This window comes from Streptococcus sp. oral taxon 058 str. F0407 (assembly GCF_000235485.1).
Taxonomy (GTDB): Bacteria; Bacillota; Bacilli; order Lactobacillales; family Streptococcaceae; genus Streptococcus.
In genome coordinates this window covers 183,795-299,137 of record NZ_JH378888.1, presented here as the reverse complement: position 1 = coordinate 299,137, position 115,343 = coordinate 183,795, and the positions used below count along the sequence as shown (strand labels likewise).

107 protein-coding genes, 4 pseudogenes and 2 CRISPR repeat arrays (2 of these 113 cut by a window edge) are annotated in these 115,343 nt (G+C 39.8%); of the genes and pseudogenes, 32 read left to right on the top strand and 79 right to left on the bottom strand.

The annotated features are described in order from the left end of the window. The 8 genes from HMPREF9184_RS05935 to HMPREF9184_RS05895 form a co-directional block, all read right to left on the bottom strand. Positions 1 to 996, bottom strand: the 5' portion of a protein-coding gene (locus HMPREF9184_RS05935) for a glucose-1-phosphate adenylyltransferase (protein WP_000787254.1). Its footprint begins 147 nt before the window's first position; 996 of the gene's 1,143 nt are visible here — the first part of the coding sequence; the start codon lies at positions 994 to 996; its stop codon lies beyond the left edge, outside the window. Continuing rightward, positions 986 to 2,914, bottom strand: a complete 1,929-nt coding sequence (gene glgB, locus HMPREF9184_RS05930; RefSeq protein ID WP_001064526.1) for a 1,4-alpha-glucan branching protein GlgB — start codon at positions 2,912 to 2,914, stop codon at positions 986 to 988. The genes HMPREF9184_RS05935 and glgB overlap by 11 nt, the downstream gene beginning before the upstream one ends. A gap of 274 nt (positions 2,915 to 3,188) precedes the next feature. Continuing rightward, entirely contained in the window at positions 3,189 to 4,613 is a 1,425-nt protein-coding gene (locus HMPREF9184_RS05920) for an NADP-dependent glyceraldehyde-3-phosphate dehydrogenase (RefSeq protein ID WP_000135234.1), read from the bottom strand. A gap of 194 nt (positions 4,614 to 4,807) precedes the next feature. Beyond that, positions 4,808 to 7,093, bottom strand: coding sequence for a type I pullulanase (pulA, locus tag HMPREF9184_RS05915; protein WP_000283097.1), 2,286 nt, complete (start codon positions 7,091 to 7,093; stop codon positions 4,808 to 4,810). A 153-nt stretch (positions 7,094 to 7,246) separates the two neighbouring features. Beyond that, complete coding sequence (gene ligA, locus HMPREF9184_RS05910; protein ID WP_001005746.1) at positions 7,247 to 9,205, bottom strand: NAD-dependent DNA ligase LigA; 1,959 nt, start codon at positions 9,203 to 9,205, stop codon at positions 7,247 to 7,249. Between the two features lie 90 nt (positions 9,206 to 9,295). Then, complete coding sequence (locus HMPREF9184_RS05905; protein WP_001083040.1) at positions 9,296 to 10,474, bottom strand: MFS transporter; 1,179 nt, start codon at positions 10,472 to 10,474, stop codon at positions 9,296 to 9,298. A gap of 79 nt (positions 10,475 to 10,553) precedes the next feature. Next, the gene (locus HMPREF9184_RS05900) at positions 10,554 to 11,417 is read right to left on the bottom strand and encodes an Rgg family transcriptional regulator (RefSeq protein ID WP_001015958.1); all 864 of its coding nucleotides are present in this window, start codon (positions 11,415 to 11,417) and stop codon (positions 10,554 to 10,556) included. 1 nt (position 11,418) lies between these two features. Next, a complete protein-coding gene (locus HMPREF9184_RS05895; protein ID WP_000584898.1) occupies positions 11,419 to 13,320 on the bottom strand; it encodes an ABC-F family ATP-binding cassette domain-containing protein in 1,902 nt (633 codons plus the stop codon). 152 nt (positions 13,321 to 13,472) lie between these two features. Between HMPREF9184_RS05895 and HMPREF9184_RS05890 the strand changes: the two genes are divergently transcribed. Further along, positions 13,473 to 15,191 carry a phospho-sugar mutase gene (locus HMPREF9184_RS05890; RefSeq protein ID WP_000222131.1) on the top strand — a complete coding sequence of 573 codons (1,719 nt, stop codon included), beginning with the start codon at positions 13,473 to 13,475 and terminating at the stop codon, positions 15,189 to 15,191. Between the two features lie 110 nt (positions 15,192 to 15,301). Next, positions 15,302 to 15,649: a thiol reductase thioredoxin gene (locus HMPREF9184_RS05885; RefSeq protein WP_001071326.1), complete on the top strand. Its 348-nt coding sequence runs from the start codon at positions 15,302 to 15,304 to the stop codon at positions 15,647 to 15,649. A 32-nt stretch (positions 15,650 to 15,681) separates the two neighbouring features. Here HMPREF9184_RS05885 and HMPREF9184_RS05880 read toward each other — a convergent pair whose 3' ends face one another. From HMPREF9184_RS05880 to HMPREF9184_RS05845, 8 genes are all read right to left on the bottom strand, one after another. Beyond that, positions 15,682 to 16,491, bottom strand: coding sequence for an MBL fold metallo-hydrolase (locus HMPREF9184_RS05880; protein WP_001290609.1), 810 nt, complete (start codon positions 16,489 to 16,491; stop codon positions 15,682 to 15,684). Between the two features lies 1 nt (position 16,492). Then, positions 16,493 to 17,842 carry a cell wall metabolism sensor histidine kinase VicK gene (vicK, locus tag HMPREF9184_RS05875; protein WP_000568545.1) on the bottom strand — a complete coding sequence of 450 codons (1,350 nt, stop codon included), beginning with the start codon at positions 17,840 to 17,842 and terminating at the stop codon, positions 16,493 to 16,495. Next, complete coding sequence (yycF, locus tag HMPREF9184_RS05870) at positions 17,835 to 18,542, bottom strand: response regulator YycF (protein WP_000723162.1); 708 nt, start codon at positions 18,540 to 18,542, stop codon at positions 17,835 to 17,837. The genes vicK and yycF overlap by 8 nt, the downstream gene beginning before the upstream one ends. A gap of 56 nt (positions 18,543 to 18,598) precedes the next feature. Further along, positions 18,599 to 19,777, bottom strand: a complete 1,179-nt coding sequence (mutY, locus tag HMPREF9184_RS05865) for an A/G-specific adenine glycosylase (protein ID WP_000886164.1) — start codon at positions 19,775 to 19,777, stop codon at positions 18,599 to 18,601. A gap of 82 nt (positions 19,778 to 19,859) precedes the next feature. Next, positions 19,860 to 20,834 (bottom strand): phosphate acetyltransferase, encoded by a 975-nt coding sequence (gene pta / locus HMPREF9184_RS05860; protein ID WP_000451591.1) that lies wholly within the window; start codon positions 20,832 to 20,834, stop codon positions 19,860 to 19,862. A gap of 42 nt (positions 20,835 to 20,876) precedes the next feature. Beyond that, the gene (locus HMPREF9184_RS05855) at positions 20,877 to 21,773 is read right to left on the bottom strand and encodes an RluA family pseudouridine synthase (protein ID WP_001209992.1); all 897 of its coding nucleotides are present in this window, start codon (positions 21,771 to 21,773) and stop codon (positions 20,877 to 20,879) included. Beyond that, complete coding sequence (locus HMPREF9184_RS05850) at positions 21,770 to 22,588, bottom strand: NAD kinase (RefSeq protein WP_000799066.1); 819 nt, start codon at positions 22,586 to 22,588, stop codon at positions 21,770 to 21,772. The genes HMPREF9184_RS05855 and HMPREF9184_RS05850 overlap by 4 nt, the downstream gene beginning before the upstream one ends. Further along, positions 22,572 to 23,243 (bottom strand): GTP pyrophosphokinase, encoded by a 672-nt coding sequence (locus HMPREF9184_RS05845; RefSeq protein WP_000151564.1) that lies wholly within the window; start codon positions 23,241 to 23,243, stop codon positions 22,572 to 22,574. The genes HMPREF9184_RS05850 and HMPREF9184_RS05845 overlap by 17 nt, the downstream gene beginning before the upstream one ends. Before the next feature lie 128 nt (positions 23,244 to 23,371). Here HMPREF9184_RS05845 and HMPREF9184_RS05840 point away from each other — a divergent pair, with 128 nt between their 5' ends. The 7 genes from HMPREF9184_RS05840 to HMPREF9184_RS05810 all read left to right on the top strand — a co-directional run bounded on the left by HMPREF9184_RS05840 (position 23,372) and on the right by HMPREF9184_RS05810 (position 28,106). Beyond that, positions 23,372 to 23,941, top strand: coding sequence for a CYTH domain-containing protein (locus HMPREF9184_RS05840; RefSeq protein ID WP_000681302.1), 570 nt, complete (start codon positions 23,372 to 23,374; stop codon positions 23,939 to 23,941). A gap of 67 nt (positions 23,942 to 24,008) precedes the next feature. Continuing rightward, on the top strand, positions 24,009 to 24,968 hold the full coding sequence (locus HMPREF9184_RS05835) for a ribose-phosphate diphosphokinase (RefSeq protein ID WP_001283840.1): 960 nt from the start codon (positions 24,009 to 24,011) through the stop codon (positions 24,966 to 24,968). 9 nt (positions 24,969 to 24,977) lie between these two features. Further along, complete coding sequence (locus HMPREF9184_RS05830) at positions 24,978 to 26,093, top strand: cysteine desulfurase family protein (RefSeq protein ID WP_000639686.1); 1,116 nt, start codon at positions 24,978 to 24,980, stop codon at positions 26,091 to 26,093. A 4-nt stretch (positions 26,094 to 26,097) separates the two neighbouring features. After that, positions 26,098 to 26,445 (top strand): DUF1831 domain-containing protein, encoded by a 348-nt coding sequence (locus HMPREF9184_RS05825; protein WP_000863521.1) that lies wholly within the window; start codon positions 26,098 to 26,100, stop codon positions 26,443 to 26,445. Between the two features lie 6 nt (positions 26,446 to 26,451). Then, positions 26,452 to 26,661: a DUF4649 family protein gene (locus HMPREF9184_RS05820; protein ID WP_033585956.1), complete on the top strand. Its 210-nt coding sequence runs from the start codon at positions 26,452 to 26,454 to the stop codon at positions 26,659 to 26,661. 98 nt (positions 26,662 to 26,759) lie between these two features. Next, on the top strand, positions 26,760 to 27,401 hold the full coding sequence (locus HMPREF9184_RS05815) for a redox-sensing transcriptional repressor Rex (RefSeq protein ID WP_000695081.1): 642 nt from the start codon (positions 26,760 to 26,762) through the stop codon (positions 27,399 to 27,401). Positions 27,402 to 27,416: 15 nt separating this feature from the next. Further along, on the top strand, positions 27,417 to 28,106 hold the full coding sequence (locus tag HMPREF9184_RS05810) for a gamma-glutamyl-gamma-aminobutyrate hydrolase family protein (RefSeq protein ID WP_001040041.1): 690 nt from the start codon (positions 27,417 to 27,419) through the stop codon (positions 28,104 to 28,106). Here HMPREF9184_RS05810 and radC read toward each other — a convergent pair. The 3 genes from radC to HMPREF9184_RS05795 form a co-directional block, all read right to left on the bottom strand. Then, positions 28,103 to 28,783: a RadC family protein gene (gene radC / locus HMPREF9184_RS05805; protein ID WP_000286940.1), complete on the bottom strand. Its 681-nt coding sequence runs from the start codon at positions 28,781 to 28,783 to the stop codon at positions 28,103 to 28,105. The genes HMPREF9184_RS05810 and radC overlap by 4 nt on opposite strands. A 42-nt stretch (positions 28,784 to 28,825) precedes the next feature. Beyond that, the gene (pcrA, locus tag HMPREF9184_RS05800) at positions 28,826 to 31,117 is read right to left on the bottom strand and encodes a DNA helicase PcrA (RefSeq protein ID WP_000992902.1); all 2,292 of its coding nucleotides are present in this window, start codon (positions 31,115 to 31,117) and stop codon (positions 28,826 to 28,828) included. Between the two features lie 184 nt (positions 31,118 to 31,301). Further along, positions 31,302 to 32,972, bottom strand: a complete 1,671-nt coding sequence (locus HMPREF9184_RS05795; RefSeq protein WP_000845243.1) for a formate--tetrahydrofolate ligase — start codon at positions 32,970 to 32,972, stop codon at positions 31,302 to 31,304. A 228-nt stretch (positions 32,973 to 33,200) separates the two neighbouring features. Between HMPREF9184_RS05795 and coaB the strand changes: the two genes are divergently transcribed. From coaB to HMPREF9184_RS05770, 5 genes are all read left to right on the top strand, one after another. Beyond that, positions 33,201 to 33,890, top strand: coding sequence for a phosphopantothenate--cysteine ligase (gene coaB / locus HMPREF9184_RS05790; protein ID WP_000699521.1), 690 nt, complete (start codon positions 33,201 to 33,203; stop codon positions 33,888 to 33,890). An 11-nt stretch (positions 33,891 to 33,901) separates the two neighbouring features. Further along, positions 33,902 to 34,453 (top strand): phosphopantothenoylcysteine decarboxylase, encoded by a 552-nt coding sequence (coaC, locus tag HMPREF9184_RS05785; RefSeq protein WP_001274057.1) that lies wholly within the window; start codon positions 33,902 to 33,904, stop codon positions 34,451 to 34,453. Then, complete coding sequence (locus HMPREF9184_RS05780; RefSeq protein ID WP_001042713.1) at positions 34,437 to 35,000, top strand: ECF transporter S component; 564 nt, start codon at positions 34,437 to 34,439, stop codon at positions 34,998 to 35,000. The genes coaC and HMPREF9184_RS05780 overlap by 17 nt, the downstream gene beginning before the upstream one ends. Before the next feature lie 241 nt (positions 35,001 to 35,241). Next, positions 35,242 to 35,769, top strand: coding sequence for an ECF transporter S component (locus HMPREF9184_RS05775; RefSeq protein ID WP_000354636.1), 528 nt, complete (start codon positions 35,242 to 35,244; stop codon positions 35,767 to 35,769). A gap of 11 nt (positions 35,770 to 35,780) precedes the next feature. Next, positions 35,781 to 36,296 carry a transcription repressor NadR gene (locus HMPREF9184_RS05770; protein WP_000159160.1) on the top strand — a complete coding sequence of 172 codons (516 nt, stop codon included), beginning with the start codon at positions 35,781 to 35,783 and terminating at the stop codon, positions 36,294 to 36,296. On the opposite strand, the pseudogene HMPREF9184_RS05765 reads toward HMPREF9184_RS05770, so the two are convergent. Both HMPREF9184_RS05765 and HMPREF9184_RS05760 read right to left on the bottom strand, forming a co-directional pair. Beyond that, positions 36,293 to 36,442: pseudogene (locus HMPREF9184_RS05765) on the bottom strand (8-oxo-dGTP diphosphatase); the annotation flags it as partial. The gene HMPREF9184_RS05770 and the pseudogene HMPREF9184_RS05765 overlap by 4 nt on opposite strands. Before the next feature lie 123 nt (positions 36,443 to 36,565). Then, positions 36,566 to 37,333 carry a class I SAM-dependent methyltransferase gene (locus HMPREF9184_RS05760; RefSeq protein WP_033585986.1) on the bottom strand — a complete coding sequence of 256 codons (768 nt, stop codon included), beginning with the start codon at positions 37,331 to 37,333 and terminating at the stop codon, positions 36,566 to 36,568. Positions 37,334 to 37,389: 56 nt separating this feature from the next. On the opposite strand from HMPREF9184_RS05760, the pseudogene HMPREF9184_RS10060 reads away from it, so the two are divergent. Further along, positions 37,390 to 37,503 (top strand): annotated as a pseudogene (locus HMPREF9184_RS10060) (3H domain-containing protein); the annotation flags it as partial. Here HMPREF9184_RS10060 and HMPREF9184_RS05755 read toward each other — a convergent pair. From HMPREF9184_RS05755 to HMPREF9184_RS05730, 6 genes are all read right to left on the bottom strand, one after another. Beyond that, positions 37,500 to 37,967 carry an 8-oxo-dGTP diphosphatase gene (locus HMPREF9184_RS05755; protein ID WP_000091546.1) on the bottom strand — a complete coding sequence of 156 codons (468 nt, stop codon included), beginning with the start codon at positions 37,965 to 37,967 and terminating at the stop codon, positions 37,500 to 37,502. The pseudogene HMPREF9184_RS10060 and the gene HMPREF9184_RS05755 overlap by 4 nt on opposite strands. Positions 37,968 to 37,990: 23 nt before the next feature. Further along, complete coding sequence (locus HMPREF9184_RS05750) at positions 37,991 to 38,533, bottom strand: hypothetical protein (protein WP_000798526.1); 543 nt, start codon at positions 38,531 to 38,533, stop codon at positions 37,991 to 37,993. A gap of 105 nt (positions 38,534 to 38,638) precedes the next feature. Continuing rightward, complete coding sequence (locus HMPREF9184_RS05745; RefSeq protein WP_000758970.1) at positions 38,639 to 39,502, bottom strand: hypothetical protein; 864 nt, start codon at positions 39,500 to 39,502, stop codon at positions 38,639 to 38,641. Positions 39,503 to 39,565: 63 nt separating this feature from the next. After that, entirely contained in the window at positions 39,566 to 41,431 is a 1,866-nt protein-coding gene (locus HMPREF9184_RS05740; RefSeq protein ID WP_000517331.1) for a DUF2971 domain-containing protein, read from the bottom strand. 18 nt (positions 41,432 to 41,449) lie between these two features. Then, positions 41,450 to 43,438 carry an excinuclease ABC subunit UvrB gene (gene uvrB, locus HMPREF9184_RS05735; RefSeq protein WP_000610433.1) on the bottom strand — a complete coding sequence of 663 codons (1,989 nt, stop codon included), beginning with the start codon at positions 43,436 to 43,438 and terminating at the stop codon, positions 41,450 to 41,452. A gap of 76 nt (positions 43,439 to 43,514) precedes the next feature. Further along, on the bottom strand, positions 43,515 to 44,468 hold the full coding sequence (locus tag HMPREF9184_RS05730) for a CPBP family intramembrane glutamic endopeptidase (protein ID WP_000792130.1): 954 nt from the start codon (positions 44,466 to 44,468) through the stop codon (positions 43,515 to 43,517). 173 nt (positions 44,469 to 44,641) lie between these two features. Between HMPREF9184_RS05730 and HMPREF9184_RS05725 the strand changes: the two genes are divergently transcribed. The 3 genes from HMPREF9184_RS05725 to zwf all read left to right on the top strand — a co-directional run bounded on the left by HMPREF9184_RS05725 (position 44,642) and on the right by zwf (position 48,467). Then, the gene (locus HMPREF9184_RS05725; protein WP_000726981.1) at positions 44,642 to 46,090 is read left to right on the top strand and encodes an amino acid ABC transporter substrate-binding protein/permease; all 1,449 of its coding nucleotides are present in this window, start codon (positions 44,642 to 44,644) and stop codon (positions 46,088 to 46,090) included. Further along, entirely contained in the window at positions 46,090 to 46,830 is a 741-nt protein-coding gene (locus tag HMPREF9184_RS05720) for an amino acid ABC transporter ATP-binding protein (RefSeq protein WP_001096334.1), read from the top strand. The genes HMPREF9184_RS05725 and HMPREF9184_RS05720 overlap by 1 nt, the downstream gene beginning before the upstream one ends. A 149-nt stretch (positions 46,831 to 46,979) precedes the next feature. Further along, entirely contained in the window at positions 46,980 to 48,467 is a 1,488-nt protein-coding gene (gene zwf, locus HMPREF9184_RS05715; RefSeq protein ID WP_000096096.1) for a glucose-6-phosphate dehydrogenase, read from the top strand. A gap of 46 nt (positions 48,468 to 48,513) precedes the next feature. On the opposite strand, the gene ftsY is transcribed toward zwf, so the two are convergent. The 15 genes and pseudogenes from ftsY to cas6 all read right to left on the bottom strand — a co-directional run bounded on the left by ftsY (position 48,514) and on the right by cas6 (position 65,291). After that, positions 48,514 to 49,821, bottom strand: coding sequence for a signal recognition particle-docking protein FtsY (gene ftsY / locus HMPREF9184_RS05710; RefSeq protein ID WP_000522348.1), 1,308 nt, complete (start codon positions 49,819 to 49,821; stop codon positions 48,514 to 48,516). A gap of 3 nt (positions 49,822 to 49,824) precedes the next feature. Continuing rightward, the gene (locus HMPREF9184_RS05705) at positions 49,825 to 50,643 is read right to left on the bottom strand and encodes a Cof-type HAD-IIB family hydrolase (protein ID WP_000763448.1); all 819 of its coding nucleotides are present in this window, start codon (positions 50,641 to 50,643) and stop codon (positions 49,825 to 49,827) included. Continuing rightward, a complete protein-coding gene (locus HMPREF9184_RS05700) occupies positions 50,643 to 51,434 on the bottom strand; it encodes a Cof-type HAD-IIB family hydrolase (protein WP_000594106.1) in 792 nt (263 codons plus the stop codon). The genes HMPREF9184_RS05705 and HMPREF9184_RS05700 overlap by 1 nt, the downstream gene beginning before the upstream one ends. A 513-nt stretch (positions 51,435 to 51,947) precedes the next feature. Continuing rightward, positions 51,948 to 52,495: direct repeats of the CRISPR family, unit length 29 nt; unit sequence GTCTCAATTCCTTATAGGTAAGGTATAAC. Between the two features lie 115 nt (positions 52,496 to 52,610). Continuing rightward, positions 52,611 to 54,086 carry a hypothetical protein gene (locus tag HMPREF9184_RS05695; protein WP_000004547.1) on the bottom strand — a complete coding sequence of 492 codons (1,476 nt, stop codon included), beginning with the start codon at positions 54,084 to 54,086 and terminating at the stop codon, positions 52,611 to 52,613. Between the two features lie 87 nt (positions 54,087 to 54,173). Continuing rightward, positions 54,174 to 55,152: direct repeats of the CRISPR family, unit length 29 nt; unit sequence GTCTCAATTCCTTATAGGTAAGGTATAAC. 164 nt (positions 55,153 to 55,316) lie between these two features. Then, positions 55,317 to 56,087 (bottom strand): annotated as a pseudogene (gene cas1, locus HMPREF9184_RS09305) (CRISPR-associated endonuclease Cas1). Between the two features lie 24 nt (positions 56,088 to 56,111). Further along, complete coding sequence (locus tag HMPREF9184_RS05685; RefSeq protein WP_000456575.1) at positions 56,112 to 56,624, bottom strand: hypothetical protein; 513 nt, start codon at positions 56,622 to 56,624, stop codon at positions 56,112 to 56,114. Then, a complete protein-coding gene (locus HMPREF9184_RS05680; protein WP_156790138.1) occupies positions 56,625 to 58,145 on the bottom strand; it encodes a hypothetical protein in 1,521 nt (506 codons plus the stop codon). 104 nt (positions 58,146 to 58,249) lie between these two features. Next, positions 58,250 to 58,435: a hypothetical protein gene (locus HMPREF9184_RS05675; RefSeq protein WP_001176348.1), complete on the bottom strand. Its 186-nt coding sequence runs from the start codon at positions 58,433 to 58,435 to the stop codon at positions 58,250 to 58,252. 56 nt (positions 58,436 to 58,491) lie between these two features. After that, positions 58,492 to 59,331 (bottom strand): type III-B CRISPR module RAMP protein Cmr6, encoded by an 840-nt coding sequence (cmr6, locus tag HMPREF9184_RS05670; RefSeq protein WP_000971599.1) that lies wholly within the window; start codon positions 59,329 to 59,331, stop codon positions 58,492 to 58,494. A gap of 2 nt (positions 59,332 to 59,333) precedes the next feature. Beyond that, a complete protein-coding gene (locus tag HMPREF9184_RS05665; RefSeq protein ID WP_000360267.1) occupies positions 59,334 to 59,747 on the bottom strand; it encodes a type III-B CRISPR module-associated protein Cmr5 in 414 nt (137 codons plus the stop codon). After that, positions 59,740 to 60,441, bottom strand: a complete 702-nt coding sequence (locus HMPREF9184_RS05660; RefSeq protein ID WP_000644760.1) for an RAMP superfamily CRISPR-associated protein — start codon at positions 60,439 to 60,441, stop codon at positions 59,740 to 59,742. The genes HMPREF9184_RS05665 and HMPREF9184_RS05660 overlap by 8 nt, the downstream gene beginning before the upstream one ends. A gap of 3 nt (positions 60,442 to 60,444) precedes the next feature. After that, positions 60,445 to 61,719, bottom strand: coding sequence for a type III-B CRISPR module-associated Cmr3 family protein (locus HMPREF9184_RS05655; RefSeq protein ID WP_000141560.1), 1,275 nt, complete (start codon positions 61,717 to 61,719; stop codon positions 60,445 to 60,447). Then, positions 61,719 to 63,362 carry a type III-B CRISPR-associated protein Cas10/Cmr2 gene (gene cas10, locus HMPREF9184_RS05650; protein ID WP_001200463.1) on the bottom strand — a complete coding sequence of 548 codons (1,644 nt, stop codon included), beginning with the start codon at positions 63,360 to 63,362 and terminating at the stop codon, positions 61,719 to 61,721. Before cas10 ends, HMPREF9184_RS05655 begins: the two co-directional genes overlap by 1 nt. A gap of 3 nt (positions 63,363 to 63,365) precedes the next feature. Beyond that, positions 63,366 to 64,553, bottom strand: a complete 1,188-nt coding sequence (locus tag HMPREF9184_RS05645; protein WP_000366984.1) for a hypothetical protein — start codon at positions 64,551 to 64,553, stop codon at positions 63,366 to 63,368. Positions 64,554 to 64,562: 9 nt separating this feature from the next. Beyond that, positions 64,563 to 65,291: a CRISPR-associated endoribonuclease Cas6 gene (gene cas6, locus HMPREF9184_RS05640; RefSeq protein ID WP_001176357.1), complete on the bottom strand. Its 729-nt coding sequence runs from the start codon at positions 65,289 to 65,291 to the stop codon at positions 64,563 to 64,565. A 1,037-nt stretch (positions 65,292 to 66,328) separates the two neighbouring features. Here cas6 and HMPREF9184_RS09945 point away from each other — a divergent pair. Further along, positions 66,329 to 66,727 (top strand): annotated as a pseudogene (locus HMPREF9184_RS09945) (site-specific integrase); the annotation flags it as partial. Positions 66,728 to 66,798: 71 nt separating this feature from the next. Then, complete coding sequence (locus HMPREF9184_RS05635) at positions 66,799 to 67,098, top strand: YbaB/EbfC family nucleoid-associated protein (RefSeq protein WP_000981527.1); 300 nt, start codon at positions 66,799 to 66,801, stop codon at positions 67,096 to 67,098. 47 nt (positions 67,099 to 67,145) lie between these two features. Here HMPREF9184_RS05635 and HMPREF9184_RS05630 read toward each other — a convergent pair whose 3' ends face one another. The 7 genes from HMPREF9184_RS05630 to glmU form a co-directional block, all read right to left on the bottom strand. After that, positions 67,146 to 68,909 (bottom strand): glycerophosphoryl diester phosphodiesterase membrane domain-containing protein, encoded by a 1,764-nt coding sequence (locus tag HMPREF9184_RS05630; protein WP_000801698.1) that lies wholly within the window; start codon positions 68,907 to 68,909, stop codon positions 67,146 to 67,148. An 8-nt stretch (positions 68,910 to 68,917) separates the two neighbouring features. Further along, entirely contained in the window at positions 68,918 to 69,508 is a 591-nt protein-coding gene (locus tag HMPREF9184_RS05625; RefSeq protein ID WP_000413621.1) for a 3'-5' exonuclease, read from the bottom strand. A gap of 81 nt (positions 69,509 to 69,589) precedes the next feature. After that, complete coding sequence (gene rocS, locus HMPREF9184_RS05620; protein WP_000021247.1) at positions 69,590 to 70,084, bottom strand: chromosome segregation protein RocS; 495 nt, start codon at positions 70,082 to 70,084, stop codon at positions 69,590 to 69,592. A gap of 76 nt (positions 70,085 to 70,160) precedes the next feature. Beyond that, positions 70,161 to 70,853 carry a 5'-methylthioadenosine/adenosylhomocysteine nucleosidase gene (locus tag HMPREF9184_RS05615; RefSeq protein WP_000689798.1) on the bottom strand — a complete coding sequence of 231 codons (693 nt, stop codon included), beginning with the start codon at positions 70,851 to 70,853 and terminating at the stop codon, positions 70,161 to 70,163. 15 nt (positions 70,854 to 70,868) lie between these two features. Next, a complete protein-coding gene (macP, locus tag HMPREF9184_RS05610) occupies positions 70,869 to 71,180 on the bottom strand; it encodes a cell wall synthase accessory phosphoprotein MacP (protein WP_000517869.1) in 312 nt (103 codons plus the stop codon). Between the two features lie 11 nt (positions 71,181 to 71,191). Beyond that, positions 71,192 to 71,737: an NUDIX hydrolase gene (locus HMPREF9184_RS05605; protein WP_000393806.1), complete on the bottom strand. Its 546-nt coding sequence runs from the start codon at positions 71,735 to 71,737 to the stop codon at positions 71,192 to 71,194. Positions 71,738 to 71,746: 9 nt separating this feature from the next. After that, a complete protein-coding gene (gene glmU, locus HMPREF9184_RS05600; RefSeq protein WP_000073741.1) occupies positions 71,747 to 73,126 on the bottom strand; it encodes a bifunctional UDP-N-acetylglucosamine diphosphorylase/glucosamine-1-phosphate N-acetyltransferase GlmU in 1,380 nt (459 codons plus the stop codon). A 157-nt stretch (positions 73,127 to 73,283) separates the two neighbouring features. Here glmU and HMPREF9184_RS05595 point away from each other — a divergent pair, with 157 nt between their 5' ends. From HMPREF9184_RS05595 to lysS, 5 genes are all read left to right on the top strand, one after another. Beyond that, positions 73,284 to 74,084, top strand: coding sequence for a glycoside hydrolase family 25 protein (locus tag HMPREF9184_RS05595; protein ID WP_001231245.1), 801 nt, complete (start codon positions 73,284 to 73,286; stop codon positions 74,082 to 74,084). 105 nt (positions 74,085 to 74,189) lie between these two features. Beyond that, positions 74,190 to 75,032 carry a DUF368 domain-containing protein gene (locus HMPREF9184_RS05590; protein WP_000493303.1) on the top strand — a complete coding sequence of 281 codons (843 nt, stop codon included), beginning with the start codon at positions 74,190 to 74,192 and terminating at the stop codon, positions 75,030 to 75,032. Further along, entirely contained in the window at positions 75,032 to 75,514 is a 483-nt protein-coding gene (locus HMPREF9184_RS05585; protein WP_000101924.1) for an aminoacyl-tRNA deacylase, read from the top strand. The genes HMPREF9184_RS05590 and HMPREF9184_RS05585 overlap by 1 nt, the downstream gene beginning before the upstream one ends. Beyond that, positions 75,514 to 76,137, top strand: a complete 624-nt coding sequence (locus HMPREF9184_RS05580) for a histidine phosphatase family protein (RefSeq protein WP_000780799.1) — start codon at positions 75,514 to 75,516, stop codon at positions 76,135 to 76,137. Before HMPREF9184_RS05585 ends, HMPREF9184_RS05580 begins: the two co-directional genes overlap by 1 nt. Positions 76,138 to 76,275: 138 nt before the next feature. After that, positions 76,276 to 77,766, top strand: a complete 1,491-nt coding sequence (gene lysS, locus HMPREF9184_RS05575; protein ID WP_000102432.1) for a lysine--tRNA ligase — start codon at positions 76,276 to 76,278, stop codon at positions 77,764 to 77,766. 68 nt (positions 77,767 to 77,834) lie between these two features. Here the strand turns inward: lysS and HMPREF9184_RS05570 are convergent, their stop codons facing one another. The 5 genes from HMPREF9184_RS05570 to HMPREF9184_RS05550 form a co-directional block, all read right to left on the bottom strand. Beyond that, the gene (locus HMPREF9184_RS05570; protein ID WP_000823408.1) at positions 77,835 to 78,674 is read right to left on the bottom strand and encodes an amino acid ABC transporter substrate-binding protein; all 840 of its coding nucleotides are present in this window, start codon (positions 78,672 to 78,674) and stop codon (positions 77,835 to 77,837) included. A 15-nt stretch (positions 78,675 to 78,689) separates the two neighbouring features. Then, the gene (locus tag HMPREF9184_RS05565; RefSeq protein ID WP_000891747.1) at positions 78,690 to 79,319 is read right to left on the bottom strand and encodes an amino acid ABC transporter ATP-binding protein; all 630 of its coding nucleotides are present in this window, start codon (positions 79,317 to 79,319) and stop codon (positions 78,690 to 78,692) included. Between the two features lie 10 nt (positions 79,320 to 79,329). After that, positions 79,330 to 79,971 carry an amino acid ABC transporter permease gene (locus tag HMPREF9184_RS05560; RefSeq protein ID WP_000120358.1) on the bottom strand — a complete coding sequence of 214 codons (642 nt, stop codon included), beginning with the start codon at positions 79,969 to 79,971 and terminating at the stop codon, positions 79,330 to 79,332. Positions 79,972 to 80,118: 147 nt separating this feature from the next. Next, the gene (locus HMPREF9184_RS05555; RefSeq protein WP_001065973.1) at positions 80,119 to 81,348 is read right to left on the bottom strand and encodes a tetratricopeptide repeat protein; all 1,230 of its coding nucleotides are present in this window, start codon (positions 81,346 to 81,348) and stop codon (positions 80,119 to 80,121) included. After that, positions 81,338 to 82,504, bottom strand: a complete 1,167-nt coding sequence (locus HMPREF9184_RS05550) for an AI-2E family transporter (RefSeq protein WP_000400293.1) — start codon at positions 82,502 to 82,504, stop codon at positions 81,338 to 81,340. The genes HMPREF9184_RS05555 and HMPREF9184_RS05550 overlap by 11 nt, the downstream gene beginning before the upstream one ends. Before the next feature lie 143 nt (positions 82,505 to 82,647). Between HMPREF9184_RS05550 and HMPREF9184_RS05545 the strand changes: the two genes are divergently transcribed. Beyond that, positions 82,648 to 83,661, top strand: a complete 1,014-nt coding sequence (locus HMPREF9184_RS05545; protein ID WP_000665602.1) for a lactonase family protein — start codon at positions 82,648 to 82,650, stop codon at positions 83,659 to 83,661. A 42-nt stretch (positions 83,662 to 83,703) separates the two neighbouring features. Here HMPREF9184_RS05545 and HMPREF9184_RS05540 read toward each other — a convergent pair whose 3' ends face one another. The 11 genes from HMPREF9184_RS05540 to HMPREF9184_RS05490 form a co-directional block, all read right to left on the bottom strand. Next, positions 83,704 to 84,123, bottom strand: coding sequence for a F0F1 ATP synthase subunit epsilon (locus HMPREF9184_RS05540; protein ID WP_000192869.1), 420 nt, complete (start codon positions 84,121 to 84,123; stop codon positions 83,704 to 83,706). A 10-nt stretch (positions 84,124 to 84,133) separates the two neighbouring features. Continuing rightward, positions 84,134 to 85,540, bottom strand: coding sequence for a F0F1 ATP synthase subunit beta (atpD, locus tag HMPREF9184_RS05535; protein ID WP_000094365.1), 1,407 nt, complete (start codon positions 85,538 to 85,540; stop codon positions 84,134 to 84,136). A gap of 85 nt (positions 85,541 to 85,625) precedes the next feature. Further along, on the bottom strand, positions 85,626 to 86,504 hold the full coding sequence (locus HMPREF9184_RS05530; RefSeq protein WP_000301232.1) for a F0F1 ATP synthase subunit gamma: 879 nt from the start codon (positions 86,502 to 86,504) through the stop codon (positions 85,626 to 85,628). 15 nt (positions 86,505 to 86,519) lie between these two features. After that, positions 86,520 to 88,025 carry a F0F1 ATP synthase subunit alpha gene (gene atpA / locus HMPREF9184_RS05525; RefSeq protein WP_000996625.1) on the bottom strand — a complete coding sequence of 502 codons (1,506 nt, stop codon included), beginning with the start codon at positions 88,023 to 88,025 and terminating at the stop codon, positions 86,520 to 86,522. A 14-nt stretch (positions 88,026 to 88,039) separates the two neighbouring features. Continuing rightward, entirely contained in the window at positions 88,040 to 88,576 is a 537-nt protein-coding gene (locus HMPREF9184_RS05520; protein ID WP_000358979.1) for a F0F1 ATP synthase subunit delta, read from the bottom strand. Beyond that, a complete protein-coding gene (gene atpF, locus HMPREF9184_RS05515; RefSeq protein WP_000558546.1) occupies positions 88,576 to 89,070 on the bottom strand; it encodes a F0F1 ATP synthase subunit B in 495 nt (164 codons plus the stop codon). Before atpF ends, HMPREF9184_RS05520 begins: the two co-directional genes overlap by 1 nt. A 13-nt stretch (positions 89,071 to 89,083) precedes the next feature. Further along, on the bottom strand, positions 89,084 to 89,797 hold the full coding sequence (atpB, locus tag HMPREF9184_RS05510; RefSeq protein WP_000392867.1) for a F0F1 ATP synthase subunit A: 714 nt from the start codon (positions 89,795 to 89,797) through the stop codon (positions 89,084 to 89,086). Positions 89,798 to 89,831: 34 nt separating this feature from the next. Next, positions 89,832 to 90,032, bottom strand: coding sequence for a F0F1 ATP synthase subunit C (locus HMPREF9184_RS05505; protein WP_001054555.1), 201 nt, complete (start codon positions 90,030 to 90,032; stop codon positions 89,832 to 89,834). Positions 90,033 to 90,264: 232 nt separating this feature from the next. Then, the gene (locus tag HMPREF9184_RS09495) at positions 90,265 to 90,576 is read right to left on the bottom strand and encodes a CHY zinc finger protein (RefSeq protein ID WP_009444251.1); all 312 of its coding nucleotides are present in this window, start codon (positions 90,574 to 90,576) and stop codon (positions 90,265 to 90,267) included. A gap of 14 nt (positions 90,577 to 90,590) precedes the next feature. Next, on the bottom strand, positions 90,591 to 91,877 hold the full coding sequence (locus HMPREF9184_RS05495; RefSeq protein ID WP_000169070.1) for a peptidase U32 family protein: 1,287 nt from the start codon (positions 91,875 to 91,877) through the stop codon (positions 90,591 to 90,593). Positions 91,878 to 92,012: 135 nt separating this feature from the next. Continuing rightward, positions 92,013 to 92,711: a GntR family transcriptional regulator gene (locus tag HMPREF9184_RS05490; protein WP_000936172.1), complete on the bottom strand. Its 699-nt coding sequence runs from the start codon at positions 92,709 to 92,711 to the stop codon at positions 92,013 to 92,015. 140 nt (positions 92,712 to 92,851) lie between these two features. Between HMPREF9184_RS05490 and guaA the strand changes: the two genes are divergently transcribed. The 5 genes from guaA (at position 92,852) to HMPREF9184_RS05465 (ending at position 99,199) form a co-directional block, all read left to right on the top strand. Then, complete coding sequence (gene guaA, locus HMPREF9184_RS05485) at positions 92,852 to 94,414, top strand: glutamine-hydrolyzing GMP synthase (protein WP_000065706.1); 1,563 nt, start codon at positions 92,852 to 92,854, stop codon at positions 94,412 to 94,414. Between the two features lie 260 nt (positions 94,415 to 94,674). Then, positions 94,675 to 95,448: an ABC transporter ATP-binding protein gene (locus HMPREF9184_RS05480; RefSeq protein ID WP_000447869.1), complete on the top strand. Its 774-nt coding sequence runs from the start codon at positions 94,675 to 94,677 to the stop codon at positions 95,446 to 95,448. Then, positions 95,438 to 97,492: an FtsX-like permease family protein gene (locus tag HMPREF9184_RS05475; protein ID WP_000491814.1), complete on the top strand. Its 2,055-nt coding sequence runs from the start codon at positions 95,438 to 95,440 to the stop codon at positions 97,490 to 97,492. The genes HMPREF9184_RS05480 and HMPREF9184_RS05475 overlap by 11 nt, the downstream gene beginning before the upstream one ends. A 32-nt stretch (positions 97,493 to 97,524) precedes the next feature. Further along, on the top strand, positions 97,525 to 98,214 hold the full coding sequence (locus HMPREF9184_RS05470) for a response regulator transcription factor (protein WP_000680567.1): 690 nt from the start codon (positions 97,525 to 97,527) through the stop codon (positions 98,212 to 98,214). Continuing rightward, a complete protein-coding gene (locus HMPREF9184_RS05465; RefSeq protein ID WP_000812625.1) occupies positions 98,198 to 99,199 on the top strand; it encodes a sensor histidine kinase in 1,002 nt (333 codons plus the stop codon). Before HMPREF9184_RS05470 ends, HMPREF9184_RS05465 begins: the two co-directional genes overlap by 17 nt. Positions 99,200 to 99,279: 80 nt before the next feature. Here the strand turns inward: HMPREF9184_RS05465 and ffh are convergent, their stop codons facing one another. The 5 genes from ffh to HMPREF9184_RS05440 form a co-directional block, all read right to left on the bottom strand. After that, positions 99,280 to 100,851, bottom strand: coding sequence for a signal recognition particle protein (gene ffh, locus HMPREF9184_RS05460; RefSeq protein WP_000863611.1), 1,572 nt, complete (start codon positions 100,849 to 100,851; stop codon positions 99,280 to 99,282). A 17-nt stretch (positions 100,852 to 100,868) separates the two neighbouring features. Then, a complete protein-coding gene (locus HMPREF9184_RS05455) occupies positions 100,869 to 101,084 on the bottom strand; it encodes a hypothetical protein (protein WP_000535219.1) in 216 nt (71 codons plus the stop codon). 2 nt (positions 101,085 to 101,086) lie between these two features. Then, positions 101,087 to 101,419 (bottom strand): putative DNA-binding protein, encoded by a 333-nt coding sequence (locus HMPREF9184_RS05450; RefSeq protein ID WP_000402064.1) that lies wholly within the window; start codon positions 101,417 to 101,419, stop codon positions 101,087 to 101,089. A gap of 141 nt (positions 101,420 to 101,560) precedes the next feature. Then, on the bottom strand, positions 101,561 to 102,757 hold the full coding sequence (tuf, locus tag HMPREF9184_RS05445) for an elongation factor Tu (RefSeq protein WP_001040719.1): 1,197 nt from the start codon (positions 102,755 to 102,757) through the stop codon (positions 101,561 to 101,563). A gap of 238 nt (positions 102,758 to 102,995) precedes the next feature. Continuing rightward, entirely contained in the window at positions 102,996 to 104,111 is a 1,116-nt protein-coding gene (locus HMPREF9184_RS05440; RefSeq protein ID WP_000489834.1) for an AI-2E family transporter, read from the bottom strand. A 104-nt stretch (positions 104,112 to 104,215) separates the two neighbouring features. On the opposite strand from HMPREF9184_RS05440, the gene pbp3 reads away from it, so the two are divergent. Continuing rightward, entirely contained in the window at positions 104,216 to 105,460 is a 1,245-nt protein-coding gene (pbp3, locus tag HMPREF9184_RS05435; protein WP_000720644.1) for a D-alanyl-D-alanine carboxypeptidase PBP3, read from the top strand. A 34-nt stretch (positions 105,461 to 105,494) separates the two neighbouring features. On the opposite strand, the gene sdbB is transcribed toward pbp3, so the two are convergent. The 9 genes from sdbB to HMPREF9184_RS05390 form a co-directional block, all read right to left on the bottom strand. Continuing rightward, complete coding sequence (gene sdbB, locus HMPREF9184_RS05430; protein ID WP_000755637.1) at positions 105,495 to 106,040, bottom strand: thiol-disulfide oxidoreductase-associated lipoprotein SdbB; 546 nt, start codon at positions 106,038 to 106,040, stop codon at positions 105,495 to 105,497. 12 nt (positions 106,041 to 106,052) lie between these two features. After that, on the bottom strand, positions 106,053 to 106,760 hold the full coding sequence (gene ccdA2, locus HMPREF9184_RS05425) for a thiol-disulfide oxidoreductase-associated membrane protein CcdA2 (protein ID WP_000446552.1): 708 nt from the start codon (positions 106,758 to 106,760) through the stop codon (positions 106,053 to 106,055). Positions 106,761 to 106,887: 127 nt separating this feature from the next. Further along, positions 106,888 to 107,748, bottom strand: a complete 861-nt coding sequence (locus HMPREF9184_RS05420) for a methionyl aminopeptidase (protein ID WP_000631556.1) — start codon at positions 107,746 to 107,748, stop codon at positions 106,888 to 106,890. A 15-nt stretch (positions 107,749 to 107,763) separates the two neighbouring features. Then, positions 107,764 to 109,041 (bottom strand): CBS-HotDog domain-containing transcription factor SpxR, encoded by a 1,278-nt coding sequence (gene spxR / locus HMPREF9184_RS05415; protein ID WP_000033805.1) that lies wholly within the window; start codon positions 109,039 to 109,041, stop codon positions 107,764 to 107,766. Next, positions 109,034 to 109,585, bottom strand: a complete 552-nt coding sequence (locus HMPREF9184_RS05410; protein WP_001028739.1) for a GNAT family N-acetyltransferase — start codon at positions 109,583 to 109,585, stop codon at positions 109,034 to 109,036. The genes spxR and HMPREF9184_RS05410 overlap by 8 nt, the downstream gene beginning before the upstream one ends. 15 nt (positions 109,586 to 109,600) lie before the next feature. Further along, the gene (locus tag HMPREF9184_RS05405) at positions 109,601 to 110,860 is read right to left on the bottom strand and encodes a UDP-N-acetylglucosamine 1-carboxyvinyltransferase (protein WP_001227073.1); all 1,260 of its coding nucleotides are present in this window, start codon (positions 110,858 to 110,860) and stop codon (positions 109,601 to 109,603) included. Between the two features lie 174 nt (positions 110,861 to 111,034). Then, the gene (gene pyk, locus HMPREF9184_RS05400) at positions 111,035 to 112,540 is read right to left on the bottom strand and encodes a pyruvate kinase (RefSeq protein WP_001042801.1); all 1,506 of its coding nucleotides are present in this window, start codon (positions 112,538 to 112,540) and stop codon (positions 111,035 to 111,037) included. A gap of 65 nt (positions 112,541 to 112,605) precedes the next feature. Beyond that, on the bottom strand, positions 112,606 to 113,613 hold the full coding sequence (gene pfkA, locus HMPREF9184_RS05395) for a 6-phosphofructokinase (RefSeq protein WP_000820879.1): 1,008 nt from the start codon (positions 113,611 to 113,613) through the stop codon (positions 112,606 to 112,608). Between the two features lie 80 nt (positions 113,614 to 113,693). Next, positions 113,694 to 115,343: the 3' portion of a DNA polymerase III subunit alpha gene (locus tag HMPREF9184_RS05390; protein ID WP_000561565.1), read on the bottom strand. The gene runs 1,452 nt beyond the window's last position; 1,650 of the gene's 3,102 nt are visible here — the last part of the coding sequence; its start codon lies beyond the right edge, outside the window — the gene reads right to left on this strand; its stop codon occupies positions 113,694 to 113,696.

Genomic DNA, 115,343 nt, shown 5'->3' with positions numbered 1-115,343 from the left:
ACCACTCATGATTACAGAGTCTACTACTTCAGCACCCTCACGTACTTGCGCTTCTGTTGAGAGAATGGAATGCTTAACAGTTCCATCCACGAGACAGCCATCCACAACTAAAGAATCTTCTACATGAGCGTGTTTTCCAATAAAGTTTGGTGGTGAAATCAAGTTCCGTGAGTAGATTTTCCAATGACGATCACGACTATCCAAAGCGTTGTTTGGATCAATGTATTCCATATTTGCTTCCCATAGAGACTCGATAGTACCAACGTCTTTCCAGTAGCCTTTGAATTCATAAGCATAGACGCTTTCTCCAGACTCAAGGTAATTTGGAATAACATTTTTACCAAAGTCTGACATATCTACCTTGTTCTTTTCAGCAGCAACTAGCATATTGCGGAGACGTTTCCAGTCAAAGATATAAATCCCCATAGAAGCCTTGGTAGACTTAGGTTCAGCTGGTTTTTCTTCAAATTCAACGATACGATTATTGGCATCTGTATTCATAATGCCAAAACGACTAGCTTCTTTGAGAGGTACATCTAGAACAGCTACTGTCAAGCTGGCGTTGTTGTCCTTATGTGATTGGAGCATGTCATCATAGTCCATCTTGTAAATATGGTCACCAGAAAGGATCAAAACATATTCTGGGTTGATACTGTCGATATAGTCAATGTTTTGGTAGATAGCGTGGCTAGTTCCTTCAAACCAACGATTTCCCTCGCTTGCAGAGTAGGGTTGAAGGATAGAAACACCTGTGTTAATCCCGTCCAGACCCCAGCTCGAACCATTTCCGATATGGTTGTTCAAGGCAAGAGGTTGATACTGCGTAATAACACCGACGTTGTGAATCCCAGAGTTAGCACAGTTTGAAAGCGCAAAGTCAATGATGCGGTAGCGCCCACCGAATTGCACTGCTGGTTTAGCAATGCTTTGAGTGAGTTTTCCGAGACGTGTTCCTTGCCCACCGGCAAGGATCAAAGCTAGCATTTCATTCTTCATTTTCTACTCCTTTTTGGGTTTTATTTGTGACGGTTTTAGTTGGTTTCAAGCGACGTTTAATCTTCCAGATACTTGCTCCCATAGCTGGCAAGGTAAAGGTCAAGGTCTGCTCATAATCCTTCCATAATCCTTCTTGAGTTTGAACCGTTTGGTTGTATTCTTTCCAGACACCACCCCATTGTTCCAATTCTGTATTCCAAACTTCTTCATAAACTCCTGCGACAGGAAGTCCGATTGTAAAGTCTTTTCGTTCAACAGGCGCCATATTAAAGACACAGACTAGCATTTCACCCTTTTTACTCTTACGAATAAAGGAAAGGACACTCTGATCTCTATTATCCGCATCGATAATTTCAATGCCATCGTAGCTGGTGTCAATTTCCCAAAGACAGCGATGCTCTTTATAGAATTGATTGAGTTGAGAAGTGAAGTACTTCATCTTAGCATTCATTGGATCTTCTAGATTAGACCATTCCAACTGTTCCTCAGACTTCCATTCTAAGAATTGCCCGTACTCGCTTCCCATGAACAAGAGTTTCTTACCTGGATGACAAATTTGATAAGTGTAGAGGTTCCGCAAACCTGCAAATTGATTATATCGATCTCCCCACATCTTGTGCATCATGCTTTTCTTACCATGCACGACTTCATCATGCGAGAAAGGTAAGAGGTAGTTTTCATTAAAAACATACATGAAGCTGAAGGTTACCAAGTTAAAATCATACTTACGATAAATCGGGTCCTCCTCGTAGAAACGGAGAATATCATTCATCCAGCCCATATTCCACTTGTAGTCAAAGCCAAGACCGCCCATTTCTCTCATACCAGTAATCTTTGTTGCTGATGAGCTTTCTTCTGCAATCATCATCACATCTGGATGAGCTAACTTGATAACAGTGTTCAAACGTTGAAGGAAATAGTAGCCTTCGTAGTTGAGATTGCCACCGTCTTTGTTTGGAGTCCAAGGAGCATTATCATAGTCTAGGTAGAGCATATTGCTGACCGCATCCACTCGAATACCGTCTAAATGATAAAATTCAATCCAGAATTTAATGCTAGAAATCAAGAAGGACTGGACTTCATTCTTCCCAAGGTCAAAGTTAAGAGCTCCCCAACCATAGTTATGAGCCTTGTTGTGGTCTTGGTATTCAAAAGTTGGTGTTCCATCGTAATAAGCAAGGGCGTCATCGTTGATAGTAAAGTGACCTGGAACCCAGTCCACAATTACACCAATATTGTTTAAATGACATTCCTCAACAAAATCTTGGAATTCCTCTGGTCGCCCATAAGAATGCTCCATAGCAAAGTAACCCATAAGTTGGTAGCCCCAACTCAATCCAAGCGGGTGAGCCATTAAAGGCATAAACTCGATGTGAGTGTAGTTCATCTCAACAAGATAAGGAATCAGCTCTTCCTTAAGTTGTGCAAAGCTGTATGGACTGCCATCTGGATTTCTCTTCCAAGATCCAGCGTGGGCTTCATAAATATTGACTGGTCTCTCAAAAAAGCCCCAGCGTTTTCTCCTAGCTAGCCAAAGACCATCTTTCCATTTTTTCTCTGGAATATCAGTCAGGATGGCTCCAGTCTCTGGGCGAGCCTCAAAACGAACCGCCAACGGATCAATTTTCATAATCTGGTGCCCATTTGCACGCGTGATATGATACTTATAAATCTGCCCTTCATGAGCCAGACTTGTGAAGACTTCCCAAACACCCGATTCATTCCGTACCATAGGAATTTGGTGCTCTGTCCAGTTTGTAAAATCACCAACTAAGTGCACAGCCTGAGCGTTAGGTGCCCAAACACGGAAAGTAAAACCAATTTCTCCGTCTTTTTCCTCTTTATGTGCTCCTAGATAGTGCTGAAGATGAAAATTTTCTCCAGTAGTGAAGGTTCTCAATGCTTCTTGATTATTCATCTAATCCCCTTTCTTTTTGTAAGCGTTTTCTATATTTCTATTATACTACCTTTTAAAAGAACTTTCAAGCAGTTTACGGAATTTCTTAAAAAATATCTTGAAAATTTTGGAAAAATTATCTTAACCTTATATGAAGCTTTCATTTGTTTTACAAAACAGAACAATTCACATATATTTTTTTATTATGATAACAAAACATTCGTTATTTTTCAATTTTTAACTGGAGTTTTTAGTAAAAATAAAAATCAGGAAGAATATTTCCTGATTTTATAAATTATTTCACATCAAAAACAATGGATTTGACATTTGTCATTGCTTCAATGCTGTATTTAATCCCTTGCACACCAGCACCAGATCCTTTGACCCCAAGGAATGGGAAATTATCTGGCCCACGTTGTGTTTTATTATTAATGTGAACAGTACCGACTTCAAGTTTTTCAGCGATTTCAAACGCTTTTTTAAAATCATTTGTGAACACGGATGATTGAAGACCGAACTCAGATTCATTGGCAATTGCTACCGCTTCATTTGCATCGGAAACACGGATAATTGGCAGAACAGGACCGAACGGTTCTTCCCATGCTAATTTCATATCTCTTGTGACATAATCAAAAAGTCCCGGCCAAATGAGATTGCCCTCACGTTTAATTGGACTGAGTGCTTTGGCACCTTTATCTTGCGCATCCTGAATCAATCCCCAGATAAAATCAGCTGAAGCATTGTCAATAACAGGTGTGATATCAGCATTGTCAAATGGGTCACCAACTGTTAGCTTAGCAACTTCTGCCTGAAGTAATTCAGCCAATTTATCCGCTACACTTTCCACAACCAAGACACGCTTGATAGCAGTACAACGTTGTCCTGAATAGCTAAAGGCTCCACCGACGATTTGTTTAGCTGCGTGTTCCAAGTCTGCATCTTCGAGAACGATAGCTGCATCTTTCCCACCAAGTTCAAGCATGATAGGACGCATTCCAGCTAAACGACCGATTCGCTCACCAATTGGAGTCGAACCAGTAAAGTTGATAAAGTTAACTTCTTTGTGTTCAATGATATAGTCACCAATTTCAGAACCTCGTCCAGTTATCGTATTAAATACTCCTGCCGGAATACCTGCCTCATCAAAAGCCTTGGCTAATAACAGACCTGAGATAGATCCTTGCGTTGGCGGTTTAAACATAACGACATTTCCTGCAATCAAAGCTGGAGCAATCTTAGATCCAGAAAGATTGACTGGGTAGTTAAATGGCGCGATAGCTAAAACGACACCAACTGGCTCACGACGGACAACGGCTAGTTTGTTTTTACTTGCAGCTTCAAAACCGCCACCTTCCATTGCTTGTCCAGTGATACGGAGACCTTCTTCAGCAGCAAAACGAATCAAATCTGCTGTACGTACTACTTCTCCAATAGCTGCTTTTATCCCTTTAGCAATCTCTTTGGCAAGAATTGTACCAATTTTTTCTTTATCGCGTTCTAAAATAGCTGCTACTTTATGCAGATAGGTTGCACGTTCAACTGGTGCTAAGTCACGCCAAGCAGGCAACGCCGCACGCGCAGCTTTCATAGCTTCATCCACTTCAGCCTGACTCATAGCTGGTACTGTTCCTAGCTTTTCCTGATTAATGGGTGAATAGATTGTAATTTCCTTTTCAGATGATTTCCAATTTCCATTTACTAAATTCTGATATCTTGCCAATTTTCTTCCTCCTGAAAATTATTAAAACTTATTTTATCAAATTTTCAGAAAATTACAACCCTTTTTGTGAAAAAATTGAGATTTTTTTCACAATCTTGATCCTTCAAATTATTTGAAACTTAATTCTACTATTCATTAAAAACTTATAAATGACAAAAAGGATTAGATAATCTAACCCTTTTTACTACATTAATTTATGAGAGCACTTTTAAAACTGCGACACTAATATCATCAATAACATTTTCTTGTTTTGAACGACTGTTGGTAAGGAACATTTCAAGCTTACCTGCATTTTCAAAGTAGAAGGAGGTTCCTTTAGCATTAAATACCACTAATAGATGTTCTGATCCACCATGAATCTCGTAAACAATCCAGCCACTATTTTCAGCAGCCGTGTGAACAAAGACATGACGGTAAATTTCTTCATATGTTGGATAAGAGAAAGCACTGATTTGTGTTTTTAGTCGGATAATCTGACGAATAAACTCAATGCTGTCTTGGCGTTCATTAATCAGATCCCAGTTGACTTGGTTAACACTGTCCGGAGCATTATAGCTATTCATGGCACGTTCTCGGTCTGCAGGAGTTAGTTCTCCATGTTCACCGGTTGGAACCAACTTAGTTCGGCCAAACTCTTGACCCAGTTCTATAAAGGCCATTCCTTGCATGAGAAGGTTCATAGCTGTCGCTGTCTCAACCTTGCGCATAATCTTATCTGAACTGTGATCTGGATGAAGGGTTACTAACAAATCATGCAAGTTGTAATTATCATGGGCTTCCACATAGTTAAGAACTTGGTTTGGACTAAGATATGAACCCAATTCTCGACTACCAAGAATAGCCTTAGCTACAATTGGTTCTGTAGCTGCACCACTAACAAATCCTGCCTTGACTGCACCATAAACTTCTCCTCCTTTGACCGCATCTCGCTGATCATCATTGAAGAAACCGATATTTGGCATTTGGTAGGCATTGTCCTTCTTGGCCTTGTCATAAGGAGCAAGACCTGTTCCCATATCCCAGCCTTCTCCATAAGTGATAATACGGGGATCAACCTCATCCAGCGCCCAACGAATCGCCTGCATGGTTTTAACATCATGAATGCCCATCAAGTCGAAACGGAAACCGTCAATATTGTATTCTTTCACCCAATAAAGAATGGAATCAATCATATACTTGCGGAACATCTCGTGTTCACTTGCTGTTTCATTTCCTACCCCCGTACCGTTTTGAAAAGTTCCATCACGATTCATACGATAGAAATAATCCGGAACAGTTGTTTGGAAAGGTGCGTCAACTGTTGAGAAGGTATGATTATAAACCACGTCCATAATGACACCAATTCCAGCGTCATGATAGGCCTGAATCATAGTTTTCAGATCACGAATGACCTGTCCGGGATCATCTGGATTGCTAGAGAAACTTGTTTCTGGAGCATTGTAGTTTTGAGGGTCATAACCCCAGTTATAGGTTACATTTCCTTCCTCATCGTATTCCTTATGTCGATCAAAGATGGGCTGAAGCTGAACATAGTTGCAGCCAAGATCTTTGATATAGTCAAAGGCGGTTGCTTGACCGTACTGGTTAACTGTTCCAGTCTGGGCAGCACCAAGGAAGGTTCCACGGAGATGCTCTGCCACTCCAGATGTCGGAGATTTGGTTAAATCTCGGATATGCATTTCACAGATAACGGCTTTACATGGATTTTCCAAACGCCAAGGAGCTTCTGTTCCATGTTTGACCTCGAATCCTTCTACTTGTCTGTCTTGATGAGAAAGAATTACGGAACGTTTTCCGTCAGGACTTGTGGCAATCGTGTAAGGGTCTCTCGTCAAAGTCTGGTGGTGAGGAAAGTCAATCTGATACTGATAAGCCTTACCAGCAAGATTTTCATCTAAGTCTAGACTCCAAACACCAATGGTATTGTACTTATGACTATATGAATAGCTATTACCACGTTCTAGATTAAAGGTTTTCCAAATCGGAGCGTCGTTGCTGGTATTTTCGTAGACAACCACCTGTACAGCTGTAGCCGTAGGAGCCCAAAGTTTAAAGCTTGTCTGGTAGTCTGAGATACTATACCCCAACTCTCCTTGGTATCCCCAATGATGATCAAAACTAGCGCTATGGATTGCTTTATCAAAAGCAAATGGATTCTGATCCTTATAATAAGGACTAGCAATGGCTGGGTTTTCAGAATAATACACAGTCTCGTCTCCCTCTAAAATCCATGCTTCTGTCAGCAAGGGATAGTAGTTAAAACGTACAAGATATTCTTTTAATACACCATCTATCTCGGCTTTGAAAGTGAAACTATCCACCTTCTCCTGACTGGTCACGGTAAAAGAAAACTGAAGACCAAAATAAGTGGTCTCTGAAGTTAAAGAGCTTTTATTTTCATCTCGATCTGTGCTAAATGAGCAAGCTGTATAATCTCCATTTTTTCTATGAAAATGGAGAAGAACGGGATAATTGTACATGTTTTTTCCTAATTTCTAATTTCAATTTAATTTTTTTATGCGGTGCTGATAGATTTAGTGATTTAATTTCTGACTGACAATAGACTCAATCTATGTAAAAACGCATCAGGGGAGGTAGTTTCAGCCTATCTAACACCTAGTTTTCTACTATTATTACATACTTTCCAGCCAAGCTTCATCTCGAACTTCTATACCAAGTTCTTGGGCTTTTTGGAGTTTGCTTCCTGCATCTGCTCCTACTACGACAAGATCCGTTTTCTTGGATACACTGCCTGTTACCTTAGCTCCCAGACTTTCGAGTTTGCTTTTAGCTTCAGAACGCGTGAGGCGTTCCAATTTTCCTGTCAGAACTACTGTCAAACCTGACAAGGCTGCATCTGTAACTACAGTCTGACCTTTGTAGTCCAGATTGACTCCTGCTTCTTTCAGTTCATCTAAGAGTATCTTAGATCCTTCGGTAGCAAAATAGGCCTGAAGGCTTTGGGCAATTACACTACCCAAGCTTTCGATACTTGCTACTTCCTCTGGATTTGCTTTGGCTAGATTTTCAATCGAATGAAAATGTTGGAGCAAGAGCTGACTAGCCTTACTTCCGACATGGCGAATACCCAGACCAAACAAGAGCTTTTCAGCAGAGTTTTCCTTAGATGCTTGAATAGCCTGATATAGTTTTGAGGCTGACTTTTCCTTGACGCCCTCTAAAAGGAGGAAATCGTCTTCTGTCAAACGGTAAATATCCGCCACATCCTTGACTAGATTTGCAGCAAAGAGCTTTTCAACTACTGATGGACCAAGCCCGGTAATATTCATGGCATCTCGAGAGGCAAAGTGAATCAAACCTTCCATAATTTGAGCAGGACAGCGAGGATTGATACAACGAAGAGCCACCTCATCTTCAAAATGAAGCAAGTGACTGTCACAACTTGGACAGTTAGTCGGAATATCTAGTTTTTCTTCAGAAAGACGTTTAGACTCTACCACACGCAAGACGGCAGGGATAATGTCCCCAGCCTTATAGACGATAACTGTATCGTCCTTGCGGATATCTTTTTCAGCAATATAGTCCACATTGTGCAGGGTCGCACGGCTAACGGTTGTACCAGCAAGTTGAACAGGTGTGAGATTGGCAGTCGGGGTCACAACACCAGTACGGCCTACTGTCCAGTCAACTGAAAGGAGCTGGGCTTCTTTTTCCTCAGCAGGAAATTTGTAGGCCACTGCCCACTTTGGAGCCTTAACGGTAAAGCCAAGTTCTTCTTGACCTGCTAAGTCATTGACTTTAATAACCACTCCATCAATATCGTAAGGCAGATGTTCCCGTTCTTGTCCTACTTCTTGGATGAAATCCCATATCTCATCTATAGTTTTAGCAAGGATTCGTTTAGGATTAACCACAAAACCAAGCTGTTCAAGATGCTTCAAGACTTTTTCTTGGCTATCCCGAGTAGAAGGACTAGCTTCTTGATAGAGAAAAGTTGCAAGATTGCGCTTGGCTACTACTGCTGTATCTAGCTGACGCAAAGTTCCAGCCGCCGCATTACGAGGATTGGCAAATTCAGGCTCTCCATTTTCTTGGCGTACTTGGTTGACCTGATCAAACGAAGCGCGTGGCATATAACACTCTCCACGAACGGTGATATCTAGTTCTTCTGGTAAGGTCAAAGGAATGTCCTTGACACGCTTGAGGTTCTCTGTGATATTCTCTCCAATAGAACCATCCCCACGTGTCGCACCGACTACCAAAATTCCCTTTTCATACGTAAGCGAGATAGACAAACCATCGATTTTCAGTTCGCAAATATAGGTCGGTTGGAGTAATTCCTTTCGAACACGCGCATCAAAAGCCTCTAACTCTTCACGTGAAAAAGCATCCTGCAAACTATAAAGAGGATACTGATGACTGTATTTTTCAAAACCGTCTAAAACCTTGCCACCAACACGATGGGTCGGACTGTCCGCTAAAACTTGTTCTGGATAGGCAGCTTCCAACTTGACTAACTCTCGGTAGAGGCGATCATACTCGCTATCTGAAACCGAGGGGTTATCACTTGTATAGTACTCGGTTGCATAGCGATTGAGTAAGGCAACTAACTCTTTCATTCTTTCATTCATAATATTATTTTACCACAAATGAAGCCCTCCTCACAATAGAGAAGGACTGAAAAATGGTTAGTATTGAAATATTTTCTAAAGATAGTGAAATTATGAGTCTTTTTCAAAACGACTGCGTACATAAACAAGGGATAGACAAGACAGGATGATAACCCCGCTTCCAATTATCAGGAAAGAAGAGAGATGTACACTTGGCAGCACTGTCATAAATCCTTTTGCAATAGGCATAAATAGAATTGCTAAAGTAAAAATTGTACTTAATACTCTACCCAAATATTCACTTTCAACCTTGGTTTGCACCTGAGTAAAAAAGTGAATATTAAAAATCGTCATAAACAGTTCACAAACTAAATTTCCGGAAAAAGAAAGAAAAGTTGGCAGTGGTAACCCCATCATAAAAACTCCAATACCAGTCAAAGCTAGTAAAATCAAAAGGCTATGAACACTTGCTTTTATCTTACTAGCAAGAAGAGCTCCGATAATGGAACCAATTGCACCCATAGTCAAAATACTTGCATAAGCTCCTTCTACTCCATAAAGGCGATTTGAAAAAGGGAGGAGAAATTCAAAAGCAGCAAAAAAGAAATTAACACTGGAAGCCACTAACAAAAGGAAAAAGATCTCTTGCTGGCGCCAAATATAGCGAATCCCTTCTTTCATATCAGCAAAAATATTTTTCCAGCTGAAAGTCTTTTTCTCTTGTAACTGAGTCTCTTTTTTGGGTAGAAAAGCTACTAAGGTAAATGCGATGAAAAAACTAATGGCATCTAAAACGAGCGTCATATGGAGACTTGCAAACTGTAAAACAAGGAAGGAAAGAACAGGAGAGCTAACACCTACAACCTGCAAAACCAGCTCTAAGCGAGAGTTATAGATCACAATCTCATCTTTCTCAACAACCTCAGTTATAATGGCCTTATTTGCTGGTCTAGAAAATGCAAAGGCAATCGCCTGCACAATATTAGCCCCAATCAAAGCACCAATCATCCAGCTGTCATTCCTTATAAAAGAAATAGCCAGACAAAGAATCCCACAAACAAGGTCTGCCGCCATTAAAATCTTACGACGAGAAAAACGGTCTGAAACGACTCCGCCAAAAGGATTTACGAGAATAGATGTGACGAGTTCAGAAATCTGATACATTCCTAAAACTGTCTGTCCAATAGTCCCCATGGAAGCCAACCAGACACTATTTCCATAATCATAGAGCATATTCCCTATCTTGTCAACAGCTCCACGGCTAATCAACTGTACTGCATAGCGATTCATATAAAAACTCCTCTCAAATTTTGAAACTATTGTATCAAAGCTGAAAGGAGCTTTTTATTTTTTCCCTTATTTGGGAAAATTAATCTTTGACAAATATCTCGTAGTGTTCCTGATAGTAGGCTACTTGCTCTGGAAGACCTAGTAGGTCAAAAATACGCATGGCCTCTTTCATCTGCTTACAGCCTTCTTTACACTGTCCTTTTTGGTACAAGGAAAAGCCTTTTAGATAATGGAAAATATTACGCTCATAAAGCTTAATACCTTTACCAATAATCTTCTCTGTATAAATCTCAAAATAGCTTGCATTATCAAAAGAAGCATGCTCTAAACAATGCTGGTAACAATTGAGGGCCAAAATCAAGACCAGTTTTCTATGGCGACCAATTTCTTGATAAAATTCTTCCCTCTCCATAACTTCTCTTCCAATTCGAGTGACATAATCCACATCGTAGAAACTATAGAGGTTCCCGAAAAGAATCAACTCATACATGGTCCATTCTTCTGTTTTAAAGAGATAATCTGCTACTTTTTCCAAATCACTCTGACTCATCGTGTAATGAGCATCTCTTTGACAAATCAGACCCTGTAACAAAATCCAATTCAGCTCAAAATAGAGAGGATTTGTCGAATTTCTAGCCTTTTCAAGTTGTTCACTTTGAAGCTTTTGAAAACCTGCAATATCATTTGAGTAGTAAAGCGGAATAATCTGCGCCATCAAGGCAACGTGTTCATGATTTTGGAAATCTCTAGCTTTATCCATAAAATTTTCAATGGTCACATGAATATTATCCAAAATCTCAAAGAAACGAGAAACTGCTAAATCAGACTCTCCAAGCTCGAAGCGAGATAACTGAGAAGTCGAGCAAGAATCGCCCGCTGCCTCTTTTAAGGAGTACTTCCCACTTGTTCGAAAGTCACGAAATACCTTTCCGAGATGATTCATTTTACACCTGCTCCGATAATTCTTCCCACTCAAGCATAGCCTCTTCCTGACGATGGCTGATTTTGTCCAGTTCAGCCTGCAACTCCATGAGTTTTTCGGCGTCATTGGTTTCCAACATTTGTTCAGAGATGGCTTGACTTTGAGTTTCTAACTCTTCGATTTCAGCCTCTAAACTCTCGATTTGACGCATGAGTTTGCGAGCTTCTTTCTGACTTTCTTTCTGAGCTTGATAGTCATTAACTGGACTTAATTCTTTATCTTGGTTGTCAGTTGAAAGTTCCTCAGCTCGACTCGCTTCTGCTTCTGCCTTCTTTTCAACATAGTAGTCATAGTCTCCTAGATAGAGGGTCGAACCATTTTCGGACAATTCCAAAACATGAGTAGCCACACGGTTAATAAAGTAACGGTCATGGCTGACGAAAAGAAGGGTTCCGTCAAAGTCTATCAAGGCATTTTCTAGCACTTCCTTACTGTCAATATCCAAGTGGTTGGTTGGCTCATCAAGTATCAGGAAGTTGTTGTTTTCCATAGACAGTTTAGCAAGTAACAAACGAGCGCGTTCACCACCTGACAGCATCCCGACTGACTTTTTGACATCATCACCAGAGAAGAGGAAGGCACCAAGGCGGTTACGGATTTCAACTTCTGGTGTCAATTTAAAGTCATTCCAGAGTTCATCCAGAACCGTATTATTTGGTGTCAGCTTGCTTTGGGTTTGGTCATAGTAACCAACCTCAACATTTGCTCCAAAACGCTTCTCGCCTTTGATAAAGGGAATCTGATCCACAATAGACTTGATAAAAGTTGACTTCCCGATGCCATTTGGTCCAACGATGGCAACAGCATTCATCTTACGGACGTCCAGATTGATTGGCTCTGAGAGTATTTCCCCATCATAGCCAATAGCCGCATTTTCAACTGTAAGGACAACATTTCCCGACGTTTTTTCAGACTGGAAGGTCATATTGGCTGATTTCTTGCCAGCTTCAGGCTTGTCCAAACGCTCCATTTTTTCTAGTTGTTTACGGCGAGATTGAGCACGTTTGGTCGTTGAAGCTCGGACTAGATTGCGATTGACAAAGTCTTCCAGAGCAGCGATTTCCTTCTGTTGCTTTTCATAGTTTTTTGCCTCAGTAGCTAGTTTTTGCTCCTTTAACTCAACAAAACGAGAGTAATTTCCTACATAGCGATCTAAGGAATGCTTAGTCAAATCAAGTGTAACCGTCGCAACCTTGTCCAAGAAATAACGGTCGTGGCTGACAATAATGAGAGCACCGCTATAGTTTACCAAGTAATTCTCCAACCAGGCTATCGTTTCAATATCCAAATGGTTGGTGGGCTCATCTAAGACCAAGAGATTGGGCTTTTCCAGGAGCATTTTTGCCAGTGCCAGACGAGTGTTTTGACCACCTGAAAGTTCAGCAATTTTCATCTGCCACATAGTCTCATCAAACTTGAAACCATTTAAAATCGCTCGAATGTCTGCTTCGTAGGTAAAGCCACCTGCCTGACGGAAATTTTCTGACAAACGGTCGTAATCCGCCATCAGTTTATCCAATTCAGCACCAGACTTTTCACCCATCTCCAATTCCATCTGACGGAGTTGTGTCTCCGTACGCCGTAGATCATCAAAAACATGGAGCATTTCGTCGAAGATAGTATTTTCAGACTCAAAGCGGCTGTCTTGGGCGAGGTAAGAGAGAGAAATATCTTTTTTCTTATTGATTTCTCCACTAGTTGGCTCCTCTTCTCCAACCAAAATCTTCAAAAGAGTGGACTTACCAGCGCCATTTCTTCCAACAAGAGCAATCCGGTCTCGTTCATCTACCTGCAGATTGATATTATCAAAAAGAACCTCTCCTGCAAAAGAACGTTCAATTTTATTGGCTTGTAAAATAATCATATAGGTAGTATAGCATGTTTCCCTAAGGGGTTCAAGACTATAGAATCCATTTCATTTCAAGCTTTTTCAGAAAGTTATGCTAACGTTTTACTAAAATGATAAATCGTGATATAATGAAAGCGATTAAAGCTAATAGACAAAGGAGACATTCAATGACTTACCAAGAAAATTATCAAAAATGGGTCGATTTTGCTGACCTTCCAGACTACCTTCGTCAAGATTTGGAAAATATGGATGAAAAAACAAAGGAAGATGCCTTCTATACCAATCTTGAATTTGGTACTGCTGGTATGCGTGGATTGATCGGAGCTGGTACAAACCGCATCAATATCTATGTTGTTCGTCAAGCAACTGAAGGTTTGGCTCGTTTGATTGAGTCAAAAGGTGGAAATGAAAAAGAACGTGGTGTGGCAATTGCCTACGATAGTCGTCACTTCTCACCTGAGTTTGCCTTTGAATCTGCGGCAGTTCTTGCAAAACATGGTATCAAATCTTACGTATTTGAAAGTCTTCGTCCAACTCCAGAACTCTCATTTGCCGTTCGTCACCTCAACTGTTTTGCAGGTATCATGATTACTGCCAGCCATAACCCTGCACCATTTAACGGTTACAAGGTTTACGGTGAAGACGGTGGACAAATGCCTCCACACGATGCAGATGCTTTGACTACTTACATCCGCGCTATCGAAAATCCATTTGCTGTGGAAGTTGCCGATGTGGAAGCTGAAAAAGCTTCTGGTTTGATTGAAGTTATCGGGGAAGCTGTCGATGTGGAATACCTCAAAGAAGTTAAAGACATTAACATCAACCCTGCCTTGATTGAAGAATTTGGTAAAGACATGAAGATTGTCTACACACCACTCCATGGTACTGGTGAAATGTTGGCTCGTCGTGCTCTTGCCCAAGCCGGATTTGACTCAGTACAAGTCGTTGAAGCGCAAGCAACTCCAGACCCTGACTTTTCAACTGTTAAATCTCCAAACCCAGAAAGCCAAGCAGCCTTCGCCCTTGCTGAAGAACTCGGCCGTAAAGTAGGTGCTGATGTACTTGTCGCAACTGATCCTGACGCTGACCGTGTTGGTGTTGAAGTTCTTCAAAAAGATGGTAGCTACCTCAACCTCTCAGGTAACCAAATCGGTGCCATCATGGCTAAATACATCTTGGAAGCCCACAAAAATGCTGGAACACTTCCTGAAAATGCAGCCCTCTGCAAGTCTATCGTATCAACTGACTTGGTAACGAAGATTGCTGAGAGCTACGGCGCAACCATGTTCAACGTCTTGACTGGTTTCAAATTTATCGCTGAAAAGATTCAAGAATTTGAAGAAAAACACAATCACACCTACATGATGGGATTTGAGGAAAGCTTCGGTTACTTGATCAAACCATTCGTACGTGATAAAGATGCTATCCAAGCCGTTCTTGTAGTTGCTGAGCTTGCTGCTTACTACCGTTCACGTGGTTTGACTCTTGCTGACGGTATCGAAGAAATCTACAAAGAGTACGGTTACTATGCTGAAAAGACTATCTCTGTAACTCTTTCAGGTGTAGACGGTGCTGAACAAATCAAAGCCATCATGGCTAAATTCCGTGAAAACAGGCCTAAAGAATTTAACGCAACAGAAATCACAGTCGTAGAAGACTTCAAGGCTCAAACTGCTACTGCTGCTGACGGTACTGTTACAAACTTGACAACTCCTCCAAGTGATGTTTTGAAATACACTCTTGCGGATGGTTCTTGGATTGCAGTTCGTCCTTCTGGTACTGAACCAAAAATCAAGTTCTACATTGCCGTTGTGGGTGAAAGCAACGAAGATTCACAAACTAAGATTGCCAACATCGAAGCAGAAATCAATGCCTTTGTAAAATAAGCAAGCTAAAAGATGAGATAAACCAATCTCATCTTTTTTTCGTATCAAATTCGAGCAATTTTAGAAACTTTGTGGCATACTAGTTTTATCAAAAAAAGAGAGGTATTCTTATGAATCAGTTTTTAGAAGATATTAAAGACCTTGAAGTGACTACAGTTTCGCGCGCCCAAGAAGCACTCGATAATAAAGAAACAGCAACCTTCTTCATCGGTCGCAAAACTTGCCCTTACTGCCGTAAATTTGCTGCTACATTAGCAGGCGTCGTAGCTGAAACCAAAGCACATATCTACTTCATCAATAGCGAAGAACCTAGCCAACTCAATGCTTTGCAAGATTTCCGCTCACGTTATGGAATCCCAACTGTACCAGGCTTTGTCCACGTTTCGGATGGCCAAATCAATGTCCGTTGCGACTCATCAATGTCAGCACAAAAAATCAAAGAATTCGCAGGATTGTAAAAGACAACAAAAGAAGGCACTCGCCTTCTTTTTTATATATCTGTCAGTGGTGTTGCTGTATCTGGGGAAGTGTCATAAACCTTAAAGTCAACTCCGACTCCCAGATCGGCTTGGGCTAGCTGATTGACCATGGTCATATGAGCCAGCTCCTTGATATTGTTCTCTTTTGACAAGTGACCAAGGTAGATTTTCTTAGTCCGATTTCCCATTGCACGAATCATGGCCTCAGCTCCGTCTTCGTTAGAGAGGTGACCGAGATCAGATAGGATTCGTTGTTTGAGTCGCCAAGCGTAAGATCCTGCTCGTAAGATTTCCACGTCGTGGTTGGACTCGATGAGGTAACCGTCCGCATTTTCGACAATCCCTGCCATACGGTCACTAACATAACCTGTATCAGTCAACATGACAAAACTCTTGTCGTCTTTCATAAAGCGGTAAAACTGGGGTGCTGCGGCATCATGACTAACCCCAAAACTCTCAATGTCGATATCGCCAAAAGTTTTGGTTTTACCCATTTCAAAAATGTGCTTCTGCGATGAATCCACCTTACCGAGGTACTTGCTATTTTCCATAGCCTGCCAGGTTTTTTCATTGGCATAAAGATCCATACCATACTTACGAGCCAATACACCGACTCCATGGATATGGTCGGAATGCTCATGCGTAATCAAAATCGCATCCAGATCCTCAGGTTTGCGGTTGATTTCACTCAAGAGACTGGTAATTTTCTTACCAGACAAGCCTGCATCCACTAAAATTTTCTTTTTTGGCGTTTCCAGATAAAAGGAATTTCCACTGGAACCTGATGCTAAAATACTGTATTTAAAGCCTTTTTCACTCATTCTAGTCTTCTACTTCATCCTCCCAGACTTCTTCTTTCACGGCATCCTTATCATAAGGGAGCACGATGGTAAAGGTTGATCCCTTACCGTATTCACTTTTTGCCCAAATAAAGCCATTGTGTTGTTTGATGATTTCTTTGGCGATAGCCAGACCTAGACCAGTTCCACCTTGGGCACGACTTCTTGCACGATCCACACGGTAAAAACGGTCAAAAATCTTCGGCAAATCCTGTTTTGGAATACCTAGACCTTGGTCTTTGATGGATAAAATCATCTGGTCATCAGTGGTTTTCATGCTGACAGTGATTTTCCCACCATCTGGTGAGTACTTGATAGCATTGTTGAGAATATTATCAATCACCTGGGTCATCTTATCGGTATCAATCTCGATCCAAACTGAGTTAATTGGATAATCTCTAACCAGCTCATATTTTTTCTCTTCATCCTGGCTCCTCATCTTATCAAAGCGGTTGAGAATAAAGGTGATGAAGGCTGTAAAGTTAATCAATTCCACATCCAGTCGAGTGGTCGCATTATCAATACGAGAGAGATGCAAGAGATCTGTCACCATCCGCATCATACGGTTGGTTTCATCGAGCGAAACCTTGATAAAATCAGGGGCTACAGGATCATACAAGGCTCCCTCATCCAAGGCTTCAAGATAAGATTTAACACTGGTCAAAGGAGTCCTCAACTCATGACTCACGTTTGAAACGAAGAGTCTCCGTTCGCGTTCTTCCTTCTCCTGTTCAGTCGTATCGTGCAAAACGGCAACCAAACCAGAGATAAATCCAGACTCACGACGAATAAGTGCAAAACGCACACGAAGGCTAAGATATTCACCATTAGCATTTTGGGAATCAATCATTAATTCAGGAATCTGTGTAATCAGGTCACGCAGTTCATATTCATCCTCTATCTTAAGCAATTCTAGGATGCTTTTGTTCAATGCTTCTTCTTTTACGATCCCTAGCTGTTTCTTAGCCATATCGTTAATCATGGTAATCTGACCACGGCGATTGGTCGCAAGCACTCCATCTGTCATATAAGAAAGAATACTGTTCAGCCTTTTTGTTTCTTGCTCCAGATTCTCCTGCGTTAAACGAATGACCTCAGACAAATCATTTAGATTATTGGTGATGTTGGTGATTTCAGAGCTTCCTTGCATATCCAAAACTCGAGAATAATCCCCTGCAATCAAATCCTTGACCTTTTGATTAATCTGCTTTAGTCGAATATTATCACGGCGATTTTCTAGCAATAGCAAGGTGACCACCAAGATAAAGCCCAGCAAAATCAAAATAAAGATAAAATCTCTGTTCAGAACGCCTTGTTTAATTGCTTCAATCATTATTTCTCATATAATAACCCACACCACGACGGGTTAGGATGTATTCTGGACGGCTTGGAGTGTCTTCGATTTTTTCACGCAAACGTCGAATAGTCACATCCACTGTACGAACATCACCAAAATAATCATAGCCCCAAACAGTCTCAAGCAAGTGTTCACGAGTAATCACTTGTCCAATATGGGAAGCCAAATGGTACAAGAGCTCAAACTCACGATGAGTCAACTCTAATTCCTCACCATATTTTTTGGCCACGTAAGCATCGGGCAGAATTTCCAAATCACCAATCTGTAGGGGTTGGGATTTATTTTCATCAGACTCTTGACTATCAGCTGAAGCAAGATCTGTACGACGGAGTAATGCCTTGACACGCGCCTGCAACTCACGGTTTGAAAATGGCTTGGTCACATAATCATCCGCTCCTAGCTCTAAACCGATAACCTTGTCAAACTCGCTATCCTTAGCTGAGAGCATAATGATAGGCACACTGCTCGTCTTACGAATAGCTTTGGCTACTTCTAAACCATCGATTTCAGGTAGCATCAAGTCTAGGATAATAATGTCGGGTTGCTCAGCTTCAAATAGCTCGATTGCCTCACGACCATTAAAGGCTGTTACAACCTCATAACCTTCCTTGGTCATATTAAACTTAATAATATCTGAGATTGGTTTTTCATCATCTACAACTAATATTTTTTTCATATGTTCACCTTTTCTCTATCTATTATAACAAAAAAATGGAAAGAAGGCACAAATGGCTAATCCCAACCCTCATCTTCAAGAACTGTTTTATAAGTCTGCCAAATCTTTTGTTGAGGTTTAGCGAGTGGGTAGTCAGAAAACTCCTGAGGGGAGAGCCAGCGAATTTCTCTGTCTGAAAACTGTTTCGAATCTGCCACCTGGCCCGCTAGGATTTGAATATGCCATTTACGATGACTAAAGACATGCTTGACTTGATCAAAAGCTTGATGGGACCAATTAACTTCTAAATCATAATCCTGCTCAAAACTTTCTTGGGGTGTTGGACCAAAAGCGACGCTTTTTTCAGCAACCTGAGCAAATAGATTCAGCTGTTCCTCTTCCTGTGAAAACTCCTCTACTTCTATCAATGGAAAATGCCAAAATCCAGCTAGCAGTTTCTCGCTTTCATTTTTCTCTAGTAAATATTGGCCTCTATCATTGCGCACAACCAAAGCCTTGAGATAGATTGGAAGAGGCTTTTTCTTGGGTTCTTTAATCGGATAACGATCCATGGTTCCATTCTGATACGCTGCGCTAAAGTCTTTAACAGGACTTTCTTCTGGTCGAGGATTAACTGGAGCCTCTATATCAGAACCCAAGTCCATCAAGGCTTGATTAAAATCTCCAGGACGCTCTGGATCAATTAAGATTTCCATCATAGCTTGAAAAATCTTTCGATTGCTGGAAACTCCGATATCATGATTGACCTCAAACAAGCGAGACAAAACACGCATGACATTGCCATCAACTGCTGGCTCAGCTAAATTAAAAGCGATACTAGAAATAGCTCCTGCAGTATAGGGACCAATCCCTTTCAAACTAGAAATTCCTTCGTAAGTGTTTGGAAATTTGCCTTCAAAGTCAATCATAATCTGCTGAGCCGCAGCCTGCATGTTACGCACTCGAGAATAATAACCCAAACCTTCCCAAGCCTTCAACAAACGCTCCTCAGGCGCATTTGCCAAACTTTCAACAGTTGGAAACCAGTCCAAGAATCGTTCATAGTAGGGAATGACCGTGTCTACTCTAGTTTGCTGAAGCATAATTTCAGAAACCCAGATATGATAAGGATTTTTACTTCTACGCCATGGTAAATCCCGTTTGTTTTCATCGTACCAGTTGAGGAGTTTCTCACGGAAAGAGGAAATCTTCTCCTCTGGCCACATATCAACACCATATTCTTTCAAATCTAACATATATCTAGTATAACATAGAAGCTTCTAACTGTCCTTTTCTTAGCGCTAAAAATCCTCTTCCCAAGGGAAAGAGGATTATATATTATTGATGAACTGCTTGAGCTGCAGTAATTAGTGTAAGATTGTATACGTCATCTGAGCTACATCCACGTGAAAGGTCATTAACTGGCTTATTCAAACCTTGTAAAACAGGACCTACAGCCGAGAAACCACCGAGACGTTCTGCAATCTTGTAACCGATATTTCCAGCTTCTATACTTGGGAAGATGAATACAGTTGCTTGTCCAGCTACTTTACTTCCTGGAGCTTTCAAAGCTGCCGTTTCGGGGTGGAAAGCAGCGTCAAATTGCAATTCCCCATCGATTTCAAGATCTGGACGTAGTTCGTGCGCACGTTGTGTAGCTGCTACTACCTTATCAACGTTCTCACCAAAACCAGAACCTTTACTTGAATAGCTCAACATAGCAATTTTGGGTTCGATACCAAACATTTTCGCAGTGATTGCTGAGTTAATAGCAATTTCAGCTAAGTCATCTGCATCAGGATTAATGTTGATCGCACAGTCTCCGAAAAGATAACGTTCTGAACCACGAGTCATCAAGAAGGCACCTGAAGTACGAGTAACATTAGGACGAGTTTTAATGATTTGAAGGGCTGGACGAACTGTTGCAGCAGTTGAGTGAAGTGCACCTGAAACCATACCGTCAACCAAGCCCATATATACTAGCATTACACCAAAGTAGTTAACGTCTTCACGCAAGAGTTTACCAGCTTCTTCTTCTGATATCTTACCGTTACGACGTTCAACGAGCGCAGCAACCATTTCGTCAAACTTAGCGTAGTGGTCAGGGTCGATAACTTCGTAACCTTCAGTGATCCCTTCGATTTCAAGGTAGATTTTGATTTTTTCAGGTTTACCAAGCAATACTGGGATGACATCTGTTTCTTTAACCAAACGTTTTGTCGCTTGAAGGATACGAGGTTCTTTCCCTTCAGGGAGAACGATGCGTACATTTTTACCAACCAGGTTGGCTTTGAGACTTTCAAAAACTTCCATGAGTTTCTCCTTTAAGATAATTAATTATACTCAAAATAGATTTTAAAGAGTATTAGTTGATAACTGAATAATAAGATTGTTAAAATCATCTGGCAAAGGGCTTTCCAGCTCCAGCTGACGCCCTAAGAAGGGATGATAAAATGATAAGGAGTGGCAATGCAGAGCCTGGCGTTGAATACCATCTTCTAGGCTGCCACCATAGAGATCATCTCCCAACAAGGGGAAGCCGATATGAGAAAAATGCACTCTGATCTGATGAGTTCGTCCGGTATGCAGACGAATATCGACTAGGTGAATATTTCCATAAGACGCTACAACTTTGTAAGATGTATGAGCGTATTTTCCACCCTTGGCAACCCGCCTCGTGATAATGGAGTCCATATCACGCGCAATCGGGGCAATAATTTCCCCTTCTGGCACCAAATCCCCATCGCCCTTAACCAAAGCGAAATAACGTTTTTCGATAGATTTTCGTTGCAGTTGCTTGTCTAATCGTGCATGAGCATAACCGTGCTTGGCAAAGAGCATCAAACCAGATGTATCTCTATCAAGTCTGGTCACAATATGAACCTGCTGGTTTTCATATTCCTGTTTAACATAGTAGCCCTTGATAAAATTGGCAATGGTATTAGAATGATTGACACTAGGAATGGAAGCTACTCCATAAGGTTTATTCAAAACCAAGAAGTGGTCATCCTCATACAAGATATCTAGAGGACGATTAATGGCTTCAAGAGTTTCAAAGCTTTCCTCTGCTGGAATATCAATGGTAACCCTGTCTCCAATATCTAAGAGATAAGTCGCATTTTGAGGTTGATCATTGACCAGGATAGCTCCACCTCGAAACTTTATCTTAGCCAAAAGTCCTTTAGAAACCTCGTGTTTCTTCAGAAAGGTTTTGACTTTGACATGTTCATCTGCGATAAATTCGAACCTCATTCGTCCACCTCGCCGATGAAGGCATCTTTGACACGATTCCAGAAACTAGTGTGACTTGGCGTCGCTACGAAATGAATCTTATGATGATCAATTTGGTACTCAATCCGTTCGATGTTACGGAAAGAATAGACGCTGTTATCGACTGATATCGTGTGATAGTCATTACGAGTCGGTAAGAGTTCAATCTTATCTTTTTTGGGAATAATGATTGATGATCCCAGAGTGCGATAAACTCGGTTATTGAGACTCGCTATTTCTGTCAACTGCAAGGCCTCAATGGTAGGATGCAAGACCGCTCCCCCCAAGGATTTGTTATAGGCAGTGCTTCCAGTAGGTGTTGAAACAGTCACACCATCTCCACGAAAGCGTTCAAATGGAACGTGATTAATAATGATATCCGCAACCATGGTGCGATCCGATCGACGAATACTAGCTTCGTTTAATGCACGGAAGGTCTTAACTTCTCCGTTTTCAAGTGTCACCTTGACATTCAAAACAGGATAGGAAACCTTGGCACCAGTATCCAGTTGAAGATTGGTAACCAACTGATCCAACTCAAAGTCACGGTAATCCGTGTAAAATCCCAAGTGTCCTGTATGTACGCCAATAAATCGAACTTTATCTAACTGATTCTCATACTTATGAAAGGCAGACAAAAGCATCCCATCCCCGCCAATCGAAATGACGATGTCGGGATTTGTATCATTAATTATAAAATGCTGTTTTTTGAGTTTTTCCCTCAGTTTATGTAAAACTTTCTGACTCTGTGGCTTTCTATTAGCTATGAGGTCAACTCGCTTACCTGTATTCTTCATCTGTATCGTCACTATTTCCTACACCGTCGTTTAGTTTTCTACTCAAAGGATCAAAGAGAGCCTGCGCTTCCTGAATGTCATCTCGAATCTTCCCCATTTCTTCATCTAGTTGATGAGCAATTTTGGCCGTGATTTCTAGTCTTTTTTTGATTTCTTCTGGGAAATCCCCCTGATACTTATAATTGAGCGAATGCTCAATGGTAGCCCAGAAATTCATAGCCAAGGTCCGGATTTGAATTTCAGCCAGAATCGTCTTGACACCACTGATTGTGTCAACTGTATACTCTACCACCACATGATAGGAGCGATAGCCCGAAGCCTTCCGATGGGTGATATAATCCCGTTCCTGAACGACTCTCATATCATGGCGTTTGCGTAAAATTGCAACAACCTCCTGAACATCATCTACAAATTGAACCATGACACGCAGCCCTGCGATATCTTGCAGGTCATTTTCCAGAGTTGCATAAGTAATTCCTCGACGGACCATTTTTTCTTTGATACTTTCAATCGGCTTCACCCGTCCAGTAACAAACTCAATCGGAGAGTGCTTGTTTTGCTTACGATATTGTTTTCGAATTCCACGAAGCTTAATCTTCAATTCACCAACAGCTTGAATGTAAGGATCTAAAAATTCTTCCCATTCTATGGTCATATTTTCTCCCTTGTAATGTTTGATTGCCCTGTCGAAAATCTTTGATTTTTTCAGTACATTCGTATACAATAAATACATTGTCCATTATACCATAAATCGCTTTCAAAGATAAAAAAAAGGTTAGAAAAATGAAACATTTAGAAATTGAACTGAAAACACTACTGAAAAAAGAGGAATATGATCATCTAAAAGAACAGTTTTCCCATATCCAACCCGTCCTACAGAAAAACTACTACATTGATACACCTGATTTCCAATTGCGTGAAAAAAAGCTTGCCATGCGGATTCGCGCCCTTTCAGATTGCGCTGAATTAACCTTGAAAGTTCCTCAAACTATTGGAAATATGGAATACAATCAAAAAATGACTCTTTCAGAAGCTGAATATTATTTAGAAAAACAGATCCTACCTCAAGGGATGGTTCTGGAGAAACTTACTGAGATTGGTATTGAAAGTCATGACTGGCTTATTCTAGGTTGTCTTGAAACGATTCGTTACGAAATGGAAACGTCGATTGGTCTAATGGCACTAGATGAAAGTCACTACTTTGATCATACAGACTACGAACTGGAGCTAGAAGTCACAAACCATGAAAAAGGAAAAGCCGATTTTCAGAGATTTTTACATGAAAATCACATAACTTACCAAAAAGCTCCCTCAAAATTAATTCGTTTTATTAAAAGCATGAAAAAATGCTGAAATAATCTCCATTTTTTGGTAAAATAATGAAGACAAAATATTTAGAGTTTACAGAGGACGGTCCACAATGTCAGATAGAAACAACATGAAACTTTTTGCACTTAATTCCAATCATGAAATTGCACAGAAAATCGCAGAAACGGTTGGGATACCTCTCGGAAAATTATCTTCTCGCCAATTTTCTGATGGTGAAATCCAGGTCAACATTGAAGAGAGTGTCCGTGGTTACGATGTCTACATCATCCAATCAACCAGCTACCCCGTTAGCAACCACTTGATGGAGTTGTTAATCATGGTTGATGCTTGTGTACGTGCAAGTGCTCATAGTATCAACGTTGTCCTTCCTTACTTTGGTTATGCTCGTCAGGATCGTATCGCTTCTTCTCGCGAACCCCTCACTGCAAAACTGGTTGCAAATATGCTTGTCAAGGCCGGTGTAAGTCGTGTTCTAACGCTTGACCTCCACGCTGTTCAGGTCCAAGGTTTCTTTGACATTCCAGTAGATAACCTCTATACAATTCCTCTGTTTGCCAAACACTACTGTGAAAAAGGTCTTCTTGGTTCTGATGTCGTTGTTGTTAGTCCAAAGAACTCAGGTGTTAAACGCGCTCGTAGCTTAGCTGAATACTTGGACGCTCCAATCGCTATCATTGACTATGCTCAAGATGACTCAGAACGAAGTGAGGGCTATATCATCGGGGATGTTGAAGGTAAGAAAGCTATCCTGATTGACGATATCCTTAACACTGGTCGTACTTTTTCAGAAGCAGCAAAAATCGTCGAACGCGGAGGTGCTACTGAGATCTATGCTGTATCTAGTCACGGACTCTTTGTAGAAGGAGCTGCTGAACTTCTAGACGCGACTAACATTAAAGAAATCCTTGTGACAGACTCTGTAGCAACCAAAGAAAGAACTCCAGAAAATGTATGTTATATCACCGCTAGCGAATTGATTGGTGATGCCATCGTCCGTATCCACGAAAGAAAACCAGTTAGCCCACTCTTTGCATATAATAAAAAGGAATAAGGTGATTCTTTGATTTATTTGGACAATGCTGCTACTACTCCAATGTCAGCAGTAGCTCTCGCAGAAATGACCAAGGTCATGCAAGAAACCCATGGGAATCCTTCAAGTATTCACAGTCATGGTCGCCATGCTGGTAAACTACTCCGTGAAGCCCGTCAGGAGTTAGCTCACTTACTAGGAACCAAGCCACAACGAATCTTTTTCACATCTGGAGGGACAGAAAGTAACAATACAGCTATTATCGGCTATTGTCTCCGCCATCAAGAAAGAGGAAAACACATCATCACGACAGCTATTGAACACCATTCTGTCCTTGAAACCATTGATTATCTTGTTCAACATTTTGGCTTTGAAGCTACCATCATCCAACCAGTAAATAAAGAGATTACAGCGGGGCAGATTCAAGAAGCTTTACGTGACGATACCATTCTCGTTTCCACTATGTATGCTAATAATGAGACGGGCGGTCTCTTGCCTATCGCTGAGATTGGACGTGTTTTAAAAGAACATCCTGCTGCTTATCATGTTGATGCTGTTCAAGCTATCGGGAAAATCCCTATTCATCCAGAAGAATTAGGAATTGATTTTCTCAGTGCTTCTGCACACAAATTCCATGGACCAAAAGGAATCGGCTTTCTTTATGCATCTTCCGCGGACTTTGATTCCTACCTTCACGGTGGAGACCAAGAACAAAAGAAACGGGCTGGGACAGAAAACCTTGCTGCCATCGTCGGTATGGTTGCTGCTCTCAAAGAGGACTTGGAGCATCAGGCTGACCATTACCAAAAACTAGAGGGATTAAAATCTGCTTTTCTTGATGAAATTGCGGAACTCAATTTTTATCTCAATGAGGGTCAAGATCAACTGCCTTATGTTTTCAATATCGGTTTCCCTGGCCAAAAAAATGATTTGCTCTTGCTCCGGTTAGACCTTGAAGGAATTTCAATTTCAACTGGTTCAGCTTGTACTGCTGGTATTGTGCAGACCAGTCATGTGCTTGAAGCATTTTATGGATCAAATTCGCACCGTTTAAAAGAGTCTGTCCGTATCAGCCTTTCTCCTCTTAATACTGAGGAGGAACTCAAACAACTGGCACAAACCTTAAAAAATATTATTGGAGATTAACCTAATGGCATTCGAAAAAACCATTAAACTACAAAACTGTCGCTACGACTATACACTCAGTCCATCTGTAAAAAAGTTTACACTCAAAGACAATACTTTCTTTGAAACAAAAGTCGGAAACTACGAACTGACTCGTTTACTTGAAAAAGTTCCTAACAGTGGTGAAGGTTTCCAACTGAAAATTATCATCAATAAAGAGCTTACAGGTGTTAAAATTAATATCACTGACAAATCCGGTCTTCGTTTGGTGAATATCTTTAAATCTGAAGAACACCATATCCACCAAGAGAAGTTCTACTTCCTCATGGACAGTCTTGTAGAACGCGGAATCTTCACAAAAGAAGAAAGATAGTTTGCCATGTATCGTCTCACATATAAAGATAGCTATCAAGTAGAACGCACACTTGAATTTTTAGATTACGAAGAGCTTATGCTATCACTATCAGGCTGTGTCACCCTGCCCGACACTCTTCTAATTAGCTCCTTAACACTGAATGATAAAGTGATTTATCAAGGATTAGTTGGCGATCTCTACCGTTTTTTATCACAAACTAATTTTTCAGATTAAAACTAAGAATTCTCTTAGTTTTTTCTTATTTTCGTTGATTTTTGTTGATTTTTTCACAATGTTTCTATAAAATAGAAGGATAGAAAGGTTGTGATTTTGTGAAAATTAAACAGTCTGCTATTCCAAAAGCAACAGCAAAAAGACTCTCTCTCTACTATCGAATTTTCAAGAGATTTCATGCCGAGAAAATCGAACGTGCCAACTCCAAGCAAATTGCAGAGGCCATTGGTATCGATTCTGCGACTGTCCGCCGTGATTTTTCCTATTTTGGTGAACTAGGTCGTCGTGGTTTTGGCTATGATGTCAAAAAATTGATGAATTTTTTTGCTGATCTCCTAAATGATAACTCCATCACCAATGTTATGTTGGTTGGGATTGGAAATATGGGTCATGCCCTACTCCACTATCGCTTTCATGAGCGTAACAAGATGAAAATCATCATGGCCTTTGACCTAGATGATCATCCAGAAGTTGGCACCCAGACACCTGACGGGATTCCAATCTATGGTATCTCTCAGATTAAAGAAAAGATCAAAGAAGCAGATGTCAAAACTGCTATCCTAACTGTTCCAAGTGTTAAATCACAAGAAGTTGCCAATCTTTTGGTCGATGCAGGTATAAAAGGCATTCTCAGTTTTTCTCCTGTCCACCTGCACCTTCCAAAAGATGTGGTCGTTCAATATGTCGATTTGACAAGTGAACTCCAAACCCTCCTCTATTTTATGCGGAAAGAGGATTAGAAAGCGAAAGCATTTATGAATAAACCAGTTATTGGGATTACAGGAAATGAAAAAGCTCATCCAGATGATGACATCATGATGAGCTATGCAGCAAAAGGCTTTGTTGAAGGAGTCAAGGACGCTGGTGGAATTCCCATCATCCTACCGATTGGCGATCAAGAAATGGCAAACCATTACATCACGATGATTGATAAACTCATCCTAACAGGTGGGCAAAATGTTGATCCAAAATTCTATGGTGAACCCAAAACCATCGATAGCGATGACTACCATTTACAAAGGGATATCTTTGAATTAGCTCTTATCAAGGAAGCTATCAAACAGAAAAAACCGATTTTTTCTGTTTGTCGGGGTACTCAGCTTTTCAATGTCGCCATGGGAGGCACACTTCACCAAGATATAGAGGATCATTGGCAGGACTGTTCAGCCGAATACACTACCCAACGCCTCGCTACTGAACCGGATACCGTTCTCCGAGAAATATACGGAGAAATCTCGCATATCAATTCCTTCCACCATCAGAGTATTAAGGATCTAGCTCCTAATCTTAAGGTTGTGGCCTATGATCCCAAGGATAAGATTATCGAGGCAGTCACAACGACAGATGACATCGCCTTTCTCGGCGTCCAATGGCATCCAGAATTTTTATTTGAAAATCGTCCCAAAGATAAAACATTGTTTGACTATGTTGTTAATGAACTTTAAATCAGATCTGTCTTTTCACGGTAACTAAAGTAATCCGAGTGCGAGACAATCAAATGATCCAGAAACACCAGTCCCATCAGTTCACAGGCCTCTTTTACTAGCTTAGTAACATGGTCATCATTTCTACTAGGAGCTACAGCACCGGATGGATGATTGTGAACAAGAATCACAGAGGTGGCCATATGCTTGAGGGCATAGTGAAGGATTTCTCTCGGTTCAGCAATACTTCGTGTCGCAGTTCCGATAAAGATGGTCTGCTGATGAATGATTTGATTTTGAGTATTGAGATAGAGCGCCACTAGGTGCTCTTGTTTTTTATCACCAAGTTCCTGTTGCATTTTCTTAGCAAGTTTTTGACTACTGAGAATACTCTCCATCTCAAGGGTTTCATGCTTGTGAATGCGATGCCCCAGTTCAATCACTGCTTGTAGTTCAATGGCTTTAATACGTCCAATACCTGACAGACTCTGCAATTCCTGCAGGGTCATTTTTTTCAAATCAGTTAGACTGTTCAAACTGTTCAAGACTTTCTGGGCGATTTCAAAAACATTAGCCTGACGCGTTCCCGTTCTGAGTAGTATAGCTAGCAATTCTTGATTACTCAGGGCTTCTACTCCTTCTTTAACCAGTCTTTCTCTAGGCAAGAGCGAATCTTCTTGGAATGAAATACTGTACATAAAAATCCTCCTCACTATATTATTCGTGAGAAGGATGGAAAATTAGATTTTTTTCTCAATTGGGGCTACACTAGCTAAGAGTTTTTTCAAACCTACTTCTGGGAAATTGATTTTCAGTTCCTGAGTATCGCCACTACCCGAGACCTCAAGGACTGTTCCCTCTCCCCATTTCTTGTGGAGGGCAATATCGCCAATGGACCAATTTGTCTCGATAGACGCTGATTTTGCACCAGCTGCAAATTGACCAAACGGGAGAGCACTTGACTGGATAGAGCTTGGCGCAGCCTTCCGTTTCCGCTCTTGAAAAGCCTGAGCTAGACTCATGCATTGACCAAAGGAGACACCACCGCTACTATAAGACGCTTTGAAGCTAGTATTGACTGGTCGAGCCAAGCCTTGATACTCAAGCAAGTCCGAACTGATTTCATTGATAAAACGGGTTGGGCGATTATAGTTTGTACGACCGAAAAGCAAGCGTGAGTTGGCATTGGTCAGATAGAGGATTTTCTCCGCACGCGTAATACCCACATAGGCCAGACGACGTTCTTCTTCTAGCTCATCTGGATCTTCAGCCGCACGGCTAAGTGGAAAGACATTTTCCTCCATCCCGATGATAAAGACAACCGGAAACTCGAGACCTTTGGCAGCATGCAGAGTCATTAAGGTCACCTCAGATGTTTCCTGACTACCTGAATCTGTGTCTGCAATCAAAGCCAAGTCATTCAAGAAACGACTGAGTTTGTCCAAACCAGTTTCTTCTTCTTGACCATCAGGATTGTCATCAAAATTCTTAGTAACAGATAGAAACTCTTCGATATTCTCAACCCGAGCCTTGCTTTCCAAGGTTGCTTGGGCATTCAGAATATCGACATAACCTGTTTTTTCCAATACTGACTCAACCAATTCTGTAATGGTTAATTGGTCCAGTTGCTCCCGCAAATCCAGAATCATATTTGCAAAATCCCAGATAGATTGGGCTGCTTTTCCTTTGATACCAGATAACATGATATTGGCGGAAGCATCCAGCATGGACATGTCTTGCAGATTAGCAAAGTCGCGGATTTTCTCAACGGTTCCTGGGCCAATTCCGCGTTTAGGCTCGTTAATAATGCGCTCAAAACTGATATTATCACTCAAATTGGCAATGAGGTTAAGATAAGCGATAATGTCACGGATTTCCTTACGGCTGTAGAACTTGGTTCCTCCAACCATAGTATAAGGAATATTGGACTTGAGGAGAGCCTCCTCAATAGTACGGGATTGCGCATTAGTCCGATAAAGAACTGCAAAGTCTTTGTGAAGGAAGTTTTGGCTGCGACCGAGTTCATCAATGGTTTTGGCAACAAAAACAGCCTCATCTTGTTCGTCATTAGCACGATAATAGACAATTTCGTGACCATCTTCATTCTGGGTCCAGAGGTTCTTAGGACGGCGGTTTTTATTATTTTTAATAACATCATTGGCGGCTTGCAGAATAGTTTTAGTTGAACGGTAATTTTCCTCCAACAAAACAACCTTGGCTTGGGGATAGTCTTTCTCAAAATCCAATATATTCTGCATATCCGCACCACGCCAACCGTAGATAGACTGGTCTGCATCCCCAACCACACAGATATTTTTAAAACGGGAAGCTAAGAGTTTGACCAGTTGGTACTGGGCATGGTTGGTATCTTGGTACTCATCAACGTGGATGTATTGGAATTTTTGCTGGTAGTAAGTCAAAACATCAGGATTTTGATCGAAAAGACGCAGAGTCAACATGATTAAGTCGTCAAAGTCAACGGACTCAGACTGACGAAGCTCTTTCTGATAGGCTGTATAACACTTGGAAACGATTTGTGTATACATATCACCAGCCTGGGCAGCATAAGCCACATCATCAATCAGGTCATTCTTAGCATTGGAAATAGTCCCCAAAATGGTTCGTTCATTCCATTTTTTCGGATCCAAATTTAATTGCTTGAGAATGCGCTTCATAAGAGTTCGCTGTTCTCCTGGATCTACAATAGTGAAATTACGATTGTAGCCAATATGATCCGCATCACGACGCAAAATACGAACACACATGGAGTGAAAAGTCGCAATCAGACAGTCCTGAGTAGCTGGATTGAGACCATAAGCACGCTCTTTCATCTCACGCGCCGCCTTGTTTGTAAAGGTAATGGCCAAGATATTCCAAGGATTGACCATCTTTTCATCAATCAAGTAGGCGATTCTGTGAGTTAAAACACGGGTCTTTCCAGAACCAGCCCCTGCCATGATCAACAAGGGACCTTCTGTCGTTTGCACCGCCTCAGCCTGACGGTCATTCATTCCATTCAATAATGCGTTCATTTTCTCTTCCTTACTCTTGAAGTCAATGTTTCTATTATATCAGAAATCGGGGAAAATATCTTTACCTAGACTGGTTGCGTGTGGAAGAAAACTCTCTCATCAGCTGAAGACAACTCCTTATATCTAGATAAGAAAATGAGCTTGGAAAGCATTTCCAAACTCATTTAAAATCAATTTTAATATACTAGAACAATCCTAGAACAGTTCCGTCACTTTCAACATCCATATTGAGAGCGGCAGGTCGTTTTGGAAGTCCTGGCATGGTCATGACATCACCAGTTAAGGCAACGATGAAGCCCGCCCCCAATTTTGGTACCAATTCACGAATGGTAATTTCAAAGTTTTCTGGGGCTCCAAGTGCATTTGGATTGTCTGAGAAACTGTATTGAGTTTTAGCCATACAGATTGGCAATTTGTCCCAACCATTCTGAACGATTTGGGCGATTTGCGTTTGGGCTTTCTTCTCAAAGTTCACTTTGCTACCACGATAGATTTCAGTGACAATCTTTTCAATCTTTTCTTGGACAGAAAGATCATTGTCATAAAGACGTGTGTAGTTGGCTGGGTTTTCAGAAATAGTCTGAACAACCGTTTCAGCAAGAGCTACACCACCTTCTGCACCATTAGCCCAGACACTAGCCAACTCAACTGGCACATCAATTGAGGCACATAGTTCCTTCAAGGCTGCGATTTCAGCTTCTGTATCAGAGACAAATTCGTTAATCGCGACAACTGCAGGAATACCGAACTTACGGATGTTTTCAACATGGCGTTTCAAGTTAGCAAAACCTGCACGAACTGCTTCTACGTTTTCTTCTGTCAAAGCATCTTTAGCAACGCCACCATTCATCTTAAGGGCACGAAGGGTTGCAACGATGACTACCGCATCTGGAGAAGTTGGCAAGTTTGGTGTCTTGATATCAAGGAATTTCTCAGCGCCAAGGTCTGCACCAAAACCAGCTTCAGTAACAGTATAATCAGCTAAGCGAAGGGCTGTGCTTGTTGCCAAGACAGAGTTACATCCATGAGCGATATTGGCAAATGGACCACCGTGTACAAAGGCAGGCGTACCATAAATTGTCTGAACCAAGTTCGGTTTAATAGCATCCTTCAAGATTAGAGCCAAAGCACCTTCAACCTGCAAATCACCTACAGAAACAGGAGTGCGGTCAAAACGATAACCAATAACAATATTAGCCAAACGACGTTTTAAATCTTCAATATCAGTTGCCAAGCAAAGAATCGCCATGATTTCAGAAGCAACTGTAATGTCAAAACCGTCCTCACGTGGAATACCATTTAGAGGGCCACCAAGTCCAACGGTCACATGACGAAGAGCTCTGTCGTTTAAGTCAACAACACGTTTCCAGAGGATTCGACGTTGGTCAATTCCCAGCTCATTTCCTTGGTGCAAGTGGTTGTCAATCAAGGCTGAAAGAGCATTGTTAGCAGTTGTAATAGCATGCATATCTCCAGTAAAGTGGAGGTTGATGTCTTCCATTGGCAGAATCTGCGCATAACCACCACCAGCGGCACCACCCTTGATCCCCATTACTGGACCAAGAGACGGTTCACGAATGGCAATCATGGTTTTCTTGCCGATTTTGTTTAAGGCATCTGCAAGACCAATGGTAATGGTTGACTTCCCTTCACCTGCAGGTGTTGGATTGATGGCAGTAACCAAGATCAATTTGCCAACTGGATTGTTCTCAACTGCACGAATTTTATCAAAGCTGAGCTTAGCCTTATACTTTCCGTATAGCTCCAAGTCATCGTAAGAAATACCAAGTTTCTCCACAACATCCACGATTGGCTTTAACTCAATACTCTGTGCGATTTCAATATCTGTTTTCATAGCAAACTCCTCTAACTTCTAATGTGATAATTCATTATAACACAAAACAAGATTTTTAACACCCTTAAACTCTTAAAACGTTCGTAAATATCAATATTTTATGGGTTATAATGGCGCTTTTTAAAATTTTATATGCTTTTATAGTTTTAGACTATAGTATTCCTTCGTTTTAGAAAAAATTTATCGCTTTCATTTTACTTAACGTTTATTTTTGTGTACAATAGTCCTATGAAAATTTTAGTTACGTCTGGCGGTACGAGTGAAGCTATCGATAGTGTCCGCTCTATCACGAACCATTCTACAGGTCGCTTGGGGAAAATTATCACAGAAACCCTACTTGCTGCGGGACACGAAGTTTGTTTGATTACTACTAACAGAGCTCTTAAGCCAGAACCTCATCCCCACTTAACCATTCTAGAAATCAAAAATACGAATGAACTTCTTTTAGAGATGAAAGAGCGTGTTCAAAATTATCAGGTCCTGATTCATTCGATGGCAGTTTCTGACTACACTCCTATTTATATGACTGGACTAGATGAAGTTAAGGCGAGTTCTAATCTGGAAGAATTTTTAAGCAAGCAAAATCATCAAGCTAAGATCTCTTCAACTGATGAGGTTCAGGTTTTGTTCCTTAAAAAAACACCTAAGATTATCTCTCTAGTCAAGGAATGGAATCCTGCTATTCATCTGATTGGTTTTAAACTGCTGGTTGATGTTACTGAAGATCATCTCATAGAGATTGCTAGGAAGAGTCTTGTCAAAAATCAAGCTGACTTAATCATCGCAAATGACCTGACTCAAATCTCAGCATATCAGCATCGGGCAATCTTTGTTGAGAAAAATCGTCTTCAAACTGCCCAAACCAAAAAGGAAATTGCAAACCTCCTCCTTGAGAAAATTCATGCTTACGATTCATAGAAAGGAAAGCCATGGCAAACATTTTGATTGCAGTGACAGGCTCCATCGCCTCTTATAAATCAGCTGACCTAGTCAGTTCTTTAAAAAAACAAGGCCATGATGTCACTGTCTTAATGACTCAGGTCGCTACAGAGTTTATCCAGCCTTTGACACTACAGGTACTCTCACAGAATCCAGTCCACCTTGATGTCATGCAGGAACCCTATCCTGATCAAGTCAATCATATCGAAAGAGGAAAAGAAACCGACCTTTTTATCGTCGTCCCTGCTACTGCTAATACCATTGCCAAGCTTGCTCACGGTTTTGCGGATAACATGGTGACCAGTACGGCTCTTGCCTTGCCAAACCACGTCAAAAAGTTAGTCGCACCAGCCATGAACACAAAAATGTATGACCATCCGGCGACTCAGACAAACCTTAAAACTTTAGAAACTTATGGTTATCAAATTATCTCTCCAAAGGAATCTCTACTAGCTTGTGGCGATTATGGAAAAGGTGCCCTGGCAGACCTGGATATTATTTTAGAAAGAATAAAGGAAACCCTCGATGAACAAACGCTCTAATATTGCTCCGATTGCTATCTTTTTTGCGACCATGTTAGTCATTCACTTTCTGAGCTCTCTCTTATTTAATCTATTCCCATTTCCAATCAAACCAACTATCGTGCATATTCCCGTCATTATTGCAAGTATTATTTACGGTCCACGAGTTGGTGTTACACTTGGTTTCTTGATGGGGCTACTTAGCTTGACGGTTAACACGATTACAATCCTTCCAACCAGTTATCTATTCTCACCTTTTGTACCAAACGGGAATATCTATTCAGCGATTATCGCTATTGTACCTCGCATTTTGATTGGTCTGACACCTTATTTAGTTTATAAATTATTGAAAAACAGAACGGGTCTCATCATTGCCGGAGCTCTCGGTTCACTTACAAATACAGTCTTTGTACTTGGGGGAATCTTCTTCCTTTTTGGAAATGTCTTCGATGGAAATATCCAAAAACTCCTAGCAACTGTTATTTCAACCAACTCAATTGCTGAACTCGTCATCTCTGCAGTTCTCACTGTAGCAATTGTCCCACGATTACAAACTTTGAAGAAATAAGCATAATTCCACTTTCAGCCTTGAAGGTGGAGTTTTAGTTTTCACCAGCAAAGGCTCATCTTCTATTCATAAATGGTTATGACCAAGGAGTCATTCGTTCAAAATTTTGAAAATATATGAAAATCCTTTGAATCTACCACCTATACTTTTGAAAATTTTCAATAAAATCAAAATAAATTCTTGACATGTCTGACTATTTATTGTACTATACTTGTGTATATACAGATAAATGGAGGTTCTTATGGATATACGGAAAAAAACGCAGTTTATGACCATGACTGCACTGCTCACTGCAATCGCGATTTTGATTCCAATCATTATGCCTTTTAAAATCGTCATCCCACCAGCTTCTTACACTTTAGGAAGCCATATCGCCATCTTTATTGCTATGTTTCTCTCACCTTTGATGGCTGCTTTTGTAATTATTGCTTCTAGTCTCGGGTTCCTGATGGCAGGCTATCCCATGGTTATCGTCCTGCGCGCCTTTTCTCACATCGTTTTTGGTATTTTGGGAGCATTTTACTTAAAAAAATTCCCTGAAACCTTGGATAAACCAAAGGCATCTTGGATTTTTAACTTTGTTTTAGGTGTTGTTCATGCTATCGCCGAAGTACTAGCTTGTATCATCTTCTATGCCACTTCAGGGACAAACGTTGAAAATATGTTTTATGTTCTCTTTGTCCTAGTTGGTTTTGGAACAATTGTCCATAGTATGGTAGACTATACATTAGCACTAGCTGTCTATAAAGTGCTTCGAAAACGTCGCTAAAAGGAAAAACTATGACAAAGGATCGCAAACAAGCTCTTCTCAAACTATTAAAAGAGGCGCCAAAAGCTCTCAATGGTCAAACCTTGGCTGAACACTTTCATGTTACGCGCCAAGTCATTGTACAGGATATCGCTATTCTCCGAGCAGATGGGGCTCCTATCCTATCCACCAATCGTGGTTATATCTACAAAGAAAATGATGCCAGCCCCTACGTTCACAAACTTTTCAAGGTCAAACATGAGATGGAAGAAATCGGTCAAGAACTTCTAGCCATTGTAGATAATGGCGGACGTGTTCAAAATACCTTGATTGACCATCCAGTTTATGGAGAAATTGAGACCCTGCTCAAACTTACCTGTCGTCGAGATGTCCAGCATTTTCTAGAACAAGTCGAAAATTCAGACTTTAGACCTCTTTCTGAATTGACAGACGGCATCCATTACCACCTTGTTGAAGCTGAAACACAACAAGACCTCCACTATATCGAGGAGGCCTTGGATAAGCTTGGTTATTTAGTGAAAGACTAAAAGGTTTCTTTCTCCCAGCCATCTTCTGTACGATGACGGTAGAAAAATTCCGACTTGTCAGGTGCTTCCATCATCTCCATCAAGGGCAACATATCATAGGCCAGATTCAAATTTAGAATCTGGTCTTTTTGCACCCAAGATACTTCTTCAAATCCAAAAAGTTGAGAGCTTTTTATATAGAACCAGCTGTAGCATGCTCTAAAGACTATCTGCTTGATTTTATATTAAAAAGCTTCTCCTTAATTTTTCACAATTTCGTTCCCTTAATTTTACTTTCGAGCAATAAACATACCATATTCTTTAGGAATAATTAACTTACCCTTATGAAAATGTACTTCCAATCTTTTACGAATGACTTTTTCTTCTAGCGAACCTATTTCTGAAATCCCTTTAAACGATTGGATGTATTTAACTAGGTCATCTGTACTAGTTACCTGTAACTCATCATCATAGAGTAATGTATCGACAGAGTTAAAATACCTACTCAGGTACCTTTTACCATTTTGTAAAGTAAATGATTTATTTTCCAAATCTTGATTGACCTCATCTTTAAATAAACTTGCCAAATAATCTACAACTCCATTTTCACCAAATGTAGCACAGTAAAAAATTCCGCCTGTTTTTAAGACTCTATTCACCTCAGAGAGCGCTTTAGGAATTTCATTTACATGATGTAGAAGCATATTAGCAATAACAATATCAAACGTTTCATTCTCAAAAGAAATCTTTTGAATATCAATTATTTCATAGTTAACATTGTCTCTATTTCCAATTACTGACTTCGTTGTTTTTACCATATCTTTAGAAAAATCTGTAACAACTAACTGTTTCATTTTATCTATAGAATCACTATTACTTTTCCACAGTTCTCCTGTACCACATCCCAATTCTAGAACCTTTACTTCATTAGTAATTTGGTAGTTGGAAAATATCCAATTGTTAAATCCTAATTTATTTTTTGAATACTTCTTATGTATGTTTACTCTAATATCAAGATTATCTTGTTTTGCATATTGTTCAATTACTTTATCATCCATTTTATGGTACTTCCTTTCATATCTTAAGATTATACCATAAAATAAAACAATCTCTGATTTCAGAATTGACAGACGGCATCCATTACCACCTTGTTGAAGCTGAAACACAACAAGACCTCCACTATATCGAGGAGGCCTTGGATAAACTTGGTTATTTAGTAAAAGACTAGAAGATTCTCTTTTCCCAGCCATCTTCAGTACGGTGGAGGTAGAAAAACTCCGACTTATCAGGTGCTTCCATCATTTCCATCAATGGTAGCATATCATAGGCCAGATCCAAATTTGGAATCTGGTTTTTTTCTACCCAAGAAACTTCTCCTTCATCTGAAGAGCGAAGGGTACCAGAGAACTCAGTCGCCTTATAACAAATGACAATATAGCGCCCACCTGTATCTAGTGGCCAATTTTTAATGCCGACCAGTTGAGGATTCTGAATCGTCAGACCAGTTTCTTCATAGATTTCACGTATGACAGACTCTGCGAAAGCCTCGCCATTTTCTACATGACCTCCAGGAAAGGCATAACCAGACCAGCGATTCTCTTCAGGAGAGCGATACTGCATAACCACGCGCTGAGTTTCGAGGTCTTCAATCAGACAAATGTTTGTTAAAATCGTTAATTGGGAACGGGACATAGATTTACTCACTTTCTAATTTGTTATATGACTTTTTCGAACTTAATATCAGATTTCATGATAAAGGGATTAATCAACTCATGATAATAGTATACATCATGAAGTAAATATCCTTTTGTTATGACAATTTCTTGTTCCCTAACTTCATAATCAATCGTGATTGGAACAGGAGGATTTGGAATAAGGGCGAAAACAACAATTACAAATAACCAGATATAAAAACTACAAATCGCACCACGCACTCCTTCAAGGAAGCGATATTTCCCCTTTAAAAAGTAAATAAAAATATGCGAAATAGAGAGGATAATTGGAACAAAAAGCCCTGTATTCCACGCTATGGGAATAAATTGTAGTCCAAATATCCCAAATAGAAGATCAAGAATTGCAAAGGACTTCAAAAAGCGAATAAATAGAGTAAAAATTAAAAGAAAGAGCCAAATATTCCAAATAATCGGAGTAAATGATAAACCAAATGACCATAATATGACATGAACAATAACAAATGCTATTAGTAAGGAGTATAGGAAAGTATAAATAAGCTTGTTAAAAGTACTCGAATTTTTCACTATTTATTTCTCCTTTAAATTCAAACTACTAACTAATGACTAATATCTATCACTTTTAAATTATCTCGTCTATTATTTTAACACAAATCATTGCATATAAAATTTTTAGTTAAAATTACTTCCATAATAAAGCATCTTATGGTTTTGAACCTTTAAAGAGACACTACTGCCCGAACGATATCCTTTAGCACCATAGTAGTAAGAAACATCATAAAAGGCATCTGGCAACTCGGCATTATCTATCCCATTTGAAATAAATCCTGTCAGTCCGCCTTCACTATCAAAATAATCTTTCTCACCCTCTTCTAAAACAATATCGCGATAGATGATGTATCCTTTAATCATTTCTTTTTCCAAGAATTCATCAATAGGGAGATCATATAAACCTTGAAAAGCTTTCCCTTCCTTACGGTTCTTTTCAATGAGAGCATAATAGTCTTGGATATTTTCAGATTCAGTATCGACACTCCAGTAACTATTCACATATTCTAGATTTGGATTTTCATATTGCTTAAAAAAACTCTCTACCTTCTCTTTATTATAAACACTGACAGGATGCTGGTTGAGTAGTTTATGAGCCATGCCTGAAAATTCTTGTAACATGGTTTTCGTAGTCCCATCATAGGCTAGTTCTTCATCAGTCTTTTGGGGATTGTATTTTGAAGACTTTGGACGATAAAACAAGGCATGTCTCACAGTTACTCTACTTCCATCAACCTCTTCACTATAATCGTATTCAATTTTGTATTTTTCAGAAGTCCATTTATCTCTAGAAAACTTCGTAACCTTCATATCTCCTTTAAAACCATACAAATCAAGGGTTCTTCTTACTGCTGTCTCTACTTCCGCTTGATTTGCTTCAGGAAAAATGTCATAAGTTGTTGTAAAGATAAGGAAGGCAAAACGTAGAATAAAGAATAAAGGGACAATATTTATAATACAGAAAATTATCAGTAACCATTTTTTCATTACTAGCTTCTCCTTATTAATAAAAAGATTATAATTTCTTTGAAGCTTTAATTTTTTCTAAACTCAACGATAAGGAATTTTCGAACTTTCTATCTCTATATCAGGATTTGCAAGTTTGAGATAAGGAGCAATATAGTCTGCATCCGTAACCTTTGGACCTAGGATTACTTTTGAGTATTTCAAAGGTGCCAGATTGATGTATACAAATAAAGCATATCTACCATTATCTTTGGGGCTTAATACGATATACTTCCTAAAATCATTATAGTTAACTTTATCAAAAGTTTCTAACCCAATCTCCTCTTTCTTCAAGTAATTCTCATTTAATAAATCCTTACCTTTTAATAAATCCTTATTTTTATCTAAACTTTTATTATGCTTTGCAATAAGTTTTTTTACAGAAGTATCATCTAGGTTGATTAGAATACGATACTCCATCTCATATTCGTAATCTTTTACTTTAAAAAGATAAGAAATCTTTTTTAATTTTTCCGCCAAGTCACTTAGTGGAGTTTTACCTTCAAACTCTTGCATTTTTTCAAAAATTTGTTTTAGATTATCTAGAGCTTTACCAACATCTGATTCATCTTTAGCGCCAGAATTCAAATCTAAGTAGTGAATTTTAACAAATTCAATGGATTGATGAGCAACTATCTGTTCAAGATAAGTCATATCGTATTCAAGAAAGGCACCCTGAGAGGAATCAGCATACTCCTTCCACATAGGTAAACTATCCGATACTACAGTTAAGGAAGATATAAACACATTGGAAGTTTGATAGTTATGGAAAAATGTACTATCTATCCCTAAATAATCGTAGATTGCTCTTCCCTCCATTGGATCGTTTAACTGTTTTAGATTAGTGAGTCGTAAATAGGGAGGCTTCACTTTAGAATCATTTTCATTTTTATTGTCATCTTTCCAGTCAGCTTTTATAAGAAAATTTGTTAAAGTGTCAATCTTAGTATAATGTCCAAAAGAGCCAATTGTTTTTAAATCTTTAGCATCAACAGTCAATTTAGAACGAATGTAGTATATAATCTTATCCGCTTGTACCAAAAGTTGATTAGGATCTAATGACGAGATAGATTCTAAATCACTTTTCTCATTCAAATAATCTTTATCATATTTCTCAATTAACTTAATTGCTTGATCTCGAATTATATCAGAATTATTTTCTTTTGCTATCTTTCGAATCACTGCTATTGAATCTTCAATTATGTCATCAAAATGCCTTGATACAAAATCCAAATATTTACCAACATAATCAGATTGAGGGTTATTGATATAATAGCTACTGATTGTTTCGAGATGTTCAATTTTAAAAATAGAAACCAACTCATCTAATTCAAAATACCAATAATCAATAGTTTTAAACTCAACTTTTAAATATATGACATTAATAAATTTTTTTAATCTTTTTTCTAAATATTCTAGTTCTTTCTTAGGAAAACTTGTCATCCTAAACACTCGATAAAAAACTGAAATTAATGCTGAAACAATAGAAGAGTACATATAATTTTCTATTTTACCTTCAACTATTGAATCAAGTATGTTTAAAAAGAAACTATAATCTTTGAAGAGTACAGAATATTCCTCATACTCATCTACTCTAAACAAATAAAAATACAAAAGTTCTAAATATTTATATTTTTGAGAAATATCTGTTTTCAAATTATTCTGTAAAAATATTCTATCCAGAAGCTCTAATATATTTTTTTCTGTTTCTTTGTCAATTTGATCTTCAAATCTGCGACAAATAACAAGAATATACTCTGCATATTTAAATTGTTGTTCTTCAGTTAAATTTAAATATTGATTTATAAATTTTTTAAGTTCATATCTTAGTTCTTTTATATCTAGAGAATCAAAATAATTTCGTAATCTAATTACACTAAATTCATCTGTAAAATAATTTAACTTTCCCATTTCATCTCCTTTCAAAACCTACCCCAACGCCTTCACTTCCAACATCATATCACGAATCTGGGCAGCAAGTTCAAAGTCAAGTACTTCGACGGCTTCTTGCATTTGTTTTTCCAGTTTCTTGATGAGTTCTTTGCGTTCTTGTTTATTGAGGCTATTGATATCGACTTCCTTGTCCTCTTCCTTGGCAACTGCCTTGGTCACAGCGATCAGGTCACGGATTTCTTTCTTGATTGTCTGAGGTACGATGCCATGTTCTTCATTATAAGCCATCTGGATTTTCCGACGGCGAGCCGTTTCATCAATGGCACGTTGCATAGATTGAGTCATCGTGTCCGCATACATAATCACATGCCCTTCACTGTTTCGAGCAGCACGTCCAATGGTCTGGATTAAGCCACGTTCGTTACGAAGGAAACCTTCCTTGTCAGCATCAAGAATAGCTACGAGACTCACCTCAGGAACGTCAATCCCTTCACGGAGGAGGTTAATCCCGACCAAGACGTCAAAGACACCCAAGCGCAGGTCACGGATAATCTCCGTCCGTTCCAAGGTCTTGATATCTGAGTGCATGTACTTGACCTTGATACCCATTTCTTTGAAATAGTCCGTTAAGTCTTCAGCCATTTTCTTGGTCAAAGTTGTTATAAAGGTTCGTTCGTTCTTTTCAACACGGGCATTAATTTCACCCAAAAGGTCATCAATCTGTCCCATAGTCGGACGAACTTCCACTTCGGGATCCAAAAGACCTGTCGGTCGAATGATTTGCTCAATCACTGTCTCGGTCTGTTCATTTTCATAGTCACCTGGTGTTGCTGAAACGTAAACAATCTGATGAACGTGACTCTCAAACTCCTCCCGGCGTAGAGGTCGATTGTCCAAAGCAGACGGCAGGCGGAAACCATAATTTACTAACATTTCCTTACGAGAGCGGTCCCCATTGTACATTCCCTTGATTTGCCCCATGGTCATGTGGCTTTCGTCAATCATGATTAAGAAATCATCTGGGAAGAAGTCAAGCAATGTATAAGGAGGCTCCCCTTCGCTCCGTCCATCCATGTGGCGTGAGTAGTTCTCAACTCCGTTGGTATAGCCCATCTCACGCAGCATTTCGATATCATACTCTGTCCGTTGTTTCAAGCGTTGTGCTTCTAGCAGTTTGCCTTCCTTTTCAAAGACAGCTAACTGCTCCTCCAACTCTGCCTGAATCTTTGAAATAGCAACCTCCATGTGGTCATCATTGGTCACAAAGTGAGTGGCAGGGAAAATCGCCAAATGATCCACTTCTCCCAATACCTGACCTGTCAAAGCCTCTACTTCACGTATACGGTCAATCTCATCCCCGAAAAACTCTACTCGAAAAGCGTGTTCATCACGCGAAGCTGGGAAAATCTCCACCACATCCCCGCGAACGCGAAATCTTCCCCGTTGGAAATCAATATCATTGCGTTCAAACTGAATATCTACCAAGTCATTCAAGAGTTTATCACGAGAAATTTCAAGACCTGGACGTAGACTCACGACACTATCAGCGTATTCCTTGGGCGAACCCAAACCATAGATACAAGAGACTGAGGCCACGACAATGACATCATTACGCTCTAAAAGGGCTGATGTCGCTGAGTGGCGGAGCTTGTCAATCTCATCATTGACGGAACTGTCCTTCTCAATGTAGGTATCACTAGAAGGTACATAGGCCTCTGGCTGGTAATAGTCATAGTAAGATACGAAGTACTCAACAGCATTTTCAGGGAAAAATTCCTTAAATTCTCCATAGAGCTGACCCGCCAGAGTCTTATTATGAGCAATGACCAGAGTTGGTTTGTTGACTTTTGAAATGACCTGACTCATGGTATAAGTCTTCCCAGTACCTGTAGCACCCATCAGAATCTGAGCTTTTTCTCCACCCTCGATATTATCAACCAACTGCTCGATAGCTTGTGGCTGATCTCCTGAAGGTTGGTATTTTGATACTAGTTTAAATTGATTGTCCGTAATACGATTAATCATAAAAATCCTCTCTCGATGTGCTATTCCTATTTTAGCATACTTAGTTCATTTTCACGAAGAAAAGGACGGACCGAAGTCACATCCTTTCATTTTCTTTCTCTAATTGATAAGCGAGGTAGACAATCAAAAGTAACAAGACTAAACTTGTCATGATAGAACCTTCAATCCCAAAAGAACCACCTGATAGCCAATCTTGATTGCCTTGTGGTAAAAAGGTCATCAGAGACGTTCCTGATGGTTGTCCACTAACTAAAATCCCAAATAGATTGCCCTGAGCAAAATTCCAAGCCCCATGAATACCTGCAACACCCCAAACTGTATCGGTTTTGAGAAGGTAAAGAGCCATAGCAACTCCGAATAAAAAGAGATTCACTAGAGATAGAGGTGTTAGACCAGAATTCCCCACATGAAGCAGGGTAAAGAATATGCTAGATATGACAACAGCAAGTTTTAGATTGGTTCTTGAGGCCAATTGTGGAAGGAGCCATGCACGGGACACCACTTCTTCTGCTGTCCCCTGTAAAATCCAAAATGGGATAGTAAAGACGACAAAAGTAAACGAATAAGGATTCAAGCGAATGGATTCCAAACGATATTGCCCCAAGGCCACCAAACCTAACAAGGTCAGAAGAAAAAGTGCCAAACCTAGGCCAAATCCTTTCAGAAGACTGCTAAGGAAATTTTCTCTATAAAATCCCAAGGTTCTAATAGATCTTTTCTCAACTTTTTTAGTCCATCTGAACACAGTGTTGAGAATAAAACCAAAGGACAGCAATGCTAAAATTAAACGAAAGTCACTTGTTTTATCCGTCAAGCTCTGCTGCAAGGTTTGCAAGTAAGTTGCAAGATTTTGACCAGCCTCTCCAAAATTTCTAGCAAGTCCGATTAGAGCTAACAAGCTAATACCATACAAAGTATATGCAACAAACTCTCCTATAAAGACAAAAACAAAGGCTAACAAAGGACTTGTGTAAATATTTAAACTCATTTGGGAAGATTGGAAGTCTTTAAATATTCTTTTATTCTTCATGTTCCTACCCTCATTTCTTCTATTATATGCTATTATTATAGCACTTTGTAGTGGCAATTCAAGAAAGAAATAAAGGGCTTCAGTGTTATATCTTCTAACATATAAGTCCTTAAAATTTGCCATCTGAAATATTTTTTGTTATAATGGGAAAATATTCGGAAAGGAGACTTAAAATGAAGAAAAAAATCCTAGCATTTTTGCTAATTTTATTTCCCATTTTCTCACTAGGAGTAGTAAAAGCTGACACAGTTAAATCTAAGTATGTTATTGCAAGTGATTCATCTTTTGCTCCCTTCGTATTTCAAAATTCAAGCAACGAGTACACTGGTATTGATATGGACTTGATCAAGGCTATTGCCAAGGATCAAGGATTTGAAATTGAGATTACTAACCCTGGATTTGATGCAGCGATCAGTGCTGTTCAGGCCGGACAAGCTGATGGTATCATCGCTGGAATGTCTGTGACGGACGCTCGTAAAGCAACGTTTGACTTCTCAGATTCCTACTACACTGCTAATACCATTCTTGGTGTCAAAGAATCCAGTACCATCGCTTCTTATGAAGACCTCAAGGATAAGACGGTTGGTGTGAAAAACGGAACGGCTTCTCAAACATTCCTTACTGAAAATCAAAGCAAATACGGCTACAAGATTAAAACCTTTTCAGATGGTGCATCAATGTATGACAGTCTCAACACTGGGGCTATTGATGCCGTGATGGATGATGAGCCTGTTCTCAAATATTCTATCAGCCAAGGTCAAAAATTAAAAACGCCGATCGCTGGAACTCCAATCGGCGAAACAGCCTTTGCAGTTAAGAAAGGCAGCAATCCTGAATTGATCCAGATGTTCAATAAGGGACTTGCCAACCTAAAAGCAAACGGTGAATTCCAAAAAATTCTCGACAAGTATCTAGCGAGCGGAGCAACAACTGCTTCTACAAGTACAGTTGACGAAACCACTATCTGGGGCTTGATCCAAAACAACTACAAGCAACTCCTTAGCGGGCTTGGAATCACTCTCGCTTTAGCACTTATCTCGTTTGCGATTGCGATCGTGATTGGGATTATCTTTGGTATGTTCAGCGTTAGTCCATACAAATCACTCAGAGTCATTTCAGAGATTTTTGTGGATGTCATTCGTGGTATTCCCTTGATGATTCTTGCAGCTTTCATCTTCTGGGGAATTCCAAACTTTATCGAGTCCATCACAGGTCAACAAAGTCCAATCAACGACTTTGTTGCTGGTACCATCGCCCTCTCACTCAATGCTGCAGCTTATATCGCTGAAATCGTTCGTGGTGGGATTCAAGCCGTTCCAGTTGGTCAAATGGAGGCTAGTCGCAGTCTTGGTATCTCTTATGGAAAAACCATGCGTAAGATTATCTTGCCACAAGCAACTAAATTGATGTTGCCGAACTTTGTCAACCAATTCGTTATCGCTCTTAAAGATACAACTATCGTATCTGCTATCGGTCTGGTTGAACTATTCCAAACTGGTAAGATCATCATCGCCCGTAACTACCAAAGTTTCAAGATGTATGCAATCCTTGCTATCTTCTATCTTGTAATTATCACGCTTTTGACTAGACTAGCGAAACGCTTAGAAAAGAGGATTCGTTAATGGCAAAACTAAAAATTGATGTAAATGATTTGCATAAGTATTATGGAAAAAATGAGGTTTTAAAAGGAATTACAACTAAATTCTATGAAGGAGATGTTGTCTGTATCATCGGACCTTCTGGCTCTGGTAAATCCACTTTCCTCCGTAGCCTTAACCTTCTTGAGGAGGTAACGAGCGGTCACATCACTGTGAATGGTTATGATTTGACTGAGAAATCAACCAATGTCGACCATGTCCGTGAGAACGTGGGAATGGTTTTCCAGCACTTCAACCTCTTCCCTCATATGTCCGTTTTAGATAACATCACTTTTGCTCCAGTTGAACACAAGTTGATGACCAAGTCTGAAGCTGAAAAATTAGGGATGGAGTTACTCGAAAAAGTCGGCCTTGCTGATAAGGCACATGCTAATCCAGATAGCCTCTCAGGTGGTCAAAAACAACGTGTGGCTATCGCACGTGGTCTAGCCATGAATCCTGACATCATGCTCTTTGATGAACCAACTTCTGCGCTCGATCCTGAAATGGTTGGAGATGTACTAAACGTTATGAAGGAATTAGCGGAGCAAGGCATGACCATGATTATCGTAACCCACGAGATGGGATTTGCTCGTCAGGTTGCCAACCGTGTTATCTTTACGGCTGACGGAGAATTCCTTGAAGATGGTACTCCAGACCAAATCTTTGATAACCCACAACACCCTCGTCTGAAAGAGTTCTTGGACAAGGTTCTAAACGTATAAAACGAAACTGTAAGGAAATCCTTACAGTTTTTTAATTGCGTATTGGATTTTTTGATTTTTTTGAAAATTATGATAAAATAAAGACTATAAAAATGAGGAAATCTCATCCCTAGTCCAACTAGGAAAAAATATAGAAATTAGGTAGCTAGATGTCATCAAAGGTTATTGTTACAATTTTTGGCGCGAGTGGAGATTTAGCAAAACGCAAACTCTACCCTTCCCTTTTTAGACTCTATAAATCAGGCAATCTTTCTGAGCATTTCGCAGTTATTGGAACAGCTCGTAGACCATGGAGTAAGGAATATTTTGAATCTGTGGTTGTCGAGTCCATCCTTGATTTGGCAGATAGTACCGAACAGGCCCAAGAGTTTGCTAGTCATTTCTACTATCAAAGTCATGATGTTAATGATACTGACAATTACATCGCTTTACGTGAATTACAGGCTGAGCTTGATGAGAAATACCAAACAGACCACAACAAACTCTTCTTCCTATCAATGGCTCCTCAATTCTTTGGTACCATTGCTAAGCACCTCAAGTCTGAAAACATCGTTGACGGCAAAGGTTTTGAGCGTTTGATTGTTGAGAAACCTTTTGGTACAGACTATGAAACTGCAAGTAAGCTGAATGAAGATCTTCTAGCAACATTTGATGAAGAACAGATCTACCGTATCGACCACTACTTGGGGAAAGAGATGATCCAGAGTATCTTTGCAGTTCGTTTTGCCAATATGATCTTCGAAAATGTTTGGAACCGTGATCACATTGATAATGTGCAGATTACCTTTGCAGAACGTTTGGGTGTTGAAGAACGCGGTGGCTACTATGATGAATCTGGTGCCCTTCGTGATATGGTGCAAAACCATACACTCCAACTCCTATCACTTCTAGCCATGGACAAACCTGCCAGCTTTACAAAGGATGAGATTCGCGCTGAAAAGATAAAGGTATTTAAAAATCTCCACCAACCAAGTGAGGAAGAATTAAAAGAACACTTTATTCGTGGTCAGTATCGCTCTGGTAAAATCGATGGCATGAAATACATTTCCTATCGTAGCGAACCAAATGTCGACCCTGAATCTACAACAGAAACCTTTGCCTCTGGTGCCTTCTTTGTAGACAGCGATCGCTTCCGTGGCGTTCCTTTCTTCTTCCGTACTGGCAAACGCCTGACAGAAAAAGGCACTCATGTCAATATCGTCTTTAAGCAAATGGACTCTATCTTTGGTGAGCCTTTGGCACCAAATATCTTGACCATCTATATCCAGCCAACAGAGGGATTCTCTCTCAGCCTCAATGGTAAACAAGTCGGTGAAGAATTCAACCTTGCACCAAGCTCTCTGGATTATCGTACAGATGCTACCGCTACTGGGGCTTCACCAGATCCATACGAAAAGCTAATCTACGATGTCTTGAACAACAACTCAACCAACTTTAGCCACTGGGACGAGGTGAGTGCTTCTTGGAAATTGATTGACCGTATCGAAGAGCTCTGGGCTCAAAATGGAGCCCCACTCCATGACTACAAGTCTGGAAGCATGGGACCACAAGCTAGCTTTGACTTATTAGAGAAGTTTGGAGCTAAATGGACTTGGCAACCAGATATCGCCTATCGTGAACAAGGTCGTTTAGAATAACAAAAATATCCTGCAAGTTTAATCTTGCAGGATTATTTACTTTCTATTAAATCAAGCCCTCTAAGAGACCCTTCATAAAGTTTTCAGAGTTAAATTCACCGATATCATCGATTTTTTCACCGAAACCGATCAATTTTACAGGGATATTGAGTTCTTCTCGAATTGCCAGAACGACACCACCACGGGCAGTTCCATCAATCTTAGTCAATACAATACCGGTAACAGGTGTAATTTTCGAAAATTCTTTAGCTTGTACTAGAGCATTTTGTCCTGTTGAAGCATCCAAAGCTAGGAAGGTTTCATGAGGTGCTTCTGGCACTACGCGTTTGATGATACGACCAATTTTTTCCAATTCTGCCATCAAGTTTTCTTTGTTTTGCAAACGACCTGCTGTATCAATCATGAGAATATCAATTCCTTCTGCTACAGCACGTTCCATCCCATCAAAGACGACGCTTGCTGGATCAGCTTTCTCAGGCCCCGTCACAACGGGAACATCTACACGACGGCCCCACTCTGCTAGCTGGGCAACGGCTCCAGCACGGAAGGTATCTGCCGCAACCAACATGACCTTCTTGCCAGCTTGTTTGTAGCGATGAGCTAATTTCCCGATAGAAGTTGTTTTCCCAACACCATTAACACCAACAAAGAGCATGACTGTCAAACCATCTTGGAAATGGATTTGTTCATCGTAGTTGCCATCCTTTTCGTAGAGCTCAACCAATTTCTCGATAATGACACGGCGAAGTGCATCAGGCTTCTTAGCGTTTTCTAATTTGGCTTCATAGCGGAGCTCTTCTGTTAGATTCGAAGCGACCTGCACACCTACGTCACTCATGATGAGCAGCTCTTCCAATTCTTCAAAAAAGTCTTCATCGACAGAACGGAAGTTAGCAAAGAAGGCATTCAAGCGTGCTCCGAATCCCGTACGCGTTTTCTTGAGACTGCGGTCATATTTTTCCTGAACCGTTTCTTCAACCTGAGGACTTTCTTCTTCTACTTCAGACGCGAGCTCTTCTTCGCTCTCTATAGTTTCTTGGCTCTCTTCTTCTAGAACTTCTTCTGCCTTTTGGAATTGCTCCAATTCATCAGATTCTAGCTCAGGCTCTTCCTGAGCAGTTTCCTCGACTACTTCTGGTTCAATGGCCTCATCTGTCGTGACCTGTGGAATTTCTTCTTGAGCAAGTGTTTCTTCCACTTTGTCCCTTGCTGTCTCTTCCTGACTTGTTTCTTCGACAGCCGTTTGATTTTCTTCAACCTCTTCTGACAAATCAATATTTTCCAGAGCTTCTTTTACAATATTTTCGATTTTCGGCTCTTCTTTTTTCCCGAATAAACGGTCAAATAATCCCATATTCTAATTCTCCTTTAGCACGTATTCTTCGATAGCCCAGGCAACGGCTTCTTCGTCGTTGGTCATCGGGGTAATAACATTGGCAACTTCCTTAACTGCTGGAACTGCATTTTGCATGGCAACTCCCAGACCTGCCCACTCAATCATAGAAAGGTCATTGGCCTCGTCCCCACAAGCCATGACTTGGCTTTGGTCGATTCCCAAGTGTTTAATTAATTCCGCTAAACCTGTTGCCTTGTGGACGTTTTTCGGTGACCACTCCAATAAGAGTTCACGCGATTTGAAGATTTCATATTTGTCAAACAAGTCTGGAGAAATCTGTTGAATCGCTGCATCCAAGGGTTCTTGGGCAAAGGCAGTCACACATTTATTATAAGTTATCTGACTCGATAGCTCGTCAAAAGCGACTGGCACGAAAGTCAGAGCTGGGTTAAACTTAGCATAGAGACTTTCTTGGTCCGACTGGATTTGATAGACTATTCCTTCTGAAATGGCATCTAACGGTAAACCTAGTTTTTCAGTTTCCTCGTACAATCGTGCCACATCGTCGATTGAAAAGACTGTTTTATCAAGAATCTCTCCCGTATTTTTCTGAACAAGCCCCCCATTAAAGGTGATGGTGTACTCATCCTCCTGACCGTCTGTCCCTAGCTCATGGAGAAAGAAATCCATAGCCTTCAGAGGACGTCCTGTTGTCAGTACGACCTTGATACCACGGTCACGCGCAGCTTTTAAAACTGCCTTAGTTCGATCTGTCAGCCTTTTATCCGTTGTCAGTAAGGTGCCATCCAAATCCAATGCAATCAATTTAATATCTGCCATTATAAGCCCTCCATATAAGCCATCACTGACTGGTCCTTATGGTGGCCAATCACTGCTTCTGCTAATTCTAAAATCTCTGGTCGCGCGTTTTCTGGAGCGATTGGGTGACCGACAACCTGCATCATGTGAAGATCATTGAGATTATCGCCAAACGCCATGACCTGATCCATGGTTAGACCCAGCTTTTTAGCCAGCTCAACAATAGCCACACCCTTATCAACGTAGTCCAAGACAATATCGATGGATTCAAAACCTGTTGTCATGGCTTTCACACCAGAAACGTTTTCGTTGACCCAGGCCTCTCCAGCTTCTATCGTATCTTCTGTAAAGTTAGTGGTGAATTTAAAAATCTCATCCGTGATATCTTCCAAACTTGCTACTTTTTGAATATTTTCATTGTAGTGACGGCTAAACATCAGATAGGTCTCATCTACAGTATCCAATACATAACAAGCTTTTTTCCCAGTCAAGAGCATTTTACTTTCATCAAAATAGGGTAATTTCTTTAAAGCTTCAAAAGTTCTCAAGTAAAAATCCCGAGACATAGTAGCCTCATACATATCCTCACCATGAAACTCAACATAGCTCCCATTTTCAGCTATAAAAATCACTTCATCACGCACATCCGCAAACAACTTTTTCAGGGACAGAATACCACGACCTGAAGCCACTGCAAAATAAATCCCCTTTTCCTTGTAGGAAACAAGTAAGTTTTTGAGGCGTTCCATATCAAACCGCCCCTCTCCATCTAGAAAGGTTCCATCCATATCGGTTGCTACAAGTTTAATCATAAAATCCTTCGTACTCCAATTGATAAATCTACCTTCTATTATACCATAGATAAGCTAAAAAAAGACTAGTACAGTAGGATTGATTACTTGTATTACAGTGCTTTTTTGGTAAATGAAATAGAAAATAATGTTTTTAATTTAACCCAATAGACCAATAAATATTCGCGACACTATCATGAAGTAACAAAAAACTGATCAGCCATCTAACTTAAGCTCTATACTATCGTGGTTGAAACACAGAAAAACTCTCCTACTAAGAGAGTTTTTCTTGATAATTCTTACAAAAGGAAGTAGCTCTACTACAACTTTTATTCACATTTATATGTTGCGTTTTCTAAAAATTTCAACTATTCCTACCAAACAAAAGGCGAACAAATTCTCATGCTTCCCAGCAGACATGAATTTGCTCGCTTTTTTGGTGCCTTGGAGACAGACAAAGACACACAGCCAGTTCCTTATAGGTAAGGTAGAACCTTTCACAGGGGTTGACCCAGAAACTGGTCAACCAAAAACGTCTCAATTCCTTATAGGTAAGGTAGAACATTTTAAACAAATCGACTTTGGCAATGGCTATCAATCAAACCTTGTGTCTCAATCCCTTATAGGTAAGGTAGAACAAATTGGTGAAAGGTGCTTCAGTGGAAGACTTGTACGCTCATGCTGAATTCGTAGCTTCAAACTAGTCTCAATTCCTTATAGGTAAGGTATAACGCGAAGACCCATCTAAGCCAATTATGGAATCGCTGAAAATGTCTCAATTCCTTATAGGTAAGGTATAACGGTGCTTCTGCAGCTCTTATCATGCCCGAAGATTACTTCAGGTCTCAATTCCTTATAGGTAAGGTAGAACGATCCAGATCAAAAACCTGATCAAGGACAAGGTCAAGCCAAACGTCTCAATTCCTTATAGGTAAGGTAGAACATGGATTTAGCTTTTTTGACGCTTCAAATAATAAAATTGTCTCAATTCCTTATAGGTAAGGTATAACCAAATTTACCTTTAAATCGGTTGTCCCAGAGTGGCAAAAGATGGTCTCAATTCCTTATAGGTAAGGTATAACAACAGCATTTTCGCTGTTTCTAGATTGATTGTATCAAAAAATAGGGCTTTTTTCAAGATTTCAAAACCTTAGCCACGCGCTTGCGATGCACATCATATGTCAAGATAATATACATTTATTTTCTCTTTTTGAAATAGAAGTAAGCAATTGTCAGAAGAGAAATGAGCAAGGTAAGCCAAGATGAATAAGCCAGACTCAGATTACATATAGTCAAATAATTATCCTGCAGTTCTTTGATATTCGGAACAATTGCTAACGCAATACTTAAAACGGTTAGCACTAATACTCTGTCATTCAATTTATTACTTGCTTCTGTCTGGCTGATATCATGCAGTTCACTAATTTGACTATCTAGGAGATTGATATGCTTCTCGATATAGAGTGAGGTTTGCAACAATTCGTAGATTTCCACTGCTTGCTCCTGCGGGCATAGCTCTGGAAGCAAAAATTGATTTTTAAAGGTCGTGTAAGCCTTCTGCAGCTTCAGTTTATCAGAAACTCTAGCATTGACCTTATCTCCCGCATCCTTGGAATACTTCAAAATACCAATCCTCTGACTGAGCGTAATCAAAGCCAAGTCCAGATATTCCGACAAAAAGTAGCCTTTGAGGAAATACTCTGGAAAATCAGAACTACTCATAAAAATCATCGAGTGCTGACTGGCCATATAAAGACTTCCCTCAGCTGACCACCTCGTATAGAGAAGCTTTTCCAGCTCTGTCTTTAGCATATCTCGACTCAGACACGTTGAATCTCCCTTATCAACATATAAAATGCTATAAAGAAGCTTCATCTCCTCTAAACTCTGCTCCGAACCATCAAAATTCGCCCAATTCGCCGTTTTATAAATCAAGTCCTCTACTTCAGGAACCATCATGTAGCTCACCACGTACATGCGGTCATCAATGATGATCTCCAGATGAGGCTTAGACTCAAACTGCGAAATATCCTCTGGAAATATCGCTTCCTCATGCAAACCAAAGAAATCCTGTAAAATTTCTTTCGGAGCCGACATGATTCCATAGGAAGAAATCAAGTCGGATTCCCGTGGTTCCTCCTTAATTTTTTCACTCTTAATCAGCTCAATATTATTAGGTGAGACTGAATAACTCCGAAGAGCAGGCAAAAAAGGAGCATAGAGATGACGACCATACTGGTTGATGTTTTTAATATCTTCCAATTTATCATAGTAACGATTTTCCATTGAAAAAATCAGGAAACCTGCTTTTAAGTTTGGAAAATAACGAAGCATGATATAGTCAAGTGTCAGGTCATAATACTCAAGTTTGTTGATTTGATTATAATAAGAAATCCGATACACGTCACCTTTTTTTAAGCAAGTATAAGCATAGTTTGTGACCAACTCAGGGTTGCGGAAAATCAGCTCCTCTGCTTCTTTATTGAAATATCGGCGATAAGCGTACTTTAGCCGCTCACTTTTTTCAGCATCATCTAAGTTTAGATAGGGAAGTTCATTGGTATCTTGGCTGAGTTTCCTCCACTTAGAAGACTTCGGAAAAGACTCCAGCCCCTTGGCCGCAAAGGGCAAGACAAAAATATGGTGACTAAATACAGATTGACTCTCAGACATAAACAACCTCCAATTCAAACATCTCCCCAAGAAAACACTTCCAATATACCACAAAAAACTTGCTTCCGCAAGTTTTTTCAGTTGAAGCAACCAATTCCTTATAGGTAAGGTAGAACCTGTAGCTCGGGCAAAGCAAATAGATGTACCGGTGGGAAATATAGATGGGTCTCAATTCCTTATAGGTAAGGTATAACTTTATTAAACTTGAAGCAACAATTGAGATTTGTAACGTCTGGAAAAAGTCTCAATTCCTTATAGGTAAGGTAGAATGCATAGCGACGAAACTGTTCTAGATATGTCGCCAGATGATATTCTAGGTAAGGCGTGCGTGTCTCAATTCCTTATAGGTAAGGTATAACTCAAGGGGGATGAATTATGTCATTTAAAGACCAGTTAGTGTCTCAATTCCTTATAGGTAAGGTATAACATTATAGCGGACTAACAAATCCAAGCTCAGTTCCATCAGTAGAATCGTCTCAATTCCTTATAGGTAAGGTATAACAAAAAATAACAGTAATGAATACTCGAAGAATAAGCTCTCAAGTCTCAATTCCTTATAGGTAAGGTATAACGGAAAATGGTTGGAAGATATTGAATTTAGAAAAATTAGAGAGTCTCAATTCCTTATAGGTAAGGTAGAACACAGTTCATTAAAAAAGATGACGAAATAGTCTTGAAGATGTCTCAATTCCTTATAGGTAAGGTAGAACAAACCAACTCCAGATCCAGCACCAACTCCTGACCCAGGTAAGTCTCAATTCCTTATAGGTAAGGTATAACTTAAAAAATTAGAGGTGAAAAATTATGAATTATGCTGAGCAAGGATGTCTCAATTCCTTATAGGTAAGGTATAACAATTTGCTTCATCATATCCTAACGTGGGAGATAGAGTCTCAATTCCTTATAGGTAAGGTATAACACTGATCGGATAAATCTACGAGAGATTTGGTTAGCTTAATGCTAAGTGTCTCAATTCCTTATAGGTAAGGTATAACGGGACTGAATATCTGAGCCGAGAGGCTCAAGCTCTGTGGTAAGTCTCAATTCCTTATAGGTAAGGTATAACAACAGCATTTTCGCTGTTTCTAGATTGATTGTATCAAAAAATAGGGCTTTTTTCAAGATTTCAATGAAAAAAGTCGGTCGATCTTTTTGTACCCATCGCTCATAAAACGCTTGGTTGACAGCTTTTGAAAAAGAGACAAAATATCAAAAAGATCGACCGACTTTTTAATAGTATTTGTAAGGTTTTAAGCGTTTTAAGTCCCCATCCTGCTGCAAGATTCTCTTAAACTGCCGGATGTCGTGCTGGATGAGCTGGGCATAGGTATAGGTCGAGCCTCCCATGACTAGCCTCGTCTGTAGCTTGTCCTCAAAACTTCGCAAGACGATATACTTCCCTTCAAGATTCAGATAAAACGAGCCATCTTCCCTTTCTTCAAAATGCTCTGTAGCATTAATTTGATGTTTATTGATCAAACTCAAAATCACCCGATCCACGATAACTGGCTTCATATAATCCGCAAAATCCAGATGCAAACTATAAGGACGATTATTTGAAGCATGCAGCACTCCGATTTCAGGATCTAGTCTAGCCTGCCAGATCAGGCGCAGAACACGACTGTATAAAATCGTATTGCAAAAGCTAATCAAGGCATTTAGGGGATCTCGTGGTGGCCGTTTGGTTCGCTTAACAAAAGAAAAACCACTTTGATTCAAAATATCATTAAACATAGGATAGTATATCTACTTGACTCGTGCCTCTAAAAGCATCAAATCATCGACCGACTTTTTGCGATGAACTTCCTTAATCGCCATCGTCAAGTCTTCCTCAATCTCAAAAAGAAGCTTATTGGACTTATATCTTTTAAGATAATAGCGACAGTTTGCCCGCAAATTATGAAAATGTGATAATTCAAACTGCTTGGACAACAGCAAACGCTTTTCCTCGTCCAGATACACTTGGCACTGCTTCAATAAAAGCGGAGCTGGACTCTTCATGGTCTCAGGAATAACGAAAACATCTCACTCACCAAGCAGTCTTTGGATGATACGACTTGATAGTCTGACATCATCTAGCGCATTATGTAGTCTTCCTTCGAAATGCGAAACTAAATCCAGTCGGTTTCCAATGGGTTCAAATCCTCTTGCGTACAAAAGACTAGCAACATCAATAATTGGAAAGGGAGCCATAAATGCTCTATTTTGCCTGTCCTTTTCTACCATCTTATGAAAAAGCCGACTCTCTACAGGAAAGGGTACATCTGCAAAGCAACGCGCGGAAGGCCGATAAGTACACCAGAGCTGCCAGACCTCTTCCAAAAGTTCCTCTTCTGTAGCAAAGGCTTGGTAAGCTCCGATGTAGGGAATGACATGTTCCAACACCCAAACTTCTTTGGTCTCTGCAATCTGCCTAGGTACACCACCGTAGAAAGAAGCTACTTCCGTTCCATCTAACTTTGTGACCAAAACAGCCATGGTCAGCAGAGGTCCATAAAGTCCATCCACCTCAGCATCTACAATAAAACGATACTCCATTTAATATCTCCATTTCTGAGAAAAAGACCAAAGCTTATCAGAAATAGTCTCCGATTTTTGATCAAGATTATCAAAAAAGTTTTCCCATTCTCTCAGCAATTCTTCCGTTTCCGAAAAATCAACATCGTTTTTGCCAGTATAGCCCTTCATCATTTTTTTCAATTGATGAAGGGTAGTTTTTAATTTTTCGTAAGTATTAGATTTTTTCCCTTGCAACTTCTCGCAGCTAATTTTAGCTGCATAAATTGGGATGGAGCGTAGTTTCAGCGTGAAACTATCTTGGTTTCTCATACATACTTTAATAGCCTTATCATAGCAATTCAGGCTGTCTTCCATTTTTCCCTCAAAGCGATAATAACTAGAAAAATTCCAATAGACTATCTCCATAGGATGGTAGAAAATTTTCTCCGTATTGACTAACTTTGTTAACTTATTTCGCTTGTGAAATGAAAAGAACTCTTGATAGATTGGATGTTTGACAAAGGCAGTATAAAGTAGTTTAGCAAATTCTATATCCTGCTGATAAGCCTCAGTCATGATTAAAGAGTAATACATGGCATAGAACTGTTGACTAATGGTTGTCTCTTGTCGCTCAACCCTATCCCAAAAATCTTGAATCACAACCTCATCTATCTCACTATCCATCCTATGATCATAGTCAATCGCTAAAATCAACCAATGAAGCGCAGCTTTAGCATCCTTTCTCAGAAGTTCAATTCTACTACGATATTGCCGATGGCATTCCAATTCTCCTGGGAAACTCGGATACTGTTGCAAGCCCTCATCAGATAAACGGATAATAGTCTCTAATTTAAAATCTTCCTGCTGGATTTGAAACAAGAGACTATAGATTTCCATACAGAGAACATCCCCATAGTATTCGGACTTCAAGGATTGAAAATAATTTGAAATTGAATCATAAGCTAACAATAAATCTAGCAGCTCTTTAAAAATAACTCGGAGATCTGCCATTAAGTGAGAAGCTTTTTTATACTGACCGCTGTCAATATAAAATACAGCGAGTTTTTCCTTGATTCGATAGAGACTAAAAAGATTTTCTAAGCTATTTTCAGAAATCTTTACCAATTCTAAACTTTGAGAAATGACTTGACCTGCTTGACAAGAACGGCCAGAACGCAGGTAGACATCGCTTAGTTGCAGGAATACTTCAAAGGCAAACAACTCATATGGATACTTTTTATCTCTCAAAAGTGGCAGTAGTTGATCACAAATCTCTGTAAATATCTCAATAGATTTCTCATAATCATCCTGTCTCGCTGTATAAGCTAAAATCTCTGAAGCAAACTGTTTTAATTGCGACTTCAACACTCTGTAACTCCGATACTCCATTCGATCGACAACCAGATGCAAATAAGTTTCCTTACTTTTTATAGCTTGGGATGTATAGTATTCCATCAGAGCTTCTGATACATCGTTTTGAGCAAGCAAAAAGCGGATGCGACTATCTGAAGATAACGTTGACAGAGAAAATACATAAGAATCCTCAAATAAATTGCGCAAGACTGCTCTCTGCTCTCGAAAAACTGGAAGGTCTCGCAAATACATCCGCCGAATATTCGAAGCAAAATCCGCCAAAATTAACCTTTGTGATTCCGTCGCTTTTTTTAACTGAATTGAACATCTGTCCCAAGACGGTAGCTGACTTCACTTGTTTTTAAACTCGTTGTAAAGGAACGCTTATATTCAGACTCCTGAATATGGACATGCTCCTCTATACCTTTTCGAGCTACACGACTGGCAATGAAAATATCCAATCTAATATCACCATATTTTGCCTCTAATAGCTGCATGAGTTGCACGAGACCCTCAGATACGATTTGTAAATCCCCTTTTCGATTGAGCTCTGCTACTCTAACTGTCCGAAACCAACATTCGTTTTGGCGCCAATGCCTACATCAGTCAAGATAGTTTTAAATAACTCTATTTTTTCTTCAACCGTAATTTGAACTCCATCTGAAAGCTGACACTCATTTTGAACTTCATCTGAAAGCTTGTACTCGTTCAGATAAAAGCCAAATTCAAAAGAGATTCCTGGCTTAACTTTCAGACAGTTGATTGGAATAGGATTCTTGATAATGTCACTATGAGGTGTAATGAATTCCAACGCTAAACACTGTTGCTTTGTTTTATTTTTAGAAGTTGGATAAGCATCTAAAAAGACATCATTATCTTCAAAAATATTATCTTTCAAGCCATAGATTTCTTCATCAGAAGAAATTACTGGCTTAAGAAGTGACTTAATATATTCCATCTTTTGCTGATTAATATCATCTTTGGCATCTTCTTTCCTAGGAAAGACGCTTTTCAATACCCCTTTGACAGAGGAACCAGGTATATAGGGCAGTCCCGTTACATAATCAAAAGAAAAGCCAGAATATATAGAACCCTTTGATTTCAAATCATGGGGATTGCCCGTTCCTATCATGAGACCAGGATAAATGGTTTCCAAAGAAAAGGTTTGAACACTTGCTACACCTTTTGAAGCATGTTTCAAATGCTCCAGAGGTGATAGAGAAAGGTCAAATTTAAAATCCTGCAAAGCCATATTTCTCTCACGAAATTGCTCCTCACTAGATGGTGATCCACCCAGTTCATAAACTAAACCTGATGCTCCTTTCCGTTCCTCTAATCCTTCAAAATATTCATGATAGTAGATATAAGACATGTTTTTTGAACTAAACATCATCCTTACCCTCCATTTTTCTCGTCTTCCTTAACTTTTTCATCTTTTGACTCAATTTCAAACAAGTTTAACCCTAGTTTGATCGCAATTGCTGCATGCAATACATCTTCTTTAATAGCGAAACTCTCATTATCATTTTTGAACGCTGTCACATACTCAAACAAGGTGGTGGCTGTAATAGTTGTGTTTTCTTTCTGCAAAACTTCCAAAATCATAACAGGTAGCTTGGTACGATCTTCTTTGGCATTTTTGGACTTGGCCGAATAATAGGCAACTGCAGCTGGGAGGCTTCCCATTGTAATAGCAGCTCCAAAAGAAGCGATATAGCCTCTAAACTCATTTGGAATTGGCTCCGTAAGCTCCTTTTCAATCACCTCAACAGCAATAGGAAGCAACTGATTTATTCTGTTCTTATCCATTGTTTGCTCCTTCTTCATTTCCTGAAATCACTTTAATAACCTTGCAAAGTCCATAACCTACAGAAGCATTTGCACCAAACTGGATGATTTCCTCTCTCACCGAATCTGTAAAACTCTCTAGAAGGTTTTCTGACTCACTGGTTGAAGCCACCACTGCAAAATAGAAAATAGATTTGTGGGGCACAACCTCCTCATACCACAAATTAGTTTGTTCTCCGACACTATTTCGAGCAATTACTGGTAAACCATATTTTTCAAAGCAAGAATTATCTGCGTCCAGAGTTATCTTCTCATCTCCGCCCTTTATATCTGCTATTGAAATATTTTCTAATTGAAAATTTTTAATCATTTGCTTGAAATCTTTACAGGCTGTTTCTGGAGCGTGTATTGAATATGGCTTGTCCCCACCACTTATCGAACGAATTGGCAGGGCTAGTAGATTCGCGCTAAGAAATTTTAATGCGCCTGAAGTAGTAACCTTACTATTTTCCGAACCGAATATTTCATCAATGTTCGATAAGTCATTTTCTTCAAAGAAGGCTCTCAGAGCACCTTTGACACCTGAGGAGTTAATCGTCGGAAATCCCGTCACAACATCTCGCTCCACTTCGTTATCAATGATGTTAAAATTAACATCTCCATTTCCTACATGCAAATTTGTTAAACATTCAATGACAAAAATTTTTGCTTTCATTTTTTACTCCTTACTTCCTGTAATCTTATAAATAGTATTATAGCCTGCTGGCTCTAAACCAGTTTTTACCGAAATAGCATTATCACCATAAAAGATGCTCCCTGCCTTATAAAGAAGGCTAGTTCCTTGTAAATCAAGTCCTTTTAGACGATTTTTACTAAGGTCTGTATGAAGCTGGCGAACTAATTTTTCCTCTAAAATTGCAAAGCTTTGAACATCATCTACCAGGCACACATCTGATAGGCAGTATTGCCAAGTCTGACCTTGTGGAGTATGCTTCTGGAAATGCTCTGTGATTTTACTTTCTAAATCATTTTCCGATTCTTGAACAGAAACCTTGAAAAGAGAACCCTTCTGTCCTATTGAGACAAGTCCGTCCGTCAACTGAACACCCTTTTCCATCGTCACATAAACCGCAAATTCGTAATCTTTCTGTAGCTGATGTACCTCTCGCTTAAATAGACGGTCAGCATCAAAATTTTGGGATAGCTTTTCCAATTCTTCTTGAAAGTGATTTTTTTCCTCTTTGTTATACTTTTCTAACAAATCCATAAAATCATTTATAAACTCGGTTAAACTAAGATTGCTGTTCCTATCTAAATTAGAAACTTCCTGTTTCATATCTTCATTCACAAACGACTTACACAATTCTCGAAGATTTTGCCTCAGTTTCCCCAGATCATTCTGCGTAACACGCCTTACACCAGTCGCTACCTTAGTACTAAATATATCTTCGGCTGCTTCTAAACGGCCTGTATTAATATTGTAATAGCCATTTCCATACCCTTCTTTAGGATTATATTCCTTAGATTTAGGAAGAGCGATTTCACCAAAACTAGTCGATACTTTAATTTTTTCTAGTATCATTGGTGCAAACTGTTCAATCTCCTCTTTCCCTTGCTTGTTGTTAAAAGGATTTGGTATGATGATTTCCTCACTATTTTTAAGCAGAAAGATGGGAGAGATTTTTTCTAATTTTCCGAAATGTTGTACACTTCCATTTAGAGAAAAACTCTTCTCTCCGATTAAATCTTTCATTATATCCCGTGTATCCTCATCATACTGAAAATCCTGCTTCAGTCGAATCCCATTACTGACTAAGATAAGATAGCGTATCATCCCAAAGACCGTAGACTGCTCAGGAACGCTATTAGTACGGATAAAATAGGGGGCATACTCATCCTTCGAATAGTTATTTCTCCCGACAAAGCTAAAGCGTCTGTCTGAACCAAAAGAATAGTCTCCCAGCGGTTTAAAAGTCACAAGATATTCTGTCATCACTTACCTCCCTGCCAAAACTTCACCAAAAATAAAATAGCCTGTAACTCTTTAGTATAGAATTCCCCTATACTTATGTTTCGTTTTGTACAAACCCCATCAACCTTTACTTTCGTATCTGGCTTATATTTATATTGATACTCTTTCAAATAGTTGTCATAGAAAAATTTAGCTATTTCGTTAAGATAACTATGATAAGACAACTGGTTTGGATTGTTAAAGTTATTCAAAAACCTCATTTTATATTTTTGAAAGTTAAATTCATTCTGTGCGGTCTTCTCAAACAACAACTTAAAAATAATTTCTGTATCCTGTAGATTATAGAGGACCGATTCCAGTGCTTGATCGTTCGTAGTTGCTCGATATTTTATCAGACCATCAATGACATCCAACTTCTCGTTTTCTATCATCAATTGAACGGTTTTTCCGCTGTGTTTTACCAACTCTATCCCCAGACGATTACCTCCACTGATTTCACTACCATTCGGACGTTTACCGCAACTTTCTTTAGCCTTATAAAGTTGAACCCTAGCTCTTTCTAGCGCTTCATATAGAGGATATTTGACATACTGAATAGCTATCCCAAAAGACAAGCTAATCTTGACTTCCTCCTTCAACTCCTTAATACTTTTTGACAAAGTATCTATAAATAATTCATTTAGTTTCTGACATAGGGCAAAAAGAGAATGAACAGGGGCGATAAACAGTAAATCATCCCCGCCAGCATAAATAGTCATCCCCCCATATTTTCCGACAAGCTCAGCCGCTTCACCAGCATATTTTAAACAAGCCTTCGAAAAACTGTTTATCCTATCAGACTGTTCAGAGATTTCTACATCTTTACATAAAGCTCTCAAAAGAGTTCCGACCTTATCCCCATCCGAATTAACGACTGCATAGTATTCGGTTCTGGTCGGTGCTACCTCACCATCAGGGGATCTGTCAGAAGAGTTTTCCTCTTTCTTTCGAGATAGAGCTATATCTTCTATTGATTTCAATTCAGAAGCGTGGTCTGAGTAGCTTGTAAGCAACTGGCTATTTAGCTTGGTATCTGTAAATAGCTCACTTCCCTTAATATAGACATTCCGATTGTCTTTCTTACCTGCAAAGAATGGAGCAAATAGATTCTTATCTGTTCTTCCCTTACCCGCAGCCATCAGCTCCAGTGCATCCAAAGCATCATTCAGTATAATAGCTATATTGTTTCCATCCTCACCTTCTTTTTCTCTTTTTTCTATAATTCCATTCATGGTTTTTTCATCAAGAATAACAAAATCAATTCTCAGATAGTTGTCAACAAAGTCCCTAATCTCCTTTGTATTAAACTTTCCGAATTTCTCAGTCATTTCCTCTTTCACTTTTGAAATTATTGTTTCAAGTCCTTCCGAAGTTAATGTACTATCATTATCTAAAAATAAAATCCGATCATGGTAACGACCGATACCATCTTCTTGTGGGTTTTGATTACTATTAGAGCTATAAAACGGTGAAAAAATCTTAACCTCTGGAATCTCAACAAGTTTTTCACAGAGCTTCTTTGTCACCGTTGAGAAAAAATAACTGCCAAACCACAAACCTGCCGGAGAGATCGCCTCTCCAATAGTTTTAAAAATCGGACCGATTGTTATACCTACATATTGCATTATTTATCCCCTTTGTTCAACTTTAATCACTTTTGATGAAACTAAAATATTGCTACAATTAGCATTGTAATATCCTACTGCATAATCTAAAAAATGTTGTAAGTTGAATTCTTTAGACGGTGTTTTAAGTGATATGCTACGACTAGGCTTTGGATTAAATTTCTCAAAGTTAAATTCTTGGTTAAAGATTCTATAATCTAGTTTCAAAGGAATAATATAGACAAAATTATTTATGACTTTAAAAAATATAGGAGAAGGAAAACGTTGAATAATTCTTTTATTATGCGTAACTTTAACTTTATCTAGTATATTATTATGTCTATCTCTGAATATCAATACAGGACTTAAACCTAATAACGCACGAACATAGTGTGGATTGTTGTTTTTTTGATATGTATCCCTTCTAAAATCACCAAATTTTCTAACCACTTTTTTCTGTTTCAACTCGGCTTTCTCATTTCCTATATCTATTTTAAATAAATTTTTTTCTTTATCATGCATATACATAAATAAAGCACTTCTGGCATATTTACCTTTGTAATTATAGCCACTCTTAATTATTTTATAGAACTGCTCAATATTTTCAAAAATCACTTTTATCTTGTTTGAGCCCCTCCGATCATTAGATTGTTTATTAAAATCCATTTTATAAAGAGTCTTTAATTCAAACTCTTCCATTAAGATTTTTTCAACATTTTCTTGCTCAACCTGATCATTTTTCTCAGGATCAATTACAGTAAAACTACCGTACCCTTTTCCTTGAGCAGCTCCAAAATTTGTTACAATAAAGAATTCTTTAATATGCTCCACAATAAATTTCTGAAGTTCAGAATCAAAACAAGTAATAATCATTTTAGGATTTGTTTCTACTCTACGTTTCTCATCCCTAGCAAAATACAATTCGAAGTTGCCTTCGTTATTATTTGTCTTCTTATCAAATTTATCTTTATTTTCTTTACTCTTATAAATGATGCTAGGACTATTGTCAATAAATTTCATTTTATAAGCCAAAGACTGATTTTTGAAACGTTTTTTCAGATTTGGAACTTTCTTCATCAAGTACCGATCAAATTTTGGCTTGACTTCACTAGCACGCAAAGTAGCTCCTTCTTCTTCCGGCTGGAAATGAATAATTGGTGCATGACATTTTAATCTAAGCTCTAACTTACAATTCCTAAATTCCATATCCACTCTGTCCTCCTATTCTTCAATCACAAACATTCCGAATCCCATCGAATTCTTCTCACCAAGCCCAACTTGATAGAGGAAATCTAACACCTCCGCATCTCCTCTTATCTCAAATTCTCCTTTCCAACCCGTTATGAGATAACCTTTGTATCTGGTAACAAATTTATTCTTTAAAGAAAAATTTATCGGCTCTATATCAAATCTACCTGTCGGTACTTTATGATAATAAGCTTGATATTTTCTCTCAAGATTCTCCATGATTCTGCTCTTAAATTCCATATCAAACGGATTGTAATACAATGTTTTTTTAGTCTCAGGATCTGTAGAACGAACCACCAAGGGAGAAATCATCCGAATCTTATAAGAAGTCCCCGTTAATTTCTTCTGTTCAATTTTTACATTTAAAATTTTTACAAGGTTTCGACCAATTCGCAATTCATCTAGATTTGACAAAGCCTCTGCAATAGTGAATAAAATGGATTGATCAATCGTTCTAATTTCAAAGCGCACCTTATCAAGAAACTCTATTCGTTTTCCTCGCATTTTATATTGACCTTGCAACAATGAAAATGTAAACAACTTAAAATGTTTATCCTCTAACTGATAGCCCCTCTCATGAAGTTGCGCAGATAAGTCTTCCTTATTTTTCAATAAATTATAAATCATCGATTGAAGAAGATAATTATAGTTTACTGGCAAGATAAACTGATCAATTTTTTGCAGTTCAATTAATAATTGCATCCTACATTCCTCCCTGAGTTAAAATACGTCTTCTTATATTATAGATATTACAATTTTTTGTAATCGCTGTCAAATCATATTGTTACAGTTTATCATCTTAAATCAACTGTGAAATCACTGCTTGCTCTTCAAATCAAATAAATAGTGCTACAACTTGTTGACACCAATAATTCAGCATTCAAAACTTTTGCGGTAGATTTAGCTAATACAAAATTAAAATAGACGAGAATAACTTAGCAGTTAGTTTGTTTGTTCATAAGAATCAATCTATTAATTTGTTAAACTTCTCAAATATTTTAATTCATCAGCATTGAGTTTCTACTGATAAAGGAACTGAACCATTATATGAATTCTACATGCAGCCAATATCATATGCTTAATTCAGATAGTAATTTTTAATATACGAACAATGAATACAACAATTTGCTAGTGAGTCATCGTATTCAACATTCAAATGGTGATAAAGACTTTCCACACGATAATAACAATTTTGAATCATTTTATACAACAATCACAGTATTGGGTATAAAGACTTTAAAGCTGAATTGTTTAGTTACCTAAACTTCTTCATCAAAAGATGACTAACCTTCAAATTTTTCCAAAAATGTGTTTAGAATATTGACAAAATGCATGTTTTTCTTTGGTTACAAAAGGGAAAATGAATGAACTAGTTTGCAAAGCTTTATATAATTTATAATAATAAAAGTATTGGACATATTGCAGTAAGTTCTATTGGGGGAAAATTTAGCTTTTCAATAGAGTTCAAAAATGATATAATCAACAATGTACTTCATGATACTGTCTCAATTGACCAAAGCTAGTGAGTTTATATTAGCCACGATTTTAGTAAACTGACAGGTGAGAGAATATTTCATAGAAAGCGAGGTAACCTCACAAGAGTAGAGTCCGAGTAATACGAATCCAAGTATAGACTTCATAGCTTAACCAAGTAACGTTTAAAATATCTGTTGAGTATCTTTATGAGATTTCTACGTAAGAAGATATTTTAAAAGGAGATAATCGTGGTACTTTTTATACGTCGAATTTACATTCATAAGACATTCGTTCAAGAACTAACGAAATAGAAAGAAAAACAAGCTCACCTAATAGTAGAGTTTACGGACCATACAGAAGACTTACAAATATTTCAAGACAGTCCTTTGCAACTAACTGCTCCAATGGTTTCTAATCAAACGATTAAATTGAAAAAAAGAATGCCTGCATCATTAAAAATAATTCGTAATCACGATTTCCGACATTCACATGCAGCATTTCTAGTTTCAAAAGGACTCAGAAACGGTGAGGGAAAAGATTATATATTTTTTACACTTATGAAACGACTCGGACACAGTAGCATTAATACAACTATCAACATCTATTCGCACCTATTCCCAACCCAACAAAAAGAAGTCGCCAATGCTTTTGACAACTTCTAGGGCAAAAAATGGCAAAAAAATTTATTAAACAAGGCTCAAAGCCTTGATACGAAAGGAATCTTAAAAATCTTATGATGAACATGCAAAACATGATGCGCCAAGCACAAAAACTTCAAAAACAAATGGAACAAAGTCAAGCAGAACTCGCTGCTATGCAATTTGTTGGAAAATCTGCTCAGGACCTTGTCCAAGCGACCTTAACTGGAGATAAGAAAGTTGTTAGTATTGACTTCAGTCCAGCAGTTGTAGATCCAGAAGACCTAGAAACCTTGTCTGATATGACCGTTCAAGCGATTAACGCTGCTCTAGAACAAATCGACGAAACGACTAAGAAAAAACTAGGTGCTTTCGCTGGAAAATTACCATTCTAATCACCTACAGAAAAAGGAGGAAGGTTCACTTCTCCTTTTTTTCTCTGTTAGAAATCAAAGAATTCTGTAGCTTTTTTCAAAAGGAGATCGGTGTATTCTGGATCTTCCTGAGCTGCTGCTAAAGTCTCCTGTAGCATCTCCATGTCATCTGTAATCATCCCATCCACTGATAACTGCAACGATTTATCGAGTGCGTCAGAGCTATTGATGGTCCATACGTAAAGCTTTTGTTCTGTATACCAAAGTTTCGTGACAAAATATTCATCCAATGTTGAATACTCCATGGTATAGCCAGTTGCCTTGGTTTTGGGGAAAATACTATTATAAGGCAAGATGAAATAAGCTGGAATAGTCGAATCATATTTCAAAACTTGGTCAATCACATGATAGTCTAGTGATTGCATCTGATGACCATACTGCTTGATAATAGGGCCATACTTCTCTAGAAAACGTTCCATCATTTGCGGACTGTCTTTTTTACTGGTTTTGATTTCAATCAACAATCTTTGATGAAGTTCATTCGCGCGATTGAGATAGTCATCAAAACTAGATATCTTGGTTCGATAGCCATTTTCAGAAATATCTAACCCTGTCAACTCCTCCAAAGTCAAGTCATGAGGACTGGCGTTGATACCTGCTAAGTTCTTAAGATTGGCGTCATGCATCATCACAAACTGACCATCTTTGGTCTCCTGCACATCCATTTCAATCAAATCTGGTTTCAGTTGTGCTGTTTTTTCCAAAGACTGTACAGTGTTTTGTACACCATTTTTATTTGAAACGCCCCTATGTGAAATGACTAAAGGGGTATTTGTCACAGGAGCTTCCAGATAGATATAACCTTCCAGCGCAAAAAAGATACTAGCGCAGCCCATAACTCCCCATCTCATCAGATGGTCTTTTTTTCTTCTTGGCATAATCTCCAGTTCCTCACCTGTCAAAAAGGAGACAAATTTAACAAGGAAATAGGTCAACGCCATATAGTGGATGTTCTTTATCAGGACAAAGTTGATAACTCCAAGAATCAGTGATTCTTTCTGTGTTAAATTGTCAATTACAATCTGTCCCAATAGCAAGGGAGTCAAGAGGAGAAAGAAAAAGAGATAGGTTTTAATAATAATGAGTAGCAAGTTCCAAGCATAAAAGAGAACTTGTTTTTTTGTCTTTTGCAGACTAAATTTTACTCCTTCTCTCACAGTCTTCTTTTCAAAGAGAATCTTTGGAAGGACAAACATGAGTCGGACAGACACATAGAGCAAAATCCAAGCAGATGCAAAAATCATCAAACCTACTAGCCAGTACTTGTCTTCCAGATAAGTTACGATAAAGTCTGGAATAACGATTTTATTTAAGTAATAAATTTTTAAAATTTTCCTGATGAAAGGAAAGAGCATGGCTACGTAGAAGAATACAAAGGCCATCTTACAGAAGCTCAAGCGTTTCATGAACAGAAAACTTTGCTGGAAAACTTTGCGACTGTACTCAATCAAGGTTCTCTTTTCGTGGTAGAGAAGGTGACGCGCCCCAATAAAGAGGAGGCAAATCTGGAAATAGGCCACCAAAAGATTGATTACAATCAAGACGAGAAAGGCCAGACTGATTAAAGGAGAACTCGTGATAATGGCAAAAATATTATTGTAAGAAATAAACAAATAGCCCGTCTGACTGAGTAAAAGACCAGCAAGAAAAGAATTAAGAGGTAACCACAGATATTCCACCATCATGAAAATTAAGAAAAAGAGGAAGAGAACTTTATCTAGGTTGAGGTAAATTTTCCTAAAACCTAGTTTTTTAGGTTTTTCAGGTTTCATAAGCACTCCTAGTCTAGAAATTGAGATAAGTCTAGCCCACCAAAGGGATTCATGGATAGATTACTCTGTTCTTCTAATAATAGTTTTCCTTCGTCAGACTCCAGAAAGGCTTCGTAAACACGCGCTGTCATGCGGGCATCTTCTAAACTATTATGCGATTGACCTTTAAAGCCTAAAAAATTCGCAACAGTTTGCAGTTTGAGGTTAGCTATGCCGTGTAGGTCGGAACTACGACGTTCAAAAGCCTCATCATATAGGTCAACCTTATACTGGTCACGATAGTCCAAACCATGCTCCATGAGAATAGGCAAATCACTCTTGGCTGCATTGTAACCAACGATTGGTAAGTTGCCAACAAATGCCTGAAAGTCTTTTAAAACTTTTTCTACTTTTGGCGCATCTTTCAAGGTTTCAGCTGTAATTCCTGTCAAACCATTGATAAAACTCTTTAAAGGCACGCTGGTATGGACATAAGAATCAAAGGCATCTATTTCATGACCATCTTGAAAACGAACTGCTGACACTTGAATTAAATGGGTAACCCCTTCATGTTGATTAAATTCCAAATCAAAGGCGATATAGTCTCTTAATTTTTCCATCTTTTACCTCAATTCCGACTTAATTTAAACTATAAATAAGAAAAGAAGCTATTAGGTTAGTGAATAACCCAAACAGCTTCTTTATTTTCCTCCAAACAGGCGAGCAAAAAAGCCTTTTTTGGTTGCTTGGACTTCTTCTTTTGCTTGGTCTAACTCTAGTTTCAAGCTTTCTTGATCCTTCATAGCTTGAAGAGTTAACTGTTGCTGTTGATCCAATTGTTTGTCCTTTTCAGCAATCTGGCGGTCTTTGATGCGCATCTGCTCATCTTTTTCTGCCAGCTGCTGGTCCTTGGCCTTGAGTTGCTCGTACAATCGAAGAATTTCAGCATTTTTCTCATCGACCAAGATTTCCATCAGTTCGCGTTGTTTGACATCATCACTGACTGGTTCATCTTCAAAAATCGTTTTTTTATAGATTTCTTCTAGCTTGATTAAGCCACTTCGAGTAACTACAGTTACACCTTTGTCATTTTTTTTCGTGTCCTCTTCGGGAAGTTCTTTGACACGATTGTTGATTGCCTGACGAGATAGGCCTAAGACCTCTGCAATCTCACTGACGGTCATTTCAATACTCATAATATCCTCTGAAACGTTTTCTAGCTTTTCTTTATTTAAATCTTATCATAAGCTAGATAAACTGTCAAATTTCCGCTTAATTCAAGGCCTTTAAAAAGGCTAGTAAGACTTGGGCAGAACGACGTCCTGCTTCTATAATAAACTCATCAAATGAGATAGAGGCCTCGTGATTGGCATTGTCACTCATAGCGCGAATGACTAGGAAAGGTAGGTCAAGAGCCTGAGCCGCTTGAGCAATAGCCGCCCCTTCCATTTCAACTGCTAAAACAGCTGGAAAGTGAGACTTGATACTAGCAATCTTATCATCTCCAGCTATAAAACTGTCCCCTGTAGCAATCAAGCCTAGGTGCCAGGTCTGGTCTAATTGAGATAAATTTGTTTGAATCCTAGTAATAAAGTTCTTATCGGATTCAAAGTAAAGGGGTTGACCAGCCATCTGACCATAAGCATATCCAAAAGCAGTCACATCCACATCATGATAAGCCAGTTTATCCGCAATCACTACATCGCCAACGGCAATCCCTTCTGCAAGAGCACCTGCTGATCCTGTATTGATAATGGCTTCTACTTGAAAATGGTCAGCTAGGACAGCTACACTCATAGCCGACATGACCTTCCCAATCCCACTCTGAACAAGGACAACTTCTGTCTTACCAATAGTGCCAGTATAGTAGGTATTTCCTAAGACTTGGACTTCTTGAGGTTTATCCAAATTCTGAGTCAAATGTAGAAGCTCTTCTGGCATGGCAGCAATGATTCCAATTTTCATTTCATGTCCTTTCAATTACAAGAGTTTCATCGCCAACACTAACAAAATCAAAAGTAGAATGACTGCAAATAAGATGCGATTGAGTTTTGAATTAAAAACATTTCTCTTGGTGTTCTCAATACGACGACTCTTATGAATCGTTGGTTCTACTTCGATTGTAAGTGTATCTTGACTAAAACCGTGGTCTCTAGAACGTGAATAGCCAAAATGTTGTGAAGCGGTTGGCAGGATTTTGGTTTCCTCATCATCTTGAAGAGGTGGCCCGGAGATTTTCTCCCCACGATTGGCACGTTCAATCATTTCATCTGTTAATAAAGGTTTTCCCATGGGTTGCTCCTCTATTTCTTTTGTAATTCCCAGTACTGGATCGCCATAATAGTCTTGGCATCACAGATATGACCTGACTGGATCAGGTTCTTGGCTTCCTCTAGACTCACTTCTAGAACTTCCAAGGTTTCATCATCGTCTTGCGGACGAGGGTTTTCTACCTTCGTCAAATCACTTGCAAGGTAGAGTTTCAATTTTTCATTACAAAAACCAATTGCAGAATAGAAATCGTATAAGAGTTCTAACTTAGCTGTGTAGGCAACCTCTTCTTCTAGTTCACGAAGAGCCGCTGCCATTGGATCTGCATTTTCACCAACTTCAAGTTTTCCAGCAGGAATCTCATAAGAGATAGCCTCGATGGCCTTTCGATATTGCTTAACGAGGACGATTTTGTCCTCAGCTGTCACGGCTAGAACACAAACGGCTCCATTGTGAAAAATCAAGTCACGTTGAGCAGTTCCTTTTCCTTCTGGCAGTTCCACTTGATCTTGCACCAGTTTAAAGATAGGACCTTGATAGATTTCTTTTCGACTAAGCGTTTTTTCTTCAAATTCCATGATAGACTCCTACTGGTTCTTCGGATGATGTGGTAAACGTGTTGCGTACTCATCTTTGTTTACTTGTCGTCCACGACCAATCGCAATGGCATCAGCAGGAACATTCTTAGTAATGGTTGAACCAGCACCAACGAGAGAATTATCCCCAAGTTCTACAGGGGCGATGATGGTTGAATTTGAACCAACAAAGACATTGTTGCCAATGACAGTCTTATATTTGTTTTTCCCGTCATAGTTTACTGTAATGGTACCTGCACCAAAGTTAACATGGCTACCCACTTCACAGTTTCCGATATAGGTCAAATGACCAGCCTTGGTATTTTCACCAATTGAAGATCCTTTTACTTCAACAAAGTTTCCAATGTGTACTTGGGAAGCTAGGCTTGAACCTGGACGAATGTGAGCATAGGGACCGACTGTCACACTGTCCGCAACACTACTTTCCTCAATCATGGAGTTCGTAATCACGGCTCCAGTCCCAATTGTGCTATCCACGATATAAGTTCCATTTGTTAAAACAGTTTCCGCCCCAATCTTCGTTTGACCTTTCAAGGTAACGTTAGCTTCGATTTGGACTTCCGGAGCAATCTCAACATCAATGTCGATGTATGTTGCTTCTGGATTGACAAAACTAACACCATTGACCATGTGAGCGTGATTGATACGGCGACGCATCACTGCTTCTGCAGTAGCAAGAGCTACACGGTCGTTTACTCCAAGACTTTCATCAAAATCTTTGAGAGTATAGGCGCCAACCTTCTCACCCACATTACGGAAGATACCAATCACGTCAGTAATATAATACTCACCTTGGGCATTGTTGGTGTTGATGTTTTTCAGGGCTTCAAAAAGACGTTCATTGTCAAATACGTAAGTTCCAGTATTGATTTCCTTGATTTGTTTTTCAAAGTCTGTGGCATCTTTCTGCTCCACAATGCGAAGAACTTCTGCATTATCGTTACGGACGATACGACCATACCCAAAAGGATTTGCTGCTTCAGCTGTTAAAATCGTCGCCACATTTTTATGATTGATATGGAAATCCAAGAGATTTTTCAAGCTTTCACCTGTAATCAGAGGAGTATCTCCAGCAATAACCAAAGTGTGCCCAGTACGATTTTGGAGAATAGGCTCTGCCATCATGACAGCATGCCCAGTTCCTAGTTGTTCTGATTGGGTGACAAAGTCTGTCTGACCAGCCAAGACTTCCTCAACTAGCTCAGCCTTGTGTCCCACTACAGTAACTGTTTTTTCAGGTTGAATAGCTCCAACACTGCGAAAAACGTGTTCCAACATCGAAATTCCTGCTACTTTATGAAGTACCTTTGGAAGATCTGATTTCATGCGAGTACCTTTACCCGCTGCTAAGATAATGGCATAATTTGACATACTATTCTCTTTTCTGTAAAAATTCCCTTATATTATACCATAATTTTACTTTTAAAGAACAAACAAACAGGTGCTTTCTTGAAAATCTCCCTACTTGTCTACATTTCTAAGTGGTTTCCTTTGATTTTTTTAAATTTTTACGATAGACTAAATACATATGAGAAAACAGATTCATCCAACTATTATTTTTAGTTTATTTGGAATTTTCATAGCGATTTTATTCCTCAACAAACCAAGTTTTGAGGACCATCCTATCAAGACAAAACCAAATGCTCTTCAGGTTGAAACACAGGCCTTGCATAATCTTGACAAACCCATTATCGACGTCTCTGGTTGGCAAAGGCCTGAGGAGATCAACTACGATACCTTATCTCAAAACATTTCTGGTGTTATCGTTCGCGTGCACAATGGGGCTCAGCATACTGAAACAAATGATGCTGCCTTTATTAATGGTATCGATAAAGCCTATCAAAATCACATAGCAGAATTTCAAAAACGCAATGTCCCTGTGGGTGTTTATGCTTACGTAGCTGGAAAAAGTAAAGAGGATATGGAAAAGGCTGCTGAAGTCTTCTACAATGCTGCTTCTCCCTACAATCCTAGCTACTACTGGTTGGACGTTGAAGAAAAAACAATGTCTGATATGAATGAAGGTGTTGAAGCCTTTCGTGCCAAACTGGAATCTTTAGGTGCTAAAAACATCGGCATCTACATTGGAGTTTACTTTATGCAAGAGCACAGTATCAATACAGATAAGTTCACTGCTATTTGGATCCCTTCCTATGGAACTGACTCTGGTTATTTTGAAACTAAGCCAGATACTGATCTGGACTACGATCTCCACCAGTACACATCTAAAGGAAGAATTGCTGGATTTGAACATCATTTGGACATCAATTTGATTTCTACTGCTAAAGAGAAGGAAGAAACCTTCAGAAAACTATTTTTAAGACCATAAGACAAGTGAAAATAACAAACTTTTTCACTTGTTTTTTCATTTTTTCCCCGTCTGTGTTATAATTGATAGCATAGAGAAGAATTTTATGAAATTGAGGATTTTATTATGTTTTCATGGATTGCACGAGTTATTAAAGGAATCGTCATTGCCTTAGGATTTATCTTGCCAGGTATTTCTGGAGGAGTTCTGGCTGCAATATTAGGTATCTACGAGCGAATGATCGGCTTTCTAGCTCATCCTTTTAAGGATTTTAAATCAAATGTCCTTTACTTTATCCCAGTAGCTATCGGGATGTTGCTAGGTATTGGTTTGTTTTCTTATCCAATCGAATATTTGCTAGAAAATTACCAAGTCTATGTTTTATGGAGTTTTGCAGGAGCTATCATTGGCACAATTCCTAGCCTCCTTAAAGAATCTACTCGGGAATCTGATCGTGATAAGATTGACCTAGTCTGGTTCTGGGCTACCTTTATCATTTCTGGGTTGGGTCTTTACGCTCTCAATTTTGTCGTAGGATCACTCAGCGCAAGTTTTGCAAACTTCATCTTAGCGGGTGCTCTTTTAGCTCTTGGTGTCTTGGTACCTGGTTTAAGTCCGTCAAATCTCCTCTTGATTTTGGGACTGTATGCTCCTATGTTAACTGGTTTTAAAACCTTTGATTTATTTGGCACCTTCCTTCCTATCGGCATTGGTGCAGGGGCAACCCTCATTATCTTTTCAAAATTGATGGATCATGCCTTGAACAACTACCACTCCCGTGTTTATCACTTTATCATTGGGATTGTGCTTTCAAGTACTCTCTTGATTTTGATTCCGAATGCTGGAAATGCTGAAAGTATCCAATACACTGGGCTTTCCATTGTGAGCTATGTTCTCATTGCCTTCTTCTTTGCGCTTGGTATCTGGCTTGGTATCTGGATGAGTCAATTGGAGGATAAGTATAAATAATGGCAAGAAAAGTCAAGATTAAAAAAACCTTGGTCGAACAAATCTTGACCAAGGCTGGTATTGACCATACAGGCATTCAAATCAATGCACTTGAAGGAGAACTTCCTCCTGAATACGACAGAAACCAAATCTTTAAAACCTTGGCTCTTTTGGGAGACAAGACAGGACCGATTATTGGAATTGTCCCCATAACAGAACACCTCTCTGAAAAAAAATTAGCAAAGGTTTCTGGCAATAAAAAAGTGAGCATGATTCCGCAGAAAGACTTAGAAAAAACGACAGGCTATATTCATGGAGCAAATAATCCAGTAGGCATTCGTCAAAAACACAATTATCCTATTTTTATTGATCAGACTGCTTTGGATTTGGACGAAATGATCGTCTCTGCTGGGGAAGTTGGACATAGTATCATCATACGTCCTCGAGACTTGGCCAGCTTTGTAAAAGCGAATTTTGCTGATATCTTGGAGGAAAGTAAGTAATGAAACTCTATTTTGTCCGTCACGGTCGCACCCTCTGGAATCTTGAAGGACGTTTTCAAGGTGCTAGTGGGGACTCGCCCCTTCTTCCAGAGTCCATTGACATCCTAAAGCAACTGGGTCAGCATCTCAAAGAAATACCTTTTGATACGATTTATTCTAGTGATTTACCCAGAGCGGTCAAATCTGCTGAAATTATCCAAAGTCAACTCCAGACACCCTGTCCTTTAGAAAGTATTCCAGACCTACGTGAATGGCAACTTGGGAAACTTGAAGGTTTAAAAATCGCAACACTCAATGCCATCTATCCACAACAAATCAAGGCTTTTCGCTCCAATCTGGCTCAGTTTGATACGAGGATGTTTGAAGCAGAGTCCCTTTACAGTACTACCAAGCGGACCATTCAATTTATCAAATCTCTGAAAGAAAGTCCGGCTGAAAACATTCTAATCGTCGGTCATGGTGCAAATCTGACTGCTAGCCTACGGACACTTTTGGGTTATAAAGAGGCTCACCTTCGTAAAGATGGAGGCTTGGCCAATGCTAGTTTGACAATTTTGGACACTGAGGATTTTGAATCCTTCACTCTCGAAAGATGGAATGATACTTCCTATCAAGAAAAATAATCGAACTTGATCCCATCGGTCAAGTTCTTCTTAGTTTTCAAAGAATATCCGTGAATTTCTTTGCTATTTATGATAAAATGGGAGTATCGCAAAAAATGACTCATCGTATCAAATTTTGAGTAAAACTAGGAGGATCCCATGTCTACAGAACATATGGAAGAACTAAATGACCAGCAGATCGTTCGCCGTGAAAAAATGGCTGCGCTCCGTGAACAAGGAATCGATCCCTTTGGAAAACGTTTTGAACGTACTGCTAACTCTCAAGAACTGAAAGATAAATTTGCAGAACTCGATAAAGAACAACTACACGAATTAAACGAAACTGCTACTATCGCAGGACGCTTGATAACCAAACGTGGTAAAGGGAAGGTCGGCTTTGCCCATCTCCAAGACCGTGAAGGTCAAATCCAAATCTACGTTCGTAAAGACGAAGTTGGTGAAGAAAACTACGAAATCTTCAAAAAAGCAGACCTTGGTGACTTCCTCGGTGTCGAAGGCGAGGTTATGCGTACCGATATGGGAGAACTCTCTATCAAGGCTACACACATTACGCATTTGTCTAAAGCACTTCGTCCTCTTCCTGAGAAATTCCACGGTTTGACAGACGTTGAAACCATCTACCGTAAACGTTACCTAGACTTGATTTCTAATCGTGAAAGCTTTGAACGTTTTGTCACTCGTTCAAAAATCATCTCTGAAATCCGTCGTTACCTTGACCAAAAAGGTTTCCTTGAAGTGGAAACACCTGTTCTCCATAACGAAGCTGGTGGTGCTGCTGCTCGTCCATTTATCACACACCACAATGCCCAAAACATTGACATGGTGCTTCGTATCGCGACTGAGCTTCACTTGAAACGCCTTATCGTTGGTGGTATGGAACGTGTCTATGAAATCGGCCGTATCTTCCGAAACGAAGGAATGGACGCCACTCATAACCCTGAGTTCACTTCTATTGAAGTTTACCAAGCTTATGCGGACTTTCAAGATATCATGGACTTGACGGAAGGTATTATCCAGCACGCTGCTAAGTCAGTTAAGGGTGATGGCCCAGTCAACTACCAAGGAACTGAAATCAAAATCAACGAACCATTTAAACGTATTCACATGGTGGATGCTATCAAAGAAATTACTGGTGTTGATTTCTGGCAAGACATGACTTTCGAGGAAGCAAAAGCTATTGCTGCTGAGAAGAAAGTTCCAGTTGAAAAACACTACACTGAAGTTGGCCACATTATCAACGCCTTCTTTGAAGAATTTGTCGAAGAAACTTTAATCCAACCAACCTTTGTCTATGGACATCCAGTAGCTGTATCACCACTCGCTAAGAAAAATCCTGAAGACGAACGTTTTACTGACCGCTTTGAGCTCTTCATTATGACCAAGGAGTACGGTAATGCCTTCACCGAGTTGAACGACCCAATCGATCAACTTAGCCGTTTTGAAGCCCAAGCGAAAGCTAAGGAACTTGGAGATGATGAAGCGACGGGCATCGACTACGATTACATCGAGGCCCTTGAATACGGTATGCCACCAACAGGTGGTTTGGGAATCGGTATCGACCGTCTCTGCATGCTCCTCACAGATACAACTACTATCCGTGATGTATTGCTTTTCCCAACAATGAAATAACCCCTTATCCTCTGGCCCTTGTCAGAGGATTTTTTAATACTAAAAGAGACTGAGGTTCACTCAATCTCTTATTCTTGATTCTTCACCTGACTGGTTGCTACATCTTCTCCAAACCATTTTTGACTAATTTCCTGGAACTTTCCTTCTTTGTATAGTGCAACAAAGGCTTGGTTCAAGGCATCTAGCAACGTTTTATCAGCAGGTCTAACGCCGACTGCAAAGGCTTCGCTTTCAAATCCAGCTGAAAAGACATTGTAGTCATTTAATATCCCTTCAGACTGGAGGTAGTAATTGGCATAAACACGGTCAATTAACAAGGCATCAATCCGATCATTTTTCAAATCAATCAAGGCTTCATTGAAACTCTGGTATTGATTTGCCTTCTGGTCTTTCACTCGATTCTTGAGTAATTCTGGTTGTCCTTCAAAATTCAAATAGCCAGAAGATCCAGCCTGAGCTCCCAAAACCTTGTTATTCATATCTTTGACTGACTGGATGTTCTGAGATTTTTTAGAAACTAAAACTTGCTGATTTTCCATATAAGGAATGGTAAAAGCAACCTTCTCTTTCCGTTCATCTGTAGCTGTATAGCCATTCCAGATGGCATCAATGGTACCATTCTGTAGTTCCGTTTCTTTCATATCCCAGTCGATGGGTTGAAATTTAACCTGAATTCCTAGCTTCTCTGAAACAGCTTGGGAAAGATCTATATCAAAACCTGCATACTGGCCATTCTTTTCCTCAAATCCCATGGGAACAAAGGTATTGTCAAATCCAATGGTAATGCTACCCTGCTTTTGATATTTAGACCAATTATCCTGACTTGGATCACTTGCCTTCTGAGTACAAGCCATCAGGAAGAAGCTAAAGAACAGTGCAAGTACAAGGGCAATTTTCTTTCTCTTCATAGGCACCTCCTACTCCTACTTTGGATCAACCTTAAGGATCTGATCAGCAATGTTTTCCGCAAACTGAAGATCGTGGGTCACAACAATCTGGGTCATGCCACGCTCTTTATTTTGAAGGATGAGTTTTTCCACCTCTAATCGTAACTCAGGGTCTAAAGCTGATGTAGGCTCATCATATCCAATAACTTCTGGGTTTATCATCATGGCACGCGCTAAGGCGACACGCTGCTTTTGTCCACCAGATAAGGAAAACGGAAAGGCATCAGCATGTCCAGCTAACCCAAGTTGTTCTAACAAACCACGCGCCTTCTTCTCAGCTACTTCCTTATCCATGCTCATCGTTTTTATAGGCGACAAAGTTAAGTTTTCGAGAACTGACAAATGCGGAAAGAGTTGAAAGTCTTGGAAAACAAATCCTAGTAGATTTCGCTTTTCTAGTTCGTCTATAGCTAGAGATTCGCCATTATAGTAGATTTCTCCAGAATCAATGGTTTCCAGGCCAGCCAACATACGCAATAAAGTGGTTTTTCCGCCTCCTGATGGACCTACGATTGCAAGGATTTGCTTTTCAGGAATAGATAGGCTGAAATTGGTTAAGATTTGTTTGCCACCAAAGGCTTTATTGATGTTTCGTAATTCTAACATAGCAATCCTCCTATCTGTAATAACTGTACTTCTTCTCAAGTTTTTTCGCTACAATAGTCACAAGACCAATCATGATCAAATAAATCGCTCCAGCTAAAAACATAGGAACGAGACTGGCATCTCGATTGGCTGCTGTCCGACTAGCTAAAATCAAATCTGAAATCCCAAGGGCATAGACCAGAGAAGTATCCTTGACCAAACTCATAATTTCGTTAAAGACACTTGGTAAGACAATCTTTGTCACCTGAGGAAGAATGATATAACGAACTGTATCAAAGGGGCTAAATTTTAACACTTTTGCAGCTTCGTACTGTCCTCGTGGTATAGTTTCAATTCCGCCACGAAAGATTTCTGCAAAGTAGGCAGCATAGTTGAGCACAAAGGCGATAACAGCCGCAGGAAGGCGATCCAAACGAATGCCAATGCTAGGGAGCACATAGTAGATAAAGATTAATTGCAAGAGCAAGGGAGTTCCTCGCATCACCCAAATATAGAGGTCAATCAAATAATGGAGGGGTTTCCAATGGACTTGCAAGGCAAAGGCAATGACAATCCCTAAAGGAATAGAAAAGATTAAGACCAGAGCAAAGACTTGAAGAGTCATACTTGCACCGTTCAATAAACTTGGTAAAATCTCGAATATATAAGACATACTGCACCTCCTAAAAATAATTGTTCCTATTATAGCATAAATAAACAATTTAGCAAGGTTTTTTTGTAAAAAAATTCTATTTCTTTTTAAAAATAAAAACCGTATCCATCAAAATGACTAGATACAGTTTCGCTTGATAGAATATTTTTAAAGTGTTTCTAGCAGTTCTTGCATCTGAACATCATCTGGAATCAGTTTTAAATATGCTTCGGCTTGTACTTTGGCATTTTCAAAATAACCCAGTTCACGCAAGAGATAAGCATATTGCTCTAAAAACTCTGGATTTTCCTTAAGGTCAGACGACAGTTCTTGATAGAGTTCATAAGCCCTATCTAAATCCTCGATTTCCTGGTAAGAACGGGCAATCATCCACTTAGTAAGGAGGTTTTCAGGTTCTTGATTTTGGAGAGCAATGATGTCCTCATACCGCTCTTGTTCCATATAAATGGTTGCAAGGCGAAGAAAAATCTCCTCAAGGTCTTCTGCATCATCTTTGGCAGTAAGGAGAAATTGCTCCGCACCACTAGCATCATGCAATTCATACGAGAACTGGGAGGCAGCTAGTAAGAGCCGAGTTTCAAATGGATTTTTCTCCAAACCTTGTTTAGCGATACGAAGGGCCTCTTCCACCTGATGTTCCTTGTGCAAGGCCTGACTATAACCATACTCATATCCTTCGAAATCAGGTGAAATGGTGTCAATCTGCTTAAAGTAAAGAACGGATTTTTGATACTCTTCTTGGTCAAAGTAAAGGCTGGCCAGTTCAAAGGCAGTTTGGTCATCGTATTCTAGTTCTAAAGCTTTTTCTAAAAACTCTGTAGCTACTTCAAACTTGCCTAACTGTGCATAAGCATAGCCAATTCGTTGGTAGGTTGATATGCCCGTTTGTTCATAGGTGGAGCGATTGTCTAATTGAGCGTAGCCCTGAATGGCTTCCTGATAATTTCCTAACTCACTATCCAACTCAGTCAAACCAAAAACTAATAAGGGATCATCTGAGTAGTTTAAGGCTTCCAGTAACTTTTCACGCGCTACATCTGTCAATCCTTCCAATTGATAGAGGTCTGCCTTCAAAGCCAAAGCCGATACATACCAGTCACTTTCAGGTGTGATTTCCTCCAGATAGGCAAAGGCTTCCTCAACATTTCCATCCTCGCTCGCAATGGTTGCTAGGTTCAGATTCGCTTCTGGAAATTCTGACACAATTTTTAGATAGATTTCCTTGGCTTGGGGATAAAAGCCAATTCCCTCAAGATAGCTTGCTAGTTCGTAGAGAATTTCCGTCGAATCAGTTTCAAGTGCTTTATGAAAATACTGATCTGCTTTGTTTAGATCTTGTTCATCCAAAGCCTGGAGCATACGTTGACTATTGTTCACTCTTGATTTCCTCCCCTTCTTCTTCATACAAACCACTGATCTTTTTGTACCAGTTAAAGATAGCAGAAATAACCACCTTAGCGGAGGCATAGACAGGGATTCCCAGTAAGACTCCCCAAATACCAAACATAGAACCTGAGGTCAGGAGAACAAAGAGGACATTGATGGGATGAATATTGAGCTGACTACCTAAAATAAGTGGGGAAACGAAGCGACCTTCAATCGTTTGTTCCACGATAAAGACAATGACGACTTTCAAGAGCATAACAGGTCCTGCAATCAAGCCAAGAACTAAAGCTGGAAGCATGGCAAGGAAACTACCTAGATAAGGCACTAGATTGAGGATACCAGCCGTGATACCTAGAGTCACAGCATATCTGAGGCCAATGATCTTAAAGAAGATAATAAACATAATCGCTACAATAATAGCAACTGTAACCTGTCCTCTAACGTAGTTTGACAACTGTTTATTAACATCTGACAAAACTTGTCCGACAGGTTCTTTTAACTTGTTTGGGATGAATTTAGTGAGGTAATCCCGCAAGCCTTTCCCATCTCTCAAAAGATAAAAGAGCATGAATGGAACAATGATAATCGCCACAATGACCTGAGAAACGCTACTGATAAAGGCGCTGACCCAGTTAACTGCTTGAGAAGAGATTTTGCTCGCCCACATCGTCGCCTCACTAGAAACATTGGCAAGAACTTGCTCCAACTGCGGTCTAAAATCATCTGGCAAGCGTTTGGTTACAAGATCATTGATCACCTTATCAGCATCTTCGAGGTATGTTGGTACATTCTTTGCAAAATTTAAGACCTGTCGTTGGAGATTTGGAATTGCGACTGCCAGCCCCCAAATGATAAAAAGTCCAATAATGACAAAAACAATACTGATGGCAAGTACACGGTTGATCTTGTGTTTCTCCATCCAGTCAACAATCGGATTGAGGAGGTAATAAAGTAAACCGGATAGAATAACCGGCAACATGACAACCCCAAGAAAGTCTAAAACGGGTAAAAAAATAAAACTAATCTTACTTAGAATGAAAATGTTTAGCCCCAGTAACAAGGTTACTAAAAATACGGTGATAGCTTTGTTATCTAAAAACCACTTGAAAAACCAAGATAGGCTAAAATGTTTCTCTTTATGTTCCATAAATACATCCTTTCTTTCATTCTCTCATTATACCATTTTTAATCTAAAATAACTCTTATTAAAGTTCTTACATAAATAAGACTGATGTATCATGGTAGTTATTTTGTGGTATAATGAACTTATCATTATTAAGAGGTATGGACATGAAAGAAACTGTTTATTTTGGAACTTATACTCGTCGCTTATCTAAAGGGATATACAAGGCAGATTTTGATACAGAAACAGGCCAGCTTGCAAATCTTGAGCTTTTTGCTACTGAACCAAGTCCGACCTACCTTGCCTTTGACCAACAGCAACACTTATACAGCGTAGGGAGTCAGGATGGCTTAGGTGGCATCGCTGCTTACAATACTGATGGCACTTTGCTAAATCATGTTGTTGAAGAAGGCGCTCCCCATTGTTATGTGGCAGTGGATGAAAAGCGTAGTCTCGTTTACGGAGCCAACTATCACAAAGGTCAAGTTCTAGTTTATAAGCGTCAAGCTGATGGTAGCCTCATCCAAACGGATCTGGAGCAGCATAACGGACAAGGTCCTCATGAAAACCAAACTTCTCCACATGTACACTTTACAGACCTAACACCTGACCAGTATCTCGTCACATGTGATCTAGGTACTGACAAGGTGACGACCTATGATGTTAGCCAAGAAGGAAAACTAAGTAAACTTTCTACCTATCACAGCCAAGCTGGAGCAGGTGCTCGCCACATCGTTTTCCACCACCACTATAAGATTGCCTATCTCATCTGCGAACTCAATAGTACCGTTGAAGTCCTAATTTACGATGGGGTTGGTGAATTTGAACGCATGCAAGTCATTTCAACCTTACCAGATGGATACAAGGACTTCAATGCTACTGCTGCTATTCGTCTTTCAAAAGATGGCAACTACCTCTATGCATCCAACCGTGGTCATGATTCCATTGCAGTCTATACAATCCTCGCTGATGGTAGCTTGGAATTATTAGAGATTGTACCAACACACGGACAAAATCCACGTGATTTCGACCTAACTCCTGATCAAGAGTTTCTCATTGCTGTTCATCAAGATTCTGATAACGCAACCGTCTTTAAGCGCAATCCTGAAAGTGGCCGTCTTGCAGAACTTTCTAACGACTTCCAGATTCCTGAAGCAGTCTGCATCTACTTTACGAACTAAGATAATCAAAAAATGAACTTGAGATTCAAGTTCATTTTTTGATTATAGTTTATTTCCAACATTGATACGGTTAATGGCACGTTGAAGAGCAATCTTAGCGCGTCGTTCTTGGTCAATTAAGTGCTTATCTTGAGCTTCTTCAATTTCTCGTTCAGCGCGAAGTTTCGCACGTTCTGCACGACTAATATCGATATCACGAGCACGCTCTGCTGAGTCCGCTACGATGGTAATGATGTCATTAGCAATCTCGATAATCCCTCCGTTCACTGCAATCCAGTTCACATGAGTATCATCATCGATTCGCTTTACCTTTACTTCATCAACCGCTAAAACCGCAATCATATTTTCATGTCGTGGCAAGATCCCCATCTCACCATCCAGAGTTCGTACCGATACAAAGCTGGCATGGTGATCATAGACGAGGCCATCTGGTGTCACGATCTGGACAGTTAACTGAGTCATAGGTCACCCCTTAAAATCCCATTTTCTCTGCCTTAGCAATGACGTCTTCGATTGAACCAACTCCACGGAAGGCATCTTCTGGTAAATGGTCATGTTTTCCTTCAAGGATCTCCTTAAAGCCACGAACTGTTTCCGCTACTGGTACATACGAACCAGGTTGGCCAGTAAATTGCTCCGCAACGTTGAAGTTTTGTGACAAGAAGAACTGGATACGACGAGCACGTGCAACCAAGGTCTTTTCTTCATCTGACAACTCATCCATACCAAGGATGGCAATGATATCTTGCAATTCATGGTAACGTTGAAGGACACGTTTGACTTCTGCAGCTACAGCATAGTGCTCCTCACCAACAATTTCAGGTGCCAAGGCACGTGAGCTTGAAGCGAGCGGGTCAACGGCTGGGTAAATCCCCAATTGTACCAACTTACGTTCCAAGTTTGTAGTTGAATCCAAGTGAGCGAAGGCTGTCGCTGGCGCTGGGTCAGTATAGTCATCCGCTGGCACGTAGATGGCCTGAATAGAGGTTACAGAACCCTTCTTGGTTGATGTGATACGTTCTTGCAATTGACCCATTTCCGTAGCAAGTGTTGGTTGGTAACCAACGGCTGATGGCATACGACCCAAAAGGGCAGATACTTCTGAACCAGCTTGTGTGAAACGGAAAATGTTGTCAATGAAGAGAAGAACGTCTTGACCTTCTACATCACGGAAGTATTCGGCGATTGTCAAACCAGTAAGGGCAACACGCATACGTGCTCCTGGTGGTTCATTCATCTGTCCAAATACCATGGCTGTTTTCTCGATAACACCTGATTCTTTCATTTCCCAGTAAAGGTCGTTCCCCTCACGAGTACGTTCCCCAACACCAGTAAATACTGAAATACCACCGTGTTCTTGGGCAATATTGTGAATCAATTCTTGGATCAAGACAGTTTTACCAACTCCGGCACCACCGAAAAGTCCAACTTTACCACCTTTTAGATAAGGGGCAAGAAGGTCGATAACCTTGATCCCTGTTTCCAAGATTTCAGATGAGGTAGACAATTCATCAAAAGTTGGAGCTTTCTTATGAATTGGCTGACGCTCAGCGTCATCAGCGAAAGGAGCATCCAAGTCAATAGTATCTCCCAAAACATTGAAGACACGTCCCAAAGTTTCTTTACCTACTGGCACAGAGATTGGATGGCCTGTGTCCAAAACTTCCATACCACGAGTCAAACCATCTGTTGATTCCATGGCGATCGTACGGATCATACCATCACCCAACTCCAAGGCTACTTCAAGGACGATTTTTGTTTTTCTTTCGTCATTTTTGTAGACGACAAGTGCATTGTTAATCTCAGGAAGTGGTTCCCCAGCTGCAAACAAGACGTCTACAACGGGTCCGATAACCTGAGCAATTTTACCTGAACTCATCTCCTTCTCCTATTCTATATAAGATACTGTCGGTCCCTAGTTCACCTAGGGCCTAAGTTCATTTTGATACGTACAGGGTAAAGCCTTATTCTAAGGCACTAGCACCTGCTACAATTTCTGTAATTTCTTGTGTAATCGCCGCCTGTCTGGCACGGTTATACTGGATTGTCAAATCATTAATGACCTTTTTTGCATTATCGGTCGCCGTTTGCATGGCTGTCATACCTGCAGCATTCTCAGCTGTCTTAGCATCGATAATAGCCCCGTAAATCATACTTTCGGCATACTGTGGCAACAACTGCTCTAGAATCTCATCACGGCTTGTTTCCAACTCAAATGTCAAGCTATACTCCTCATCTGCTTCGTTTGGATCCAAGTCAACAATCGGAAGCATTTGCTCCACACGCATTTGGCTGGTAAGCGTATTGACGTGGTGATTATAGCAAACATAGAGTTCATCAAAAAGTTCATTTTGATACATTTCAATCGTTTTTGAAATAATTTTACGAACTTCATCAAAACTAGGTTGGTCGGCCAAGCCCCGCAATTCATAGATTGGTTGAATGCCACGAGCCTTGAAAAAGTCAGCTCCCATACCACCAATACAGATTATCTCAAAACCTGTACCATCTGGATGGTATTCTTCTTTCAATTCCATAACAGCTTTAAGGATGGAAGCATTATAACCCCCAACCAAACCCCGGTCTGAAGTGATAACGATATAACCTGTTTTCTTAACTGGACGACTGATGAGCATCGGATTGGTTGAACCACCAGATCCATTGCCATGTAGAATATCCGTCAAAAGCTTACGAACCTTCTGAGCATAAACTTGGAAGTTGCGCGCTGCTTCTTCAGAGCGACCTAACTTGGCAGCCGATACCATTTGCATAGCATTGGTGATTTGACTCGTATTTTTGGTTGAGGCGATTTTTGTTTTAATATCATTTAGAGATACTGCCATCTGACACCTCTATTCTTATTGGAAGCTGGATTGATTGAGAAACTCTGTAATCGCAGCATCCAAGACTGCTTCTTCTGGCAAGTCTTTTGTTTCACGAATGGTTTCCAAAATCTCTGGATAGTGAGCGTCAAAGAAGGCATGGAACTCCTCCTCAAAACGAACAATATCATCTACTGGGACCGTATCCAAGAAACCATGTGTCAAAGCGTAAAGAATGGTTACTTGTTTCTCAACAGGTAATGGTTTGTGAACTGGTTGTTTCAATACTTCTACAGTACGACGTCCACGGTTCAACTTAGCCTGTGTTGCTGCATCCAAGTCAGAACCAAACTTAGTGAAGGCTTCCAACTCACGATATGAAGCTAGGTCAATACGAAGTGTACCAGCTACTTTCTTCATGGCTTTGATTTGAGCGGAACCACCTACACGAGATACAGATGATCCCGCATCGATAGCTGGACGAATACCTGCATTGAAGAGACCATCACTAAGGAAAATTTGTCCGTCAGTGATAGAAATCACGTTGGTTGCGATATAGGCAGAAATATCTCCTGCTTGTGTCTCGATAAATGGTAGGGCTGTGATTGATCCACCACCAAGCTCATCAGAAACCTTAGCTGAGCGCTCAAGCAAACGGCTGTGAAGATAGAAAACATCCCCTGGAAAGGCTTCACGACCTGGAGGACGACGGAGCAAGAGAGACAGTTCACGATAAGCCACCGCTTGTTTTGAAAGATCATCATAAACAATCAAAACATGCTTCCCTTGGTACATAAATTCTTCCGCCATGGCAACTCCAGCATAAGGAGCTAGGAAAAGCAATGGAGAAGGCTGTGATGCAGAGGCTGTCACAACGATTGTGTAGTCCAAGGCACCGTACTGACGAAGTGTTTCAACTTGCGTACGAACGGTTGACTCTTTTTGTCCAATCGCGACATAGATACAGATCATATCTTGACCTTTTTGGTTCAAGATTGTATCAATCGCAATGGTTGTTTTCCCTGTCTGACGGTCACCGATAATCAACTCACGTTGACCACGACCAATCGGTACAAGGGCGTCAATAGCTTTCAAACCTGTTTGCAATGGTTCTGAAACAGACTTACGCTGCATAACGCCTGGAGCCGGCGCTTCTACTGGACGAGTTTTATCCGTGTGGATTTCTCCAAGACCGTCAACTGGACGACCGAGTGGGTCCACAACACGACCAATCAGACTCTCACCTACAGGGACTTCCATGATTTTACCTGTACGGCGGATTGTATCGCCTTCACGGATATCTGTAAAATCACCTAGGATGATAATACCAACATCTGTTGACTCCAAGTTTTGCGCCATACCATAAGAGCCGTTTTCAAAAATCAACAACTCTCCACTCATGGCATTTTCAAGACCGTGAGCACGGGCAATACCGTCCCCGATATAGGTTACAACACCTGTTTCAGACACATCAAAATTGGGTTTGAAATTTTCAATTTGTTGCTTAATTAAAGCGCTGATTTCTTGTGCGTTAATTGCCAAAAGAACACCACTTTCTATTTCAAATTTTCTTTAACAACTTTAAGTTGTTGTTTAATACTCACATCAATTGTCTTGTGATTAGCAAAAATGACAAAACCTCCAATGAGACTTTCATCGAATTGTTCCTTGATACTCCGAACTTTCAGAGCCATTTTTTTCTCTATCAACGGAATCAAGCGTTCCTTCTGTTCATTTGTTAAAGGATGAGCTGAAGAAATCGTTACTTCAAATCGATTCGTTTCTTTTTCAAGTCGACTCAAACAATCTACAACAATATCATAAAAAAGGTTTGCTCTGTGATTGTAAATCAGCACTTGAATAAAGTTTTGCATTAAAGGTGACACAGAGTCTTGGAAGAAACCAACTGTTTTTTCCTTATCCGACTCATCTACCGCCACTTGAGCTAAAAAAGAAGGCAAGTCTGTTTCTTCTGCAACTTGCTTGATTTGAGACAAGTCCGCAAAGATTTGATCTTCTTCTCCTTTTTCGATCACTAATTGGACAAAAGGCATGCTGTATTTTTCAATTACCTTTGCTGTTTTCTTGTCCATTAGGCTTCTCCTAGCTGATCGATATACTGATCAATGAGTTCCTTATGAGCATGACTGTCAAGGTTTTTTGAGATGATTTTACCAGCTAGACTAATTGTCAAATCTGCCACCTCTCCCTTAACACTTTGCAAAGCTTCAGCTTTATTCTGAGCGATTTCTTGATTCGCCTTCTCTTTTAAGCGACCTGCTTCTACTTTAGCATCTGCCAGAATACCTGCTTTACTCTTCTCGGCAGTCTCTTTAGCATTTTCAATGATTGTTTTGGCTTCGTTGCGACTACCAGTCAATTCATCTTCACGTTTTTGTGCAAGAGTTTCTGCTTTTTGACGAGCTTGTTCAGCTCCATCAATATCAGCAGCAATTTTATTTGCCCTTTCTTCGAAGACACTTGTCAAGTTTGACCACGCATATTTCTTAACTAAGACAATCAAAAGGATAAAAGAGCCAGCGATTAAAATAAAGTTACCAATTAATTCACCTACTGTTACGTGCATCTGTTACTCCTTTCTACTCTTCATCATTAATTTTATTTCCTAGATACATAGAAGACAAGACTGTGAATACATAGGCCTGAACACAGGAAATAAACACAGAAAACGCCGTCCAGACTAGATTGGTAACAAATGCGACTGGATACCAATAAAGAGCCTGATGAGAAAGTGTGATAAGCAGACTAGCCATCACTTCTCCGGCAAAGATATTTCCAAATACCCGCAAAGCAAGTGATAGGAAATTCGTGACTTCTTCAAGGAGATTCATCGGTGTCATAAAACCTGGGGTAACAAAGCCTTTCAGATACTTTTTAATACCACGTCGACGAATTCCCTCTATATGGGTCATCAGGATAATTACAAATGACAAGGCCAAGTCAAATTGAAGATTGGCAGTTGGCGATGTCCAAAGGTTTGTCCCATCTGTAGTTTGAAGTTTAGCCATCAAACCAAGATTGTTTGCGATAACCATAAAAAGAAATAAACACAAGTAAAAGAGTGAGTAATCTTTCATGTACCGAGAACCTACATTGGGCTCTGTAAATCCGACTACAAAGTCATAGAGATACTCCAGTACACTTTGCTTTCCTTTGGGTTTCACAGTCATATTCCGACTTGCCCAATAGATAAAGCCAAAAATAACGAGTACTGACAGCAAGGTCAATACTGTCAAGGTCAAATCAAAGGTAACAGGACCAATATTGATGGTTGGATTGATACTTTCTTCCATCTAAAATCCTCCCTTTTCCATTTTATACTTCTCTTTATTTGATGATAAATGAAAATACGAGAGTTACAAAGAATGTTCCTTCGATAAAGGCAATCCCCATGATCATTAAGCTACGTAATTGTGGGATGATGTCTGGTTGACGAGCTGCTGATTTGAACAAACCGTTCATCAACATACCTTCTGCAAGGGATACACCCATACAGGCAAGACAAAGACCGAAAAATGTTAAATTCATGATAAATTCTCCTTTTTTATTTAAATTTACTTACTTAGTTTAGTCCTAAAATTTTGATTTGTCAACTTTTTACTTACGTTGAAAGCGTTTCATATGATTTATTTCTATTTTTGCTGGTTTTACCCTATTTTATAGAAAGTTTTCCCATTTTAGATTGCGAGTTTTTCTTGATTTTACTATGTTTTCTGAAACAAACTGAAAAATCCAAGTTAAGAACTTGGATAGATTCATTTTATTTAAAATAGTAGGAATAGTGTTGTGTACAACCTGGATTAAATGGAGCGCTACAATAAGGACAAGCTATCTGTTCTTTATATTCTTGAAAAGTCATTGTCCTCTTACAAACCCCACATAAAATCGGTTGATCCTCAGAAAGAGCCAAGGGGTAGGGAGAAAATACATGTGTTTCCAGAGCATTGTGACACTGATAGCATGCGTAATATTTTTTACACTCATAACATTGGAGTGAAACAATATCCTCTTCACTATGATAATGAACACATCTGCTTTCATCATCTACCAACAAACCTTGCGCTTGAATCATTCACTTCTCCTTATCTAGGCACGAACTGTGACACTTGTCCCGTCTTCCTTATAGAGATTGATAAGACCTTCCTTGAGTGCGCGAACCATGTCACCTGCTTGTACAGGTTGCGGAACCTTGATTGTCAAGAGTTCCATTGGATTTGGAGCGCGATCGATTTTATTTCCCTTGGCATCGTGAAGATCCTCGATATAGGTTTCAAAATGACGGAAACCTGGTCCGTAAAACTCAACTTGATCGCCTTCGTTGATTACATTCCGTTGACGAATGGTTGCTGTCTGGGTAGCATCATCATAAGAAACGACTTCAGCAACAAACTTGTACTCAGGGATTTTACGACGCGCACCAAACAATTGTTCATTTTCTGTAGGTGTACCATAGTAGAAACCTGTTGCCAACTCACGCTGGGCAACCTTCCACATCTCATCCACCAAGTCCTGTTTGATGGATTCAAACTTTTCAGGACTTTCGAGATAAGCATCGACAGCCGCCTTGTAGCAGTTTGTTACTGTTGAAACATAGTGAATAGACTTCATACGACCTTCGATCTTGAGACTGTCTACACCATTTTCAATCATATCTGGGATATGGTCAATCATAGACATGTCAACCGCTGACATCGAAAATTCTTCTGGAATCTCACCCTTAAGGCTCTTCCGTTCTTTACCAAATGGCATATCGTAAAGGTCGTACTTCCAACGACAAGACTGAGAACATCCACCGCGGTTAGCATCACGCATACTCATGTGGTTTGAAAGCGTACAGCGACCTGAGTAAGAAATACACATGGCTCCATGGACAAAGGCTTCAATCTCAACATCTGTACGTTTGCGAATCTCTGCCAATTCTTCCATTGAAACTTCACGAGCCAAAACCACACGAGTTAGACCAAGTTCTTTCCAGAACTCTAGAGTTTCATAGTTGGTCGCACTGGCTTGAGTTGAAAGGTGAATTTCAAGACCAGGTGCTTCTGTTGCTGCAATCATGATCAAGGCTGGGTCAGATACGATAACTGCTGCAATTCCGATATCACGTAACTTACGGAACCATTCACCAGCACCAGCTTCATTTCCTTCATGCATGACCATATTGGCAGCCACATAAACCTTGGCACCGTACTTGGCAGCGAACTGAACACCTTCTTCCATCTGCTCAAAGGTAAAGTTTCCAGCACGGCTACGAAGACCATAGGCCTGTCCACCGATGAAGACTGCGTCCGCACCGTATTGAACAGCTACTTTTAGCTTCTCTAAAGTCCCTGCAGGTGATAAAACCTCAGGGCGTTTTAATGTTTTTGTCATTTTTTCTCCTATTTGCAATATAAAAGTTTGACGTTTTTCCTTCTCATTTTATAGTAAATAATGGATAAAATCAAGCCTAGACAGATTTTTTTGACAATTCTAATCTTTTCTAAAAGAAAAACTAGTCTTAGAAGACTAGTTATTTTCAAGATAAAATTCAAAACGTTCACCAACATACTGACTCTTGACATATTCGAAAGCTGTCCCATCATCCAGATAGGAAACCTGAGTCAAGGCCAGAATCGCATGTCCCTTTTCGACTTCTAGATAGTCAGCAATTTTTTCCTTAGCCAATCTCGCATAAATAGTCTGTTGGGATTTGCCAATTCGGTAGCCATGTTGTTGCAAGGTTTGGAAGAAATGACTGGTGATTTCTTCTTTTTTGAAGTTCTTAATAAATTTCTCAGGAATAGATGCTACTTCATAGACTAGCGGTACTTGGTAAGCATAACGTACCCGCTCCATGCGGATAATATTCTCTGTCGGAGTAATCCCCAGCTTTGCGACCTCTTGCTCATTTGGAATGGTTCTTCTGTAAGAAATGAGTTGGCTAGAAGGAACTTTGCCCTGAGATTTGACAATCTCCGTAAAACTAGTCGTTCCCCGCATTTTTTCTTGGACACGAGTGCTAGAGACAAAAGTCCCACTTCCTACACGGCGCTCTAAAACACCTTCCTCAACCAAGAGAGAGATGGCTTGTCGCAAGGTCATCCGACTAACCTGAAACTGGTCAGCCAAGTCTCGTTCACTCGGAAGTCTTTCTCCGATTTTCCAATGATGCTCATCTATATCTTTTTTTATCTGGTCATGTATTTTCATATAAGCTGGTAACATGCTTTTCACTTCTTTTCTTTATTTTCTCTATTGTACCGTATTTAATTAGAAAAAGTCAAACTTTGCCTTGTTTAGTTGGTAATTCGCCCCTATTTGTGATAGAATATTGAAAAAGATATTTCTTTTGAGAAAGGAAAAAGATGAGCAACATTTCAACTGATTTGCAAGATGTCGAAAAAATCATCGTGCTGGACTATGGTAGCCAATACAACCAGCTGATTTCACGCCGTATTCGTGAAATTGGTGTTTTTTCAGAGCTAAAAAGCCATAAAATTTCAGCTGCAGAGGTTCGTGCGATTAACCCTGTAGGAATCATTCTCTCAGGTGGACCAAACTCTGTATATGAAGAGGGTTCATTTGATATTGACCCAGAAATTTTTGAACTTGGGATCCCAATTTTGGGAATCTGCTACGGTATGCAACTTTTAACTCATAAACTTGGAGGAAAAGTTGTCCCTGCAGGTCATGCTGGAAACCGTGAGTATGGTCAATCCCCACTCACTCATACCTCTTCTCCCCTCTTTGAAGGGACACCAGAAGAACAGATTGTTTTGATGAGCCACGGTGATGCGGTTACTGAGATTCCTGCTAACTTTGTTCGTACTGGAACTTCTGCTGACTGTCCTTACGCTGCTATTGAAAATCCAGACAAACATATCTACGGTATCCAATTCCACCCTGAAGTTCGTCATTCAGTTCATGGCTATGATATCCTTCGTAACTTTGCATTGAATATCTGTGGTGCCAAAGGTGACTGGTCAATGGACAACTTCATCGATATGCAGATCAAGAAAATCCGTGAAACTGTGGGTGATAAACGTGTTCTTCTCGGTCTATCTGGTGGTGTTGACTCTTCTGTTGTTGGAGTTCTTCTCCAAAAAGCGATCGGCGATCAATTGATCTGTATCTTTGTAGACCACGGCCTTCTTCGTAAGGGAGAAGCAGACCAAGTTATGGACATGCTTGGTGGGAAGTTTGGTTTGAACATTGTCAAAGCAGACGCTGCTAAACGTTTCCTTGATAAACTTGCAGGTGTTTCTGATCCTGAACAAAAACGCAAAATCATCGGAAACGAGTTCGTTTATGTCTTTGATGACGAAGCAGGCAAGCTTAAAGATGTGAAATTCCTTGCTCAAGGAACTCTTTATACTGACGTGATTGAGTCTGGTACTGATACAGCTCAAACCATCAAGTCACACCACAACGTGGGTGGTCTTCCAGAAGATATGCAGTTTGAACTCATCGAGCCACTCAATACTCTTTATAAGGATGAAGTTCGTGCTCTCGGTACAGAGCTTGGTATGCCAGACCACATCGTATGGCGCCAACCATTCCCAGGACCAGGACTTGCTATCCGCATCATGGGTGAAATCACTGAAGAAAAACTTGAAACAGTCCGTGAATCAGACGCTATCCTTCGTGAAGAAATCGCTAAAGCAGGACTTGACCGTGATATCTGGCAATACTTCACTGTTAACACAGGGGTTCGTTCAGTCGGTGTTATGGGTGATGGTCGTACTTATGACTACACGATTGCCATTCGTGCGATAACTTCTATCGATGGCATGACAGCTGATTTTGCCAAAATTCCATGGGAAGTCCTTCAAAAAATCTCTGTTCGTATCGTTAACGAAGTTGACCACGTCAACCGTATCGTCTACGACATTACAAGTAAACCACCTGCAACAGTTGAGTGGGAATAGAGTTTCCTATAAAATAAAAAAAAATACTGCTGGAGCATGAACTTCAGTGGTATTATTTTTTTATAATTTCAATATTAGGAAAATTTCTCGACTCTCTACTCCTCTTTTTAAATCCTTGAAACCATGCTATAATATAGTAAGTATAGCTCCAATAACCTGACTATAAAAGTCAGCGATAAAGATTTCTTACATCATCCGTAAGTGTTATTCTACTCTGATTCATATTATAATGAAAGTAACAAAAGATGGAGGTGTTTCACATGGAAACAATTTTACGAGTAGAATCATTAAAAAAGCATTATGGAAAAGAACCGAATATCACCAAAGCTTTGAACGGCATATCTTTTCAAGTTGTCAAAGGTGAGTTCTTAGGGATTATGGGGAGTAGCGGTTCTGGGAAAACAACCCTTCTTAACTGTCTCTCTACTATCATCAAGCCAACTGACGGTTCCATTCAAATGCAAGAAAAGGATTTAGGTCAGTTAAAAGGTAGTCAGTTAGCTGATTATCGTGGCAAGGAAATTGGCTATCTCTTCCAGAATTTTGAGCTTTTGGACAATCTGACAGCCAAAGAAAATATTTTACTCCCCTTGTCTTTGCACAAGATCGATGCCAACGAAAGCAAGGTTCGGTTAGAATTGCTTTCCCAATATCTGGATATTTCTGAACTTCTGGATAAGTTCCCATCTCAATTATCAGGTGGTCAACGGCAAAGGGTAGCTGCTGCGCGTGCCTTGATTTTAGACCCTAAGATTGTATTTGCGGATGAGCCCACAGGGGCTTTGGATTCAAAAAATGCAAGTATTTTGATGCAAAAATTATCCGAAATGAATCAAGTGGAAGAAACCACCATTCTCATGGTGACCCACGATTCAGTTGCAGCCAGCTTTTGCAACCGCATCTTGTTTATCCAAGATGGAAAACTCTTCCATGAAATTCGACGCGACTATCCAAGAGAAAGTCAAGAAGATTTCTACCACAGAATACTAAAGGTCATGTCTGCACTGGCTGGAGGTGATGGCAATGTTTTCTAAATTAGTCTCAAGAAATAGCAAGAGAGATCGAAAGAATAATGGCTTGTATTTCAGTTCTATGGTTCTTTCTATTATCTCCTTTTACATCATCCTTTCTTTATCCCATCAAGATGTGATGATCTTTCTAAAACAAATAGAGAGTCATGCTGTAAATAAACTCTTTAGCATGATTCCCATTCTTTATGTAGCAACGCTCTTTATTCTCTTTTTTCTAGTCTACTTCGCAAGCAGTATGCAGATGGAAAGAAGAAAACATGAATTTGGTGTCTATCTCACACTGGGAATGCGAAGAAGCAAACTGTTCTTGCTACTCCTGCTCGAGGATTTGAGAAACAGTGTCCTTGCCCTTGGAATAGGCCTTCCTATTTCTATCTTGATTTCAGAACTGATCAGCCTAATAACCGCTAAAATTGTGGGACTAGGGATTATTGAGCATAAATTTTCTCTATCTACCACAGCTCTGCTCTATACAGTCATCGGCTTCCTAGCCGTAAAATTAGCTGTTTTTGTCCTTTTAAGTGCAAAGACGGCCAATAAGGAAATCGGAAACCTGCTATCCTATTCTCCTTCTGGGATGAAGAAACTACTCCCCAAGGGCGTGTACCTTCTTGCTTCCGTCCTCGGAATTTTACTTCTTGGAACAGCCTATTACATGGGTATGAGTGGACGAGCTTGGAAAAGTGTCATAACCATGGGCATCACTGTTCTCTTGGGGACTCTGGGAACCATCCTACTCTTCTTTGGCATGCGTTTATTTATAGACTTTTTGGTCAAGCTTGGAAACAATAGAAAACTTCATGCCTATAATTTTAGACAGATTCAGGAATTAGTTATCCAGCGCTCAACTATACTGGCCATCTGCTCCCTCTTAATCTTCTCTGCCTTGTGCCTCTTTGGAGCAGGTGTGGCCATTGCAAGTGGCAATTCAGACAATCAAACCCACGTATTGGATTATACATTTAGAGATAGCAAGCAGGAAACAGATGAAAATCTTGATGTAAGTACAGTAAAAAAAGAGCTTGAAGCTGCTGGTCTAGCATCACAGTTTTCAAAGATTCTGCAAATCAAAGTGGGCAAACCTAAAGAACACGAGTCCGTGTCCTTTGAAGAGGTCATAAAGGAGTTGAAAAAGCAAAAAGACAGCAAGAACAAGGAAATTTTGCTCCAAAAATTTAAACCGTCTACTAATTTCCACCTCATGCCTGTTTCCGAATACAATGAACTTAGAAAGGCTGCCAATCTCCCTCCTCTAGAATTAACTAGCAAGGAAGCCTACTTGTATATGGGGAAAGACTTTCTCCCTGATGAGAACTTGGTTAACTCTGTTCTGAAAGCAAACCCTCAAATCAAAGTCATGGGAAATGATGTAAAATTGATTGGAGAGGTACAGTCTTTACCAATCGTAACGGATCGTGAAATCACCCTCTCTGTTGCCCTCATAGTCCCAGATGAGACCTTTATGAGTTATACAGACGGTCGCTATTCGAACTATGTTAGCGGTATCTTGGCTCCTGAGCTAGTCAAGGAAAAAGGCCTGATGAGAGCTATCTCAGATACGAATGAAAAGCTAAATCAAACCTCTCTTGGCTATGAAAGCTATATACAAAATATGGGAAGACAATTATTTTACATTATCTCTGCCAGCTATATCACCATCTATCTGGCTATCATCTTCCTTGTTGTGGCAAATACAATCATTGGCGTTCAATTTTTGATGGGACAAAGACAATCCTACAGACGATACCAAACCTTGATTCATCTCGGAGCCAACTACGAAACTCTTTGTAAATCGTCAGAAAAGCAAATCAATTGGTATTTCGGTCTGCCAATAGCCCTTGCACTTATCAGTAGTAGCTTCGGAGTGGGCTCCCTCCTCACAGGAATAGTACCTGCTAGTGTAAGAATGGACATGGGGCAGAAATTTATCACAGCCATGCTGATCATACTGCTGTTAGCTGGCTTTGAAGTCATCTATATCAGAATTGTAAAGAAAAATAGCAACAAGTACTTGTTGTCCTTAATGGAACCCAAAAGAGATGAATAAGGTAGAATAAATTAGGAAAAGGAGGAACCGATATGAAGCATATTCTGGTTATTGAAGACGAAGCCTTGATTCGAGATGAAATTGTCATTTTGTTAGAGAAAGCGGGTTATCAAGTTGATAAGTTGACTGACTTCAAAGATACAAGCCAGCAAGTGCTGCAATACGATACGGATCTAATCATACTGGATTTGAATTTGCCGGGAGAAACAGGTTTTCAAATTTGTAAAAATCTCAAGTCCAAACGCTCTGTGCCCATATTGGTTCTCACCTCCCATGAACAACTAAAAGATGAGATTTACGCCCTAAAATTAGGGGCTGACGAGTACTTAACAAAACCTTTCAAGAAAGAAAGATTCTTGGCTCGTATAGAAAACATCTTGAAACGCTATGAAGGTAGACAAAATTTGCTTGAAAAAGATAATTTCCTGCTGGATAGAAATACCTATACCCTTTATATCAACGGACATTCGATTTTACTCCCCCAAAATCAAGGGAAATTGCTAGAAACCTTATTAGTGGCAACTGATTCTGTCGCCACAAAAGAAGAACTAAGCATGAAACTGTGGAATACAACTGAGTTCATCGATGAAAATGCTCTTCAAGTAAATATTGCAAGGCTCAAAAAGGTGATGAGACAGGCTGGCATTGCACTTCAGGTCAAGTCCGTCAGAGGTATTGGGTACAAGCTAGAAGAGGTAAGTCCAGATGAAACAGAATCTTAAATATCTAGCTACTTACCTGCCCTGGTTACTTGTTCTCTTAGCATTTGATCTATTTACAGCTGTTCTGCTTTGGCTTTCAGACGTGAGGATGTTTCAAGTCCTCGTCCTTCTCTATCTTTTAGCTACAGTCCTGCTCTTTTTCATCCTATCATTCCTACTTATAAGAAAAGAAAGAAAAAAATCAACTGCTTATAAAGCCTTCATAGCCAATCCCAAGGTCGATACTGAGCTTGAATTATTGCATTTATCAAGTGCCTCAGAGAAAGAAAGCATTGAACAAATGGCAGATACACTTTATCAAAAGCAGACTGAAATAGGAAAGCTCAACTCATTACTAGCCGAGTACGAGGACTATGTTGAAAAATGGGCGCATGAGATTAAACTCCCTCTATCGCTTCTTTCCCTCCTTTTGGATAATCAAAGTGACCAGCTGCCTGAGGACACAGCATTTAAGTTGGACTATGTGAAAAATCAAATACAAGAAAATGTATCACAGATCCTATTCTACTACAGGGTGAAAAGTGAGAAAAATGATTTTCTATTTGAAGACCTTGATCTAGAAGAATGTATCCAAGATCTCTTGGAAAACTTTGATCCCTTACTCAAAGAAAAGAATTTTACGATTCAGCTAGAAAATATACAAGGAACTTGCTACACTGATCAACGCAGTTTTGAATTTATCCTCTCCCAAATCCTCGCCAACGCCCTTAAATACAGCTCTGACAAGCCCGAACTCAGTATTTCTATGTCAAAGGATAAGGGGCGCACAAGTCTGATTATTAGGGATAATGGCTGCGGAGTTAAAGCTTGCGACCTCCCTCATATCTTTGAAAAAGGATTTACGGGAGACTCGGGAGATACCAGGAAAAAATCAACAGGTATGGGCCTCTATCTAGTCAAACAATTAGCAGATGCTTTAAAAATCGAAATCACAGTAAAATCCGAATGGCTGCAAGGATTTGAAATTACTCTTTCCATTTCGTAATTTTTCGATTAAGAAAATTGCCTAATCATAGAAAGTACATATTTTATATAAAAAAAGGAAAGCACTTCTGCTTTCCTTTTTTATTTGCGTTTCTTCTTAGCTTTTTTCATTTTGTTGGCCATGCGTTTCATAGACTGTTTCATGGCAAATTCACCAATTTTACCCTTGAGTCCACCACCAAACATCTGGCTCATATCTGGCATTCCAGCTCCTCCGAGAGCTGACATATCTGGCATACCACCTTGTCCCATCATTCCTTCAAGGGCAGACATATCCATTCCTCCCATATTTGGCATATTTTTTGGAAGGTTATTTGGATTGATGCCCATCTGCTTCATCATCTTATTCATATCCCCAGACATGACACCTTGCATGAGCTGTTTGGCCTGGTTAAAGTCTTTGATGAATTTATTCACTTCGATAAAAGTATTTCCAGATCCAGCAGCGATACGACGACGACGACTTGGATTTAACAAATCAGGATTTTCACGTTCTTCAGGTGTCATGGAAGACACGATAGCACGTTTACGAGCAATCTGACGCTCATCTACCTTCATGTTTTGAAGGGCTGGATTGTTAGCCATACCTGGAATCATCTTGAGCAAGTCTTCCATTGGCCCCATGTTTTGCACCTGATCCAACTGATCGATGAAATCATTGAAATCAAAGGTGTTTTCACGCATCTTCTCAGCCATTTCAAGGGCTTTTTGCTCATCGTATTCCTGAGAAGCTTTCTCAATTAAAGTGAGCATATCCCCCATACCAAGGATACGGCTAGACATACGGTCTGGGTGGAAGGTTTCAATATCTGTAATCTTTTCACCCGTACCAGTGAACTTGATTGGTTTTCCAGTGATGTGACGAACAGATAGAGCCGCACCACCACGAGTATCCCCATCAATCTTGGTAAGGATGACACCAGTTACTTCCAACTGAGCATTAAACTCACGGGCAACATTAGCTGCTTCCTGACCAATCATGGCATCAACTACGAGCAGAATCTCGTTTGGTTGAGCCAATGCTTTTACGTCACGAAGCTCATTCATCAAGAGTTCGTCAATCTGCAAACGTCCTGCCGTATCAATCAAGACATAGTCGTTGTGATTGGCCTGCGCTTGCTCCAAACCTTGGCGAACAATCTCAACAGCTGGCACTTCTGTTCCAAGTGCAAAGACAGGAACATCAATTTGTTGTCCAAGTGTTTTCAACTGATCGATGGCTGCTGGACGATAGATATCCGCCGCAATCATCAAAGGACGAGCATTTTCTTCCTTCTTGAGTTTGTTGGCTAGCTTACCAGCAAAGGTTGTTTTACCAGCCCCTTGCAAACCGACCATCATGATAATCGTAGGAATCTTAGGTGACTTGATAATCTCTGCCGTATCAGAACCTAAAACAGCTGTCAGTTCCTCATCAACGATTTTAATAATCTGTTGTGCTGGATTAAGGGTATCAATGACCTCGTGTCCGACTGCACGTTCACGAACCTTCTTGATAAAGTCCTTTACAACAGGCAAAGCAACGTCGGCTTCAAGCAAGGCCAGACGAATCTCTTTAGTCGCTTCTTGGACATCCGCCTCAGAGATTTTTCCTTTTTTACGTAGATTTTTAAAGACGTTCTGTAAACGTTCTGTTAAACTTTCAAATGCCATTTTTTTCTCCTATTTACTCAATTCAGTGGAAATCGTCCGAAATGTTGCAAACACTCAAGTTCTTCGGGTGTGATTTCTTTCATGATTTCATTTGGATATCCCCAACAGCTAAAACCTATTTGCATAGCTTTGGAGATATCATTGGGCGAGATAATCTGTAGTCGAGTAGGAAATGGTTCCTCTGCGGCTAATAGTTTGCAAGGTAATCCTTGATAAATAACTAGACTGCCCATGATTACTCCCGATTGTCAATGCTTGTTAAAATTTCTATCTGCTCCTGTAGAAAGTTATCCTCTGGATAACGCTCCAAGATCTGGTCAAAAATCTGACTACGAACAATGTAGTCTGAATACATGTGTAATTTCATCTCATAATCTTCTAGAATCTTTTCTGTCCGCTTGATATTGTCATAAACAGCTTGACGGCTGACACCGAACTCTTCAGCAATCTCAGCAAGACTGTAATCATCTGCATAATAAAGCTCTATATAGTTCATTTGCTTATCTGTCAAAAGCGCAGCATAAAATTCAAAAAGCGCATTCATGCGATTGGTTTTTTCAATTTCCATAACTTTTATTATACCAAAAAAACGATTATACCGCTAGAGTAGAAGCACTTCAAATAGAGCAAGAACAAAAAAAGAACCTTGCAAAGCAAGATTCTTTTAGTGTCTGACTTAAATAATTGTTCTTCTGGGAACTTAATCGAATTAAGCTTCGATTTCTGTAACCATACCTGAACCAACAGTACGTCCACCCTCACGGATAGAGAATGTAGTACCTTGTTCTACGGCGATTGGGTGGATCAACTCAACGTCGATAGTCACGTTATCACCAGGCATTACCATTTCAGTACCTGCTGGAAGTTCGATTGAACCTGTAACGTCAGTAGTACGGAAGTAGAACTGTGGACGGTAGTTGTTGAAGAATGGAGTGTGACGTCCACCTTCTTCTTTAGTAAGGATGTAAACTTCACCTTTAAATTTAGTGTGTGGGTTGATTGAACCTGGTTTAGCGATAACTTGTCCACGTTCGATTTCATCACGTTGAACACCACGAAGAAGGACACCTACGTTATCTCCGGCAAGACCTTCGTCAAGTTGTTTACGGAACATTTCAACACCAGTAACAACTGCTTTTTGAGTTTCTTCTTTGATACCAACGATTTCGATTTCGTCGTTGACACGAACAGTACCACGGTCGATACGTCCTGAAGCAACTGTACCACGTCCAGTGATTGAGAACACGTCTTCGACTGGAAGAAGCAATGGTTTGTCAGTATCACGTTCTGGTTCTGGGATGTACTCATCAACAGTGTTCATCAATTCCATGATGATGTCTTCGTATTTAGAGTCACCTTCAAGAGCTTTAAGAGCTGAACCTTGGATAACTGGAAGATCGTCACCTGGGAAGTCGTATTCTGACAATAGGTCACGGATTTCCATTTCAACCAATTCAAGCAATTCTTCGTCGTCTACCAAGTCAATTTTGTTCATGAAGACGATAAGGTGTTTAACACCAACCTGACGTGAAAGAAGGATGTGCTCACGAGTTTGTGGCATTGGTCCGTCAGTTGAAGCTACTACAAGGATAGCTCCGTCCATTTGAGCGGCACCAGTAATCATGTTTTTAACGTAGTCCGCGTGTCCTGGAGCGTCGATGTGGGCATAGTGACGTTTTTCAGTTTCGTACTCAACGTGTGCAGTGTTGATAGTGATACCGCGTTCGCGTTCTTCTGGAGCAGCATCGATAGACGCATAGTCTTTAGGTTGGTTAACTGCTGAAGGCAAGCGACGTGCCAATACAGTTGTGATAGCTGCAGTTAGGGTAGTTTTACCGTGGTCAACGTGTCCGATAGTACCAATGTTAACGTGTGGTTTACTACGATCGTATTTTTCTTTTGCCATTTGAGTAAAAGCCTCCAATAAAATATATTTTATAGATAGACAGTAGGCAATACAGTCTAACTTTCCTTACTATTTTATCAAATTTTAGCTAAATTGCAAGTGTTTTACACACATTTTGTGAATTATTCTAAATCTCACACTTTCCCATTCTTTTCCTTTTCCAACGGATTCATTTTAAACACTTTTGACCAGACTAACCTCAAGTCTTTTTATCAAAAAAATCAGGTCTCCCTGATTTTTAGATTGATTCTGATTTTTCCAGTCCTTTTTCTTGGGCTTCTTTATGATTTTCATATAATTTCGCCAAGAACTTAGTAATTTCTTTTAGGATAGAATAAGTTGGCACCGCTACAATCATTCCGATAACACCATAAATATTGCTAGAAAGTAAGAGAAGGACCAGAATGGTAATTGGATGAACTTTCATAACCCCTCCGACAATACGAGGGTAGAGGATATTCCCATCCACTTGTTGGATAATCAGCATATAAATTACTGCAATTAGAACCCTGTGCGGATCAGTAAAGACATTGGCGATAATCATAGGAATCAGACCGATACTTGGACCAACATAGGGAATCAGATTGGCAATGCCAGAAAAAATAGCAAAGACTAAGGCGTACTTCAAGCCAATAACACTGTAACCAACATAGGCCAAACATCCGATTATGACAGCATCAATCGCAATTCCACTGATATAACGTGCTACAGTAGCGTTCAAATTCTTCAAGAGACTGGAGAAGTTTAATTTATCATGTTTTAGGACTGTTCGTTCCAACATCGGGAGGAACTTATGACCATCAAGCAAGAAATAAATCAAAAAGACTGGTGTCATAATGAGAATCAAAACAGTACTAAACAAGGCTGAAAGAACGCTGCCTAAACTATTGCTCACACTGTTGAGAATGTTTTGTAAAATATCAACGTAAGATAAATTCAACTGTTGAATGGTTTTTTGAATATCAATATTTTGAAAGATTGGATTCATTGATAAATCAATAACCAAATCCTGCAGTCTGCTATAGATATTCTGGCTAGAAATAATCAAGCTTGTCAACTGATTGATCAAAATCGGTAGCAAGTAGACCACCCCTACTACTATTGTACCAATCAAGGCACAAAGAGTGATGAGCACACCTATCAAACGATTGACTTTACATTTCTTTTCTAAAAATGTTACGATGGGATTTGTCAGGTAATAGAAAAATCCCCCGAGCAAAAATGGAATCATAATGGTATTGGCAACCATCACAAAAGGTGTGACAATCGCTCCCATCTCTCTCCAAAGATATAAAATAAGAGTTAGTAGTAAAATTTCAGCTGTCCAAAAAAATAACTTGTTTCTACGGAACATAGGCGCCTCCTTTTTTCTATTTTACCATAATTCTTCAAAAAGATAAGATGGCTTTACTATAAAAACGAGAATATTTTTTCGCTTTGTGATAGAATAAAACTACTATGAAGAAAATAATTTTATCCTTACTAACTCTTATCATTTTTGGCACAGTCGTTCCTACTGTATCTGCGCAAGATTTTGATGTCGCTGCCAAGCATGCCATTGCTGTTGAAGCAAACACTGGGAAAATTCTCTACGAAAAAGATGCTACTCAAGCTGTTGAAATTGCCTCTATTACCAAGATTCTCACTGTTTACCTAGTCTATGAAGCCTTGGAGCAAGGTACAATTAGCCTATCTACCCCAGTTGACATCTCTGACTATCCATACCAACTCACAACCAATTCTGAGGCTAGTAATGTTCCTATGGAAGCACGTAAGTACACAGTGGAACAATTATTGGAAGCGACTCTAGTATCAAGTGCCAATAGTGCAGCAATTGCTCTTGCTGAAAAAATTGCTGGTTCAGAGAAAGACTTCGTTGACAAGATGAGAGCGAAACTTCTTGAATGGGGTATCCAAGATGCTACTATTGTCAATACTACTGGACTTAATAACGAAACACTTGGAAATAATATCTATCCTGGCTCTAAAAAAGATGAGGAAAACAAACTAAGCGCTTACGATGTTGCAATCATCGCTCGAAACCTCATCCGAGATTATCCTCAAGTTTTAGAAATCACCAAGAAATCTTCATCAACATTTGCTGGTATGGAAATCCACTCTACTAACTATATGTTGGAAGGAATGCCAGCATATCGAGGTGGAGTAGATGGGCTCAAAACTGGTACAACAGACAAGGCGGGAGCTTCTTTCGTTGGAACAACTACCGAAAAAGGGATGCGAATCATCACAGTTGTCTTAAACGCTGACCAGCAAAACAGTAATCCTTACGCTCGCTTTACTGCTACTTCTTCTCTTTTGGACTATATAACATCTAATTATGCTCTCAAAACAATTGTCCAGAAAGGAGAGGCCTACAAAGATAGCAAAGTTTCTGTACTTGATGGGAAGGAAGATACCGTAACTGCTGTTGCTAAATCTGATATCACTGTCATTCAACGCTTGGGAAGTCGAGCATCATCAAGCCTGCAGTTCACTCCAAAAAACAAGGCCGAGACAGCGCCACTAGAAGCTGAAACTGTTGTTGGTCATCTAACCTATGATGATCAAGATTTGGTTGGTCAAGGCTACCTCACTTCCGACAAACCATCTTTTGAAATGGTTTCTGAAAAGAAAGTTGAAAAAGCCTTCTTTTTGAAGGTTTGGTGGAATCAATTTATCCGCTTTATCAATGAGAAACTATAAAAAAATCGCGTAGAATCGCGATTTTTTCTTTATTTTATTTCAACTCTTTAAAAGCTGCTTCCGCATCAGCATTGCTAATAGCACCAAATTGGATTTTCCCGATTTTTCCTTGGCTATCAATCAAGTATTCTGTTGGAATACTACGAATTTGGTAGGCTTGGAAGGTAGTTGCCTTGGTATCATATAGAACTGGTATATCCTTGTAGCCTTGTTCTTGGTACCATTTTGGAAAGTCTTGAACTGTTTTTTCACCTTGTAGGCCTGGTGCGACGACACTTAGTATTTCAAAGTCTCGATCTTGTTTAGCAGCTAATTCCATCAACTCAGGCATACTCTTTCGACAAGGACCACACCAAGAGGCCCAGAATTTCAAATAGACTTTTTTGCCTTTATAGTCTGATAACTTGACTTCTTTGCCATCCATAGACTGCAAGGTGAAGTCCGGCGCATCCTTTCCTACTGCGATTTGTTGTACAGTAGGTTGTTTGGGATTTTCTGATTGTTTGGTTTCTTTTTCGCCACAGGCAATCAACAAAAATAAAGACATGAGGCTCAACTCTGTAAAAATAACTTTTTTCATCTTTTTCTCCTTTTATCCAAGAATTCCTGACAAGGCATTTAACTGCCCTAGCATTAATAATAATCCCATCAAAATAATCAAAGCTCCCCCGATTTTCTTTAGTAGAATCATATGAGGTTTTAATTTGCTAAAATAGGGCATTATCCAGCCCGAAGCCAAGGCTAAAACAAGGAAAGGAAGAGCCATTCCCAATGTATACACTAAGGTTAGTATGGCTCCTTGCCAAGCACCATTACCACCTGAAGCTGCCAAAGCCAAGACCGAACTTAAAACTGGTCCAATACAAGGGGTCCAACCAAAACTAAAGGTTATCCCAAGTAAAAAGGCTGAAAGATAGTGATTTGACTTTGATTGTTTGAAGGTGACTGTCTTTTGAACTTCCAGTTTATTGAAATGCAAGATTTCCATCTGGTGAAGGCCTAAAAGGATAATAACCGTCCCCATAACATAACGAAACCAGTCAGCATAGAGCATATGCCCTAAGAATCCAGCTCCAAATCCCAAAATAAAGAAAATGAGGGAGATTCCAGCAATAAAGCACAAGGTCCGAATTAAGCCTGACCATGCAACCTCTCTTCCGAAAAATCGAAAACTTTTTGAATTTCCCTGATCATCCAGTAAAATACCAGCATAGACTGGGAGCAAAGGGAAGATGCAGGGTGAAAAGAAAGACAGTATGCCAGCTAAAAAAACCGATACTAAAAATATAACAGACTCCAACGAATTACCTACTTTCACAAAATTCTAATCTTATTTTACTACAAAAGAAAAAATTTGTGACAACTTTGCTACGCTTGTCTATTTTATCTAAACTTGAAACAAAAAAAGGAGCTAAGCTCCTTTCATTTTAATAAGTTCCTTCTTCACCTTGACTTGTCAAGATAACAGGACCGTCTTTGGTAATCACGAACTGATGTTCATACTGGCACGACAGGCCACCATCGATGGTTTTATGAGCCCAGCCAGTCTTCATATCTGTATCAATTTCCCAGTCACCAGTATTGATCATGGGTTCAATGGTTAGCACCATTCCTTCACGGAGACGAAGACCACGACCTGCAACACCGTAGTTAGGGACCATTGGCTCCTCGTGCATAGTTGGACCAACTCCGTGACCAACCAAATCACGCACGACGCCATAACCGCGACTTTCAGCATATTCTTGAATTGCTGCACCGATATCGCCGATACGGTTTCCAACGACTGCTTTCTCAATCCCTATATACATAGCTTCCTTGGTCACATCCATCAAGTTTTTCACTTCTTCAGACGGTGTACCGACCGCATAAGCCCAGCACGAGTCTGCTAAACCACCAGTATAACTTTGGGTGTATTTTTTCATTTGCTCAACATTATTAAAGTTGAGTTTAGATACATTGAGGTCGGATTTGGCAATCGGACCACCTAGAACCATGTCAACCTTGAGCAAGTCGCCATCCTTCAAGATGTAATGACGTGGAAAAGCGTGAGCTACTTCGTCGTTGAGAGAGCAGCAAGTGGCATAGGGGTAATCCATGACTGCACCATCTACCCCAATCTGTAGAGGAAGGAAATTCTCCTCTTTACAACGGCGACGAACATACTCTTCTACTTCCCACATATCCACGCCTGGCTTAATCAAATCACGTAAGCCGATATGGATACTAGCGAGGAAATCACCTGCCTTGTCCATGGCTTCGATTTCACGTGCTGATTTTAAAGTTATCATTTTTTCTCCTAGATTCTAATTGATTTTAACTGTAACATTTGCTTTTGAAACAATCTGATGACCATGATAAATATCGTAATCAATAATAGCTGAGCGTCTGGTATGATGAATAATACGAGCCTGAATTCGCAGAGTATCATCTATCTGCACAGCCTGCAAGAAATAAATTAGCATCTGCTCGATAATTAAATTGCGTCTGCTATTTGCCACTAAATCCTGTGTCATATGAGTTAAAATTTCAGCAAGAACACCATTTGCCAAAACTCCGTTCTTCTCAAGCATAAAGGGCTCAACTGTAATCACAACTTCGTCGTGATGATAAGACAACTTCTGACCAATTTGCTCTGAAAAAGTCGGCAAGGCTGAAACCTGAGAACGACTCATCTTATCCATGACATCTCGTCTTGTAATCACCCCGAGCAAAGTTTGATTGCTTCTCACGACTGGGACCATCTCAAAGTCTTCTGCTATCATCCGTTGACTGACATTAGCTATATTTGTTGCCAATCCTGTCAGGAAGAGACTACGAGTCATCACCTTGTCAATCGTTGTGCTGGGTGATTTATCCCCCGCATCTCGCATGGTAACAACCCCAACAACCACTTGATGTTGATTAATGACTGGGAAACGACTACTTCTGTTCTTACGTACCAAGTCCAAATAGTCTTTCACTGTGTCCGTTTCCCTCAAAAAGCCATACTCATGGCTAGGACGATAGATTTTTTCAACTGTTAAAATGTCTGTCTTAATCTGCACATTTGACAAAGCTCTATTGATCATGGTCGCAACTGTAAAGGTATCATGCTTGCTTCGTAAAACAGGGATTCCTTTCTGATTGGCAAGTTCCAGTACATCCTCATGCACATGAAAACCACCCGTCACCAGAACTGCATTTTCATTTTCCAGCGCCAAAAGCTGAATACGAGTACGGTCTCCGACGATTAACAAACCACCATCATTCAGATAGGATAAGATATTCTGCTCGGTCATCGCCCCAATGGAAAATTTGCTGAATTCTCTGTCCAAACCTTCTTGACCAGCCAAGACTTCAGATGAGGTTACTTCTGCAATCTCTGCATAGGTCAGTTTTTCAATCGCCACTTTCTGAGATTTGACACGAATGGTTCCACTACGAGGTCGAGTTTCTACAATTCCACGGTTTTCAGCTTCTTTAATGGCACGATAAGCCGTCCCATCACTGACACCCAAGTGATTGGAAATGCTACGAACACTGACACGTTTTCCTATTGGTAACTCTTCCAGATAACTTAAGATTTCTTGGTGTTTACTCACTGAACTCTCCTTTTATGTATCGAAATTCAAGGTAGTCCCTCATTTTTCGTGTATAGCGATCGCTCCCCTTAAACTGTCGGAAGAGACTAAATCCCGATTTTAAGGCAACTTTCTGACTAGCTTGATTCTCCAGATGAGTGATGATGGATAATTGTTTTAAACCAAATTCTTCAAATGAAAGCTGACATAGCTTGGTAACTACTTCTGTCATAAAACCTTGAGACCAATAATCCTTTTTTAAGAAATAACCAATTTCTGCCTCTTTCTTGATTTCATCGATCTTTTCAAATTTAATGGAGCCAATCATTTCCTCATTGTCTTGGTTACAAATTGCCCAGACACCTAGAGGAGCCTTCATAAAATAGTTGGCAAGTGCGTATTGACTCTCTTCCAAACTTGCTTGACTAGGAAAAATAAATTGTAGATTTTCAGGATTAGAAGCAATTTCATAAAAGGCTTTGCTGTCACTAAAAAAGAAAGGACGCAAATACAAGCGCTCCGTTTCAAAGAAAGAAAACATTGCTAATTTGGTCCAAATATTCATAATCACCTCAACGGTTTAGTCTTCAACGAGTGTAATATCTGCTCCAAGACTACGCAATTTTTCAATAATATCTGAGTAACCACGAAGGATAAACTCAATATTTGTAATTTCAGTCTGACCTTGAGCCATCAAACCAGCGATCACAAGTGCGGCACCTGCACGAAGATCTGTCGCTTTCACCTTGGCACCATGCAGAACACGTCCACCAGTGTAGAAAATATGGTCATTTGTAGTTGTAATATCCGCATCCATTTTTGCTAACTCAAAGACATGGTTGACACGTTTTTCATAAATGGTATCAATAATAGTACCACGACCTTGAGCTGTCAGCAAAAGTGGCGTGATAGGCTGTTGCAAATCTGTTGCAAACCCAGGATAGGGAGCTGTTTTGATATTGATAGCCTTCAAATCAGATTGTTCTTCAACGAAGATACTATCTTCAGAGACCGTCATACGAACACCCATTTCCTCCAGTTTGGCGATAAAGCCTTCTAAGTGTTCATAAAGAACATTGTTAATACGGATTCCTTTACCAACCGCTGCTGCAAGTGAAATATAGGTCCCCGCTTCGATACGGTCTGGAATGACTTGGTGACGCGTTCCATGAAGTTTCTCAACACCATCAATAATGATAATATCAGTCCCTGCACCACGAATGTGGGCCCCCATGTTATTCAAAAGGGTGGCCACATCGATGATTTCTGGTTCACGAGCCGCATTTTCAATAACAGTCCGTCCCTTAGCCTTAACAGCCGCAATCATGGTATTAATCGTCGCACCAACGCTAACGGTATCCATGTAAATACTTGCACCATGAAGTCCCTTACCTTGGGCAGACAAATTCATATTGTCTCCCTCGTAGCTCACCTTGGCTCCCATAGCTTCAAAAGCTTTGAGATGAAGATCAATAGGACGAGGTCCCAGATCACATCCGCCAGGAAGTCCAACTGTAGCTTCACCAAAGCGACCTAAAAGACTTCCGTAGAAATAATAAGATGCACGAAGGCTATTGATCTTGCCATAAGGCATAGGAATATTTTGAACACCTCTAGGATCAATCTCCAAAACATCATCGTAGCGTTTTACTTTCGCTCCCATGATTTCCATAATCTCTACAAGACTAGCAACGTCTGAAATATCTGGGACACAATCCAAAGTGACAACATCATCTGCCAGTATAATAGCAGGGATTAATGCTACAACACTATTCTTAGCACCGCTAATGGTGATCTCACCTTGCAATGGATGTCCACCATTGATGACAATTTTTCTCATGTTATACTCTTTCAAAATTTACTAAAAAGGTCTCTGCATTCTATTATACCATAGTTCTCCTATTTTTCCCATTTCTGTTTAATAAAATTCTCTCTCTTTTTATCTTCTAAAATAGAAAAAAGACCCATCACACAAGCCATGAAGCTTGATATGATAGGCTTTTATAAGTTTAGATTAACGTACTGTACGGATACGCATTGTGTTTGTACGGACAGCTTCTCCAAGCGGTACACCTGCAACGATAATCATATCATCACCAGATTCAACCAAACCTTGTTCTACTGCAATCTTTTCGGCAAGTTCGAACATATCATCAGTGTTTGACGGACGTTCAGTTGTTACTGGAATAACACCCCAGTTCAACATCAATCCACGCTGAGTCAATTCATCGAAAGTGATTGCCAAGATATCTGCATCTGGACGGTATTTAGAAATCAAGCGTGCAGTGTGACCAGTCTTAGTAAGGGTAACAATCAACTTGATATTCATTGAGTTAGTTGCATCCTTAACAGCTGAAGCCATAACTTCAGTCTTAGAATTACGTGCCAAGTTAACTGATGACAAACGACCATATTCTTTCAATAGGGTTTGAGCATTCTTGTCAATTGTTGCCATTGTACGAACAGATTCAAGTGGGTATTTACCGTTTGCAGACTCACCTGAAAGCATTGTTGCGTCAGTACCGTCGATAACAGCGTTAAATACGTCTGATACTTCTGAACGAGTGGCACGTGGTTTTTCAGTCATGGTTTCAAGCATGTTTGTTGCTGTGATAACAACTTTACCAGCTGCGTTAACTTTAGTGATAATCATTTTTTGGTAAACTGGAACCATCTCGAATGGTACTTCGATACCCATGTCACCACGAGCAATCATGATACCGTCAGCAGCTTCGATGATTTCATCCAAGTTGTCGATACCTTGTTGGTTTTCGATTTTAGCGAACAATTGAACATGTCCGTTACCAGTTTCTTCACAGATTGCACGAACTTCGTTAACGTCTTTCGCAGTACGTACGAATGAAATCGCGATGAAGTTGATACCTTGTTCAAGACCGAAACGGATATCATCGTTATCACGTTCAGCAAGTGCTGGGAAAGGAATCTTAGTGTTAGGGATGTTTACACCTTTTTGTTTAGCGATAATTCCGTCGTTTTCAACTTCAACTTCAAATTCACGAGTTGCATCGTCTTTAGCAACAACACGAAGACCAAGTTTACCATCGTCAACCAATACTTGGCGACCAACTTCAACATCATCGTAGATGTCAAGTGCACCAGCAACGTTCAAAGCAATCACATCGCGAGTTGATTTGATTCCTTGTTTAGTTGCAACACGGATTTTTTCACCAGTTTTGTATGAGTACTCTTTTGCGTCACCTTCGAATAATTCAGTACGGATTTCAGGTCCTTTAGTATCAAGAAGGAAACCAACTTTTTTACCTGCAATTTTTTCAGCAAGTTTAACAGTTGCCATACGCTCACCTTGTTCTTGATGGTCACCGTGTGAGAAGTTGAAACGGAAAGTGTTCGCTCCTGCTTCAATTAATTTTGCAATATTTTGAGCTGAAGCTTCAACATCAAGTTTTTCTCCCCAGTATCCGTCATCACCGAATTTTTTACCACCACGGATTTCTACCGCAGGACCCAAAGTTGCAACGATTTTTACACGTTTATTCATGATTTTGTGACTCCTTTATATAATTTGACCTTTCATGGTCATTTTACCAGATTAGTTAAAGTTGATTAGGACAAGCTCTTGTTCAAGCTAGCAAGTTCAAGGTCAGCTTTGTGAGGGTTGTTAACAACGATTTTGCCATCAGCTGTTAGGCTGAACAAGGCTCCTTCTTCTGCTGTTCCAAGAATTGGGTTTTCAACCATTTTCTCATTACGAATACCAACAGCGACACCACCGATTCCTTGCTTGAGAAGTTTAACAGCGTGTGCTCCCATGCGTGACGCTAATACACGGTCACGAGCGGTTGGTGAACCACCACGTTGGATATGCCCAAGCTCAGTCACACGAAGGTCACTAGTATCTCCTGCTTCCTTGAGTTTCTTACCAAACTCATCGGCAGACATAACTCCCTCAGCCAAAACAATGATGTTGTGTTTTTTACCGCATTCATAACCAGCTTTGATACTAGCTACGATATCTTCCATCTTGAAGCCTTCTTCAGGGATAATGATTTCATCAGCACCTGTTGCAATACCTGCCCAAAGTGCGATATCACCAGCATTACGTCCCATTACTTCAACAACGAAAGTACGACGGTGACTTGATGATGTATCACGAATCTTATCGATCGCATCCATTGCAGTAGTAACTGCAGTATCAAATCCGATTGTGAAGTCAGTACCTACAATATCGTTATCGATTGTACCTGGAAGTCCGATAGCAGGGAATCCATGCTCAGTCAAGCGCATAGCTCCGTGATAAGAACCGTCACCACCAATTACAACGACACCTTCGATCCCGTGTTTTTTCAACTGCTCAATCCCTTTAAGTTGACCTTCAAGTTGTGCAAACTCAGGGTAACGAGCAGAGTGAAGGAAAGTACCACCACGTGAAATGATGTCTCCAACTGAAGCAGCATCAAGTGGATAGATTTCACCGGCAACCATCCCTGCGTATCCATCATAGATACCAAAGACTTCCATTCCTTCTGAGATTGCTTGACGAACTACTGCACGGATGGCAGCGTTCATACCAGGGGCGTCTCCACCGCTAGTCAAAACAGCAATACGTTTCATTTGGTTTTGCTCCTTTTTCTTTTAACATTCTTATTGATTATACCACATTTCATTTGAAAATTCTTCTATTTTTCGTATTTTTAGCGATAAATCGTTTTCATAGCAATTCCCTCTAATTTCTCCTCTAAAGTAGGATCTTTTTTTACAAAATGACGGGAGGAAACAATTGTTTTTTCTTCCTCTGCATACCTGATAATAACAGGAATTGAGCCTTTATATTGTTCCAAGATAGTTGAAATCTCTTTATCATATTCATGATTCTTAACTTGAATCCAGAAGCGTTCAGCGACTGCTTCTTTCAAATCTTGTGCAATCATTTGCAGACGACCATCTCGGGATTGAACTTTGCCATTGATGTAGTAGAATTTTCCTTCGGATAGGATAGAGGCGAATTTTCGATACTGATCCGAAAATACAGTCACATCCATCCGAGACTTACTATCATGAACCTGTAGAAAGGCCATACTCTCACCCTTCTTGGTTCGAATCACTTTTAGTTTTTGCACTTCAACTAGGAGTGTTGCTTGACTCCCCTCAGTGAGAGTAGCAATGGGTGTCGTTGGATAAAGGGCATGTTTGGCAAGTGTTTGGATAGGATGGGCACTGATACCAACCCCGATCAGTTCCTGCTCCTTGTAAAATTTCTCTGCTTCTGTAAAATCATCAGCCTCAGTCCAACTATAGTTTGCATCCGCAAAGAGTCCTCCCAACTCTTCAACAAAGACAAATAGGTTGGGCAAATTCACTAGGATTTTCTGACGGTTCTTGTCAAATTCATCAAAGAGCCCAAGTTCAACCAGAGGAGACAAAAGCGATAGTTTCTTGTAATTCTTAGGAAGACGTGTGACGAAATCCTCAATGCTTGGGAAGGGACGATTTTCAATGATCCAATAGGAAAAATCTCTCGGCATCCCCTTAATGGCTTTCAAACCAAGATAAATCTTCTCATGGGCAATCTTATCATGATAGGGAATGCTGTTAATCGCTAAAGGTGCCACTTCAAATCCCATTTGCAAAGCATCTACAATGTAGTCACTGCTTGAATAATTCAACATGACTTGGAAGAAAATAGCTGGATAATGGGTCTTGAAATAAGCAAGCTGGAAAGCCAGGGCTGAGTAGGCATAGGCGTGGGATCTGTTAAATCCATAGCCTGCAAACTTTTCCATCACTGCAAAAACTTGATTGGCTTTTTCTTCTGAATGGCCGAGTTTAACTGCACCAGAGATAAAATCTTCCTTCATCAGATGCATCTCTTTAGCATTTTTCTTACCCATGGCACGTCTGAGAATGTCGGCTTTACCAAGACTGAATCCTCCAAAGCGCTGAGCTACCTGCATGACCTGCTCTTGATAGAGCATAATACCGTAGGTTGTTGACAGAATGTCCTCCAAGACAGGATCTAACACCGACACCTTTTCTTTGCCATGCTTACGAGCCACAAAATTATCAATATAATCACTTGCCCCTGGTCTGTTGAGTGAGGTTGTGGCTACTACCTCTTCAAAGGCTTGCGGCTGAACTCGTTTCAAGAGTCGAATGGCACCAGGTTGTTCAAATTGGAAAATACCTTTCGTATTTCCAGACGCAAAGAGGGCCAAGGTTGCTTTGTCTTCCAGATCAATCTCTTCGATTTTTAGATGAACACCCTCTGATTCCGCAAGCAATTCCTGCATTTTCTGTACGAAAGTCAGGTTACGTAAACCGAGGAAATCCATTTTTAGAAGTCC

What these genes read in the sequence shown, in the direction of transcription:
- HMPREF9184_RS05520 (WP_000358979.1), bottom strand. Translation starts at nt 88,576, where the DNA reads ATGGACAAGAAAACAGCAAAGGTAATTGAAAAATACAGCATGCCTTTT.
- HMPREF9184_RS05745 (WP_000758970.1), bottom strand. Translation starts at nt 39,502, where the DNA reads ATGAAAAAATGGTTACTGATAATTTTCTGTATTATAAATATTGTCCCT.
- HMPREF9184_RS05585 (WP_000101924.1), top strand. Translation starts at nt 75,032, where the DNA reads ATGGCAAGAAAAGTCAAGATTAAAAAAACCTTGGTCGAACAAATCTTG.
- uvrB (WP_000610433.1), bottom strand. Translation starts at nt 43,438, where the DNA reads ATGATTAATCGTATTACGGACAATCAATTTAAACTAGTATCAAAATAC.
- HMPREF9184_RS05700 (WP_000594106.1), bottom strand. Translation starts at nt 51,434, where the DNA reads ATGATTAAACTTGTAGCAACCGATATGGATGGAACCTTTCTAGATGGA.
- HMPREF9184_RS05905 (WP_001083040.1), bottom strand. Translation starts at nt 10,474, where the DNA reads ATGAATCGCTATGCAGTACAGTTGATTAGCCGTGGAGCTGTTGACAAG.
- radC (WP_000286940.1), bottom strand. Translation starts at nt 28,783, where the DNA reads ATGTACAGTATTTCATTCCAAGAAGATTCGCTCTTGCCTAGAGAAAGA.
- lysS (WP_000102432.1), top strand. Translation starts at nt 76,276, where the DNA reads ATGTCTACAGAACATATGGAAGAACTAAATGACCAGCAGATCGTTCGC.
- HMPREF9184_RS05530 (WP_000301232.1), bottom strand. Translation starts at nt 86,504, where the DNA reads ATGGCAGTATCTCTAAATGATATTAAAACAAAAATCGCCTCAACCAAA.
- HMPREF9184_RS09495 (WP_009444251.1), bottom strand. Translation starts at nt 90,576, where the DNA reads ATGATTCAAGCGCAAGGTTTGTTGGTAGATGATGAAAGCAGATGTGTT.
- pyk (WP_001042801.1), bottom strand. Translation starts at nt 112,540, where the DNA reads ATGAATAAACGTGTAAAAATCGTTGCAACTTTGGGTCCTGCGGTAGAA.
- pbp3 (WP_000720644.1), top strand. Translation starts at nt 104,216, where the DNA reads ATGAAGAAAATAATTTTATCCTTACTAACTCTTATCATTTTTGGCACA.
- HMPREF9184_RS05570 (WP_000823408.1), bottom strand. Translation starts at nt 78,674, where the DNA reads ATGAAGAGAAAGAAAATTGCCCTTGTACTTGCACTGTTCTTTAGCTTC.
- HMPREF9184_RS05855 (WP_001209992.1), bottom strand. Translation starts at nt 21,773, where the DNA reads ATGAGGTTCGAATTTATCGCAGATGAACATGTCAAAGTCAAAACCTTT.
- HMPREF9184_RS05405 (WP_001227073.1), bottom strand. Translation starts at nt 110,860, where the DNA reads ATGAGAAAAATTGTCATCAATGGTGGACATCCATTGCAAGGTGAGATC.
- HMPREF9184_RS05695 (WP_000004547.1), bottom strand. Translation starts at nt 54,086, where the DNA reads ATGTCTGAGAGTCAATCTGTATTTAGTCACCATATTTTTGTCTTGCCC.
- HMPREF9184_RS05475 (WP_000491814.1), top strand. Translation starts at nt 95,438, where the DNA reads ATGTTTTCTAAATTAGTCTCAAGAAATAGCAAGAGAGATCGAAAGAAT.
- HMPREF9184_RS05440 (WP_000489834.1), bottom strand. Translation starts at nt 104,111, where the DNA reads ATGTTCCGTAGAAACAAGTTATTTTTTTGGACAGCTGAAATTTTACTA.
- HMPREF9184_RS05625 (WP_000413621.1), bottom strand. Translation starts at nt 69,508, where the DNA reads ATGGAAAAATTAAGAGACTATATCGCCTTTGATTTGGAATTTAATCAA.
- atpB (WP_000392867.1), bottom strand. Translation starts at nt 89,797, where the DNA reads ATGGAAGAAAGTATCAATCCAACCATCAATATTGGTCCTGTTACCTTT.
- zwf (WP_000096096.1), top strand. Translation starts at nt 46,980, where the DNA reads ATGTCATCAAAGGTTATTGTTACAATTTTTGGCGCGAGTGGAGATTTA.
- HMPREF9184_RS05590 (WP_000493303.1), top strand. Translation starts at nt 74,190, where the DNA reads ATGTTTTCATGGATTGCACGAGTTATTAAAGGAATCGTCATTGCCTTA.
- HMPREF9184_RS05770 (WP_000159160.1), top strand. Translation starts at nt 35,781, where the DNA reads ATGACAAAGGATCGCAAACAAGCTCTTCTCAAACTATTAAAAGAGGCG.
- HMPREF9184_RS05505 (WP_001054555.1), bottom strand. Translation starts at nt 90,032, where the DNA reads ATGAATTTAACATTTTTCGGTCTTTGTCTTGCCTGTATGGGTGTATCC.
- HMPREF9184_RS05450 (WP_000402064.1), bottom strand. Translation starts at nt 101,419, where the DNA reads ATGGAAATTGAAAAAACCAATCGCATGAATGCGCTTTTTGAATTTTAT.
- HMPREF9184_RS05835 (WP_001283840.1), top strand. Translation starts at nt 24,009, where the DNA reads ATGTCAGATAGAAACAACATGAAACTTTTTGCACTTAATTCCAATCAT.
- HMPREF9184_RS05615 (WP_000689798.1), bottom strand. Translation starts at nt 70,853, where the DNA reads ATGAAAATTGGAATCATTGCTGCCATGCCAGAAGAGCTTCTACATTTG.
- coaB (WP_000699521.1), top strand. Translation starts at nt 33,201, where the DNA reads ATGAAAATTTTAGTTACGTCTGGCGGTACGAGTGAAGCTATCGATAGT.
- HMPREF9184_RS05420 (WP_000631556.1), bottom strand. Translation starts at nt 107,748, where the DNA reads ATGATAACTTTAAAATCAGCACGTGAAATCGAAGCCATGGACAAGGCA.
- HMPREF9184_RS05900 (WP_001015958.1), bottom strand. Translation starts at nt 11,417, where the DNA reads ATGAATCATCTCGGAAAGGTATTTCGTGACTTTCGAACAAGTGGGAAG.
- HMPREF9184_RS05880 (WP_001290609.1), bottom strand. Translation starts at nt 16,491, where the DNA reads ATGAGTGAAAAAGGCTTTAAATACAGTATTTTAGCATCAGGTTCCAGT.
- HMPREF9184_RS05565 (WP_000891747.1), bottom strand. Translation starts at nt 79,319, where the DNA reads ATGTTAGAATTACGAAACATCAATAAAGCCTTTGGTGGCAAACAAATC.
- HMPREF9184_RS05820 (WP_033585956.1), top strand. Translation starts at nt 26,452, where the DNA reads ATGTATCGTCTCACATATAAAGATAGCTATCAAGTAGAACGCACACTT.
- HMPREF9184_RS05725 (WP_000726981.1), top strand. Translation starts at nt 44,642, where the DNA reads ATGAAGAAAAAAATCCTAGCATTTTTGCTAATTTTATTTCCCATTTTC.
- HMPREF9184_RS05840 (WP_000681302.1), top strand. Translation starts at nt 23,372, where the DNA reads ATGAAACATTTAGAAATTGAACTGAAAACACTACTGAAAAAAGAGGAA.
- HMPREF9184_RS05630 (WP_000801698.1), bottom strand. Translation starts at nt 68,909, where the DNA reads ATGAAACCTGAAAAACCTAAAAAACTAGGTTTTAGGAAAATTTACCTC.
- rocS (WP_000021247.1), bottom strand. Translation starts at nt 70,084, where the DNA reads ATGAGTATTGAAATGACCGTCAGTGAGATTGCAGAGGTCTTAGGCCTA.
- HMPREF9184_RS05635 (WP_000981527.1), top strand. Translation starts at nt 66,799, where the DNA reads ATGATGAACATGCAAAACATGATGCGCCAAGCACAAAAACTTCAAAAA.
- yycF (WP_000723162.1), bottom strand. Translation starts at nt 18,542, where the DNA reads ATGAAAAAAATATTAGTTGTAGATGATGAAAAACCAATCTCAGATATT.
- HMPREF9184_RS05550 (WP_000400293.1), bottom strand. Translation starts at nt 82,504, where the DNA reads ATGGAACATAAAGAGAAACATTTTAGCCTATCTTGGTTTTTCAAGTGG.
- HMPREF9184_RS05895 (WP_000584898.1), bottom strand. Translation starts at nt 13,320, where the DNA reads ATGATTATTTTACAAGCCAATAAAATTGAACGTTCTTTTGCAGGAGAG.
- pcrA (WP_000992902.1), bottom strand. Translation starts at nt 31,117, where the DNA reads ATGAACGCATTATTGAATGGAATGAATGACCGTCAGGCTGAGGCGGTG.
- HMPREF9184_RS05775 (WP_000354636.1), top strand. Translation starts at nt 35,242, where the DNA reads ATGGATATACGGAAAAAAACGCAGTTTATGACCATGACTGCACTGCTC.
- HMPREF9184_RS05560 (WP_000120358.1), bottom strand. Translation starts at nt 79,971, where the DNA reads ATGTCTTATATATTCGAGATTTTACCAAGTTTATTGAACGGTGCAAGT.
- coaC (WP_001274057.1), top strand. Translation starts at nt 33,902, where the DNA reads ATGGCAAACATTTTGATTGCAGTGACAGGCTCCATCGCCTCTTATAAA.
- HMPREF9184_RS05480 (WP_000447869.1), top strand. Translation starts at nt 94,675, where the DNA reads ATGGAAACAATTTTACGAGTAGAATCATTAAAAAAGCATTATGGAAAA.
- HMPREF9184_RS05825 (WP_000863521.1), top strand. Translation starts at nt 26,098, where the DNA reads ATGGCATTCGAAAAAACCATTAAACTACAAAACTGTCGCTACGACTAT.
- mutY (WP_000886164.1), bottom strand. Translation starts at nt 19,777, where the DNA reads ATGTTAGATTTGAAAGAATATGGTGTTGATATGTGGCCAGAGGAGAAG.
- HMPREF9184_RS05655 (WP_000141560.1), bottom strand. Translation starts at nt 61,719, where the DNA reads ATGACAGAATATCTTGTGACTTTTAAACCGCTGGGAGACTATTCTTTT.
- macP (WP_000517869.1), bottom strand. Translation starts at nt 71,180, where the DNA reads ATGGGAAAACCTTTATTAACAGATGAAATGATTGAACGTGCCAATCGT.
- glgB (WP_001064526.1), bottom strand. Translation starts at nt 2,914, where the DNA reads ATGAATAATCAAGAAGCATTGAGAACCTTCACTACTGGAGAAAATTTT.
- HMPREF9184_RS05795 (WP_000845243.1), bottom strand. Translation starts at nt 32,972, where the DNA reads ATGAAAACAGATATTGAAATCGCACAGAGTATTGAGTTAAAGCCAATC.
- HMPREF9184_RS05665 (WP_000360267.1), bottom strand. Translation starts at nt 59,747, where the DNA reads ATGGATAAGAACAGAATAAATCAGTTGCTTCCTATTGCTGTTGAGGTG.
- HMPREF9184_RS05720 (WP_001096334.1), top strand. Translation starts at nt 46,090, where the DNA reads ATGGCAAAACTAAAAATTGATGTAAATGATTTGCATAAGTATTATGGA.
- HMPREF9184_RS05755 (WP_000091546.1), bottom strand. Translation starts at nt 37,967, where the DNA reads ATGTCCCGTTCCCAATTAACGATTTTAACAAACATTTGTCTGATTGAA.
- HMPREF9184_RS05850 (WP_000799066.1), bottom strand. Translation starts at nt 22,588, where the DNA reads ATGAAGAATACAGGTAAGCGAGTTGACCTCATAGCTAATAGAAAGCCA.
- HMPREF9184_RS05545 (WP_000665602.1), top strand. Translation starts at nt 82,648, where the DNA reads ATGAAAGAAACTGTTTATTTTGGAACTTATACTCGTCGCTTATCTAAA.
- cas10 (WP_001200463.1), bottom strand. Translation starts at nt 63,362, where the DNA reads ATGCAATATGTAGGTATAACAATCGGTCCGATTTTTAAAACTATTGGA.
- pta (WP_000451591.1), bottom strand. Translation starts at nt 20,834, where the DNA reads ATGGAAGTTTTTGAAAGTCTCAAAGCCAACCTGGTTGGTAAAAATGTA.
- HMPREF9184_RS05490 (WP_000936172.1), bottom strand. Translation starts at nt 92,711, where the DNA reads ATGTTACCAGCTTATATGAAAATACATGACCAGATAAAAAAAGATATA.
- atpD (WP_000094365.1), bottom strand. Translation starts at nt 85,540, where the DNA reads ATGAGTTCAGGTAAAATTGCTCAGGTTATCGGACCCGTTGTAGACGTC.
- tuf (WP_001040719.1), bottom strand. Translation starts at nt 102,757, where the DNA reads ATGGCAAAAGAAAAATACGATCGTAGTAAACCACACGTTAACATTGGT.
- ligA (WP_001005746.1), bottom strand. Translation starts at nt 9,205, where the DNA reads ATGAATGAAAGAATGAAAGAGTTAGTTGCCTTACTCAATCGCTATGCA.
- cas6 (WP_001176357.1), bottom strand. Translation starts at nt 65,291, where the DNA reads ATGCAATTATTAATTGAACTGCAAAAAATTGATCAGTTTATCTTGCCA.
- HMPREF9184_RS05580 (WP_000780799.1), top strand. Translation starts at nt 75,514, where the DNA reads ATGAAACTCTATTTTGTCCGTCACGGTCGCACCCTCTGGAATCTTGAA.
- HMPREF9184_RS05455 (WP_000535219.1), bottom strand. Translation starts at nt 101,084, where the DNA reads ATGGGCAGTCTAGTTATTTATCAAGGATTACCTTGCAAACTATTAGCC.
- sdbB (WP_000755637.1), bottom strand. Translation starts at nt 106,040, where the DNA reads ATGAAAAAAGTTATTTTTACAGAGTTGAGCCTCATGTCTTTATTTTTG.
- HMPREF9184_RS05845 (WP_000151564.1), bottom strand. Translation starts at nt 23,243, where the DNA reads ATGACCATAGAATGGGAAGAATTTTTAGATCCTTACATTCAAGCTGTT.
- HMPREF9184_RS05465 (WP_000812625.1), top strand. Translation starts at nt 98,198, where the DNA reads ATGAAACAGAATCTTAAATATCTAGCTACTTACCTGCCCTGGTTACTT.
- HMPREF9184_RS05470 (WP_000680567.1), top strand. Translation starts at nt 97,525, where the DNA reads ATGAAGCATATTCTGGTTATTGAAGACGAAGCCTTGATTCGAGATGAA.
- atpF (WP_000558546.1), bottom strand. Translation starts at nt 89,070, where the DNA reads ATGCACGTAACAGTAGGTGAATTAATTGGTAACTTTATTTTAATCGCT.
- HMPREF9184_RS05705 (WP_000763448.1), bottom strand. Translation starts at nt 50,643, where the DNA reads ATGGCAGATATTAAATTGATTGCATTGGATTTGGATGGCACCTTACTG.
- HMPREF9184_RS05660 (WP_000644760.1), bottom strand. Translation starts at nt 60,441, where the DNA reads ATGAAAGCAAAAATTTTTGTCATTGAATGTTTAACAAATTTGCATGTA.
- ffh (WP_000863611.1), bottom strand. Translation starts at nt 100,851, where the DNA reads ATGGCATTTGAAAGTTTAACAGAACGTTTACAGAACGTCTTTAAAAAT.
- HMPREF9184_RS05685 (WP_000456575.1), bottom strand. Translation starts at nt 56,624, where the DNA reads ATGGAGTATCGTTTTATTGTAGATGCTGAGGTGGATGGACTTTATGGA.
- pulA (WP_000283097.1), bottom strand. Translation starts at nt 7,093, where the DNA reads ATGTACAATTATCCCGTTCTTCTCCATTTTCATAGAAAAAATGGAGAT.
- HMPREF9184_RS05740 (WP_000517331.1), bottom strand. Translation starts at nt 41,431, where the DNA reads ATGGGAAAGTTAAATTATTTTACAGATGAATTTAGTGTAATTAGATTA.
- HMPREF9184_RS05410 (WP_001028739.1), bottom strand. Translation starts at nt 109,585, where the DNA reads ATGAATATTTGGACCAAATTAGCAATGTTTTCTTTCTTTGAAACGGAG.
- HMPREF9184_RS05540 (WP_000192869.1), bottom strand. Translation starts at nt 84,123, where the DNA reads ATGACTCAGTTAACTGTCCAGATCGTGACACCAGATGGCCTCGTCTAT.
- HMPREF9184_RS05780 (WP_001042713.1), top strand. Translation starts at nt 34,437, where the DNA reads ATGAACAAACGCTCTAATATTGCTCCGATTGCTATCTTTTTTGCGACC.
- HMPREF9184_RS05810 (WP_001040041.1), top strand. Translation starts at nt 27,417, where the DNA reads ATGAATAAACCAGTTATTGGGATTACAGGAAATGAAAAAGCTCATCCA.
- HMPREF9184_RS05595 (WP_001231245.1), top strand. Translation starts at nt 73,284, where the DNA reads ATGAGAAAACAGATTCATCCAACTATTATTTTTAGTTTATTTGGAATT.
- HMPREF9184_RS05760 (WP_033585986.1), bottom strand. Translation starts at nt 37,333, where the DNA reads ATGGATGATAAAGTAATTGAACAATATGCAAAACAAGATAATCTTGAT.
- HMPREF9184_RS05730 (WP_000792130.1), bottom strand. Translation starts at nt 44,468, where the DNA reads ATGAAGAATAAAAGAATATTTAAAGACTTCCAATCTTCCCAAATGAGT.
- vicK (WP_000568545.1), bottom strand. Translation starts at nt 17,842, where the DNA reads ATGATTGAAGCAATTAAACAAGGCGTTCTGAACAGAGATTTTATCTTT.
- glmU (WP_000073741.1), bottom strand. Translation starts at nt 73,126, where the DNA reads ATGTCAAATTATGCCATTATCTTAGCAGCGGGTAAAGGTACTCGCATG.
- HMPREF9184_RS05495 (WP_000169070.1), bottom strand. Translation starts at nt 91,877, where the DNA reads ATGACAAAAACATTAAAACGCCCTGAGGTTTTATCACCTGCAGGGACT.
- HMPREF9184_RS05605 (WP_000393806.1), bottom strand. Translation starts at nt 71,737, where the DNA reads ATGGAATTTGAAGAAAAAACGCTTAGTCGAAAAGAAATCTATCAAGGT.
- pfkA (WP_000820879.1), bottom strand. Translation starts at nt 113,613, where the DNA reads ATGAAACGTATTGCTGTTTTGACTAGCGGTGGAGACGCCCCTGGTATG.
- HMPREF9184_RS05890 (WP_000222131.1), top strand. Translation starts at nt 13,473, where the DNA reads ATGACTTACCAAGAAAATTATCAAAAATGGGTCGATTTTGCTGACCTT.
- HMPREF9184_RS05675 (WP_001176348.1), bottom strand. Translation starts at nt 58,435, where the DNA reads ATGCAGCTATTAGAGGCAAAATATGGTGATATTAGATTGGATATTTTC.
- guaA (WP_000065706.1), top strand. Translation starts at nt 92,852, where the DNA reads ATGAGCAACATTTCAACTGATTTGCAAGATGTCGAAAAAATCATCGTG.
- ftsY (WP_000522348.1), bottom strand. Translation starts at nt 49,821, where the DNA reads ATGGGATTATTTGACCGTTTATTCGGGAAAAAAGAAGAGCCGAAAATC.
- HMPREF9184_RS05885 (WP_001071326.1), top strand. Translation starts at nt 15,302, where the DNA reads ATGAATCAGTTTTTAGAAGATATTAAAGACCTTGAAGTGACTACAGTT.
- cmr6 (WP_000971599.1), bottom strand. Translation starts at nt 59,331, where the DNA reads ATGATGTTTAGTTCAAAAAACATGTCTTATATCTACTATCATGAATAT.